This window comes from Mangrovicoccus ximenensis (assembly GCF_003056725.1).
GTDB lineage: Bacteria > Pseudomonadota > Alphaproteobacteria > Rhodobacterales > Rhodobacteraceae > Mangrovicoccus > Mangrovicoccus ximenensis.
In genome coordinates, this window is the sequence record NZ_QBKZ01000017.1 from 166,397 (window position 1) to 279,670 (window position 113,274).

The window sequence follows — 113,274 nt, forward strand, 5'->3', positions numbered from 1 at the left end:
CGGCGGAAGAGCGCAGTTTCCGGCCGTTCGCAGACAGGTGCTGCCAAGCCATGGCGCGCGCCGCCGCCCCCCCAGTCCGGTCATTCAAAATCCAGCGCCGCCGCGCTGCGGCTTCCCCTGGAGCGGTCACTCGGCCCGGCCCGCAGCATTCCCGGCGCGCTGGCCGACGGAGGTGCGCACAGAACGGCCGCTCGCGAGGGCGCCGCCAACTGGTAGGATCGGCCCTTTACTGTCATCCATGGCTACCGGCAGCGCTGCGCTGCGACTTCACTGAAGCGGTCGTTCGAGCCTCGGCGCAGCATTTCCGACGATCCGAGGCCGGCAGTGCGGGACGAGGCGGACACGCGGAACTGATCCAACTCCGATGATATGTCGCCCAGTTCTCTGGCTTGCTATTGGCGCGCATCTGCGAATGAGATGCATTATAATATATTGATATTATTTGACTTTTATGAGGAGATGCCCCATATGCGAAGGCATCGGGGAGTAGCGACCGCTTTCGCGGCGGGGGCACGTCAACATACTCGCGGGAAAGCCGCGTGGCGTGTCCGACCCAACGGGTTTTGCAAGACCGTGGCGAAGTGGCTCTGCGGGCGGAGTCCATACATCGCCCGGCACAGCCCCGAGGAAACCATCCATGTCTCCACTTTCCATTGGCGTGCTCGCCATCTCGATGTCGATTGACGCATTCGTCGCCTCCGTCGGCAAAGGCACGACGGAGGACAGTCCCGGCCTCGCGATGACCTTGCGCACTGGGGCGATCTTCGGCGTGATCGAGGCCATCACCCCTTTGCTGGGGTGGCTGGCCGGCGTCGCGGCCTCGCAGTATGTCGCCGAGGTCGATCATTGGATCGCATTTGCATTGCTGGCGGGGGTGGGTAGTCACATGACGCTTCAGGCCTGGACACGCGCCGAGGATGAACCTCGCGCCACCTCACTCTGGGCTACGGTCTTCACAGCAATCGGCACCTCGATCGATGCTATGGCGGTAGGGGTCTCTCTTGCCTTATTGCAGGTGAATATCTTGGTCATCGCCATGGCGATCGGCGCGACGACTATGCTGATGAGTTCGGTCGGCCTAATCGTCGGCCGCTACGTCGGCGGCCGCTTCGGTCGGATCGCAGAGACCCTTGGAGGGGTTGCCCTGCTCACCATTGGTACCATGATCCTCTTGGAACATCTCAGCGCAGCGGCGTAGCCATCTGTTGCAGCCTCGATTGCCCGGTGGCTTATGGCGTGAGGGTTCTGGAAGGGCTCGGTGCGGAAGTGCGGCGCTGCGGCGTCGGGCCACCAGCATACGGACGCACCAGTTTTCAACTGCGGAGGCATGAACGCCCGAAGTACAATTCGGACTCTGACTACCCTCCCCAAGAAATCAATTCATAGAAGGCGCGAGAACGCCGCATTCAGATTGGCATCGTGAGCCTTAGCGGATGCGGCACCGGGTACCATATCGAACCCATGCGGCGCACCAGCGTAGATGTGCAGTTCGCAGGGCACACGTTCACGGACCATCCGCAGGACATATTCGGTATCTTCTTCAAGAAAGAGATCCAGATCACCGACGGCCACGAAGGCTGCAGGAAGACCAGCCGTCGAAGGAACATGGGAAGGCGAGAACTGACCGATGCGACTGTCGTCCAATTTGTAGTCGCCACGCAGCGCGTCCCAGCCAAAACGGGTGTTGGCTCGGGTCCAGACAAATTCTCCAGTGGTCAGGTTGTTGACAGGCGCTGCCGTCGTTCCGGTGCGATAGTCGAGCATCGGGTAGATGAGGAACTGCGCCTTCACAGGCACTTCACCTCGGTCACGGGCGAGGATCGCCAATGCAGCAGCCAGGCCCCCGCCTGCAGACTGGCCCATCACCGAAATGTGCGCAGGGTCAATGCCGAGTACGGCAGCATTATCATGGAGGTATCTCAAGACGGCATAGCAATCCTCCACCGGGCCGGGGAATGGAGCTTCCGGGGCCAGTCGATATTCTGCATTGGCCACAAGCGCGCCGGTTCGCTGCGCGAAGTCATAGCACAACGCGTCAAAGCTTTGCGCCTGATTGAGTATCATGCCGCCGCCGTGAATGAAGAGAATGCAGGGCATCGAGCCCTCCGGGGTCAATTCGGGCCGAAGGAGTCGAAAGCTCGCGGGACTGCCGGGCACATCCACGATCTCGACCTTGTCCGGCATGGCTCTTGCGGCACCAGTGGCATTCACCACCGCGCGCACTTGCGGCAATGTTTCGGCGGTGATGTCGAACGGGCTGACATCTGCCAGCATGCGCAAATCCGGGTGAACCAGAACATAGGTGGATTGAACGACGTCCACTGCAGGGCCCGCGGGGCTGAACTCTGCATGGACGCGAGGAGGAACTGCCGTTCCGAGCGCCGCGACAGCAGAGGCTGCCAGAAAGCCGCGTCTTGTGGTCATGGCGAGCCTCCCTTCGTGGCGGTCCCTCGACAATCGAGGCCTCGCCCAGCGGCTATACGGTGAGCCCGCGTATTCACTTGGGCATTGATTCAGATCAATCCGCACGACGGCGGTAAAACGAAGGGAAATTCACGTTTGAGGGCGGCCATGCCCGGCATCGGATTGCCTTCGAGTTCCATCCGTGGCGCGCTCGGTTGGGCCTTTCTAACGACCTCTGGCATCTGCGAGCGCCGCAGCAGCTTCGCGAGCGTCCGCTTTTGCGAACCTTCCCACGGAATTTCGCAGTTACAGTGGAGTTGTCGCTGCGCATAGCACGAATGTCGTGCAAGGGGCTCTCACCGGCCGAGCCGTGGTACGGAAATCTGGCCTGGGGCCGGTAATCCATGTGCCATCACCATGGCAGGCTGTGGGGCGGGCACTTGCGGCACAGTGGCAGAGCACAGTGAATCTGGAGCGGCTGAGCCGCGCGGCCTGATCAAGCCGCGTCACCCAGATTCAGCCATAGCTCGAGCGGCAGCCGCTAACGCGCTAGAAAATTCATCAGCGCCGATCGGGCCCCGCCCCGCGGCCAAGTCTAGTCACCTTGCGCAAAGCCCAATAGGGGCGAAGCATGCAGTTCCTCGCCGGTGGCGCACAGGTTTTGCCAAGCCGGGGGTCGCGTAGTCCGTATGGACCTGTGGCCCGCCAACCTCTAGCTTCGACGCAAGGCTGGTCGGAAGATTGGAGGCGACGGTGTCAGCATCTAAGGAGACCGGGAACCGGTCGGAAGCGTTTGTGCGTGATGATCTTTTCCAACAAGGCTACACTGAGATTTTTACGATCTTCAATAACAGCGGATGGGGAACCGACATCATCGCATTCAAGGGGCGGGACGGCTGCGACGGTATTCTTGTGATCGAGGTGAAGACGGGGAGCGGACGCCTGAGCAAGGCGCAGAAGGCGGCCGGGCCCAAGAAGCACACCTTCACGCACATGAGCGGCGGCACTTCCGAGGCTAAAGTCCAAGGGCGATACCGCATTATCAGGTTCACGCCGCAAAACCGCAGCCAAGGGTCCGAGTTGCGCAATGCCGCACTTGCCCACTTTGCAAGATGCATCCAGAACGCCACTGGCGAGCTGACCCAGGAAGAGATCGACAGGCTCATCAGCATGCGTGACACCAGCGGCGCCGATGCACTTGGCCAGATACCGGGGATCGGAGGCCGAACGTGCCGGATCTCCTACAGCAAGGCCAACGTCTATGGTCCCCGAAATATCAAGTATTCGCCATGGGAGCCTTAGGGCTGCAATCAAAATTCCATGGATTTCTGCGGGTCTTCGGGCGGCTGTTTCAAGTCAATCGTCCGGTAGACGGGCAACTTGGCCTGCTTGGCGTAGCGGAAAATGTCATTGTCGTCGGAGTAGATGGCGCTGGCGCGCTCTGCCACAGCGATCGCAATAATTTGCGCTTCGAGGGCGAAGCCCCATATTTTATTGGGAAACTATCGCTAGACGGCCGATCAACGGAAATGAATACCGGTATCTTGATCGCGGCGGAGATAGCGCGCAGATTGCGCGACAGACTGAGCCCGGAGACATCCATCCCGGAATGCCTGCCTCGGTGCCCCCGAGGATGGCCCGCCAAGCCCAGCAAGCCCGAATACCGGTAATCTGGGAGCAATCAGGATAATCGCGCCGGGCTATGTCGCGACGCAGAAGGTGATCGACTGGTGGAACGCCGCGCCGGACCCGGCGGCGGCGCGGGCCGAGACCATGGCGCTGCATCCCGGCGGACGGATCGCCGATCCCGAAGAGATCGCGAATGCTGCAGTCTTCATGGTCTCGGACGAGTGCCGTTTCATGACCGCCGCCTGCCTGACGATCGACGGCGGGCTGAGCGTGCGCCAGCATGGCTAGGCGGCCCCGGCCGTCATGACGCATGAGATGACTGCCTGCGCGGCGGAAAGCGCCGGATCGCGCCGCAGGTGAAGTCAGGCAAGGTGCGTCACCTGCGCCGCCCGCTGGACGTCCCTACAACAATCGGCAAGCCAGCGGGCCGAAAGCGGGACCTGCGAAACCTGGTGCCGAGGTTCCGCTGCCCGTTTCGGTAAATTCAGCAGCCAGGTTCGGCGGCAACTCCCGAACATTGCACAGTGCTCGCGCGCTCGCGCTGCATTTTCCGGACTCGACAGTCTGTAAAATATATACCAGACCTGAGAGTACGGTAAATAATCGAGAGCGAAATGGAACAGTTACTCCTTCCCGTCCTGACCCATCCTCATGCGATCATGTTCATGAAGGCGGTCCTCACATCGTTCTTCTGGCTCGCGGGGCTCTTCGGCGTCTTCAACTTCCGGGCCGTCGTCCAGGAGATGATCGATGCCGGGCTTCCGCGACCCGCGCTCTTCGCGGCCGCGACCATCCTGTGCCAGCTCGGCGGTGCCACCCTCCTGATCACCGATATCGGCGACCTGGCCTGGCTCGGCGCGGGCGCGCTCGGCGTGTTCACCCTTCTGTGCATCCCGATTGGCCACCCGTTCTGGAAATTCGACGGCCAGAAGGCGATGCACGAGTTTCAGATTGCGTTGGAGCACGTTGCCGTGGTTGGTGGCCTGATGATCGCCGCCGCGGTCTCCATGATCTACTGAGAGCTGACCGGGGGCTCATGACAGAACCGAAACGGCCGCGCGGGCGCCCCAAGGACAGAGCCAAGCTGGCTGCCTTGCTGGATGCAGCAAGGCAGCTGCTGCTGACCAAGGGGCCCGATGTCACCATAGACGAGATCGCGGCGGCCGCGGGAGTTTCCAGGAGCACGGTCTACGCGAATTTCGCGGGGAAGGACGATCTTGTCGAGGCCGTGATCCGCAGCGAGGCGGACCGGACGATCACGGAGGACGGCTTCGCCTCCCTCGTGCGCGGAACCGTGGGCAAGGCAACCCTCGTGGAGTTCGGGCTCCGCTATGTCGGCTTCGTCAACAGCCATGACCTGATCGGCTGGGACCGGGTCATCGCCTCGCTCGAGGCCGTCCGCCCCGACCTGCCGGGCCGGTTCTTCGAACTCGGGCCCGGCCGCGGGCAGCGGCTGTTGGAACGGCTGCTGGACAAGGCGGCGGCCGACGGACTCATCGCGGCGCCATCCATCGCCGTTGCTGCGGATCAGCTCACGGGGCTCTGGCTCGGCTTCTCCAATCTCGAGGTCAAGCTCGGCGTGCGTCCGCCGCTCTCGGACGCCGAAATCGTCGAGCGGGTGACGGCCGGGGTCGAGATATTCCTGCGGTACTACGGAGAAACTGGGGTCCAACTGGCGTGAATTCGAATTTCCGGAAGAGCACCGCAAGGTTCATGATCGGGGCTTGCGGAACGTGTCGACTCTGGTGAGAGCACTTGGTGCCGGACGGCGGTCGGCTCAGTCTCCAAATAGATGCGTGTGACACCCCTCATTGGAAATCATCGAAACGGTAATTTTCCTCCATGTACGCTCCGGGTAGTGCACCTCTTTTTCAATATGGTTTAGGATGGGATCACGCATCAAACTCTGGCGCGTGATCCCGTTGGTCAGAGACGCTTGACTATTTTCCGAGGGTCACAAATCGCTTTTCATCTTGCATGAAGGTTTTGGCTTCGATTTCGCTTTCATTCGATCCAAATGGCATTTGAGCGATCAGCTTCCAGCTCGCGGGAACATTGAATGCGTCAGAAAGTGCGGCGTCGGCGATCGGGCTATAGTGCTGCAGGCTTGCGCCAATACCTTCTTCAGAAAGGACGGTCCAGACTGCGAGCTGCGCCATGCCTGCCGAATGATTCGAGAATCCAGGGAATGCATCTGCATAGAGAGGAAACTGTTCCTGCAGGGCTTTGATTGTATCCTCATCCTCGTAAAACAGGATGGTTCCCGCGCCGGCCGCAAAGCCTTTCATTTTATCGGCAGTGGGCGCGAAAATGTCCGAAGGAACAATTTTCCGGAGCTCATCACCTATCAGCTCCCAGACTTTTTTGCTTTCTGAGCCGAAGAGAATTACAGCGCGAGAGCTTTGAGAATTGAAGGACGAAGGGGATTGTCGAATCGCTTCTTTGATCAAACTTTCCACTTTGTCCTCGGAGAGAGGGAGTTGCTTTCCAAGCGCATATTGCGTTCTGCGATTAGAAAGGAGATCGAGAGTTTTGTTCGACATATTGTCTGCTTCTTTCTTATGAGGTGGAGAAAGTAAGCTGTGTTTCTCACAGATGTTATCTTGTTCCAAGGTCGCCATGATATTTTATCTGTGCAGGCGCGAACACAGTCAGTTCTTCCGTGCATAAGGAGAGGGGTTTCGGTTGAAACTGTAAGGTTTTTCCGAATGGCAAAAGCATTCCTTGGGCCGGATGTTTGCGACGATAGCATGCTTTTTCTTTGGTAGGGTTTCGAAAATCCATATGATATGGCCTTGGCCGATCAAGGACGATGGCCTCAAGTTCACCTGACACGTGATTGTCTTCGATCGCACCAAGTCAGTCGAGTCTTGAGCACTCTGGAACCGGGGTTGCTTGCACGTTCTAAGTACTTCGGAAATTGTTGTTCCTATAACTGCAGCGCGCGACGCACAGTATCACGAAAGAGGTCGGCGGCCGGGTTCATGGACGATGTGCCGCTCTGGCTGGCCCAGCACATTCCCAATCCCCAATTTGGTAGCGACATCCCACCGGGCTCCAGGTTCAGTGCCGTGATTGGCCGATCGCGGATCAGTACTTCCGGTACCATGGAAAGGCCTAACCCGCGTTCGACGAACTCCAGAAGAACGGAAAGATCTTCAACCTCGAAAGAGGTTTTGCGCCTTAGGCCGTGGCTTAGAAAAACCTGATCCACTAGTTTGCGCAATTCCCACCGAACGGAAACATCCACGAAGGGTTCCGGGGAGAGGTCGTCGGGCGAGACCGCTAATCTGCTTGCCAGTCTGTGGTCTAGTGATGCAGCAATAACCAGCTTTGCATCAAGTAGCGGCGCCACATCTAAACCTGGGTATTCCACGCCGTAATGCGGCATGAAGGCAACGTCGACGGAACCCCGCTTTAGTTCTGTAGTCAGGTCGCCGGGCCGGGTCTCGCGGACATGAATCTCGACGTCGGGGTTTGTACGACTGAAGTCTTGCAGAATCCGAGGTATGTCGAGGAGGGATGCGAGGCTCTGAACCGTCGAGATGACGATGCGTCCAGAAGCGCCTGTGCGCACTGCGGAAAGCGAATGTTTCGCAGTGCGCAACGCAGCTAGGATACGCCGAGCTTCAGGGAGGAATACCTCGCCCGCGGCGCTCAACTCAACGCGGCGCGTGTTGCGAATAAAAAGTGATGTGCCCAATTCCGTCTCGAGCGCTCTTATGGCAGCGGATAGGCCAGACTGGACGATATGGCATCTCTCAGCGGCACGCGAGAAATGCTGTTCTTCGGCAGCGGCCACGAACATCTCGATTTGACGTATCTCCATTTCCATCCTCAGCTTATCTTCCGGTGAAGTGTATTATAAGACTACTTTTCTTCATAGAGCATTCGTGCGGACGGTGGGCGCGGTGGGTTTTCGGAATGTTGAAAATGTCTGGTGGGTGGCGAGGTAGTCTCCCTCTTGTGTTTCGGTTTTCTGCACTCGTTCATCAAGAGCGCAGAGTATGAGGGCTGTCCTCTCAGCTCTGAGCGGGAGAATTTCGGTTCGGATCATTTGTCGGGAGGGGAGCCCGGTGTTTTGCAATGGCGTTGTATCCGGTATCTCATTTCCGGTTTCGCCTTCTTCCGTCCCGGATATGGGGCCGCCGCTGACTGCCATTCGGCGCCGTTCAAATCGTAACCGTAAGCTTGGGTTTGGTGCCATTGGGTCAGGCCACAGAAGTAGAGGTCACCCACTTAAGTGGCCTCCAGCGCCTGCTATCGAGGCATTACCCATTCCTCAATCTATATTTTGGAATTTATGTTATCTCCAATGGAGATAAATTGCAGTTTGGCGCGACGACGGCGACGCATCACTTAAGTCGTCGATCCTGAACAACGAGTTCAGGCGGCGGCACCGGACGGATCGCGTTCGATGCCTCACTCCCCATGCGTCGCATTCGCCATCGGGCTCGGACCGGTGGCGCCTCGATGGCTCATTCCTGTATCTTGTGGCGATCATGGAACGCGTCATTGTCCGCCATCGGTCCGAGGACGAGGGCGAATGCGACGCGCCGGGTGCTGTCCTGGCGGCTGTCGAACTCGATGGAATGAGACCTTGTTCGCCATTGGTTCAAAAACAAGGTTGAATGAGTTCTGCATCGAGGCGCTGGAAGACGCGATACGGCTGTATGGGCGGCCCGTAATATTCAACACAGACAAAGGCTCGCAATTCACCAGCCCCCGTTTCACGGACATGCTGCTGGACGCGGAGGTGAAGATCTCGATGGACGGCCGCGGGCGCTGGATGGACAATGTCATGATCGAGCGCCTATGGCGGTCCCTGAAATGCGAGTGCGTCTACCTGAACGCTTTCGAGACCGGGTCCGAGGCCCGCGCCGGGATCGGCAAATGGATCGTTCGGCATCTCTCTCGGACGGATCGCGTTCGATGCCTCGCTCTACAACACCGCGCGCCCACTCGGCGCTCGGGGGGCGGACACCGGTCGGGGCCCACGAGGGCCCCGGCCTGAAGGCAGCGGCATGATCAACAGGCAAGCTTGGCGCCGCCGCAAAACTGTCCGGGAAATGGGGACCACCTCACTATGAGCGAGCGGGCCGAGCCGCTGCGGCGGCAATGCCGTGCGGTGGCCTTGTTGCACATCTCGGTGAGAGGGATTCACCTCGGGAATTCCGATGTTTGGTTCGATGGCCTGCCACCTCCCGCTACCGCACGACGAACTGGGCTGCCTATAACGCTTCGCTGAAGCGGCGAGGATCGTTGTCCATCTGGTTCGATCCGGACATGTCCTGGCAGGCGAAGAGAAGTGGCAAGCGCTGTGACCTGCCCCCCGATAGTTCCCTCGCCGTAGCGTAGAGTCTGCCCAACCGCGAAGGAGCAGACGACATGAGGAAAAGCCGCTTCACCTAGGCGCAGATCATCGGGATGATCAAGGAACAGGAAGCAGGAATGGCGACGGCGGAAGTGTGCCGGCGACATGGCCTCAGCCCGGCGACGTTTTACAAGCTGAAGGCCAAGTATGGCGGGATGGAATTGTCGGATGCCAAGCGGCTGAAGCAGCTTGAAGACGAGAACGCAGAACTGAAGCGCCTCTTGGCGGATACGATGCTCGACAATGTCGTGTTGAAAGACCTGCTGGGATCGAAGCCATGGACCGCCACTGGTCCGAGGACCATGGCTGAGGCCTGACGACACCGAAGGAGCGGCGGGACGCGTCTCTGAGGGCGATGCGGGATCACGATCTCTCGCAACGCCGCGCCTGCGCCCTGGTCGGTGTCGATCCGAAGACGGTGCGGCGGGAACGGCCGCCCGATCGAGCCATTGCGGTGCCATCGGTCCGAGCCCAATGGCGAGGCCGGACATCCGCGAGGAAATGGGCAAGCTCGCCGCGAATCGGCGCCGGTTCGGCTATCGGCGCCTCGGCGTCCTGCTGGAACGCAAGGGCATGGTGATGAACCACATCGGAGCCCGTAAAGCAAAAGGTCCGGGGGACCTTTTGCAGGGCGGAGCGCTCTACCGCCTGTATCGTGAAGAGGGCCTGTCGGTGCGCCGCCGACGAGGCCGCAAGCGCGCTCGTGGCAGCCGGCCGCCGATGCCCGAGGCTCTACGTCCGAACCAGCGCTGGTCGCTAGATTTCGTCTCCGACACCTTCGGGGCGTCGCGCCGGTTCCGCATTCTCGCCGTCAACGGCGACTGCTGCCGCGAGAACCTCGGCCTGGTTGCCGATACCAGCATCTCCGGCGCCAGGGCCGCGCGCGAACTGGATGCGATGGTGCGTCTTCACGGCAAGCCGGTCAGCATCGTCTCGGAGTCGCCAATGGCTGCGCCACTGGTCCGAGCGCCATTGGCGACGGGACCGAGTTCACCAGCAAGGCGATCCTGAAATGGGCCAAGGACAACGACGTCGCGTGGCACTACATCGCGCGGCGCGCGGTGCCCTCGGCGCGGCTCAGGGACTGGGCCGCGGAGCGCGCCGGGCTGCCGCTTTGGCTGGTGGAGGACTCCTATCCGGTGGTGGGCGACCTGGCCGAGACCATCGCGCTGATCCTGCCGCCGCCGCTGCGCGACGAGGAGCGCACGCTGACCCGCTGGATGGACTGGCTCGACACCCTGCGCCCGCTGGAGGAAGAGGCGAAGAAGGCCGAGGTCCTGGCCGCTTGGGACGCGATGGCGGCGGAGGACCGGCTGGTCTTCAACAAGCTCCTGACCGGCGGCTTCCGCGTCGGCGTCAGCCAGAAGCTCGTCACCCGCGCGCTGTCGCAGGCCACCGGCATCGAGGAGCCGCGGCTGGCGCACCGGCTGATGGGGGACTGGACGCCCGGGACGACGAGCTATGCCAAGCTGGTGCTGTCGAACGATCCCGGCGACGACCTGAGCCGCCCCTATCCGTTCTGCCTCGCCCATCCGCTGGAGGACCCGGCCGAAACCTTGGGCGATCCCGGCGGCTGGCTGGCCGAGTGGAAATGGGACGGCATCCGCGGCCAGCTGATCCGCCGCGGCGGCGAGATCTACCTGTGGAGCCGCGGCGAGGAACTGATCACGCCGCGTTTCCCGGAATTCGCGCCGCTTCTGGATTTCCTGCCGGACGGCACGGTGATCGACGGCGAGATCCTCGCCTGGGATCACGCGGCGGACCAGCCCCTGCCCTTCGCCCAGCTGCAGAAGCGGATCGGCCGCAAGACCGTGCCGAAGAAGCTGCTCGCCGAGGCCCCCGCGCGGATGCTGGCCTATGACCTGCTGGAGCGCGGCGGCGCCGACCTGCGCGGGCAGCCGCTGGCGGAGCGGCGGACGGGGCTCGCACCAGCCGCGCCGCGCGCTCGGGCGCGGGCCAGCGGGTCAGGAAATGCAGCGCGCCGCCCAGGTGCGCATGCGCCTCCGCCAGCCCGAGCGCGCGGTCCTCGGCCTCGATATCGTCGAAATCCGGCAGCAGCTTCAGGTATTTGCGCAGGCAGCGGGCATTCAGCCCGGCGGCGAAGGCGGCCCAAAGATGGTCTTTCAGCTCCCCGGTCTTCCCCAGCGCTTCGAGACAGGCCTCGTAGACCTCGTCGAGTTCGTGGCGGAAGATCTCGAGCCCTTTGCCTTCCTCCGCCGCCCGCGCCCCCGCGACGATGGCAAGCGCCTCCTCCGCCCGCCCGGCGGCGAGCAGGCGCCCCGCCACGTCGGGGGCGATCGTGCCGTAGGTCAGCTGCTCGGGCGTGTAGCGCGCCATGTAGGCATCGACATCGCCCTGGGCAGCGGCCCGAGCGCGGCCCCGGCGGCCAGCGCGGCCGAGGAGGACAGGAAGGAACGGCGGGAGAACTTGGAAAGGGTCATGGCAGGCTCCGTCTCTGCTGCGGCTTGGGCTGCGGGAAATCTCGGGGAAACGTTAACGGTTGCAGTGCTGATGTCGTCTGCTAGTTTTGCACCTGACCGCTGCAAAAGATGCAGCACTGGGGGCGCGATGCGGCATCTGGAGCAGCTGGCCTATATCGAGGCGATCGTGAAGGCGGGTTCGATCCGCAAGGCAGCCGAGACGCTGGCGATCACCTCGACGGCGCTGAACCGCCGCGTGCTGGCGCTGGAGGAGGAGCTGGGCGTGCCGGTCTTCGAGCGGCTGGCGCGCGGCGTGCGGCTGTCCACTGCCGGCGAGCTTCTGGTCGCGCATATCCGGACGCAGATGTCGGAATTCGACAAGCTGAAGAGCCAGATCGCCGACCTTGCCGGCGAGCGGCGCGGCCATGTCCGGATTGCCTGCTCGCAGGCGCTGGTGCCCTATTTCCTGCCCGAGCAGATCGCCGAATACCGCGCCGAGCACCCGCGGGTGACCTTCGGCGTCTCGGTGCGCGACCGCGAGGTGGCCGAAGAGGCGCTGGTCGACCTCTCGGCCGATATCGCGCTGATCTTCGAGCCGGTGCGGCTGCGCGAGGTACAGGTCATCGCCGCCGTGCCGCAGCCGGTCTGCGCGGTGATGGCGCAGGCGCATCCGCTGGCCGGGCGCGAGGTGCTCAGGCTGCGCGACTGCGCGGGCTATCCGCTCGCCCTGCCCTCGCAGCGCTTCGGCGTGCGCCACCTGTGGGACAGCGCGGTGCTCAACAGCTCGCTGCCCTATCCCCGCCACGAGCCGGTGATCGGGTTCCAGATCCCGATCGGCCTGCCGCCGGACGGGCCGGGGGCGGGCATCGTGGCGCGCCCCATGGACCAGCGCGACCTGCCCGCCGGGCGGCTCTATCTCTGCCACGCTGGCAACCCGGCCGTGACCGCGGCGATCTCCTCGTCCGCCGGGACCCGGGCGAGCAGGTCCGGCAGCCTCCCTCGCCGGTCCGCCCGGACCGGTGGCGCTCACCGGCTCGGCATCGCCGACATTGCCGGAGCTGACCTCGACCGCCCGGATCTCCAACCGTCGTCGGGGAAACGGTCCACCGGACCGTTCCCCGATCCTCCTCCATCTCGTCTATGCCGAGGTGGATCTTGCGCCAGGAGCGGGCGGCGCCACCGGTCCGAGCGGCACCGCGAATGCGCCGCTTCGAGCCGCCATGCTTGCGGGTGTGCCGTGCTGCTTCCACGCCGCGATCCGCGAGGGCGCGAAAAGCCCGGTGCTGGCGGAGACGCTGGCCCGGCTCGAACTCCAGACCCTGCCCTGGCGGGCGCTCAATTTCTCCCGCGATGCCGGGCGGAGCGCGCAGTCCCGCACCGAACATGCCGCCATTGCCGCCGCCTTGCTGGCCCGCGATGCCGAAGCCGCGCGGGCGGCGATGCAGGCCCATGTCGCCGGCGCCTTCCTGGCGCTGTCCCGAACCCATTCCGCATAACGATCAACGGAGCTGTCATGCCGGATCCCTCCCTCCTCCTTCTCATGCTGGCGCTGCTGGCGGTCATCGGCGCCTTCGCGGGCGTGCTGGCCGGCCTTCTGGGCGTCGGCGGCGGCATCGTGCTGGTGCCTGCCTTCTTCTATGCCTTCTCGACGCTCGGCTATGGCGGCCCGCAGCTGATGCAGGTCTGCCTTGCCACCTCGCTGGCCACGATCGTCGTCACCTCGGTGCGCTCGGTCATGAGCCACAACAAGAAGGGCGCGGTCGACTGGGACATCCTCAAGGGCTGGGCGCCCGGCATCGTCATCGGCGCCATCATCGGCGTGCTGGTCGCCGCCGCCCTGCGCTCGATCGTGCTGCAGGCGATCTTCGGCGGGCTGGCGCTGGTCATCGGCCTCTACATGGGCCTCGGCAAAGCGCATTGGCGGCTGGCCCAGGCGATGCCCACAGGCTTCAAGCGCGCCATCTATTCGCCGGTGGTGGGCTTCCTGTCGGTGCTGATGGGGATCGGCGGCGGCAGCTTCGGCGTGCCGCTGATGAGCCTCCATGCCGTGCCGATCCACCGCGCGGTGGCGACGGCGGCGGGGTTCGGTGTGCTGATCGCGGCGCCCTCGACCATCGGCTTCCTGACCGTGGGGATCGACCCGGCGACGCGGCCGCCCTTCACGCTCGGGGCGGTCAACATCCCGGCCTTCCTGATCGTGATCGCGATGACGCTGCTGACCGCGCCGCTGGGCGTGAAGCTCGCCCATTCGCTCGACCCGAAGCCGCTGAAGCGGGTCTTCGCGGTCTTCCTGATCCTCGTGGCGCTCAACATGCTGCGCAAGGTCTTCCTCGCCTGACATGCAAAAAGGGCCGGGGTTTCCCCCGGCCCTTTTCCTTTGCCTGCCTGCGGCGCCTACCGCGAATAGAGCCGGTCGAGCCGCACGAATTTCCCCAGCACCCCGAGCGCGATGATGGTGACCCCGATGAGGAGCGCCGAGATCGCGTGGGCGGTCGGTTCCAGCGCGAAGGTCGCCTCGGAATAGATCCGCACCGGCAGGGTGGTCAGCCGCGCCGTCGTGAGGAAGGCGGTCACCGTCACCTCGCCGAAGCTCATCAGGAAGCCGACGAGGCCTGCCGCGAAGAGGCCCGGCGCAAGCGAGGGCAGGGTGACATGCAGGAAGGTGCGCACCGCATTGGCCCCGAGGCTGGCCGAGGCCTCTTCGAGCGCCGGATCGAGCGACAGCACCGAGGTGGTCAGGAGCGTGATCATGAAGGGCAGGATCACCACGACATGCACCGCCATCAGCCCGAGGAAGGGCGGCACCGCCAGATAGATCTGCAGGAGCTTCAGCATGCCGACCGCGATGGCGATGCCGGGCAGCGACAGGGGCAGCATCCAGAAGGCCAGCAGCATGCCGCGGCCGCGGAACGGATGGCGCGCCAGCGCGAAGCCCGCGGGCAGCGCCAGGATCAGCCCGGTCACCACCGAGGCGAAGGCCAGCTTCACCGAGATCAGGAAATTCGCGGTATAATCGCCCGCGATCAGAACCCGGCGGTACCATTCCAGGGTGAAGCCCTTGAACCCCGCCGCCGTTGCCAGCGGCACGTCGTTGAAGCTCTGCACAACCACCAGTCCGAGCGGCAGCAGCAAAAGCCCGATCGCGCAGTACAGCGCCAGCTTCGACAGCACGGGACCGGCCAGATCGACGCTCCGCGCCAGCGGGGCGGGGATGTCCATCGGCGCCGAGGGCGTGCCCTTGCGCCAGGCCATGAAGCGCCCGAGCGCGACGGTGACGAGCCCGATGAAGGCCAGTCCGACGACGGTCATGACCAGCGACAGCGCCGAGGCCATGGTGGCGTTGAGGTTCTGGATCGCCTCCTGCATCACCAGCATGCCGATGGTCCAGACCTTCTTGCCGCCCAGAAGCGTCGCCGAGACATAGGAGGTCACGGTCATCAGGAAGACCACGATGATCCCCGAGCGCAGCCCCGGCAGCGACAGCGGGAAATCGACGGTCAGGAAGCGGATCGCGGGCGAGGCGCCGAGGCTTTCGGCGGCTTCGTGGATGCGCGGCGAGGTGTTCTGCAGGTTGTCGTAGAGCGCCAGCACCATGAAGGGCATGAAGACCTGCGCCAGCGCCACGATCACCGCGCCATGGGTGAAGAGCATGCCGTTGAACGGCCCGAGCCCGACCAGCGCCGCCACGGAGTTCAGGAGACCCTTGGGCGACAGCAGCAGGATGATCCCGAGCGAGCGGACCACCACGTTCGTGAGCAGCGGGATCAGGATCACCGCGAAGGCCAGCGCCCGCCAGCGCGACGGCATCCGCGCCAGCCAATGCGCCAGCGGATAGCCGAGGATCGCCGAGACCACCGTGACGGCAAGCCCGAGGGCCACCGTCTCGGCGATGATCGACAGGTAGAAGCCGTCGGTCAGGATGGTGCGGAACTGCACCAGCGACGGATGCACGAGCACCGGGCCGAAGGGGCTCGGATACTCGTGCAGCGAGAGGAGAACCACGACCGCAAGCGGCGCGGCGAAGGCCAGGAGCAGCCACGCCGTCACCGGCGTGGCAAGGACCGGCCCGATCCAGCGTCTCATCCGGCCAGCACCCGGTCGAATTTGGCCTGCCACTCGGCGCGGTGGGCGTTGATGTAGTCCCAGTCGAAATCGACGAGGTCGTCGACCTGGCCGCCGGTGATCACCTTGTCCTTCACGTCATCGGGCATCTCGATGTCCTTGACGGTCGGCGAATAGTAGACCTCGCGGGCATAGGCGACCATGACCTCTTCGCTGAGATGCAGGTTGATCCATTCCTCGGCGAGCTTCTGGTTGCGGGTGCCCTCGGTGATGCAGGCGACGTTCATGGTCACGGCCATGCCTTCCTCGGGAGCGGCGATGACGCAGTCGGGATTGCGGGTCTCGGCGTATTTGCGGGTGAAGGAGGCGAATTCCACCGACAGGTCGGCCACGTCCTGGTCGATCATGTCGTAGAGCTGCGCCTGCGAGGACTGGATGCCGGCGAAGGGCTTCAGCTCCGCGACCTTCTCGAGCACCTTGTCGAATTCGGTGATGTCGTAGCTGAAGGATTTCGCGGTCATCATCAGCGCCGAGATGCCCTCCGCGCCGAGCCCGTTCGGCCAGGCGATGCGGCCCTTCCATTCCGGGTTCCACATGTCCTTCCACGAGGTCACCGGCGTCTTGGCGGCGGTGCCGTCATAGACGACGGTGCAGGGGTTGAAGGCGACGCCGTAGCCGCCCTTCTGCGCCAGCGGATAGAGCGCGTCGAAGCGTTCCACCGCCGCCGTCGGCGCCTGGGTCACGCCGTCGGCCACCGCCTGGCGGCTTTCGTAGATGTTGAGGTAGAGCACGTCGAAGCTCGGGCGGCCGCGCTCGGCATAGGCGCGCGCCCGGCGGTCGGTGGTGCCGCCCAGCACGTAACTGATCTTGCAGCCGTATTTCTCGACGAGCTTCGGCTCGATGAACTGCTTGACGATCTTTTCCTGGGCGCCGCCCCAGATGCCGACCACCAGCTCGTCGCCGGGTTTCGGTTGCGCATAGGCGGGGCGGATGATGCTTGCGGGGGCGGCAAGCGCGGCAAGGCCGAGGCCGGTGAACTGGCGGCGGGTCAGCGTCATGGGAGGTCTCCTGTCGGGGGTCGTTTCTGGGTCTGGTCTCAGATGAAGGTGACGGCGCCGGGCAGCGCCTCGACCGCGATGGTCTGGCCGGGGGCGGGGGGCGGCAGGTCGGAGGGGATCACCATCCGCACCGGTCCCGAGGCGGCCGCCAGGTCGATCTCGAAGCTTTCGCCGAGATAGCTGACCGTGCTGACCGTGCCCGAAAGCGCGAGCGGGCCGGTGGCTTCGGCGGCGGGGCGCAGCCGCGAGGCGCGCAGCACCATCTGGCTGGCGCCTTCGGGTGGCGCTCGGCTATGGCCGCGGCCTCGCGGCCGCCGAGGCTCTGGCCGCAGAGCTGGGCGACGCGATCCCGCTGCAGATGGATCTGGCCGACCGCGCCTCGGTCGCCGCCGCGGTTGCGGAGGCTGCCGGCCATTTCGGCGGGCTGCATCTGGCGGTGAACAACGCTGGCCATTCCGCGCCGGGGCATCTGCTGGATCTCTCCACCGAGGATTGGGATCGCACCTTTGCCGTGCAGGCCCGCGGCTTTTTCCATTTCGCGACCGAGGCGGCGCGGCAGATGAAGGACCGGGAAGGCGGCGCCGTCGTCGCCATCGCCGGGGCCTCGGCGCTGCGCTGCTATCCCGGCAACGGCGCCTATGGCCCGTCGAAATCCGCCGTTCTGGCGGCCTGCCGCCAGATGGCCGTCGAATGGGCGCCCTTCGGCATCCGCGTCAACGCGGTCTGCCCCGGCCCGGTGCGCGATCCGGCGAGCAACTGGCGCGAGGCGGAGCCCGCGCTCGCCGAGGAAGTCGACCGGCTTCCGCTGCCCAGGGCGGCAGCCCCCGCGGAAATCGCACAGGCCGTGCTCTATCTTGCAACGGCGGGCTATGTTACCGGACAGGACCTCGTCGTCGACGGCGGCGGAACGACGACCTGGTATATCCAGGGCTGATGGGCAGGGCAGTCCGGGGAGGCAGGGCCATGGCACGCAGGAAGGCGCTCGAGACCGAAGCGGCGCAATTCGACGACAGCTACCAGCCCGCGCCGGGCTCGCCGCCGGACATCATGTGCCGCACGGCGCTCGACCTCTTTGCCGAGCGTTCCTATTCCTCGGTCCGCATCAAGGACATCGCCGAGGCGAGCGGGTTCAACCCGTCGCATTTCTACTACTATTTCGACAACAAGGAGGATCTCTTCATGAAGACGATCGCCCGGGTTGTCGCCGAGGCGTTTTCCCATTTCGACGGGATCACCCGGGCCGGGGGCACGCCCGAGGAGGTGATCTCGGGCTGGATCGAGCTGCATGTGCGCCAGTTCGTGGCGCTGCAGAAGGTCGCGCGGATGAGCCTCGACTATGCCGCGACCGGCAAGCGCACCCCGGTCGCAGACCGCGCGATCCGCGCCTTCTACGAGCGCGAGGCGGATATCCTGAAGGCGGCGATCCAGCGCGGCATCGCCGAGGGCAGCTTTGCCGATGTCAATCCGTCGGACACGGCGGCGCTGATCTCGACCTTTCTCGACGGGGCGCTGTTCCGCAACGTGATGTTCCCCAATTTCAGCTATGCGCGGGCGATGCAGTCGATGCGCCGCGTGGTGCTGCACTGGCTGAAGACCGGGGCGGGGCCGCTGCCGAAGGCCGGGGCCGCCCCGTGAGCCACGGTCCGCGCGCCGGTCCTCGGAGGACCGTCCTGCCGGAGCCGGGGCGCGGCACGGCGGCCGCGCCCGCCGATACGGCGGCTGGCCATCGGGGCCATGCGGATCATTCGCCGGAGGGGGCGGGATGGCGGAAAGCCAGGCTCCCGGCCGGAAAGACTGCCGACGCGCAAGCCGCGGATGGGGGCCATCGCCCCGGCAAGCAGGTTCGCCCGGATCATCTGGCGATGCTGGCGCGCAATGGAGAATGCCGCGATCCGGTCGGCGCGGCCTCCTGGCAGCCGCCGCCGGATCGTCGGCCATGCGAGGCGGGCAGCGACCAGCATGGGCAAAGGATCGCCATGATCCGGGCGGGGCAAGTCAGCGCCCGGCATGGAGTCCAGAGCCCGCAGTTCCGAAATCACTGCCATCCGCGCAGCTCCATGCCGGCCAGCGGCCGGACAAGGCCGCGCATCAAGGTCCGGCAAATGGCCGCAGGCGCCAACTGCCCTGCGGGACACGGAAATCACCTGCCCGCTTCGGAGCAATGCCATGGACCCCGCCGCGCAGGCGCAGCGGGACTTCCAAGTCGAATGGATCGGAGAGGAGACATGCCATGGAAATCGTCAGGATTGGCCTCGACCTTGCCAGGAGCGCATTCCAGGGTCACTGCGTCGGCAGAGGCGGCAGGACGGCGCTCGGAAAGACGCTGCGCCGCGATGCCGTCGTGCCGTTCCTTTCCCGGCTTCCGCCTTGCCCCGCCGGCATGGAAGCCTGCAGGGGGTCCCATTGCTGGGCGCGGGTGCTCCCGGAGCTTGGCCACGAGCTCCGGCTGATTGCGCCGCAGTTCGTGGCTCCCCAGGTCAAGCCGGACAGTGAGGCGGAACGGGAAACGGCGCGGGGCGCCGTTTTCCCGCCGGACGACCGCAAGAGGCGATTTGCGGGGCGGCCGGCCGCCCGCCAATGCGGGTCGCGCCATCGGCGTGCTTTCAGCACGGCGCCGCTGAAATCGCCGGAGCAACTCGAGATACAGGCTGTCCGCCGGATCCGGCAGAGACGGATCTCCGGCCGGACGCGGCTGGCGGACCAGGTGCGGGGCCAGCCGGGCGAACATCGGGCGGTCCTCGCCCGCCCCGTCAGCCATCTGCGGAACGCGCGTGTCCGGATCGCCGGAGGACGCCGCCGCGAGGACGGGGTGCCGGACATGATCGGCGAGCTCGCGATGGAGACCCGCGACGGATTGGCAGGGCCCGGCAAGCGCATCGCCGCCTTCGGCCGCAGGATCGGGACGCTGTTCCGGAACAACGGGGCCTGCCGGCGGACCGGCTGCACCGACGGGATCGGACCCTTCTCGGCAGATTTGGCGCCACGCCGCGGGCGTGCCTCCGGAACTTGTGCCGAGACAGAGGTCGGGCGGGGGCAAGGCGCGGCTCTTCGGCAGGGTGCGGCGGCCTTCAGGACCTCAAAGCCAAATGCGATTCCCCTGGCCCCCTTGGTCAGGACGGGAGAGTGCGCAGCCTGAAAATAGACACTGGTGACAACCCTATTGAAAACCACCGTTGGGGGCGTCAAATACCTTTGACTCCTAATATGGAAAAGTTTACGTAAATTTACAGAAGATGATCGAAAGTAAAGTGTGGCTTTGGCACTCTAGCAACTGACATCTCAGATGATTTTTCCAAGCAAACCAGCGTATAGTTCGTATCATTATGAAATCAGCACAGTATCGCCCTGACATAGATGGCCTGCGTTTTTTCGCAGTGATCCCCGTGGTCCTTTTTCACGCAGGAATTTCCGGGTTCAGTGGCGGCTTCGTCGGGGTGGATGTTTTTTTTGTGATCAGCGGTTATTTGATCACGCGCATCATTCTTAGTGAACTGGATCAGAAAAAATTCAGCATTGTTCGTTTCTACGAACGGCGCATTCGACGGATCTTTCCCGCACTTTTTGCACTGATCGCTTTTGTTTGCATCGTTTCCCCCCTAGCACTTTTGCCCAGCGAATTGAAGACGCTGCCCTATGAAATACTTGGTGCACTCGCTTTCGTAGCCAATATCGTTTTCTGGCAGCAATCGGACTACTTTACGACATCCGCCGAAGAAAAGCCCCTTCTGCATACTTGGTCTCTGGGGGTGGAAGAGCAGTTCTACATTTTCGTGCCGCTGATACTATGGCTTCTTGTACGGTATGCGCGACGGGGCGTTTTGCCCATGATCTTGGCGGGCCTCGCCGTGTCCTGCGCTCTCAGCATCTGGTTGACGCCGCTCAGGAACAGCGCGGCATTTTACCTCCTGCCCCCCCGTGCCTGGGAACTTCTGATCGGGTCGGTTCTGGCGACTGGCATACCCCGGATGCGCAGTCCTGTTGTGAACGAAAGCGCGGCAGGTCTCGGCCTGCTTTGCCTTCTTGCTGCGGTCTTCACCTTCGACGAACATACCAGTTTCCCCGGCTATGCGGCGGCCCTGCCGGTGATGGGATCGGCCCTGATCATCCAGTTCGCGCAAGGTACTGCGGTCGGGCGCCTGCTTGGGAGCCGGCCCTTGGTGTTCATCGGGCTGATTTCCTACTCGCTTTACCTGTGGCACTGGCCGTTGGTCGTGTTCTTCCGGGACTGGGGCCTCTTAGAGAGCATGGCCGGTCGTGGTGCGGTCGTGGTTTTGTCGGTCATTCTGGCCTGGGCAAGCTGGAAATTCATCGAAACACCGTTCCGTCGGCCGGTGAACTGGCCCCGTCTACGATTGTTCTGGTTTGCGGGTATCGGAAGCGGGGTGCTGGCGGCGACTGCCGGAGCCTTGTATCTGACCGATGGCTGGCCCAGCCGGTTCACACCCGAGAATGTGGCCTTCGATCAGGCAAGGAACGACATCAGCCCCGAGCGGCAGCGTTGTCATATCAACTGGGGACGCCGACCATTCGAGACGCTGTGTCGTCTCGGCACCACAGGGGATCAAGAGCCCGACACGCTTCTCTGGGGAGACAGCCATGGTGTCGAAGTGGCGGCGGCTTTCGCGGAAGCTGGATTGCCGCTGATCCAGGCAACCTATTCGTCCTGCCCGCCAGCACTGAATTTCGTGCCCCGAGGCCGACCCGACTGCAAGGCACATAACGACGACATGCTGGCGAGCATCGAAAAAGAGGCGCAGATCAAGACCGTGCTGCTGTCGGCTTTCTACTATAATTATTCCGGATCCGAATTCTGGTCCGGCATGCAGCAAAGCATTGCGCGTCTGCAGGCTGCCGGGAAACGGGTTATCGTGATTGCGTCGCTTCCGAACTTCGGCATGCGCAATATTCCGTCTTATCTGGCCTCAGGCCACAGGGGGCCGCTTGAGATGAGCCCGGTCCCCCCGGAATTCGCGGAATACATCACGGACGTGCCGGTTGTCTCGCTGACGGAAAAACTGTGTTCCGGCAATGTCTGCTCCCTGACCATCGACGGCAAGCCGCTGCTCTTCGATCACAGCCATCTCAGCATGACGGCAACGCGCAGTGTCGCAGCCAGCGTCGTTCAGGACATCAGGGGCATCATACAGGGGCACTGAGCCTGCTTGCGCCCTGCACGAGGGCTGGCTCTACCTTGCAGCGGTGAAGGACATGGCTACGATGGAGATTGTCGGCTGGTCGATGTCGGACCGGCTCAAGAGCAGCCTCGCGGTCGACGCGATGCGCATGGCGTTGCAGAACCGGCGGTCGGCGCCGCCCAACTTCGACAGTTAATCCGATAAGTAATTGATATTGTTAACGCCGAAATGGCGTTTGTGTGACTACGCGAAGGCTCAGGCGGGTTTCGGAAGGTTCAATGCATCGAAAAGCTCCAGTTGCTCCGGGGTGGTCCTGCTGGTGCCCTTGAAGGTGCGCTCGCCGATATGGGCGGTGTGTTTCTGGATGCGGGCGAGCAGGTCGAGCGCGGTGCGCGGGCTCGCGGAATGGCCCTTCGCCTTCAGCCTCATGCGCATGACGCGGTAGAGGACCAGCGCCAGGAAGCAGATCAGCGCATGGGCGCGGATGCGGTCCGGCCGGCGGTGGTGGACGGGGGCGATCTCGATGTCGCTCTTGAGGACCCTGAACCCGCGCTCGATATCGGCCAAGGCCTTGTAGCGCGCGACGGCCTCCGCCGACGTGATGCCGACGACATTGGTCAGAAGCGCCAGCTTGCCGTCGAAGAGTTCGGCGCGGGCGATCGCGGCCTCATCCAGGCCCCCGCTGAACAGGTCCGCCTGCAGGTCGGGCTTGATGAAGCGGGTGAGCTCGGCTTCGGCGACGGCCCTGGCGAAGCGGCTGTACGATCCGCGGTCGGATGCGCGGCGGCCGCGGGATGTCTCGCCAGCGTCTTGCCCGTCCAGCTTTCCAGCCAGCCGTTCGCCCATCTCCTCGAGCTCGCGGATGCGGACGCGGCGGCGGTCCGACTGCTCTGCGGCGCGCAGGGGATCATGGGTGACGATCAGCCGGTGCCCGGCGAAGTCCGCCTCGGCGAGGCCGTCTGTGTCGAAGGCAAGCGACTGGAATGTTTCGGCCAACTCGGCATAGCGGCGCGCCGGGACGGCCAGGATGAACTCCAGCTTGCGGCCGTCGCGATCGGCCAGCGCGGTCAGCTCGCCGATATTGTCCATGCTCAGCAGGCCCCGGTCTGCGACCAGAACCACGCGCTGGACCGGGAACCGCTTCAGCACGGTTTCGAGCATGCCCTGCAGCGTTTTCGTCTCCGCCATGTTGCCGGGATGAACGGTGTGAAGCAGCGGCAACCCCTCGGCCGTCTGCACGATGCCGAGCACGAACTGCCGGGCAATCCCTCCGGTTTCCTTGTTCATTCCGAAGCCGCGCAGGTCGTCCTCGACGCGCCCTTCGCCGTGGATGCGAACGGTGGTCAGGTCATAGAAGACGACCGCCAGGTCACGATCTACGAGCGGCCGCATCTGTTTCGCCAGCGCCTCTTCGATGGCATCGGCATGGTCCATGAGCGCATCCATGGCGCGCAGGAGGTGCTGGTGCGTAACGGTTTCCGGCATGGACGGCATCGCCACGGTCTCGAGCCAGCGCAGGCAGCCGAGCTTTCTGTCCGGGGCGCAGAGACGGTTGAAGACCATGGCCCTGACCAGCGCTTCGGCATCGAATTCCCGCCGCGACGAGCGCAGCGCGCGATCGAGCGCCTTGCCGATCCCGAGCTCCTTCCAGATTTCATGCAGGGCAAAGACATCGCCGAAACTGCGGCCCGCCTCCTGGATCACCTCGGAGGCGGTGTTCTCCGCCCGGCCGACGGCACGGTTGAGGCCGTTGATCAGCGGGTCGAGCTTCTCGGGGCTGAGCCTGTCGAGGCGGCCGAGACTGGCCACGACGCGGACGCGGACCTGTCCGTTCTCGTTGCGGAAGGACTCGACCAGCTGCAGGTACTGGCGGTCTCCGGTCTTGGTGATGCGTGTGTACATTGTGTAGCGAAGCTATCACTGGAATCCTCAAGTCTCCAATACGATTTTCCAAATCGTGTGTGACTACAAGACATGCCGGATTCAGCGACTTCCATGCTGCTAACTCATTGAAATCCTGTCGGCGCAGGCTCTCAGGCCCGCCAAAATGGCCCCGTAGGTGTCGAACTTCTTTGGTTGCCGCCCGTGATGCAAGAAGTTTCCGTCCCTACCGGTGTGTGATCGAATGCGGTCTTCTTTCAGGCCTCGATGTGCGGCGCTTTCCGGAAGCCGCGGGCTAGCATGGTGATCAGCGGATCAGGTCCAAATCTCGGGGCCGAGCTCGCAGCTCGAAGTTCGACCATGGTTCTCCCGATCCAGATCTGTTCGATCATTCAGGTCATCGCCTTCTCACACCCCCCTTCGCACCGGTTCTGGCCGTTCACGACATGAGGGTCATGCCGTGGCCAGCGCCGGATCCCTGTAGTCTTCGCCCTTCGTCAGCATGGCCCAGATCTGCCGCGCCATCCGGTTTGCCAGCGCAATGCCGGCCAGCATCTTCGGCTTCCTGGCCAGCATCCGGCCGAGCCAGCTCTCCGCGGGCACCTTGGCCCCCGCGCGCCCCATGATCCGCGTCATCGCGCCGATGATCAGGAGCCGCCGGATGTCAGTCTGCCCGGCTTTCGACACCCGGCCGAGCCTGTCCTTGCCGCCCGAGGAATGCTGGCGCGGCACGAGACCCAGCCAGGCCGCGAAGTCCCGGCCGCACCTGAACTGGGCCATGTCCGGCGCAAAGGCCTCGACTGCCAGCGAGGTCAGCGGGCCCACTCCCGGCATCGTCTGCAGTCGCCGCGCCATCTCCGTCTGCGCGGCCAGAGTTCTCAACTTTGCGGTCCTTTCGGTAATCCGCTCTGTTCGGGGCGGCTTCGGACCGGTGGCAGCACGCCCCTCACTCTCTGCAATTTGCTCCAGCAGGTCCCGGCATTCCGAGACGATCAGCTCTGGCAGTCCATTCTCCGGCTCTTCGACCAGGGCCTCGATCCGCTTCAAGTGAACAAGGCCGAGAGGAAACACGTGGCCTTGCTCGTAGAGGACCGCCCGCAGCGCGTTCACCAGTTCGGTGCGCTGGCGGACCAGTCGCTCGCGGCTGCGGAACATCACGGCCCTGGCCTGCTGCTCCTCCGTCTTGGGGCTGACAAATCGCATCTCGGGCTGGCGTGCCGCAATCACGATTGCCTCGGCGTCGGCTGCATCGTTCTTTTGCCGCTTCACGAAAGGCCGCACGTATTGCGGCGCGATCAGCTTCGCCTCATGTCCCATCGTCTCCACCTCGCGCGCCCAGTAGCTGGCGCTGCCGCAGGCCTCGAACACGACGAGAGCCGGTGGCTGCTCCGCCATGAACTTCCGGAACTGGGGCCGCGTCAGCTTCCTGCGGAACTTCACGTGCCCGGTCATCGAAGTTCCGTGAACCTGGAAAACGCTCTTTGCCAGATCCACGCCGATCATCGTATCCTTCATTTCGCCGTCCTCTCCGCTTCCGTGGCTTACATCACCACGATCTTGGCACATCGCGATGCCGTCTGGGGAGGGCGGCAACCATCCCATCTCGGGTGCCGGGGCTGATCTGTCATTCCGATCGCGGAATCCAATATGCCAGCGGAGACTATCGGCGGCTTCTGGATGCGTGGAAGTCCAACGCTTCCATGAGCAGAAAGGGGAATTGTCTCGACAACGCCCCCATGAAGAGCTTCTTCGGTTCTTTGAAAAACGAGCTGGTCCACCGCACCAGGTTCCGGTCCCGCCGCGAGGCCAAGGCGGCCCTGTTCGAGTACATCGCCATCTTCTACAATCGGCAGCGCCGCCATTCGAGCATCGGCTACCGCACGCCCGAGCAGGCAAGGATCGACATGGCCGCCGCGATGGCCGCATCGTGAATATCGCCCCAGTCCGGGATCCGGGGGCAAGCTCACCCTTGACCTCGCCGATTGAACGGAGCCAGTCTCACATGCCCGGAGCACGCCGATCGGCATTTTCCACCACATTCGCGACACAACCCAGTCCGGGATCCGGGGGCAAGTTCATCCTTGACCTCACCTCCTGAACAGCGCCACCTTCACTTGCTCGGAGGAAGACTTTAGGGATTTCCACCAAGTTAACGACACGATCTAAAAGGACTTGATATGAATTTATCTTTCAAACACGCATGCGCATGTTGAGTCCTGAGAGGGGTAAGCCGACCGGCGCCGCCTCAGCGTGACCTACCGCACAGATATCGACGGGCTGCGGGCGATCGCGGTCTTCCTCGTGCTGCTGTTCCATTGCCAGGTCGCGGGATTCGCCGGAGGCTATGTCGGGGTCGACGTGTTCTTCGTGATCTCGGGCTACCTGATCACCGGCATCATGCTGGAGGATCTCCGGCAGGACCGGTTCAGCTTCAGGCAGTTCTACATCCGCAGGGCACGCAGGCTGCTGCCTGCCCTGGCCGCCACGATCCTGCTGACGATGGCTGGCGCGGCGCTGATCATGACGCCCGAGCATCTGGAGGAGACCGCCGCTTCGGCCGTCTATACCGCCTTCTCGCTGGCCAATCTCCATTTCGCCGTGGCCGACAGCTATTTCGGCGCCGCCTCCGAGATCAAGCCGCTGCTGCATACCTGGTCGCTGAGCGTCGAGGAGCAGTTCTACTTGGTCTGGCCCGTCGGCCCCGCGGTCTGCTACCGCCTCGGCGGCCGCCGTGCGGTGCTGACCGGCGTGGTCCTCGGCTTCGCGGCAGGGCTCGCGCTCTCGGAATACTGGATCGGCCGCAATCCCAAGCAGGCCTATTTCCTCCCGATGTTCCGCGCCTACCAGTTCCTGGCCGGCGCGGCGCTGGTCTTCATCCCGCATCTGCGCCTGCCGCGCAAATTCGAAGAGGCCGGGCTGGGGCTGGGGCTGGCATTGGTGATCGGCTCGGCCTTGGCCTATGATGACGCCACGCCGTTTCCCGGGATCGCAGGGCTCGTGCCCACGGCCGGGGCAATGCTGATGCTGCATTGCGGCCAAGCCCCGGGGCTCGGCCGCATGCTGACCCTGCGGCCGATGGTCCAGCTCGGGCACGTGTCCTATTCCGCCTATCTGGCGCATTGGCCGGTGATCGTGTTCTGGCGCTATCTCTCGGCCGATCCGTTCAGCCCGGCCGAGAAGGTCCTCCTGCTGGCGCTGAGCATCGGGTTCGGCGCGCTGCTCTACCGCTTCGTCGAGACGCCGTTCAGGCTGCATCGCGGCCAGACGCAGGCCATGTCCTGGAAGCAGATGCTTCCGCCGGTCGCCGCGCTGGCCGCGCTAGCCCTGACTGCCTTCGGCATCCGCGCCATGGACGGGCTGCCGCAGCGGATGGCGCTGGCTCCCGCCCAAGAGGAATATGCGCGGCTGAGCCGGTTCCAGTTCCTCGACGAGTACGGCGACGGCATCCTGGAACTGGGCAGCGGGCGCTCGGGCGAGCGGATCCTAATCTTCGGCGACTCGATGATGCAGAACTACATTCCCGCCCTGATGTCCCTGCCCCGCTTCGCGGCGGCGGAGGTCACGGTGATTTCGCGCGGGGGCTGCGTAATGGCCGCAGGCGCGGTGCGGGTGATCAACCACACCTCGGACCGCGACTGCAGCCGCTACCGCGATGCGGTGGCGGGACTGGCAGGACCCTTCGATCTGGCGGTCTGGTCCCAGAACTGGACCAGCTACGGCGACACGCTTGCCTGGGAGACGGCGGACCGCCCCCCCAGGCCCGCCTTCGCCGACGGCATTCCGGACTGGACCGGCTGGAGGGACGGCGTGGCGGACACGCTCGGCCATCTGCAGGCGATCTCGGCCGCGGTGGTGGTCTTCGGGCCGCAATACAATGCCGGGCAGGTACCGGAGATCCTCGAACGCATCGGCCCGCTTGCCCCGCTCGCGGCCGCAGCGGCGGAAGTGGAGCGGATCGGCCATGCGCCGGTGGCGAACAGAGACGAGATCCTCGAGGGGCTGCGCGCTCAGGCCGCCGCCCGGCCTGAACTGGAGGTCATCGACCCCCGCAATCTGGTCTGCGCTGACGAGGGCTGTCGCTTCCATGACGGCCCTGTCAGCTATTACATGGACCCCGTGCATCACACCACGGCGGCGACCACCTGGCTGGCGGGGCGGCTGGAGGGAGCTCTGCGCTGACAATGCGGCGATCTGCAGGAGGGCAGCCCGGATCCGGCACGGCTAAGCTGGACGGACCCGGGCGCCTTCCACGGAGCGCCATGCCATTGGAGAAACCTGACTTGGCCTTCGTTCCCCCGCACGCCGATCCCCGCGACAAGCTGTTCGAACTCGAACTCGAACACCGCGATCTGGGCCGCAAGGCTGGCGGCGCTTCGATCTACGTGCTGTTCATGGCCTTCCTCAAGGCTGCCCAGCAGCTGGGCAGCATCGCCATCATCGCCCGGCTGGTGCCGCCTGAGGATTTCGCCGTCTTTGCGTTGGCGATGCCCGGCGTGGTGCTGGCGACGGTGCTGTCGAATTTCGGCCTGCCCGAGGCAATCATCCAGAAGAAGGTGATCAGCCATGCCCAGGTCAGCGCACTGTTCTGGTCGAATGCGGCGGTCGGGCTGCTGGCATCGCTCGGCCTTGCCGCCTTGTCGGTGCCTGCGGCGGGCTGGTTCAACGAGCCGCGGGTGACGCCGATCTTCCAGGCGATCGCGGCCAGCGTGCTGCTCTCGGCACTGGCCGGGCAGTATGTCGCCATCATGCGCCGCACGCTGAAGATCCGCGTCACCGAACGGGCCACCTTGACGGCCGAACTGGGCGCCACGGCGGTTGCCATCGCCACGGCGCTGATGGGCTGGAGCTACTGGGCGCCGGTGCTGCAGCAGATCGCAATCCCGGTCTTCACCCTGATCCTGCTGATGATCGCCACCCGCTGGCTGCCCTCGGGGCCGCTGCGGTCCGATTTCGGCGACATCCGCTCGGCCTTGTCCTTCGGCGGCTACGTGGCGGGCAGCTCGATCCTGACGCGGATGTCGCAATATATCGGCTCCACCATCACCGGCATCCTGCTGGGGCCGACGCCGACCGCGCTCTACTACCGTGCCACCAACCTCGCCATGCTGCCGCAGCGGCGGGTGATGGTGCCGCTTTCCTCGGTCTTCGGCCCCACCCTCGCCCGGCTGCAGGACGACCCCGAGGCCCTGACCGCCATGTTCGGGCGCCTGGTCAGCCGGGCGGATCTGCTCCTCAACCCGATCGCGGTCGGCATCGCCTGCGGCGCGCCCTGGATCGTGGCGCTGATGTTGGGGCCGGACTGGACCGACGTGACGCCGCTGCTGTTCTGGTCGAGCCTCTTCACCCTGGGCGCAGGGCTGCGCAACGGGCTGCAATACCTGTTTTTCGCCTGCGGCCAGAGCCGCCCGTTCTTCTGGGTGTCGGTGCTGCGCTTCGCCGTCGTGGCACTGTCCCTGTGGCTGATGGCCCCCTACGGCATCGAGGCGATGATTGCGGCCTACATGCTGACGGAACTTTTCGTGATCCTGCCTGCGCTGGTCTTCGCCGCGGACCGGACAACCCCGGTGTCATGGCGGGCGGTGGCGGGCTTCGCCTGGTTCGACTTTGCCTTCGCCGCCGCTCTGGGCGCGCTTCTTCTGGCCGTCGTGGTGCCCCGGATCGAAGGCTGGAGCGCTGTCCCCGCGCTGGCGCTCCTGGGCGGGCTGATCGGGGCGGCCTATCTGGCCAAGGTGCTGCTGACGCCGGAGCTGCGCGGCGAAATGCTCCGCCTGGTCCGGCGGGCCGCGGCGCGCTGAGCTGCATGGCCGCCCCTCCCCTGAGGAAGGGGCGGCTGCCTCAGAGCGCGCCGAGATCCCGAATTTCGGTGCCCTCGGGCAGCGTCAGATCTCTCACCGTCGCATTCGCTGCGATGACCCGGGCATGGCCGCCCCCCTCGGCAGTGGCCTTGTCCACGAGGAGCGTTTCGATCATCGGCAGCTGGCTGTAGGCATAGCCGAGATTGGTTCCGACGAGCTTCGCCGCATCGATGGCCGGGTCGTAGATTTCCAGGTCGAACCCGGCCTGGAGCATCTTTCGGGCCAGATCGACATTGGGGCTTTCGCGCAAGTCGTCGGTATGGGCCTTGAAGGCCAGCCCCGCCAGCAGGACCTTGGCACCGGGCGCAAGCCCCTCCACGGCGTGTTCGTAGATCCGGTACTTGTGGGCTTCGTTGCTGCGGATCAGGTTCTCCACCAGCGGCATCGAGGTGCCGCTGTCATGGCCGATATACTGCAGCGCCCGCACGTCCTTGGGCAGGCAGGACCCGCCGAAGGCCCCTCCCGGACGGGTATAGTAGTCCGAAATGTTCAGCTTCGTGTCGGACTTGAAGATCTCGTGCACCTTGGAAGCCTCGATGCCGAGATTGAGGCAGACCCGGCCGATCTCGTTGGCATAGGCGACCTTCAGCGCATGCCATGAGTTGTCGACGAATTTGGTGAACTCTGCCTCGCGGTAGCCCACGTAGAAGACCGGGGCGGCAATGTTGGCGTTCAGCTCGTCCAGAACCTGGTTGGGCAAGCCGCCCTTCGTGCCGATGACGATCTTCGGAGGATCGAAATAATCCTTCACGGCCGAGGATTCCCGCAGGAATTCGGGATTGTAGACCAGATCGGCCAGCTTGTCCGTCTCTTCGCCCAAAGCGCTCCGGAAAATCGGAAGGACCAGCTCTTCGATCGATCCGGGCCGCATGGTCGAACGGTAGGCAACCACCAACGGGCGGCTGCGCCGGGTGCCCTTGAGAGCGGTTGCGATCTGCCGCGACACATCTGCGACGAAGCCCATGTTGTGCGACCCGTCCGCGGCCGAAGGCGTACCCACGCAGACGATTGCCAGATCGGCCTCGTCCAGATGACCGCAAATGGCGGTATCGGCAGAGATCAGGCCCTTTTCCAGTCCCGAGGCGAGCATCTCCTGGACGCCCGGTTCAATGATCGGCGCATGCCCCTCCAGGATGGATTTCACCTTCTTCTTGCTCACGTCGATTCCGACGACCGAATGCCCTTCGCTCGAAATGCAACAGGCCGCGGTGAAACCTACATATCCCAAGCCGACAATGACAATTTTCATAGTCCGACATTAACCTCAACTTGCTTTTCCGCGCCGTCGCGCAGCTATACCGGGGCATCCCTTAGTATTTAGTATGCCGTCATATAGCGCCCGCCTTTAACATGACCTCCGGAACAGGCAAAGCAGCTAACTGTTGCCGTATGTTAGGAGGCAACAGGGGCGCATTTGACGGCCAGCGCTTCACCGGGCGCTCGAACAAATGATAAACAGCCATGGCATATCCCAGACAGAGGGCTCCGGTTGCCAGGGCCATCGCAATGGGCGGCAAGCCCTCCAGTCCGACCGTCTGCCACCAGACCTCCACATTCGCCAGAAGCACGGTATGGATCAGGTAGATCGAGTAGGAATAGAAGCCCAGCCACCGCATCCAGCCCCAGTTGAGAGGGCGGAAAAGCGGCAGCTGCGGCTGGCTCACCGCGTAGTGGAACACCGGCATCAGCGCCAGCCCCTGCAAGCTGTAGCGGAAGGTCTCGCGGAAGAACGTCCCGCCCAGCCCGAAACATGCAAGCAGCACCGCGGCCCCGCCCAGCAGCCAGAGCAGCCGTCCCGCTCCTCCTTCGGGGAAGATCTTCCGCGAGAGGCCCCGGGCATTCATCATCGCGAGCATGGCCCCGTAGAGAATGGAATCGAAGCGCGTGTCGGTGGACATGTAGATCGTGTTTGCCTCGGTGCCGAACACCCCAATGCGCAGGATCCGCCACAGCAGCAGCCCGGCCAAGATCCCCGCCATATGACCAAGGGTCAGCCTTCTCCTGAGGAAGAGCAGGAACAGGGCCGGGAAAATCAGGTAGAAATGCTCTTCCACCGCAAGGGACCACAACACGTTGAGCCCGCGCGCGCCCTCGTTCCAGTCCGGTACCAGCACCTGGTAGTAATTGTAGAAATAGAAGAGCTGACTCGCCATCGCCCCCGGCACGAGCTCGCCGATGAAGACGCCTGCAGCGACCAGCCCGTAGGTCAGGGCCAGTGTCGCCAGAAGCGGCGGGCTCAGCCGCAGCAGGCGGCGGATGTAAAAGGCCTTGAGATCGATGCTGCCGGCCTTCTCCGCTTCGCGGAAGAACAGCGTGGTGATCAGGAAGCCCGACAGGAAGAAGAACACCGTCACGCCGAAGCCGCCGGGCAGCGGCAGGCCGATATGGGCATGGGCGAAGAACACGATGGCAATCGACACCGCACGCAGTCCGTCAAGCGACGGGATCGTGGCATGGTTGTGAAGTTTCAGGGCCATGACGGGACTCTCGGCTTGGGTTCGAGCGCGGCAATGCCGAGGGCAAGTCGCCGGAATGGCGTCGCCCGCGCGCAGGGATCGCAGATGGGACGGAATCTGCCCAACCAGGCCACAGCGGACCATGCGTCACGGCGCCCGGCCCCTCATGCAGATGCCGTAATGAGGGGCCGGGCACGAATCATTACCGTTTTTTCTTTTTTTATTAATCAGCTCTGAAAGGGGGTCTGACTTCGGCAACGGGGCCGTCTCCGTCAAGTGTTTTCGGCCAAGCGACCTGGTCCGCCAGAGCGGTGTTTCGGTAGATCAGGTTGCCATCCGTCCTTGGAGCGCGGGCCCGCTGCTGGGGTCCCCGGGGTGCATGCCTGTTCACACCTTCTGCGCTTGGCCCGGCTGCCAAGGCACGGAATGAAACCCTGCGCGCCACGCGTCACTACGGTCGAGCCTTCCGGAAGCGGTGGACCGGATACCAGGCCCGCAGCCGCGTGGAAGCCAAGATGCGATGTCTGAAGGCTTTCGGTGAGCACATCGCCGCGAGGGATCCCGACCGCCAAACCGCCGAAATCCACATCCAGGTCGCCCTTGTCAATCGCTTCAACGCGCTCGGCACTGCCGAGGTCGTACGCGTGGCTTGAGACTGAACGGGGAGGGGAACTCACACCTCAGGCTCCCCTTCTGCAACAACGCCCCACTGCGACAGCGGGCCAGCTTGGAGCCCGATCGCCTCGACGGGCCCGGTCAGGTCCCGCAGGAAGGAGATGAGCGCCTCGGGCTCGCTGTCTATCTGCTCCCGCTTCACGACCTGCCCAAGGTCGTCGAGCACGCAGACTGCGGAACTGGCGAACGAAACGTCGATGCCGATATAGGTCTTCATGCCGTCCTGCTCTGCGATGTGGACGCGCCAGCCTATTCGGTCCTGACCGCCCATGACGATATCTTGGAAAAATACCGCCCGGCATCCCGGGGTCACAAAGACCAGCCCCGGCGTGTCCGGTAGGCTGCCGCCGGCGAGGCCAGATCCGGCGTCACCTTGCGCCAGAAATCCGGCATCACCGGGCGGGTACTGAGGCACCAGCACCTCGGACACTATCGGAAAGGCGGAACGCACGCGGGTGTTTCCTGAATGAGGAGGATCAGCCGACGGTCCGGGGGAGTCCGGTCCGATCCGCGCAAGCGGCAAATCCTCCGGGGAAGATTTTAGGGCCGGAAGGGCGGAGCCTTGCCTGATGCATGGCATCCAGTTCCGCCTGATGGCGAAGGTCCTGTTCGGCCTGCCGCTCCTGAAACGACCGGAATGGTCTCCGGCACCCTCGAGATGGCAGGGCTGGACTGACCGGTCCCCGACTTTTCCACGCTAAGCCGGCGCCGAAGCGAGACGGGACCATGGCCCCAGCGGAGCCGCGAAAGCCCGATGAATGAATGGCCGACCCGGAAACTTGGTACCCGGCGCGAGCACCGCAAGCTCCATCCGGCGATTAACTCGGCGACCGGCGGCATCCGGGCGGCGGAATTCACGGGAAGCGGCGATGGCGACAGTCCTGTCATGCCCGAACTCCTCGACAGGATCCCGCATGGCGAGGAGATCGGCACCGCAACGGACGAGTTGCCAGCGGATGCGCCGTCACCCATCGGGCGCGGACCGATGGCGCAGCGATGGGCAACTCGGAACACTGCTGGCGGCGCCTCCGACACCCGCAGGTGCCACTTCGGAGTTCCTGGCGCCCGGGCCGCGTTCGCCTGATGGGGTTGATGGCTCCTGCTCCATCGGCGTCGCCATGCGCCATGGTGCAGATGTCATCGTCTGCTGCGAGAGGAGCCATCCGCATGAAGGTCACGACAGTCGGCCTGGATCTGGCCAGGAATGTCTTTCAGGTGAAGGTCCGGCTGCGGATTCCGGAGCATCCGGTCGCTCGTTCCACGGGCTGCGCGACAGGTCCCAGGGATTGCGCGCAGGCCCGTGGAAGGCGCCCTCGGCAGTGAAGCTCAGCGCCAGTTCCGGCGTGTTGGTCCGCCCCATCGGCACGAAGCCAGCCGCGCGCAGCCGCGCGCCGAGCGTGCTGTCGGCCGGGCTGACCACATCGGCATGGAGCCGCGAGCCGGAACTGACCGGGGCGTCCTTCACCGCGACGCCGATATTCTTCAGCAGCAGCGGCACCCCGGCAAAGGCGCCGTCCAGGGCCGCAGGCATTTGCGGCGGGAACGCGTGCACCACCGCGTTCAGCGACGGGTTCAGCGCGCGGATCCGCGCCTGCGCCTCCGTCACGAAATGATCGGGCTTCACCCGGCCCCTGCGCACCGCTTCCGCCATTTCCAGGGCGGTCATCGCCTCGTAATCCATGTCCGTCATCCTTGATCTGTGCTGTCTGCGGCGGCTGCGAGAAACCGCAGCGCCGCGATGTCCCGGCCTGCCGCCGCGCCTGCCAGCGCGCCGCGGCGTCCCGCCAGTGAAAGGGTCGCGCGGCCGAGCACCCGGACCGGTGGCGCGGCCCGCTCATGGCGCAAGCTCAACCTCGGCATAGACGAACAAACATTGGAAATCCGGGCCATCGAGGTCACCTCGGGCAATGTCGGCGATGTCGAGCCGGCGAGCGCCACCGGTCCAGGCGAACCGGCGAGGGATGCTGCCTGAGCTCCTGAAGCAGATCGGCCCGGATCAGGACATCGCGACGGTCACTGCCGAGTTGCCAGCGGATGCGCCGTCGCCCATCGGGCTCGAACCGGTGGCGCCACGATGGGCAACTTCGAGCACCGCTGGCGACGCCTGCGACACGCGCGCCTGCCACGACGCCGTCGCTGCCCGCGATGCCGCGGCGTTCAGCCTTCCGCCCCGAGGAGGGCGCGGCGAAGCAGTTCGGGAACGCGTCCCGCGGTCTCCGGGCCCTGATCCGATGGCTGGGCAAGGCACCGCACGCATCGCGGCAAGGGTCCGCGGCCGCCGGACGGTCTCCATATCCAAACCCGTATCCGCCGCGGCTGCGCGCGCCGCCCGGCCCCGAACCGCCGAACCGCCGAACCGCCGAACCGCCGAACCGCCGAAGCCGACACCGTCCGTTCCGGAAATGGCAAACGCGGAGTTTACCCTGACGCCGGTTTTTTCGCTGCCCGGCGGTCTGCATTGCCGGGCCGTCGCTCCAAGCCCTCGGACGGAGAGCAGGACAGCGCCTTTCCGCGCCACATTCCGTGGAAAAAAGGCAGCTCCGCGGCATTCCGGAGATGCGGGAATCGGGAAATCCGGCGGAAATGGGGCAGCATTCGGGCAGGGTAAAACCACCCCTCGCGGCCCCTTCGGCAAAACACCAGAAAGCTGTTAAACACCAGCACTTTGCAAATTGGAAACACCATCCCGTTGGTTAAGTCCGGCGGTTTTCCTAGCTTGCCGGACAGAGAGATCGGGGCCGGATTTGCGGGCCAGCCAGACAATCCGGCAAAACCGGGCCTGCAAGCGGAGTTTCCTGTCATGTGCGATATCTGCAGCTCGGTGCGCGTCGTGTCCAACGATTGCAGTTTCGAGGGAACCGTGTCCGCCGAAAGCGCCGGAACCGGCGGCAGCACCACGATTTCCGCAGCCCTGCCGGCCTATTCGCCGGAACAGGTCGCCGATTACCTCGAAAGCGGCTACTGGCAGGACAACGGCACCTCGGACCACCATTTCGACGTCTCCGCCGGCGGCACGCTGAAAGTGAAGCTCTCGGGGCTCAACACCAAGTACAAGGCCTTTGCCCGCGACGCGCTGAAGGCCTGGAGCGAAGTCTCGGGCATCACCTTCACCGAGACCACCAATAGCGGCGCGGCACAGATCATCATGGATGACTCGGTCGCGGGCAGCGCCTATGCCTCGGGCAGCTGGGATGCCAACGGCATCGTCACCCAGATGAGCATCAATATCGGTGCCGACTGGGACGACATGTGCGGCGACGCCTATACCTACCAGACCTTCCTGCACGAGATCGGCCATTCTCTGGGGCTCGGCCATGCCGGGCGCTACAACGGCTCCGCGCAGCTGTCGGACCGCGTCTTCGCCAATGACAGCTGGCAGACGACGGTCATGTCGTATTTTGACCAGACCCAGAACCCCGATGTCGATGCGGATCTGGCCTATGCCTCGACGCTGATGGCAGCCGACATCATCGCGATCCGCAACATCTACGGCGCCAATGTCACGGTGAATGTCGGCGACTCGACCTATGGCGCGAACACCAACGTGACCGGCACGCTGTCGCAGCTGTCGGCCAAGCTCGCCTCGGGCTGGGCGGCGACGATCTACGACACCGAAGGCCGCGACACGCTGGATTTCAGCGGCTTCGCCCAGGCGGCGAAGGTCATCATGCAGCGCGGCGGCGTCTCCGATATCGGCGGGGTGAAGGGCAACCTTGTCATCGACACCTTCTCGGACATCGAAAACACGGTCACCGGCGCGGGCAATGACACCGTGACCGGCAACGCGCTCGACAACATGATCAGCACCGGCGCGGGCAATGACGCGCTCTACGGCGGCGACGGCAACGACACGCTCGACGGCGGCGCGGGCGACGACACGATCGACGGCGGCGCGGGCGAGGACACCGTCTGGCTCGACCTGACCGCGGGCAGCACCGGCAATGACCGCGTGCTGAACTTTTCGCTGGGCGACCTGGTCGAGGCCTATACCGGCGGCACCGATCCGGCCGCCTGCTTCGCCGGATACCGCCAGGTCGGCGCCGACCTGTTCCTCGACTTCCTGACCACCGGCGGCCTGGCGGCCTCGGTCTGCCTGGCGGGGACCACCTGGTCGGCCGATGCGCTGAGCTTCGGCGCCGACCGCATCCTCTATGCCGGCACCGCGGCGCCCGCCGGGCCGCGATCCGCTGGGCCGCCTGTCGGGCGATGACGGCAATCCGCAGACCTCGCGCGGGCTCCTGCCCGAGGACACGCCGGCCGGGCGCGCGCGCGACCTGCAGGACGAGATCCGCCGCCGCTCCACCGAACAGGAACGCCCTGAAACCGAACGCGACTATCTCAACCGCCTGCTCGACCGGTTCTGACCGGTCCGGCGGGTGCCGCCGTGACCGTCTTTCCCGTGCCGAAGCGTGCGTCAGCGCGATCGTTTCGGCACGCGGGACCGGGAATGCGCTTGCCTTCGAGACCTGCGTGCGGCGGTCACGGGGGCGCGGCGGGATACGGGCGGCATGCCGTTGGATGATGCCCGGCCTTTTTCCCGGCCGCGGCGATCTGAATGTCGCGGAACGCTTGTGCCGAGTGGGCTGCGACAGCCGGACAGCCCTGCGGGAGGCAAGGGAAATACCGTGCTTTGGCTCTTGAGATCTTCGGTTGGTCATCCGCAATCCGCTGTGGCCGGGGCCGGTCTTCTCCCGGCCTCGGGGCGCCGCTGCCGGGCGGATTGCGGGCGGCAGGCCTGTGCGGGACGGAGGCGTGACTGGAATGCGGTGCTTTTCCCTGCGCGCCAGCCGTCCATCGTCTTTGCCTGAAACCGGGTGCTGCTTGCACGGCATCGGCATGGAAGCGCAGATCGAGGCGTGCCCGAACATCGGGGAGCCATGCGGGCGGCCGGTTCGCGACGGGACTCCGTGGGGGCGCAGCTTCGCGCCGGAGCGCCGGTTGCGGCCTCCTCCCGCCGTATGGGGCAGGGAGGTTGCCGGTGCCCGATCCTCGGGGCCGACATCCGGCCGGGCAGCGGCATGGGCTGCTGGGGGGCATGGATGAGGGCGCCGTCTGCGGGCCGCGCGGGTCGGCGTGCCCTATGACCTGCCGGGCGGCGGGCGGGTGACGCTGACGGCGGCGGGAAGCCTGAGCTTCGACACCGACGGCGATTTCGATCTGGCCGCGGGGGCCACGCAGGATGTCACCTTCAGCTATGTGCTGCGCGATGGCGGCGGCCTTGACAGCACCGCGACGGTGACCATCACCGTGACCGGAAACGGCGCGGCGCCGGCGGCCACCGACGACACGGTGGCAACGGACGAGGACACGGCGGTCCAGGCCAACCTGGTCCAGGGTCTGGGCGGCGCGGCCGCCGACAGCGATCCGGACGGCGATCCGCTGCATGTCTCGGCGGTGAACGGCGCGGCGGCGGATGTCGGCGTGCAGGTCACGCTGCCTTCGGGGGCGCTGCTGACCGTGCTGACCGGCGGGGCGATGTTCTACGATCCGAACGGCGCCTTCGAGCATCTGGGCGAGGGTGACACCGGCAGAGACAGCTTCGATTACGAGGTCTCGGACGGGGCGGGCGGCACGGACACCGCCACGGTCACGCTGGAGATCGCGGGTGCCAACGATGCGCCCGTGGCGCGGGACGACCGGGTGCAGACCGGCGAGGACACGGTCCTGGGCGGCGACGTGACGGCCGATAACGGCAACGGCGCGGACAGCGATGCGGATGGCGATGCGCTCCGGGTGATCCGGGTCAACGGCGCGGGTTTCGTGCCGGGCACGCCGCTGCTGCTGGCCTCGGGCGCGCTGCTGACGATGAACGCGGACGGCACCTTCTCCTACGATCCGAACGGCGCCTTCGAGGCGCTGAAATCGACCGAGAGCGCCTCGGACCTGTTCGGCTATACGGTCGAGGACCCGTCGGGCGCGGTGTCGACCGCGATCCTGCGGATCACCGTGCAGGGCGCGAACGATGCGCCGGATGCGGCGGACGACACCGGGGCGGCCTTCGAGAACACGCTGGCCACCGGCAATGTGCTCGGCAACGACACCGACCCGGACGGCGATCTCCTGACGGTGTCGTCGGTCGGGGGGCAGGCGGTCGGCGCGCCCGTGGCTCTGGCCTCCGGCGCGCTGGTCACGGTCAATGCCGATGGCAGCTACAGCTACGACCCGAACGGCGCCTTCGACGCGCTGGCTCCGGGGGAGGAAGCGACCGACAGCTTCGCCTACACCGCTTCCGACGGGGCGGCGGGCGACGGCGCCACGGTGGTGATCACCATCACCGGCAAGGGCGTCGACCCGGTTGCCACCGACAATGCCTATGCGACCGACGAGGAAACCGCCGTTGTCGGCAATGTTTTGGCCGACGATACCGGGGCGGGCGTCGACAGCGACGCGGATGGCGAGGCGCTGGCGGTCACCCATGTGGAGGGCAGGCCGATCGCCGACGGGCCGGTGACGCTGGTCTCGGGCGCGGTGGTGTCGATGAACCCGGACGGGACGTTCTCCTACGATCCCGCGGGCGCGCTCGACGGCATCCGCGCGGGCGGCACGCGGCTCGACACGTTCACCTATGCCGTGGCCGATCCCTTCGGCGGCACGGACACCGCGGGGGTCTTCGTCACCGTCTCGGGCGTCAACGACGATCCCGCGCCGCGCGACGACGCGTTCGAGACCTTCGAGACGGCGGTGCTGGAGGGCGGGGTGCTCGGCAACGATGCCGATATCGACGGCGACGCGCTGGAAGTCAGCGGGGTCAACGGCGCGGCCTTCACTCCGGGCGCGGCGATCGAGCTGCCCTCGGGCGCGCTGCTGGCGATGAACGCCGACGGCACGTTCTCCTACGATCCGAACGGCGCCTTCGACGCGCTGGTCTTCGGCCAGACCGCGACGGACAGCTTCGCCTACACGGTCGATGACGGCAATGGCGGCATGGCCGAGGCCACGGCCGGGATCACGGTGGAGAGCACCGACGGCGCGCCGAACCTGGTGGCGACGGCGGGCGCCTTCGCGGGCGGACGGAGCTCGCAATGGCTGTCGGTCAGCTACCGGGTCGACAACGAGGGCGGCGCCACGGCGGCCGGGAAGAACTGGGTCGACCGGCTCTACCTGTCCACCGACCAGGTGCTGGACGAGGACGACATCTTCCTGCGCGAACTGAGCTTCTCGGGCCAGCTCGACACCGGCGAATGGTACGGGAAGACCGCGACGGTGAAGATGCCGGGCGTGCCGGGAGACTATTACCTGCTGGTCGATGTGGATGCGAAGAACGCGCAGATCGAGACCGGCGAGGCCGACAATGTCGGCGCCAGCCGCGATCCGGGCACGCTGCTCGCGGCCTATACGTCGACGCTGACGGCGGTCTCGATCTCCGACCCGACGCTCGGCGTGACCGAGGCGGTGACCGGGCAGAGTTTCCTCTTGCGCGGGCAGGCGGTGGATTTCGTCACCAACGAAGGCGAGCCCTATGCGGTGGTCAAGATCGTCGCGGAAATCGGCGGCTTCGCCCGCACCGCGACGGTGCTGACCGATGTCGACGGCTACTGGTCGGCGAGCTTCTCGACCCTGCCGGGCGAGGCGGGGCTGCTGAGCCTGACCGCGCGCCATCCCGATGACCCGACCGAGGCGCCGATCCCCGACGACACGGTCATGGTCTACGGCATGGGCTTCGAGCGGGCCGACAATTTCCGCACGCTCGAGGTGATCGAGGGGACGGCCGGGACCTTCTCCTTCACGCTGGAGAATTTCGGCGAGTTCGACCTTTCGGGGCTCGAGGCCGAGCTTCTCGATCTGCCCGCCGCCTGGAGCGGCGCGGTCTCGCTCGGGACGGAGCTCGGCGGCGACGGCAGCATCGAGCTGGAGCTGACCGTCGACGTGCCCGGGGGCACGCCGCTGGCCTTCGACGACATGCAGGTGCGGGTCACCTCGGACGAGGGCGCCTCGGCGCTCCTCGATGTCCGCATCGACCCGGTGGTGTCGCTCGCCGATATCGAGATCGTCCAAGCGACGGTCCGGGCCTTCGCGATCCGCGAGGACCAGACCTTCGTCAGCTTCGACGTGGTCAATAACGGCTCGACCGTCTCGAACGCGATCAGCGTCGACATCCCGGCGCTCGACTGGATCGGCTTCGTCTCGCCCGAGATCCTCGATCCGCTGATGCCCGGCGAGAGCGCGACGGTGACGCTTGTGCTGTCGCCCGATGCCGAAGATCCGCTGGGCCGCTTCGCGGGCTCGATCGGCGTGGCCGAGGATGGCGGCGACATCGACACGGTGGGCTTCGAGTTCTTCACCGTCTCCGATGCGCTCGGCACGCTCGACATCACCCTGACCGACGAGCTCTACTATTTCGCCGAGGGCGAACCTCTGGTTCAGGACGGCAAGGTCACGGTGCGCAATGCCTCGACCGGCGAGATCGTGTTCCAGAGCGACGATGTCGATGGCAGCGTGACCATCGAGGACATCCCCGAGGGCACCTACACGGTCCGCGTGCAGGCCAAGGATCACGACCTCTTCCAGGCCAATGTCAAGGTGGAGCCGGGCCAGGCCAACGAGGTCGAGGCCTTCATGTCCCGCCAGACGGTCAAGTACTACTGGTCGGTCGAGGAGATCGAGATCGAGGACCGCTACGAGGTGACCATCGAGGCGGATTTCGAGACCGACGTGCCGGTCCCGGTGGTGGTGCTCGATCCGCCGGTGCTGGATTTCGCGCCCCTCGACGATATCGGCGACACCCAGACCTTCGAGCTGACGGTGACGAACCACGGGCTGATCGGCGTGAACGATCTGGCGCTGCAGCTCGGCAGCCATCCGTTCTTCGAGATCAGCACGCCCTTCGACAGCCTCGACTTCCTCGATGCGAAGTCCTCGGTCACCATTCCGGTGAAGGTGACGCGGATCGACGATTTCGACACGGCCACGGCGCCCTTGGGGGCCGAGGCCTTCTCGCTGGCCTCGGTGGCGGCTGCGACCGCTGAAACCATCCCCTGCTCCTGGAGCGGGACGCTGACCTATGAGTTCCCCTGCGGCGACAACGATGTCGAGAAGTCGATCTCGCTGAGCGGCTCCAACGTGCCGGGCAATTGCGGCCAGGGCGGCTCGGGCGGCTTCGGTTTCGGCGGGGGCGGCGGCGGCGGAGGAGGCGGCGGCTTCGGGGGCGGCGGCGGGGGCGGCGGCTCCAGCTATTCCTCCTCGGTGCCGATGATCTCCGAGCAGAAGCTCTGCGACTTGCTGAAGGTGATCTTCGACTGCGAGGATCTCGTTCCGCAGGGCCCGCTGATGGGCGGGATCATGGACGGGCTGGAATATCTTGCCACGGGCAATGCCGAGGGCTGGGTCGAGACCGTCCAGGATGTCTTCAACTTCTTCGACGATCCCGTCGGCACGCTCGAAGACAAGATCGCCGGCCAGAACCCGTTCTCGGGCTTCGCGGGCGCGAGCGCGATGATGCTGGTCTCGGGCACCAAGGAGACCTCGGACCCCGTGCCGCTGGCCGAGGTGTCCGGCACTCGCGAAAGCTCGGGAGATGCAGGCGAGCTCCTGCATCTGCACGGCGCGGAGGCAACGTCTCTGGCGGCGTCCACAGGCGGAAAGAAGGTCACCGCAGGCGGCATCGCCGGCGCGCTCGGCACCGCGTCGAGCGTCGGGGCCTGCGTTTCGGCGGTGGGCAACTTCATCGAGAACGAAACCGTCAAGGATGTCGGCGACACGATCAAGGACGTGGCCGACAAGTCGAAGCCGGTCTTCGATTTCCTGTCGAAATTCGAGGGCGGCGGCGACAGCCCCTCGGCCTCGGGCGCGCTCTTTGCCGGGGCGGCCGTGCAGCTCGCCGCCGATGGCGAACCTTTCGATCCGGCCACTGTGCAGCGCGTCGTCGATGCGCTTGCGGCCTTCGAGGCCGTCGCCGCCGGGGCGGAGACATCGGGCGACGTGGTGGCGCTGGAACCGGAAGTCGACGAGGTGATCGACGCGCTTCGCGACCTGAAGATCGCGCTCGAGGCCCATCCCGAGGAAGACCCGCCCGAGGCGCTGTTCGACGCGATCGACGGGCTGCGCGACAGTTTCGAGGCGCTGGAGACCCGGATCGACACGATCCAGCCCCATCTGGGCGAGCTCGGCATCGCCCGGGCGGCCATCGCCGAAATCCAGGATTTCTGGGGGGCGGTCTTCGGCGACCAGATCTGGCTCGACAATATCGACGATGTCGACACGGTGGCCTTCCTCGACGAGGTCAGCCGCCTGTCCAAGCTCAACACCGCCATCGGCGGGCGGCTGACCGCCGACAACATCGCCGCCCTCATGGCCATGCCCCTTGCCGAAGGCCTGCAGGGCGCGGCTGCGCAGGAATTCCTCGATCGCTGGAACCGCTCGCTCGACAATTACGAGGCCGGCATCTTCGGAACGGACGATCCCGGTGCCGGCAGCCTGCCCTTCATCGCCTTCGACAAGATCGACCTGGCGCGGCAGGCCCTGTCCGCACGCTGGGAAGAGGCCTGGGATGCGGGCTACGACTCGATCTCCGACTACGTCAACGCGCTGATCACCTCGGTCGAGACCGGGCTGAACCAGGAGACCGAAGGCTCGGTTTGCGCCACGGTGCGGATGCAGATCAGCCAGGAGGTCGTGCTGACGCGGCAGGCCTTCGAGGCCAAGCTGGAGATCGTCAACGAGACCGCCAACGAGCTGACCGACATCTATGTCACGGTGTTCATCCGCGACGAGACCGGCGCGCTGGTGGCGCAGAACACCTTCGGCGTGACCGATCCCGAACTCGAGGGCCTGACCGCAGTCGACGGCACCGGGGTGATCGCGGCGAATTCCTCGGGCTCCGCATCCTTCACGCTGATCCCCTCGCGGCTGGCCGCCGCCGAGGAGGAGACGACCTACTACGTCACCGGGCAGCTGTCCTATTCGGAGCAGGGCGAGACCCTGACCTTCCCGCTCCGCGAGGAGGAGATCACCGTGCGCCCGCAGGCCGAGCTCGAGCTCGACTACTACCTGCAGCGCAACGTCTACGGCGACAATCCCTTCACCGAGGAAGTCGAGCCGTCCGACCCCTTCGCGCTCGGCCTCATGGTCACCAACAACGGCGCGGGCGAGGCCAACAACCTGACCATCACCTCGGCCCAGCCCAAGATCATCGAGAACGAGAAGGGCCTGCTGATCGATTTCGAGATCATCGGATCGAGCGTCAACGGCGAGGATTTCTCGCCCAGCCTGCTCGCCGATTTCGGTGACGTGGCGGCGGGCGGCCGCGAGGTGGCGACCTGGTTCATGCAGTCCTCGCTCGAAGGCAAGTTCGTCGATTACGAGGTCAGCTTCAAACATCTGAACTCGCTCGGGATCGAGGAACTCAGCCTGATCACCGAAACCCGCATCCACGAGCTGGTGCAGGTGGTGAAATCCGACCTGACGGGCGATGACGGCCTGACCGATTTCCTGATCAACAGCGACTGGGAACAGGACCCGGCAGGCATCCCCGACCAGCTCCACACCACCGATGGCGGCATCTACGACGTCGCCCAGGCGGTGCGCGAGGAGATCTCCGGCACGGTCTCGGGCGGCAGCCTGTCGGTCATCCTCTCGGCCGACATGGATGCCGGCTGGAACTATGCGTCCGTGCTCGATCCGGGCCGCGGCAACTACCGCGTGGAGTCGATCACCCGCAACAGCGACGGCAAGGACATCCTGCTCGAAAACTTCTGGCAGACCGACCGCACCTTCCCGGCGAACGGCACGCCGATCCGCGAGGACGTGCTGCATCTCCTCGACCATGTCGCGGAGGAGGGCGTGCAGACCTACACTGTGGTCTATGCGCCGAACAACCTCCTGCCGGTCGCCGCGGCGGATTTCGCCACGACGCTGGAGGACACCTCGGTCAGGATCGCCGTGCTCGACAATGACAGCGATCCCGAAGGCCAGGCGCTGTCGGTAGCGACGATCTCGCAGCCCGTGAACGGCACGGTCACTCTGGGGACCGGCGGGGTGCTGACCTATATCCCCGACCTGAACTTCTCCGGCACCGACACGTTCAGCTATTTCGTCTCGGACGGGCAGGACACGGCCGAGGGCCGGGTCACCGTCACGGTCGAGGAGGATGAAGACCCCGACAGCTCGGTGCGCATCGACGTGACGCTGGCCGAGCCCGCGGGCGCGGCGCCGGTCTCGCCGGAGATTTCGGCCGGAGAAGGCAATTCGGGCGAGAAGGACGTCTGGTTCACCGTCAGCCGGATCGGCGACCTGACCGGGCCGGTCACGGTCGACCTGGCGGCCGGCGGCACGCTTGCGGCGGCAGATCTCACCGGCAGCATTCCCGCCTCGGTCACGCTGGCAGCGGGCCAGTCCAAGGCCTCCTTCCGCGTCAAGCTGAAGGGCGACTACGCGGTCGAGGAGGACGAGACGCTCACGGCAACGATCACAGGCACCGACCGTCCCGACGTGACGATCGAACCGGACGGCAATGCGGCCGTCTTCACGGCGCTCAACGACGATGTTGCGGGGGTGGTGAAGGTCTTCGCCTCGCTCTCGCAGCCCGCCGCGACGCCCTCGGGCGCCCCGGAGGATACCAGCGCGGCGGAAGGCGATGACGGCACGACGCCGGTCTGGTTCACGGTGCTGCGCGAAGGCAATCTGGCGGGCGCCGTCACGGTCTCGCTCGCCCGCTTCGGCAGCGCGACCAGCGCAGACGTGACGGGGACGGTCCCGGCCTCGGTGACGCTGGCGGACGGCCAGGCCTTCACCTGGTTCCGGCTCGACGTGAAGGGCGACGTGGCGGCGGAACCCGACGACACGCTGGGCGTGCGGATCACCGGCACGAACCGGGTGGATCTGGTGCCCTTCTCCGATCCCGACGTGCAGCATGTCATCCTCAATGACGAGGAAACCAACCAGCGGCCTTCCGCCGTGGACGACACGTTCAGCATGCGCCCGGGCGGGACGCTGGCGATCGCGGCGCCGGGGGTCCTGGCCAATGACAGCGATGCCGACGGCGATGCGCTGCAGGTGGTGAGCTTCGTCCAGGCCTCGAACGGGACGGTGACGATGCGCGCCGATGGCGGCTTCGACTACGAGCCGGATCCGGGCTTCGTCGGGACCGACACGTTCAGCTACACGATGACCGACGGCTTCGCCTACAGCCAGGCGACGGTGTCGGTGGCGGTGGAGAACGCGGCGCCCGAGTTCCTCTCTGCCAGCGCCTTCGCGGTCGGAGAGAACACGGTATTCGTGGGCAGGCTCGAAGCAACCGATCCGGACGATCCCGACGGCGAGATCGTCTTCGCGATTTCCGGCGGCGCGGATGCCGCGCTCTTCGCGCTCGATCCGCTGACCGACGAGCTGGTCTTCCGCGAGGCGCCCGACTGGGAGACTCCGCAGGATGCCGGCGGCGACAATGTTCATGACCTCCGGGTCTCGGCGACAAGCAACGGCGAAACCGTGTATGCCGACCTGCAGATCACCGTGGAGAACGTCTTCGAGCGGGACACCGTCCAGACCGGCGGCGGCGGCACCGATGTGCTGATCGGCGGAGAAACCGAGGACGAGATCTCCACCGGCGGCGGCTTCGGGGATGTCGCGATCGGCGGCGGCGGCATGGATGTCTTCATCTTCGAGAACGCCGCCGACGGCCGGACCCAGATGGCGACGATTTCGGATTACCAACCCGGGGTCGACGCCATCGACCTGCAGGGAACGGCGGTCGACTTCCACTTCAGCTGGAACGGCTCGACCTATCTCTACATGAACGGAAGCGATTATGACGGGCTCACGGTGAACGGAGCCCCTAGCCTCGCGGACATCACCTTCATATAATATGAGAACTTAATTCGAAGTGGAGTGAGAATTGACATGATTTCGATGAAGAAGGTTCTGGCCGCCTGCCTGATGGCTGCCATGCCGCTGTTTTCGGCGGGCAGCAGCCAGGCCGCGACGCTCAATGACGTAACGGCGGTGCCGAGCCCGTCGGGGACCTCCGCGGCCATTGGCTTCACCGTCACGGATGGTTTGCTGAACGCTTTCCTCGGGCCGACAGTTGCAGGTCCGGGCACGAATTTCGGAATTCTCCAAAGCAGCGGCGTCGGCGGAACGCCTAGCCATGCAACCGGACTGGTCTTCGGGCTGGGCGGCGGCGTGCTGTTGGCCGGGGATTACGAAGACAGTGCGGTCATCGGGCCGGGAACCATCCAGGCGCTGTTCCTGAAGACCGGGGGCAGTCTCGCCGCGGATTACGGCGGCGACTACCTGCTTCTGACGCTGACGGCGGGCGTCGGTCCGATCGCGCTGTTCGGGACCAACGTCTATGCAGGGACGGCGACCTTGACCGGCGCCGTTCTCGATGCGGCAGTGCCGCTGCCGGCGGGGGGGCTGCTGCTTGGCTCGGCTCTGGTTCTGGCCGCGCTGCGCCGCCGCCAGGCGAGCTGAGCTCCGGAAACGTTGCAAAGGCGCCGCCCTCCGCGCGGGGGCGGCCCCAGGGCATTGACCGCGCTGCAAATTCAGCCTGTATTATGGGTCTGAAACAGATTGCAGACGGAAATGCCCGTGACCGCCGAAAAGTCAGACAACCCAGCTCCCCGAGGCAAGGAAAGCCTTGTCGCACAGCTTTGCGCCAGCCTGCGTGCGCTGATCGAGAGCGGGCAGTACAAGCCCGGCGACCGCCTGCCCAGCGAAGCCCAGCTGACCCGCGATCACGGGGTCAGCCGCACGGTGGTGCGCGAGGCCGTGGCCACGCTGCGCGCCGACGGGCTGGTGCAGCCGCGCCAGGGGGCGGGCATCTTCGTGACCGAACCGGCCGAGGACCCGGCGCCGTTCTCGCCGCTGGAGCTGGACATGACGAGCCTGCCGGCGGTGATGGAACTCCTGGAGCTGCGCACCGCGATCGAGGTCGAGGCGGCGGGGCTGGCTGCGATGCGGCGCAGCCCCTCGCAGGAAGCGCAGATCCTCGACCGGCTGCGCGAGGTGAAGGCGGCGGGCGGAACGGACGGGTCGGCCGAGGCAGATCTGGCGCTCCACCGGGCGATTGCCGAAGCCACGAACAATCCGCGCTTCTGCCAGATGCTGACGCTGCTGGGCGCGGCGGCCATTCCGCGCCGGTCGCTGGGCAAGGCGGCCGAGGTGCCTGCCGATTACATCGGGAAAATCAATGCCGAGCACGAGGCGATCGTCAACGCGATCCTCGACGGCGACGAGGAGGCTGCCCGGACCGCGATGCGCAGCCATCTCAAGGGCAGCCTCCGGCGCTACCGCGCCCTGCAGAGGCAGGGCGCCTGAGCCTCAGGCCGCAGCCAGCAGCCCCTCCTGCGCGTCGATCAGCGCCTGCAGCATCGCCTCCTCCTCGGCGGTCAGGTCGTCGAGCGGCGCGCGGACCGGACCGGCCTCGAAGCCCACCAGCCGGACGCCGGCCTTGATCGCCGAGACGGCATAGCCCTTGCGGCGCGCGCGCAGCTCCATGAACGGATAGAAGAAATCCTTCAGGATGGTCTCGCAGGTGGCGCGGTCGCCGGCCCGCAGCGCCGTGTAGAACCGGTTTGCCAGCGCCGGGACGAAGTTGAACACTGCCGAGGAATAGGTGGTGAAGCCCGCGCCCAGATAGGCCTCGGCAAAGAGCTCCGCAGTCGGCATGCCGCCCAGATAGGTCAGCCGGTCGCCCATTTTCGCGGTGATCTGGCGCACCAGGCCGATATCGCCGGTGCCGTCCTTGAAGCCGATCAGGTTCGGGCAGTCGTCGCAGAGCCGCGCCAGCGTGTCGGCCTGCAGCACGGCGTTGTCGCGGTTGTAGACCATGACGCCGAACTCGACCGACTGGCAGACTGCCTTGATGTGGCGGTAGAGACCTTCCTGCGGTGCGTCGATCAGGTAATGCGGCAGCAGCAGGATGCCGTCGGCGCCGGTCTTCTCCACCGACTGGGCGATTTCGACGGCCATTTCCGTGCCGTAGCCGCAGCCCGAGACGATCGCGGTCTTGCCGGAGCTTTCCTTGGCGGCGGCGACGATCCCGGGGATTTCGCGCGGCGCGAGCGAGAAGAACTCGCCGGTGCCGCCCGCGGCGAAGAGCACGGGCGCGTCGAAGCCGGCCAGCCAGTCGACATGGCGGCGGTAGCTTTCCGCCTGGAAGCGGTTTTCCGCATCAAAATGGGTGACGGGGAAGGACAGCAGGCCGGAGCCGAGCGCTGTCTTCAGCTCTTGGGGTGAAATGGTCATGTGTGGGTCCTCCGGATCGGTTTAGGCGATGTCATCGGGCAGTATGCTGCCGGGGATGTTCTGGAAGCACCTCGTCGATGCGCGGCTTGCGCCCGAGCTTGACCACCTGCACGGCATCCGCCGCCATCCCGGAGGGGAAGCCCATCTCCAGCGCCTCGCCCATGCCGAGCGCCGCGAAGGCCGGGCTGGAGGCCGCGCGGTCGAGCGCGCCCTTGGTCAGCCTGTTGACCCGGCGCCCCAGCTGGTCCAGACGGCCATCGGCGGTCACGAAGGTCACGACCCGCCCCTCGAAAGTGGCCAGAAGTTCCAGGTCGGGCTCGCGGAAATGGATGCTTGCAGGTGTGGTCATCGAAGGTCCTCGGTCTGTCAGGCGGACCCTAGCCCGGCCCGGAAGGATTGGCCAGTTAGGAGTTTTCCCCTCCGGGGCAATCCTATAGGGTGCGGACAAAACGGAGAAACGAGGGCAGTGCATGGGAAGGTTTGACAGATACCTGCTGTCACAGCTCATGCTCGTTTTCGGCTTCTTCGCGCTCGTGCTGGTCGGCGTCTACTGGATCAACCGCGCGGTCATCCTGATCGACCAGTTCATGGGGGCGGGCAGTTCGGGCCTGCTGGTGCTGGAACTGACGCTGCTGACCCTGCCGACGCTGGTCAAGCTGGTGCTGCCGATCGCCGCCTTCCTCGCCGTGATCCAGGTCTGCAACCGGCTCTATTCGGACAGCGAGCTCGTGGTCGTGCAGGCCACCGGCTTTTCCGGCTTCCGCCTGGCGCGGCCGGTGCTGGCCTTCGGCTGCATCGCCGGGCTCCTGATCGGCATTCTCGCGCATGTGCTGGTGCCCGCCTCGATGGCGCGGCTCAACGACAAGGAGGCCGCGCTGGCCGATGCCGCCTCGTCGCGGCTGCTGGTGCCCGGCAGCTTCCAGCACCCGGTCAGCGGCGTGACGATCTACGTGCGCGAAATCGATGCCGACGGGGTGATCCGCGGCCTGATGATCTCGGACCGCCGCGAGGCCGGGCGCGCGGTCACCTATACCGCCGAGCAGGCGCTGTTCCTGCGCGACGACACCGGACCGAAGCTGGTCATGCTCGACGGCATGGCGCAGAGCCTCGATCTCGACACCGAGCGGCTGGCCATCACCCGCTTCGAGGATTTCACCTTCTCTGTCGGCAACATGGTCGGCGAGGCCTCGCAGCGCAGGCTTGATCCCCGCCAGGTCTCCACGCCGCAGCTGCTGGCCGCCTCCGAGGCGCTGCAGGAGCGCACCCGCCGCGACACGGCCTGGCTGCGCCGCGAGGCGCATCTGCGCTTCGCCGAGAGCACGCTGACCCCGGCACTCTGCGTGATGGGCTTCTCGGCGCTGCTTCTGGGCACGTTCAGCCGGTTCGGCCTGTGGCGGCAGATCGTGCTCGCCGTGCTGCTGGTCGTGGTGGTGAAGGTCTTCGACAATGCCGCCGCCGACATCGCCCGCGACAGTCCCGCCGCCTGGCCTGCGATCTATGCGCCGACCGGGCTGGCCGGAGCGATTTCGATGCTGCTGCTGTGGCTCGGCGGCGGGCGGCTGCACGCGATGCGCCTGGCGCTGAGACGGCGGAGGCACGGCGCATGATCCTGCATCTCTACTTCGCGCGGAAATACCTGACGATCTTCACGATCATCCTGTCGGGCTTCACCGTGTTCATCTGGCTCGTCGACCTCCTCGAGCATGTCCGGCGCTACGATGCGGGCGAGCTGGGCTTCCTGCATCTGAGCTATCTCGCGGCGCTGCACCTGCCCGAAGTGCTCTACCAGGTGCTGACGCTGGTGGTGCTGCTGAGCACGGTGACCATGTTCATCACGCTGGCGCGCACCTCGGAGCTGGTCGTGACCCGCGCCACCGGGCGGTCGGCGCTCAGGAGCCTGATCTCGCCCGCGGCCACCGCCTTCGTGCTGGGCTGCCTGGTGGTGGCGCTGGCCAATCCGCTGGTCGCGGTCTCCTCCAAGGCCTACGAACGCGCGATCGAGCGCCAGTCCGGCAACGAGCGGGTCCTTCAGCGACGAGCGCAGCATCTTGCGGCGCTGGTTGAAGGCCGCGGCGACGACCTTCGACAGGCCTTCGGCCGGGGCCGGATAGCGCGGCTCGGGCAGGGCGGTGACATGGACAACGGCCGAGTTCACCTTGGGCGGCGGGGTGAAGGCCCGCGCGGGCAGGTCCATCACGATCCGCGCCTCGGCGCGCCACTGCGCCAGCAGCGCGAGGCGTCCGTAGGCCTTCGACCCCGGCGCCGCGACGATGCGCTCGGCCACCTCGCGCTGGAACATCAGCGTCAGGCTCTGCCAGAGCGGCGGCCAGGTCTCGGGCGTCAGCCAGCGCACCAGAAGCTCGGTGCCGACATTGTAGGGCAGGTTGGCGCAGACCCGGATCGGACCGTTCAGATGCGCCGCCCAGTCGACCTCCAGCGCGTCGCCCGAGATGATCTCGAGCCGCCCGGGATAGGCCTCGGCGATCTGCTGCAGCGCCGGCAGGCAGCGCGTGTCCTTTTCGATCGCCACCACGCGGCGCGCGCCCATGGCCAGGAGGCCGCGGGTCAGCCCGCCCGGTCCGGGGCCGATCTCCAGCACGTCGCAGCCCGTGAGGTCGCCCGCCGAACGCGCGATCTTCGCGGTCAGGTTCAGGTCGAGGAGAAAGTTCTGCCCCAGCGATTTGCGCGCCGAAAGCCCGTGCTCGGCGATCACCTCGCGCAAGGGCGGCAGGCTGTCGATGCCGCTCACGCCGCTTCCNCTCCGCCNCGGCCATCTCCCAGGCGAGGCGCAGCGCCGCGATGGTCGAGGTCGGATCGGCGGTGCCGGTTCCGGCGATGTCGAAGGCGGTGCCGTGATCCGGCGAGGTGCGGATGAAGGGCAGGCCCAGCGTGACATTGACGCCGCCGGCGAAATCGACGGTCTTGATCGGGATGAGGGCCTGGTCGTGATACATGCAGATCGCCGCGTCATAGCGGGCGCGTGCCGCCGGGTGGAACATCGTGTCGGCCGAGGACGGCCCGGNAAAGGTCGAGCCCATCGGCGCGCAGGCGGTCGAGCACGGGCGAGATCATCTCGATCTCTTCGCGGCCCATCGCGCCGCCTTCGCCGGCATGGGGGTTCAGCCCGGCGACGGCGAGGCGCGGTGCGGCGATGCCGAAATCGCGGGCGAGCGNCGGCGGCAGTGATGCGTATGGTGTCTTCCAGCAGCTCGGCGTTCAGNCGCCTGCGGCACCTCGGCGACCGGAATGTGGATCGTCACCGGCACGACGCNGCAGCTCGGGCGCGGCCAGCATCATCACCACGCGGTCGCTGCCTGCGAGATGGGCGAGGTATTCGGTATGGCCGGGATAGGCGAAGCCAGCCCCGTCCTTCAGCGCCTTCTTGTGGATCGGCAGGGTGCAGACGCCCCCGGCCTTGCCTTCCTGCACCAGCCGGACGGCCCGCGCGATCGCCTCGATCACGCCGATCGCGTTCTTCGGATCGGGGNCGGCCGGGCACGGCGTCCCCGGCGAAATCATGGCGCAGCACGGCCAGGCTGTCGGCAGGCTNCCAGAGCTTCGGACGGGTCGGCGATCTCGTGCCAGCGCGCGCCCTCGGGCAGGTGGCGCGGATCGCCGATCCAGAAGAACGGCAGTTCCGAGGCCAGCCGGGCCTGCGCCAGCAGCGCGAGTTCCGGACCGACGCCCGCGGGCTCGCCGCAGGTCAGGGCAATCGGGGCAAGGGCCATCACATGCGCTCGATATAGGCGTTGGCGCGCAGCTCGGCGAGGTAGCCGGCGGCCAGGTCCTCGAGCTTGCGCCCGAACAGGCGGCGCTGCAGGTCGTCGCGGCTCAGATCCGCGCCTGCGATCGGCGTGCGCGCGCAGAGCATCACGATGGCGGAATTGCCGGGCAGGACCGCCAGTTCCAGCGGGTCGAGCCGGTCGACCGCGCCGCGTACGCCCGCGGCGGTCTCGGCGCGCGGCTCGGTCACGTGCTCGATCCGGGTGCGGTCGGGGTCGGACACGAAGGAGTAGAGCGAGTCGCAGGTGCTGACCTGCGGCTTCAGCCGCGCCATCTCGGCGGCGGCGGCGCCCTGCGGGGTGCGCACCAGCATGTAGTCGAGCTCGACATTCTGCATCACGCCGGGGCGCGAGTCGCGCAGCCCGCGTAGCTGGAACAGCGCGATCGCATCGACATTGGGCAGCGGCAGCGGCGGGGTGACATCGCCCGGCGCCATCGACAGGAAGACCGGCGCGATCTGCTCGGGCAGATCCGACAGCGGCATCCAGCCGAGCGATCCGCCATTGCCGGCCGAGGGCGAGGCGGACAGTTCGCGCGCGGCATCCGAGAATTCGCCGAAGGTTTCCATGCGCTGGATTGCATCGGCCTGCTCGCGGACCAGACCCGCGGTTTCCGGCATCAGCGGCAGCACGATTTCGGCAAGCTGCACCTGGACCGAGCCCTGGCCGGTGCCGAGCGCGATGGCGCGGTCGATTTCCTCGTCGGAGACCCGGGCGCGCGAGGCGAAGCGCGAGCGGACGACTTCCCGCCAGGCGGTGCCGGCACGGACGAAGTCGCGGAAGGTCTCGGGCGAGACGCCCTGCTGGCCGATCGCCGCGATNGAACTCGTCGGGGGTCAGGTTGGCGCGGGCGGCGAATTCCTCCATCGCCGCCTGCAGCTGCTCCTCGGTCATCTCGACATTGCCGCGCCGCGCGGCGGCCAGCTGCAGCCGTTCGTCGATCAGCGCCTCGGTGACGCTGTCGCGGGACACGCCGGGCTGGCGCAGCACGGTCAGGAACGCCAGCCGCTGGTCGATTTCATAGCGGGTGATGACGCTTTCGTTGACGCGCACCACCGGGTCGAAGGCGGACTGCGCCTCCGCAGCCGGGGCCAGTGCGCCAAGGCCGAGAAGCAGCGCCGCGCCGGCGCTCCGCAGGACATTTATCAGCATACGCTCTTCCTTATCATGAACACCGGCCCGTGCGCGGGCGGTTCTGCGCTCCGCCCGTGCCGAAACCGGTCAGCGACACGGTCAGGCCGTAGGAATAGGTCGGTTCTGCGCCGTCGCTGTTTCTAAACCGCCGGTCGCCGGAAAGATCAACCCTGACGCATTCGTTGCTCCAGCTCAGCCCCAGCCCCGCGCGGGTCGTGCGCGACGAGATCAGGTCGCGGCGCAGGTCCATCTCGGCGCTCCAGCTGTCGCTGATCTCGTAGCTGCCGTCGAGGGTGATCTCGCTGAGATCCTCGTCCTGGCTCAGCGCCTCGTCCTCGATCTGCCAGACATAGCCCGCCGCCAGGTCGAACTTGGCGGAAATGTAGCCCAGCCGCAGCTCGTTGAGCGTCACCGAGCCGTTATCGGCGATCAGCGCCAGGTTGCGCAGCGTCAGGCCGGCGTAATCGACCTCGATCTGGGTCAGCCAGTCGGACCGCTCGCCGCCGAGCCCGGTGCCGGGGGTGAAGCCGCTTTCGCTGTCGCGGCGCAGGATGCGCCCGCCGGTCAGTCCCAGCGTCCATCCCGACGGATCGAAGCGCTGCCAGCGCAGCGCCAGGTTGGCGCGCAGCCCGTCCTCGACCCGGTCGAGCCCCGGATAGCGCTGGTAGCCGAGCAGGTTGCCTGCATCGAAGGCGGGCTGGGTGCTGTCGTCATTGGGGCTGTCGATGTCGTAATCGCCGACCCAGACCGCCTGGGCCATCGGCTCCAGCAGGTAGGAGACGCCGTTCTGCCCGGCCTTCTTCATCGGCAGCGAGGCGGTCAGCGAGGCGCCGGGGGTCAGCGCCGACTGGTAGCTCTCGTAGCGGCTGTCCTCGACGATGTGCTTGACGTCGCCGATGGCACGGGCATCGGCCGCGATCCGGATGCCGGGGCCGGCGGTGATCTCGTTGCCCCAGCGCAGGAAGGCGCGGCCATGGGCCATGTCGCGGCCCTCGATGTCGGTGTCCGAGGTGCGTTCGTGGCCATGGCCGATCAGCGAGAAATCGACATATCCCGGCAGGCCGGANCACCTGCCAGCGCCGGTCGTAGCNGGGCATTGCCGACCAGNCGTCGGGATGGNTGTCGTTGTCCTCNGTCGTCGCGCAGCGANGTGATGCACCGTGACGCTGCCTTCGGCGCGGCTGTCGCCGACGATGCGGGTCAGCCCGATCCGGTTCTTCAGCCGGTCCGCGCCGGAATAGTCGTAGTCGTTCAGATAGGTGTCGTCGGTGACCAGCTGGATGCGGAAGCTCAGCTCGGTCTGCCAGGGCAGGGCGAACTGGCCGGTGCCGAACAGGTAGGCGCGGGTGCCGGGTTCCACCGNTGTCCTGGGTCACCGCGCCGTTGAACTCGATGTCGCCGTTGACGAAGGCCTGGCGGTAGCGGCCTTCCAGCGTCTTGGTCTCCCTGCCGGAGAAATCGGTCGCGTAGAACGGCGTGAAGGTCAGGTCGGCATGGTCGCCGAGCGGCACGAAATAGGGCAGCTTCACGCCGTTGCCGTAGAGGCTGGAGCTTTCGATCGAGGGCACCATGAAGCCGCGGGCGCGCTCGACCCCCGGCTCGGGCGTCGAGATCGCCGGCAGGTAGGCCACCGGAATGTCGAAGATGCGGAACTGGGCGTGCTGGAAATAGATCCGGCGGCGTTCCTCGTCATGGATCACCCGGCGCGCGCGGATGTGCCAGAGCGGCGTCTCGCCGGGGCTGCAGACCTCGCAGCTGGTGGCAATGCCGTCGCGCAGGTCGGTGAAGCGGCCCTGCTGGCGCTGCGCCGAGCTGGCCGCGATCTGCACCTGCTGGCCGAGAATGATCCGCACGCCCTCGACGATGCCCTCGCGCAGGTCGGCAGACAGGTCGGCNGGCATCGGCGATCACCAGCGTCTCGGGCCCGTCGGTCNAGGGTGATCGGCCCCTCGACGGCCAGCGTGTCGTTGGACTGGTCATAGGTCAGCCGCGAGGCGGTCATGCGGATGCCGTCGGCGAAGACCTCGACCGAGCCTTCGGCGGTCAGCACGCTTTCCGCCTCGACGATCACGGAATCGGCGACCAGCGTGACCGGGCCTTCCTGCGCGGCGGCCGGCTGGGCGGCGGCAAGCGCGAAGGCCGTCAGCGCAGCGGCGAGGAAGCGGCGGGACCGGACGGCAGGTCCGGCGGAAAGGGGGGCGGTGTCCAGGGTCATCCGTCCTCGAAATGCAGGAGCGCGGCAAGCGCAAGGCAGATTGCGGCGATGGAGGGGCTCCAGACGGCGAGCGCCACCGGAAGCTGGCCGCTCTGGCCCATCAGCTGGGCCAGGTTGGCGATGAAATAGACGAGGAAGCCCGANAAGGACGGCCAGCAGGACCATCAGCCCGGTGCGCCCCATCCGCGTGTGGCGCAGCGTGAACACCGCGCCGATGAAGACCATGGCGACGAAGCTCAGCGGCCGCGCCAGCTCGGCCTGCATCCAGACGATGTGGTTTCTCGCCGAGAATCCCGCCGCCTCGAGTTGGCGGATGAAGGCCGGCAGCGCCCAGATCGAGATCGAGGAGGGCGTGCCGAAGCTGTCGCGGATCTGCTCGGGCGTCAGGTCCGAGGGCAGGAGGTAGCTGTCATGCGTCTCGGCGGCGGCCTCGGGGATCTCGTCATTGGCGAGGTCCCAGACCTTCGCGTCCTTCAGCTGCCAGCCGCCCGGGGTCAGCGCGGCTTCNGGCGGCATTGATGCGGTAGACCGGCGTGCCCTCGGGGTCGAAGCCGTAGAACACCGTGTCGTAGAGCACCGTGCCGTTGAGATTGGTGCGGGTGGCACGGATCGCGGTCTGTTCGTCGTCGANTGCCCTGGCGCAGCCACAGCCCCTCGCGGCTGACCGACAGCTCTCGATCGGTCTCTGGGCGGTCGCCATCATCGGCTTCGTGCTGCCGCTGGTCATCGGCGCGCGCGTCAAGGCCAAGATGCATGCCCGCCGCGACGAGGAAGGCGCCATCTCCGACTGACCACGGCGCGGGGCACCCTCCCCCCCCCCGGCCCCGCGCGGACGCCCCCCGGAGACCAGCCCTCCGGGGGGCGCATCCGTTTTCAGAGCTGGATGCGGTAGCGGTAGAACCCGCCCTCGGCCTCGCCGACCGGCGCGATCCGCACGCCCTCGACCTTCTGCGCGAAGTCCCGCCCGGCCGGCCCGGTATCGAAGACCACGCTGGTGCCCGCCATCGGCGCGAAGGACCAGTTGCCGTCGGCTTCGGGGCTGACCGTGCCCTGATCGACGATATAGCGCACGATCACGTCGCGGTTGGTGTCGGGCGCCTCGAAAACCACGTTCTCCTGGGTCGCTCCGGGGAAGTTGCCGCCGCCGCCCGCGCGGTAGTTGTTGGTCGCAACGATGAACTCCTGCGCCGGATCGATCGGGGCGCCGTTGAATTGCAGGTCGGCGATGCGGCTGGCCTCCGGGTGCTCGAGCTCGCCCTTCGGCCCGTATTTCGAGGGCTGGCTCAGGTCGATCCGGTAGCTCACCCCATCGATCACGTCGAAATTGTAGCTGGGGAAATCCGGGTTCAAGAGCGGCGCGTCCTTGGCGCCCGGCGCCACCTGGTTGAACATGCCCGCGCTGCGCTCCAGCCATTCCCTGACCGTGGCGCCGTCGATCTTCACCGCGCGCACCGTGTTCGGATAGAGGTACAGGTCCGCCACGTCCTTGATCGCGATATCGCCCGCGGCCACGTCGGTATAGTAGTCCGGCCCGCCGCGGCCGCCCGACTTGAAGGGCGCCGCCGCCGACAGGATCGGCAGCCCCTCCCATTCGGTGCCCCGCATCATCTGGGCGATGTACCATTCCTGCGCCTGCGAGACGATCTGCACCGAAGGGTCATCGGCGACCAGCGCGAAATAGGAATAGAGCGGCGCGTCGGTCTTGCCCACCGGGCGCCGGATGTAGTCGAGCGTCGCGGCATGGGCGGTCTCGACCGCTTCCAGCACCGCAGGCACGCTTTCCACCGTCGGGGTCACCGTGCGGTCCTCGCCGCGCAGGTAGATCGGCCGCGCCTCGCAGCGCGCCTCGGCGATGGTCCAGCCGCTTTCGCCGCGCTCCAGCAGCAGGTCGACCAGCCCCATATGCGAGCCCCAGAACCCGGCCATCACCGCGGGCTTGCCGTGGATCGTGCCCGCCGCGGCATCGACCGCCTCGAAGCCCTCGAAATCGGCGCCGGGGAAAACGAGGTGGCTATGGCCGGTGAAGATCACGTCAATCCCCTCGACCGCGGCCAGCGGCACGGCGGCGTTTTCCATGCCGGGCTCGTGTACAGCAGACCCGATGCCGGAATGGCAGAGCGCCACGATGATCTCGGCGCCCTCGGCCTTCATCACCGGCACCCAGGCTTCGGCCGCCTCGACGATGTCGCGGGTCTCGACCTTGCCTTCCAGATGGCCGCGGTCCCATTGCAGGATCTGCGGCGGCACGAAGCCGATCACGCCGATCCGGATCGGCTGGCTTTCGCCCGAACCGTCGACCAGGTCGTGATCGAGGATCACATAGGGCGGCAGCAGCGTCTCGTCCTGATCCGGCGTCTCCCCTTTGGCGGTCACCACATTGGCCGAGACCACCGGGCAGGCCGCCCCCTTCAGCGCCGCGTCGAGGAAGGGCAGGCCATAGTTGAATTCATGGTTGCCGAGAGTCGCGGCATCGACGCCGAGCGCATTGAAGGCGTCGATCGCCGGATGGGTGCGCCCCTCGCCCATGCCGCGCTCATAGGCGATGTAGTCGCCCATCGGGTTGCCCTGCAGGAAGTCGCCATTGTCGAAAAGCAGCGCATTCGAGGCCTCGGCGCGGATCTCGCCGACCAGCGAGGCGGTGCGCGCCAGGCCCACCGTGTCGACCGGCTTGTCGGCATAGTAGTCGTAGGGGAAGACATGGACATGGATGTCCGTGGTCTCCATCAGCCGCAGATGCGCCTGGTTCGACTGCGCCCGCAGCGAAAAGGGATGCAGCGCGACGGCGGCACCGGTCGAGGCAAGGAAGGTTCGGCGGGTCAGGCGCATGGGGGCTCCTCAGTCGGAAATCGCGGCAGTCCCGGTGCGGCCCGGAACCTGCCGCAGACTCCCCCTTCCGGACGCGCCTGTCCAGTGACGCTGACGCCACAACCGGGTGATGCCGCGAACTGAACCGAACGGGTAAATTCAAATTTGAATAACTTGATGTGAATCATGCCCGTCCGGCGGCAGCGGGCGTTAGATTCGGCTGCGCATCAGGCCGCGGCAATATCGCTGCGGTGCGCAGAAGGGACGAGGGGGGGATAGGACAATGGCAACCTATGCATCCGCACTACATACATTTTCGGTCAATGACCTGACATCGACATTCTCGGGCGTGCAATATCCGGACGACATGTCGATGCTCGACAGCACCGGCTCGGTCGTGGTGCCCTATGTCGACCATGACGGCGACATTCTCTACGGCATCGACAGCGAATTCGGCTTCTACGTGAACGATTTCATCGGCGCCGAAGAAAAGGAACTCGACGGCGACTACGGCGAAGGGTACGCCGGCAACATCTACGACATCGACGGCAACACGGTGGGTCTGGCGGTGCATAACGCGCCGACCGACGAGTTCCTGTCCGGCGCGCCCTTCGGCACATGGTCCATGGGGCTCGGCGGGACACTGGTGAAGGCCTCCACCGAGCATTACGCGACCATGGTGTCGGTGCTGTCCGACCAGGCCTATCCCGATGACCCGAACGCGCTCGGCCCGCTCGACAACGACCTCAAGCTGCTCGACCTGAAGCCGGACGAACTGGGCGCCTTCGAGATGGGGCCACTGCACGAGCTCTATCTCAAGGAGGTCGTGACCGCGCTGCAGAGCGCGATGGACAGCACGGATCCCAGCCTGAACGCGGTGATGGCCGATCTCGACTTCGACCGCGACGGGGTGATGGACACCTACCGCATCACCAAGCAGACCGTGAAATATGACGCCGATGGCGACGGCACTGCCGAGGACATCCTCGTGGGCGCGGTCGATCTGGGCAATGACGGCACGATCGACGTGCAGGACAAGTGGCTGAACGGCTATGGCGGCGATGCCGACATCGCCGACGTGCTGGAAGCCAACGAGTCGAGCGTCACCTACAACATCGCCTACGGCCAGGACTATTCCGTCACCGTGAAGGATGACGGCAAGCTGCTCTACCGCTGGGGCGAGGCCGTGAAGCGCCCGAACGACGTCCGGATGGAGGCCAATATCGCGCTGCCCGAGGAATGGACGCGCGACGAGGACGGCAACGGCGTGGCCGACAGCCTGGAAGACGGCTCCGGCGGCTTCGTGGTCACCAAGGCCGAGCTGGTGGTGACCCACACCATCACCAACAATCCCAATGACCAGATCCGCCCGGAAGACTTCGAGAACGAGGCCGCCATCGGCCGCCTGCCCTCCTACTATGTCGTGACCGACCCGGACGACGCGTCGAACACGCTCTGGGTCTCGCCGGTCGACAGCTATGACGGCACCGGCACCGCGCTGCCGAGCTACTTCAAGCTCGACGCCGCCGGCCATATCGACATGTCCGCGGGCGGCACCGCCGTCCATGATCCCGACGGCGTGCTGGTCGGCTACCGCAACGAGGATGCCGAGGGCAACGCGGTGGGCACCGTTCTGCGCGACCTGTCCCTGGCAGCGCTTGCCGCTGCGGCGGATCTCGACTTCTCGACCGCCGACATGGAGCAGGGGCTGACCGCCGCGTGGTACACCACGATCGACCGCGAGCCGTTCGAGTGGTCCTATGACGTCTATCCGGACAATCCCTTCGCGAATGTCTACGAAAGCTTCCGGACGCCGGAGGATGCCGCTGCCGCGGGCTTCCATGGCGATGCGCTGGTCTCCGGCCCGCGCTGGCGCCTGACCCCGAACAAGTTCGGCCAGGATCTGCCGGGGCTGGAAATCCCGCTCGAGGAGAACAGCGAGCCGCCGTTCCAGTCGGACAACATCAAGTATGACACCGGCGAGCTGACCACCACGACGCTGAACCTGCTCGACTGGGCGGGCGACTCGCCGCTGGCCGCCAGCGCAGGCTGGATGACCATCGATCCGGGCACGCTCGACGTCGATGCAGACGGCATCATCGATGCCGGCTGGTCGATGGTGAACGGCACGCTCGGCGCGGGCGATGCGCTGCCCGGCGGGCTGATCCTCTCGGCGGTGACGCCGAACGGGGCGGTGCTGGAACAGAACTTCCTCGACACGGCGCTCTACGTGAAGGGCGACCAGCAGGATGCCGCCAAGCTCTACGACATGCGGCTGAACATCGAGTACCAGCCGGCCGGCACCTATGTCGACGCGGAGTCGGTGATCGGCACGGTCCAGAAGGTGACGCTGAACCACAACGAGGTCACCGTCGACTTCCAGGGCGGCGCGATGCTCGACAATGCGGTGGTCTTCGCCACCCCGGCCACGCTGAACGGCAGGGCCGCGGCAACCGTCGAGTTCACCGAGATCACGGAAACCGGCGTGTCGATGTACCTGCAGGAACCCGAAGGCTATGACGGCGTGCATGTCCTCGAGGACGTCACCCTCCTGGCGCTGGAGCAGGGCGTCTGGCAGCTCGATGACGGCAGCCTGCTGCAGGTCGGCACGACCGAGTTCGAGGGCGGCGCCACCGATGTCTTCCACCAGGTCTATTTCGACACGGCCTTCGAGGAAGCCCCGGTGCTGATGCTCCAGGTCCAGACCGACAATGGCTGGCAATGGGACATCGTCCGGGCCGCCGACATCACCGAGACCGGCTTCAGCTATGCGATGCAGGAATCGGAAGCCTCGGACAGCTGGCATGCCCGCGAGGTCATCGGCTGGGCGGCCCTCGACGCCGCTGCGGCAGACGGGCTGGTGGACTGGGGCGTGGTCGATGCGGAGGCCTTCTCGACCGGCCGCATCTTCGACAGCGAGCCCACGCCCTGGAGCTTCGCCGAAGAGGTCGGCACCGACCCGCTGGTCGCGGCCATCCTGACCAGCTTCGCCGGCCAGGACCCCGCCAACCTGCGCATGGCGCGGATGGAGGATGACGGCTCCGCCGCCACCGCCTGGTTCGTCGCCAGCGAGGAGACCACCTACGACGCCGAGACCGCGCACAATGCCGAGACGATCAACGGGCTCGCCTTCGCAAGCGAGGGCCTGCTGGCCGGCACGGCCTATGGCGTGGACGAGCTGATCTTCGCCTGACCACTGCCAGGACCGGAAACCGGGAGGGGCGGCCGCGTGCCGCCCCTTTTCCCTGCGCGGCCTACCAGGGCCGGAAGGTCACGATGGTATGGGTGCGCTCGATGCCGTCGATGCCGAGGATCTGCTCGTTGATGAACTTGCCGATATCGGCGTCTTCCGGCGGGTAGAGCTTCATCAGGAGGTCGTATTCGCCGCTGGTCGAGTAGAGCTCGGAATGCAGTTCCTTGAGCGCGATCGCATCCGCCACCTTGTAGGTGGTTCCGGGGCGGCAGCGGATCTGGATGAAGAGCGCCTGGGTCATGTGTCCTGTCCTTCCTGTATGCGGCCGGCCGCGATGCAGATGCGGCCCGGCCCCGCGCCGCGGCGGCGCCTGCCTCCCTCCCCTAGCGCAGGATCCGCCCGCCCTGCCAGCGCCTTCTCGCCCGCATTGCCCCTGCCCGCCCGGAGGCAGGTTCGGCCATCGCCCGCGCCAAGGGCATCAAGCCGGTGCTGGTGCTGGCGGGCGCGCTGCCGCATGCCGCCGAGCTGGCCTTCGGCCTGGCGCTGCGGGCCTATGCCTATGGCGACATGAAATCGAAGGCGGCCGAGCCGCAGGGGCCGGTGACGGTGATGGTCTCGAAGCCCGAGGCCGTGGCCGCAGCCGCGAAGGACCAGGCGGCGGTCTGCGAGGGCGTGTTCTTCGCGCGCGACCTGACCTCGGCTCCCGCAAACGTGCTGGGCACGCTGGACTTCGCCGCGCAGCTCGAGGCGATGGAAGAGCTCGGGCTCGAAATCGAGATCCTCGACGAGGCGGCGATGGAGAAGCTCGGCATGCGGCTGCTGCTGGCCGTCGGCCAGGGCTCGGCCAGCCCGTCGCGCGTCGTGGTGATGCGCTGGAACGGCGGCGGCGACGAGGCGCCGCTGGCGCTGGTCGGCAAGGGCGTGGTCTTCGATACCGGCGGCATCAGCCTGAAGCCNCGCCCAGGGCATGGAAGAGATGACCATGGACATGGGCGGCGCGGGCGTCGTCTCGGGGGTGATGCGGGCGCTGGCGCTGCGCAAGGCCAAGGCCAACGTGGTCGGCCTGGTCGGCCTGGTCGAGAACATGCCCTCGCACATGGCGACGCGCCCCGGCGATGTCGTGACCTCGGCCCAGGGCCTGACGGTCGAGATCAACAATACCGATGCCGAAGGCCGCCTCGTGCTCGGCGACGTGCTCTGGTACGCGCAGGAGACCTTCAAGCCGTCGGCGATCATCGATCTGGCGACGCTGACCGGCGCGGCGATCGTCGCGCTCGGCAACGAGATGGCGCCGACCTATTCCAACGATGACGNGCTTCGCCGAGAGCTTCCTCGCGGCGGCGAAGGCCGAAGGCGAGGGTGCCTGGCGGATGCCGCTGGCGCCGGGCTACGACCGGATGATCAAATCCTCGATCGCCGACATCAAGAACAGCGCCGGGCGTCCGGCGGGCTCGGTCACCGCGGCGCAGTTCCTGCAGCGCTTCGTCCGAGCGCCCCGCCAGAGCGGCCGCGCCGCTTTCCTTCGCCGTCTGCCAGGCCATCTTGGCGGCAATGCCGAAGCCGCCGAGCGCCGTGACCACCGAAAGGCCAAGTTTCGCGCCGTTCACGACGCCAGGTTCGATATGCATGTCTCTGTCCTTTCCGCACCCGCCGTGCGGCATGAGTTGGCGCCCCTCGCGGGGCCTTCCGATGGCAGGTCTCCTGACTCGCGGCCCTCGCCTTCCCCGCCTTCCCGGACCTGTCGGGGTCCAGTGGCTTCCTGGGGTCGGCCGCCGCCTACAGTTGCGGGGGCAGTCACGGATTCGGTCCCTGATGGGTACGCCTGACCGTGTTCCCTTTCTCATCCCGCTTGCCTGGGGCGCGCGGGAACCATCGGCGCGGATAATGGCGCGAAACACGCATGCAAGTAAAGCGTTCTCTGCGCCGCAGCGCGTCAGCTGCCACCAAGGTCGCGATGCCGCGGACAGCTTGCGACATGGTCGTTCACCAGCCCGCAGGCCTGCATCCAGGCATAGGTGATGGTCGGCCCGCAGAAGCGGAAGCCGCGTTTCTTCAGGTCCTTCGACAGCGCCCGCGACTCGGCCGTCTCGGCCGGAACATCCGCCATCGCGGCGCGGCCCGGCTGCAGGACATCGCCGCCGGTGAAGCTCCAGCAATGATCGGAAAACGCCTGCGGGCTGCCGAAGTCGAGATAGGCGCGGGCATTGCCGATCGTCGCCTCGATCTTGCCGCGGTGGCGCACGATCCCGGCATTGCCCAGAAGCCGCTGCACCTCGGGCTCGCCCCAGCGCGCGATCACCTCGGGCTCGAACCCCTCGAAGGCCTCGCGGAAGGCCTCGCGCTTCCTCAGGATGGTGATCCAGGCAAGCCCGGCCTGGAACCCGTCGAGGACCAGCTTTTCCCACAGCGCGCGGCCGTCGCGCTCGGGCACGCCCCATTCCGTGTCGTGATAGGCCACATAGAGCGGATCCTCGCCGCACCAGCCGCATCTGCCGTCCATGATCATCTCCCCTGCTGCGCAGGATTTAGAACATTCATGGAACTTAAGTCAAAATTAAAGCTCCGCGCGCAGGATTCCCTCCGGAAGGAGAGCGTCATGGCACAGAAGAACAGGGCGCAGGCACAGGGGCAGGACCCGCTGGACATCGCCGCGGCCGAACGCGACCGCAACACGCTGGCGATGGTCCGCCAGGCGCTGGAGCGGCGCAACGCGCTGCTCGCCTTCCAGCCGGTGGTGCAGGCGCGCCAGCCCGGCAAGCCCGCCTTCCACGAAGGGCTGATCCGCATCCTCGACGAAACCGGCCGGATCATCCCGGCGCGGGATTTCATCGACGTGGTCGAAAGCCAGGAACTCGGCCGCAAGATCGACGCGCTGGCGCTGGATCTCGGGCTGCAGGAACTGGCCAACGAACCCTCGCTCCGGCTGTCGATCAACATGTCGGCGCGCTCGATCGGCTACCGCCCCTGGACGGAAACGCTGGAACGCGGCCTGGCCGCCCATCCCAGCATCGCCGAACGGCTGATCCTGGAAATCAGCGAAAGCTCGGCCATGCTGGTGCCCGACCTCATTGCCGTCTTCATGGGCGAGATCCAGGCCAAGGGCATCGCCTTCGCGCTGGACGATTTCGGCGCGGGCTACACCAGTTTCCGCAACCTGCGCGATTTCTACTTCGACATGGCGAAGATCAGCGGCGATTTCGTCCGCGGCGTGGCGGCCAGCCCCGACAACCAGGTGGTTATCCAGGCCATGGTCTCGGTCGCGCAGCATTTCGACATGTTCACCGTCTGCGAGACCGTCGAAAGCGGCGAGGATGCCGCCTTCCTGGCCGCCGCCGGGGTCGATTGCCTGCAGGGCTACCATTTCGGCGCGCCGACCGTCCGCCCGCCCTGGCGCCCGGACATCGAGCGCGCCGCGGCCGGCTGAGCCTGCAATTCGCGCCAGATCGCGCCAAACAGCCCCCGAGGGGCGCATATCCGCCCTTCACAAGCCATCGTGAGGCGACATGAGACCATCTGTCCGTTGCCCCCGCCCTGTCTCTCTCCCTAAGCAGAATACGTCGGTCCGGGTTCGACCCGGGCTCAATCGGAGAAGGGGGAGACCTACTCATGACCGGTATCGTAATCGCATCGGCTGCCCGCACCGCCGTCGGCAGCTTCCTGGGGTCTTTCGCCAACACCCCGGCCAGTGACCTTGGGGCCGCCGTGATCGAGGCCGTCGTCGCCCGCGCCGGCATCGACAAGGCAGACGTGTCCGAAACCATCCTCGGCCAGGTGCTGACCGCGGCCCAGGGCCAGAACCCGGCCCGCCAGGCGCATATCAAGGCCGGCCTTCCGCAGGAAGCCGCCGCCTGGGGCATCAACCAGGTCTGCGGCTCGGGCCTGCGCGCCGTCGCGCTCGGCGCACAGCACATCATGCTGGGCGATACCTCGATGGTCATCGCGGGCGGCCAGGAGAACATGTCGCTGAGCCCCCATGCCGCCGCGCTGCGCCAGGGCCAGAAGATGGGCGACATGAAATACATCGACACGATGATCAATGACGGCCTGTGGGACGCGTTCAACAACTACCACATGGGCCAGACCGCCGAGAACGTCGCCGAAAAGTGGCAGATCAGCCGCGAGATGCAGGACGAGTTCGCCGTCGCGTCGCAGAACAAGGCCGAAGCCGCCCAGGCCGCAGGCAAGTTCGCCGACGAGATCGTCCCCTTCCTGATCAAGACCCGCAAGGGCGACATCACCGTCGATGCCGACGAGTACATCCGCAAGGGTGCCACCATCGAGGCGATGCAGAAGCTGCGCCCGGCCTTCGCCAAGGACGGCTCGGTCACCGCGGCCAACGCGTCGGGCATCAATGACGGCGCCGCTGCCGTTCTGCTGATGACCGCCGCCGAGGCCGAGAAGCGCGGCATCGAACCGCTCGCCCACATCAAGTCCTACGCCACCGCCGGCCTCGACCCGTCGATCATGGGCGTCGGCCCGATCTACGCGTCGCGCAAGGCGCTGGACAAGGCCGGCTGGAAGGTCGACGACCTCGACCTGATCGAAGCCAACGAAGCCTTCGCCGCCCAGGCCTGCGCGGTGAACAAGGACATGGGCTGGGATCCGGCCAAGGTGAACGTCAATGGCGGCGCGATTGCCATCGGCCACCCGATCGGCGCCTCGGGCTGCCGCGTCCTCAACACGCTGCTGTTCGAAATGAAGCGCCGCGACGCCAAGAAGGGCCTCGCCACGCTGTGCATCGGCGGCGGCATGGGCGTTGCGCTCTGCGTCGAGCGCCCCTGATCCGCGTCGGCCGGAAACATGGCGCGCCTGCTCCGGCAGGCGCGCAGCCCGGCAGCCGTCCTTCGGGATGCGGCCGGAGCGAAAAACCAGCAAACCCTAGGAGAGAGGGACGAAAATGGGACGAGTAGCACTGGTCACCGGCGGGGTGCGCGGCATCGGCGCGGCAATCTGCAAGGCACTGGCCGCCGAAGGGTACACGGTTGCCGCAACTTACGCGGGCAATGACGCCGCCGCCAAGGAATTCAAGGAAGAGACCGGAATCGCGGTCTACAAGTGGAACGTGCGCGACTACGAAGATTCCAAGGACGGGATCGAGCAGGTCGAAGCCGAGCTGGGCCCGATCGACGTCGTCGTCGCCAATGCCGGCATCACCAAGGACGCGCCGTTCCACAAGATGACCCCGGAACAGTGGAACCAGGTCGTCGACACCAACCTGACCGGCGTCTTCAACACCATCCATCCGGTCTGGCCGGGGATGCGCGAGCGCGGCTTCGGCCGGGTCATCGTGATCTCCTCGATCAACGGCCAGAAGGGCCAGTTCGGCCAGGTCAACTACGCCGCCACCAAGGCCGGCGATCTGGGCATCATCAAGTCGCTCGCCCAGGAAGGCGCCGCCAAGGGCATCACCGCCAACGCGGTCTGCCCGGGCTATATCGGCACCGACATGGTGATGGCGATCGACGAGAAGATCCGCGAGAAAATCGTCGCGGGCATCCCGGTCGGCCGCCTCGGCACGCCCGAGGAAATCGCGCGCTGCGTCTGCTTCCTCGCCTCCGACGATGCGGGCTTCATCAGCGGCTCGACGATCTCCGCCAACGGCGCGCAATTCTTCGTCTGAGCCTGCCCGCCCCGGCGGACAGCGCAGGGCCAGCCTCCGGGCTGGCCTTTTTCATGGCCGGGCAGGCTCTGCGGCCCCGCGGGGGATTTACCCCGGACGCCGCCTCGCCTAGCTCTGGGACATGATCGAGTCCCTCACCCATCACGAGCTGCGCCTCTGCCTGGAATGGCAGGTGGAACTCGGCATCGACGAGGCCATCTCGGAAACGCCGGTCAACCGCTACGAGCTGGCCGCGGCGGCGCCCCGCCCTGCCGCCCCCGCCGCTCCGGCGGACCGGGGCACCTGGCGCGGGCGGACAGCGGGCGGTGACGCGCCACCGGTCCGAGCGCACCGCGAGCGGCGCGGATCGTCCGGGCCTTGATGAAGAGCGGAGAGACCTGCCGGGCTCCGGCCATGGCGGCGCAAGGCCAGCCATCGGCCGCGAGACGTCGGAGCGGAGGGCCAAGAGCAGCTTGGCGCAACGGTCGCGAGACAGGACCGGACAACCAGGGCGCAACAGAGTGCCATCGAGCACGCGGCGCTGATTTGGACGTTCGGCATCTCTCTCGGACCGATGGCGGCCGGATCGTGTCTGCCCAGCTCGACCGGACCGCGAGTGAGCAGGAGCTGCCGCCGTCTTCACCATGGGCCTGCACTGCCGCCCTCCCGCGGCGTTGCAGGGCAACGTCGCGGGAGGGGCTGCGCGTGCTTGCGCCACGCATGGCAAGGACAGGACATGGCGAAGATGGCGGATCATGCCATCGGCATCGACATCCCAGACTCCCGTCCCGATGCCTTCCGCCTCGGGGAGGGCGGCCTCGACCCAGCGGGCGTTCTTCGGCGCGGCCGGCTGGCTCGATGCGCCGGTGATCCCGCGCACCGCGCTCAGCGAGGCGCAGGGGCCCTGCATCGTCACCGACCCGGATGCGACCACGCTGGTGCCGCCCGGCGCAGTGGCGAAGGTGACGGCAACCGGCAGCCTGGAGATCGTGCTCGCCGCGAAGACGGTCGCAGCCGCGGAAGAAAGACAGGAAGAAAATGCCTGAACCCGGCTACGACATCCCGGCGCGGATCGGCGATCCGGTCGAGGCCATAGCCACCCCGGCTCTGATCCTCGATCTCGACCAGCTGGAGGCGAATATCGACCGGATGCGCGCCGATGCGGAACGGCTTGGCGTCGATCTGCGCGCGCATGCCAAGATGCACAAATCGGCCGATATCGCGCGGCTGCAGATGACCCGCGGCGGGGCGGTGGGGGTCTGCTGCCAGAAGGTCTCGGAGGCCGAGGCGCTGATCCGGGAGGGCATCACCGACATCCTCGTGACCAACGAGGTGGTGGGCCGGGCGCGGCTCGCCCGGCTGGCCAAGCTCGCCCAGATGGCGCGGATCGCGGTCTGCGCCGATCATCCCGACGCTGTCGCAGCCCTGTCGCGGGCCGTGACGGAGGCCCGCGCGGCGGGTGCTCGACGTGACGCTGGAGGCGGTGGCGGGCCGCGTGCCGGTGATCGCGGGCATCCTGTCGCCCGGCCTCGGCGACACGCTGGAGGCGGCCCGCGCCTGCGAGGCCGCGGGGGCCGACATGCTGATGGTGGTGACGCCCTATTACGCGCGGCCCACACAGGCGGGCATTGTCGACTATTACAAGGCCGTCTCGGACGCCGTCGCGCTGCCGCTGATGCTCTACGAAATCCCCTACCGCACCGGCATCGACCTGGCGCCGGAAACGGTCGAGGCGCTCGGCAACGAGACGCGGGTGACCGCGATGAAGGCCTGCTCGCCCAGCCTGCCGCAGCAAATGAAGGTGGTGGAGCTTGCCGGCGGCAAGATCGACATCCTGACCGGCGAGGAGAACGTCTATCCGATGCATGTCGCGATGGGGGCGAAGGGCGGCGTGCTGGCGACCTCCTGCCTGTTCCCGCGGACCTGGGCGCTTTTGCACCGGCTGGCGGCGTCGGGACAGATGGCGGAGGCGACCGCGCTGCACCGGCGGCTGATGCCCGTGGTCTCGGCGCTCTATGCCGAGCACAATCCCGTGCCGCTGCGCGCCGCCCTGGAGATCCTCGGCCAGCCGCAGGGCGCGCCGCTGCCGCCCTTGCCCAATCAGGTCATCGACCGCAGTCGCGGAAATCTCTAGGATCGCCTCGCCGTTGTCCAGATCGATGATCGTCGGGATATCCAACGTGAGCAGGGTCGGCGCAGTCGTATCTGCGGTGGCTGGAGGCTCGCTCGTTTCGAGGCTTCCGATCTGTATCTCGGTATTTATGCCAAGCGCCTTGAGCTCGCTGGTTTCATAGGTTCTGCGATTCCCTACGAGATCTTCCACTGTCGCGCTCGCGACTGTCAAAATTCCTGTCTGGGAAGACAAGCTGACGCTATAGCTGGTTGCAACCTCCCCAAAACTCCAGCCTCCGCTGGACGAACTGGAGGAGCGTGAGGAGCTGGAGACTGCTCCAGATGCGAGCCCACCGAAAGCGAGACTGATCGAACGAATTCCGGAATAGTCATCCCGAGCAGTCGCGCTGATTGAGAAACTGGCATAGCCGGAAGTTGCTTCCGGAAGAACTGATGGCACGATCAGAGATTGCAGGGTTGGTGCGGTAGTATCGTTATCGAATATCATTGAACTTTTCAGCCATGGAGCACCGACATCACGACGAAAGATCAACATATCTCGTTATCGTGATGGCAAATCAAGAGAAGTGTCCATATGTAAACTAATAGTTTTGGCGTGAACAATCTGTGGGCGGCCCGCGATCTCACTCTGCGGCAATCTGTAACATTATGTGCACAGAAAATTAATGCCGACAACGTCCCGAACCTTCGTTCGCCATTTGTAGAACGTCGATGCCATTCCTTTCTCGACGGCCGCTTTGGAAAATTCGTGACGGGTGCCTCAACACTTTCAGTGAGCTCATGTGGTGCAAGATTCGTTCCGCCGTGAAACGGGAGCATGGGTTTGGCCATTTCCCAAAGCAACAGTCCGGAATGGGGCTCTCAACAGCCTTGCGGCGGCGCAGGAGCGTAGCGCTGGCGCGCGGTCGTGCGTCTGATGATACCATGTCAAGTCGAGGATTGGAACCTGCCGCTCGCCGTCGGAGCTATGGCTGAATTTAGGTGACGCGGCTTGATCGGTCGAGCATCCGCGCGGTCATGAGGTCGGGATCGGCCCGGCGGACACCGCGGGCGACGTCGATCACCACGTCCCATCCGGCATGCAGCAGCCGCCCCGCGCTCTGCTCGGCGCTCACCGCACGCACGGTGGCCATGGCGATGCCCGCGGCCGCCACGCCGATGAAGCTGGCGATGCCTGCGCCGACGAAGGGGCTGAAATTCATGTGGACCTGGTTCGAGAAGGTCATCATGTAGATGAAGTTCACGCCGATCTGGAAGCCGGTGAACCAGGTCCCCGGCGTCGACAGCAGCACGCCGCAGGGCAGCAGCAGCAGCCCCAGCGCGGCCGCCAGCGGCAAGAAGCCGTCGATCATCGGCAGGATCGCGAACTGGTAGAGCAGCGCCAGCCCGAAGGCCAAGAGCATCAGCGGGAAGATCTTCTTCAGCGCCGGGGTCGGGTTGTCCATCATCGCCAGCACGGTGCAGAGGATGCTGGAGATCTGCACGGCGCCGACGCCATAGGACCAGCCGGAATAGATCCAGAAGGTGCAGGTCAGCAGGATCACCGCGACGAGGGCAAGCGCACAGCGCAGAGCCATGCCGAAATCGGTATGGCCCGAGGGCGTGCCGCGGTAGCTGGCCGAGAGCACATGGCGCAGCTGGTGGGTCTCGCCGGTGGCGATGTCGGAGCGCAGGACCCGGCAGTCGAGCCAGACCTCGACGAGGTTGCGCAGCCGCCTTGCCAGGCGCAGCTGCAGCAGGTCGTCCCAGCCGGCAGCGCCGGTCTCGAGGCGGTCGATCTCGGCATCGAGATCGGCGAGCAGAGCATCGGCCCCGGCAAGCCCTTCCGCATCCGGCAGCTCCAGCCAAGCCCCGACCCGCCGCGCCAGCGGCGAGCGGCGCTCCGTCCCGTTCAGGCTGCGCGCCGACAGGAGGTCGTCGATCTCGGCGAGCAGCGGCAGGACCTTGACCATCCGGTGCTGCAGCGCCTGCATGCGCTCGACCCGGTCCTGGCCGCGGCGCCTGCGGGCGCCGCGCTGCGGGCGCGCGCGACATTGCGCCCGCCCGACTCACGGCTTCGTGATCGGCAGGATGGCAACGTTCCGCGCAGCGGTTCCACGGGGAACTGGCTCCGCGCGCCGGACGTAGTATGATCATGCCCATGTCGCTGCTTCGCACCGCACTGATCCATCTGCTCCTGGTCGCGCTCCTTCCCTGGGGCGCCTGGGTGCATGCTGCCCGCACCGCCGGGGAGCTGCCGCTCCGCACACATGCGGAGCGGGTGGAGACGCGCGCGCCGCTGGCCCCGAAAAGCGTCTCGACCCTGAGCCGCTGCCGGATCGCCGGCCTGCCCGGAACCGCCTGTGCCTTCGACCCCGGCACGCTGGTCGGATCTCCGGAAACCGCACGGCCCGCGGCCCAGGTGCCCCGGCCCGATCCGGATCTGAGGCTCTGGGCGAAGCACGATCCCGCCGGGCTTCTCGACCCGCCGCGGCGTGGCTGATCCGCCGCAACACGACCATCAGATCAGTTCATGAGAGATCCCCAAATGATCACCCGACGTTCCTTCCTCGCCACGGGAGCCGCCGCGAGTCTCGCCGCCTGCGCCCAGCCAAAAACCGTCCAGCCGATCGCCCAGCCCCAGGCGTTCCGCGAAGCGACCCCGAAGCTTCCGGAATTCTACGGCGCGGTGGATGACAAGTTCTTCATCCCCGCCGTGCCCGAAGGCGTGGTGCCGCAGCGCCTGTGGCGCCAGGTGGTGGCCAACCCCTTCCCGGAATACGCGGAAGGCACCATCGTCGTCGATCCGGATGCGGGCTACCTGCACCTGATCCAGGAAGAGGGCAACGCGCTGCGCTACGGCGTCGGCACCGGCGCCGCGGGCCGCGAATGGGACGGCGATGCGGTGGTCCAGTTCACCCGCTCCTGGCCGCGCTGGACGCCCCCCGACACGCTGATCGCGCGGATGCCGAAATACGAACCCTATTCGGCGGCCAATGGCGGCATGGATGGCGGCCCGGGCAACCCGCTGGGGGCGCGTGCCCTCTACCTCTTCCAGGACGGCCGGGATACGCTCTACCGCATCCATGGCGGCTGCGAGCCGCAATATCTCGGCAAGGCCGTATCCTCGGGCTGCATCCGCATGCTCGACCAGGACGCGATCGACATCCAGACCCGGGTGAAGCAGCACGCCACCGTCGTGGTGCTGCCCTCCTACAAGACCGGGATCGACGTTCCGGTCTACTGACCGGCGACTGATGCGCGCACGTCCCGGACGGGGTCCGGGGCGCCGCCCGCCGCCCCGCCGCTTGACAGGCCGGACCCGCCCGCCAAAGCTGGTCCGGCAGCAGCGGCCGGAGCGGACATGCCGAGCGACCTTCCCATTGCGGACCTCCAGGCCCCGAGAGGCCGGATCGACTCCGTGATCGACCGCCCCGGCGCGACCCAGGGCCTCTGCGCGGGCGCGTTCCTCCTGACTGACCTTGCCGATCCGGGCCGGACCCGCCCGGCCCTGTCCGCAATCTTGCCGCCCGGCATGCTGCGCCATGCGGCGCTCAGGACCCGGACTGGTCGGCAGGATGCATCCCTTGCGGGCATTGAAGCTGGGCCCGCCCCCCGAGACTGCCGGACCGCCCGTGCCGCCTTGCGCGCGCTCGGCATCCCGGAGCCCGCCGCATGGGCCAGGCAATTCGACGTCCCCGCCGGTCCGGCAGGGGCCGCCATCGCAGGAATGGGCTGACCGCATGGATCCCGCCACCTTCATCGCCGCCTTCACCACGCTCTTCGTGATGATCGACCCCGTCGGGCTGGCGCCGATCTTCATCGCGCTGACCCAGGGCATGGACAAGCGCCACCGGATGCAGATCGCCGCGCGCGCCTGTGCCATCGGCCTTGCGATCCTCGTGCTCTTCGCGCTTGTCGGCATGCCGCTCCTCGAAGCGATGGAACAGCAGCAGCCCGCCGGCGATGCGGAAGGCCGGCAGCGTGATGCCGGATGCGGATGCCGACGGGTACTATGCGCTTCTAACGACAAGGATCGGCACCCTATGACCCCCGTTCGCCTCATTCTCACCGGCGGGACCTTCGACAAGGTCCATGACACCCGCACCGAAGGGCTGGCCTTTCCCGAGGACGGCCATTCGCAGGTGCCGGATCTGCTGAAGAACGCGCGCTGCCACCATCCGGCGGTGACCGAGCTGCTGCAGATGGACAGCCTGCATTTCACCGATTTCGAGCGCGAGCTGATCCTGAATGCCTGCCGGGACGCGGAGGAGACCGCTCTGGTCGTCACCCATGGCACCGGCACGATGGGCGCGACCGCACGCCATCTCGAAGGCAAGATCCCCGGCAAGACCGTGGTGCTGACCGGCGCGATGCGGCCCTATTCGCTCGGGCGCTCGGACGCGGCCTTCAATCTCGGCGGCGCGATCGTGGCGGCGCAATGCCTGCCCGAAGGCATCTGGGGCGTCATGAACGGCCGCATCTTCCCAGCAGCGAAGCTGGAGAAGAACATCGAGACCGGGCGCTTCGACGCCTGACCCGGCCATTCCGGGGGAGCGCGGCCGCCGCTCTCCCGGACCCGCTGCCGCCGCAGGCCCCCGTCGCGCAGCCGTCAATGCTCCGGGCAGATCCGCCGCCGGGCCATCGCCTTGCCGCACCGCCGCGCCTCCCGGGCAGCCGGAGCAGCGGACGGATTTCCGCCGTCTCCGCGCCGGAACCGGCGCGCGCGGCAAGAAAATGCCGGAGCGTGCCAACGCACTGCCCCGCGAAGCACCGGGAACTGCTTCGGAGAAAAACCTTTCCTTTACCAAGCCTTAACCCCTGCTCCGGTGCCGCGCATCTGGTCGCCAGGGGCATTCACGAACGTTAACAGTGCAATCTTTGAACATATTCGAAGTTTTGATGCCGATTTTCGCGGCGCCGGAAAAAGCCGGGCGCCGCAGCCGCGGCCGGCGCTGGTGCTGCACTGCAGGAAGGCGCATATTCGGGGTGTCGGCTAAGCGGCGGCGCACCGCAACCTCCTCCCTTCACGGCACGCCGCCGCTTGACCGGCACGACATCGCGACTTGGCACATGCCGGAGTAGAAGCAGTCAGGCGCCCGCAGGGGCCGGGTCATTGCTCCGTTACGGAGACGACCGACACATGACCAGCATGCAGGAACTCGGGCGCGAGGCCCGGATCGGCGGCGAAGGCTCGGAAAAGGCGCGCGAGGTCGCGCTGATCGACCTCGGCGATTACGACAGCCGCAAGGACGAGATCGCCGAGGCGCTCTGGCAGGCCGCCACCGGGCTCGGCCTGTTCCAGATCACCGGCCACGGCATCCCGATGGCGCAGATCGAGGAGGCCTTCGCGCTCTGCGAGGCGTTCTTCGCCCTGCCCGAGGCGCAGAAGGCGGCGCTGCCGCTGCGGCCCGGCACCAATGCGGGCTGGGAATTCAAGAGCCAGGTCCGCCCCTCGACCGGCACGCCGGACCAGAAGGAAAGCTACCAGATCACCCGCCCGCGCATGGCCGGTCTCTGGCCCGCCGAAGAGGCGATCCCCGGCTTCCGCGCCAAGATGCTGGCCTTCGAGCGCGCCAACTGGGAGGTCGCGATGAAGGTGCTCGACTGTTTCGCGCCGAAGCTCGGCTTCGCGCCCGGCTTCTTCGAGGGCGCGCATGACCCCGAGAGCCCGGAATACCAGTCGACGCTCCGGCTGATCCACTACCTGCCGATGACCGAGGCGAAGCCCGAGGACTTCAAGGGCTGGCGCGCCAGTGCCCATACCGATTTCGACTGCCTGACGCTCCTGCACCAGAAGACCGGCCAGGGAGGGCTGCAGGTCGCGCCTGGATCGGAGGCCGAGACCGGCGAATGGACTTCGGTCGAGCCGGTCACCGGGGTGATCACCTGCAATATCGGCGACATGCTGATGCGCTGGTCCGACGACCTGCTGCTGTCGAATCCGCACCGGGTGCGGATGCCGCGGCCGGAGGAATATCTCGGCCCGCGCTATTCGATGCCGTTCTTCGCCCAAGCCAACCGCGATGCCGTGCTGCAGGGGCCGAAGAAGACCTATCCGGCGATCACTGCCGCCGATTACATCAATGAGCGGATCCGCGCCAACTACGAGGCGCTCCAGGCCCGGAAAGCCTGATGTGCCAAGGGGATGGCCGCGCATGCCGCGGCCGCCTCCGGCACCGGAAATGACCCATCGGTAAACGGAACCGGCACAACTCTACGGACCTGCCCCGGAACCGCCGCATTCCTGTCACGTTGCCTCCCCGAAGCAGCGCCATAACGGCCCTGCAACCCAATGGAGGAACCAGCCATGCCGACCGAGAAAAGCCAGAAGACCGTCGTCCCGGAAACCAAGCAGACCGCCGCCGATCCGCGCAAGACCGGCAGCCGCAAGCAGATTTTCTTCGACTGGGCGGCCATCTGACCCGACCCGCCCGGCCTGCACCCCGCGCCGCCTGTCCGGCGCGGGCCGGTTGCCCGAAGGGAACCAGGGCCGCCTTCCGCCGTTGACCTGCCACGCAACAGGGAGACCGCAGGAAAAATGAGTTCGTCCCTCATCGCCGACCATGTCGACCAGAATACCAGCCTGGCCGAAATTTCGTCCTTCGACGAGTTCAAGGCCTATGTCATCGCCAACCGCGCCGAGATCGAGCGCAAGCTCCTGCTGACCGTCATGAGCATCCTGATCAAGGAAGCCTGGTCGCTCTACAAGGAGAAGCGCGGCCTCTGATGCGGCTTGCCCCGCCTCCGCATTCCCGGCATTGTGCCCGCGGGAACAGACGGGGAACAGATGCCGACACCGATTTCCGAGCTGCGCAACCTTGGCCCCGCCATGGAAAGCGCCTTCGCCGCCGCAGGCATCGGCTCTGCCGAGGAGCTGCGCGAGATCGGCACCGACGCGGCCTATGCCCGTCTCCTCGCCAATGGCGCGCGGCCGCATTTCATTTCCTTCTACGTGATCGAGATGGCGCTGCAGGGCCGCCCCTGGAACGACTGCAAGGGCGCCGAGAAGGACGCCCTGCGCAAGCGCTTCGACCGGATCAAGGCGGGCACCGCCGCCAATGACCGCGGGGCGCTGCGCGCGCTCGACCGCATCCTCGACGAAATCGGCGTGATCCCGAAGCGCGGCTGAACCGCCGTCAGCTCCGGAAGAACGCCTCGGCCTCGGCAAGCGAGCCGCAGACCCGGGCCTCGACGCGGCCGCCGAATTTCGGCAGCGTGCCCGCCTCCCACCCGGCCATCCAGGCGGTGTCCTGCCCGGTCTCCGGCAAGGGCGGCAGCAGCACGAATTTCCGCAGCGGCGACGCAAGGACGGCGGCGCGGAACTCCGGGCCGCTCACCCAGGCGCAATCGGCCTCCGACAGCGCCCGCGGCGAGCCCGAAACATCGGCCAGCCAGTTGCGCACCCCATTGGGCCTGCCTCCAGCCGAGCGCCGCGGGAGCGGCAGCGCGGACCCGCGTGCCTTCGTCATATTCGCTGAACCACTGCAGGCAGACGGCCGCGAGATCGGGTCGGCAGCTGATCTCGACCAGCCCCTCGGCCGCGTGAATCACCGTCCGGTCCATGGCCGCCCCTCCTGCCGCGCCAGCCTGGCAGGAGACGCCCGCAAAAGCAAAGGCCGCGCCCGGGAAGGCGCGGCCCTGACTGTCATCCCGTCGGGATCAGGCGGCGGTTCAGCCGACCAGCTCGAGACCCGAGAAGAAGTCGCCAGCTTGTCCTGCATCTCGGTCAGCTTCTCCACCCGGGCCTCGCATTTGCGGACCTCCGAGCGCAGCGCCAGCAATTCGTCGCGCGAGGCGCGCTTGGGGGCCTTCGGCTTCTCGGCAGGCGGCTTGGCGGGCGCGTCCGCGGTNCAGCACGAAGGCGCGGTAGGCCTCGAGATCCTCTTCGTAGGGCGCGACCGCCCCGTCCTTCACCAGCCACAGCCGGTCGGCGACGAGGCTGAGCAGGTGCATGTCGTGGCTGACCAGGATCACCGCGCCCGAGAAGCCCGCCAGCGCCTCGACCAGCGCCTCGCGGCTCTCCATGTCGAGGTGGTTGGTCGGTTCGTCGAGGATCAGCATGTGCGGCGCGTCGAGCGTGGCCAGCAGCAGCGACAGGCGCGCCTTCTGCCCGCCCGAGAGGCGGCGCACCTCGGTCTCGGCCTGCTCGGCCATCAGACCGAAGCCCGCCAGCCGCGCCCTGAGCTTGCCGGGCATCTCGCCCGGACGCTCGCGCTGCAGGTGCTGCAGCGGGGTTTCCTCGGGCACCAGCTCGTCGAGCTGGTGCTGGGCGAAATAGCCGATCCTGAGCTTCGAGGACTTCGCCATCTTGCCCGCCATCGGCTCGAGCCGCCCGGCCAGCATTTTCGACAGGGTCGACTTGCCCTGGCCGTTCTTGCCGAGGAGCGCGATCCGGTCGTCCTGGTCGATCCGCAGGTTCANGCTTCGAGAGCACCGCGCGCCCGTCATAGCCGACCGCGCCGCCCTCGATATTGATGATCGGCGGGCTCAGCTCGTCGGGCTGCGGGAAGGAGAAGACGNCGCGATTTCGCCTCTTCGGGGGTAGAGATCGTCTCCATCTTCTCCAGGAGCTTCACCCGGCTCTGCGCCTGCTTGGCCTTCGAGGCCTTGGCCTTGAAGCGGTCGACAAAGGCCTGAAGATGCGCGCGGCGCGCTTCCTGCTTCTTGGCCTCTGCCGCCTGCACCGCGCGCGCGGCGGCGCGCTGGCGGGCGAAGCTGTCGTAATTGCCCTGCCAATAGGTCAGCTGGCGGTTCTCCAGATGCAGGATGCCGCCCACCGCGCGGTTCAGGAGCCCGCGGTCATGCGAAATGATGATGACGGTATGCGGGTACTTGGCCAGGTAGCTTTCCAGCCAGAGCGCGCCCTCGAGGTCGAGATAGTTGGTCGGTTCGTCGAGCAGCAGCAGGTCGGGCTGGGCAAAGAGCACCCCCGCCAGCGCCACGCGCATCCGCCAGCCGCCGGAGAAGTCCGAGCAGGGCATGCGCTGCTGTTNCGTCGTCGAAGCCGAGGCCCTTGAGGATCGAGCTGGCGCGGCCCTCGGCCGACCAGGCGTCGATATCGGCGAGCCGGGTCTGCACCTCGGCGATCCGCGCCGGATCGGTCGCGGTCTCGGCCTCGGCCATCAGCGCGGCGCGCTCGGTATCGGCGGCCAGCACGGTGTCCAGAAGCGAGGTCGCCGAGGCCGGGACCTCCTGCGCCACGCCGCCGATGCGCGAGCGCGAGGGCAGGGTGATGGCGCCGCCTTCCAGCGTCAGCTCGCCCCGGATCAGCCGGAACAGCGTGGTCTTGCCGGTGCCGTTGCGGCCGACGAGGCCGACCTTGTGGCCGGTGGGAATGGTGGCGGAGGCGTCCTCGATCAGCGGGCGGCCTTCGACGGAATAGGAGATGTGCTCGATTTTCAGCATGGCGCTCTGGTGACGCATTGCCGGGTGAACGTCAATCTGAGCTTTTCAAGCCGCAAGCAGCATGGTAGCGGCAACGCNCAGATTGGCCGGGGNCAACCTCCGGCTGACGCTGNCTCCGCCCGCTCCTCCGGGATGGTCGGAACGGCACCTACTTCATGAGGACTATGATATGGCCACCGAGCGCACCCTGTCGATCATCAAGCCCGACGCAACCCGCCGCAACCTGACCGGCAAGATCAACGCCAAGTTCGAGGAAGCAGGCCTGCGCATCGTCGCCCAGAAGCGCATCCACCTGTCCAAAGCCCAGGCCGGCGTCTTTTACGCGGTGCACAAAGAGCGTCCGTTCTACGACGAACTGTGCGAATTCATGGCGTCCGAGCCGGTGGTCGTGCAGGTGCTGGAAGGCGAAGGCGCCGTCGCGAAGAACCGCGAAGTGATGGGCGCAACCAACCCGGCAGAAGCCGAAGCCGGCACCGTGCGCGCCGAATTCGCCCTGTCGATCGGCGAAAACTCCGTCCACGGCTCCGACGCTCCGGAAACCGCGGCTGTCGAGATCGCCTCGCCGCTTTTCCTCCGCACCCGGCGCAGTGTCGCGCTCAGCCCGTTCGGCGCGGCCTGGCTGTCGACGCGCTGAGCTTCGGCGGCACCAAGAACGGGCTGATGGGCGCGGAGGCGGCGGTGTTCTTCGACCCCGCCCTCGCCCGCGATTTCGCCTTCCGCCGCAAGCGCGGCGCGCATCTCTTCTCCAAGCACCGCTACCTCGCTGCGCAGATCGCCGCCACGCTCGAGGACGGGCTGTGGCTGGAGACCGCCGCCGCTGCCAACGACGCCGCCCGGCAGCTCGAGGCCGGGCTGCTGGCCACCGGCAAGGCCGAGATCCTGTTCCCGCGCGAGGCCAACATCCTCTTCGCCCGCTGGCCGCGCAGCCTCCACCGGAGGCTGAAGGCGGCAGGCGCGCAATACTACATGGACGGCGCCCTCGACGGCGGCGGCCCCGACGACCTGCTAGCCGCCCGGCTGGTCTGCGACTGGAGCGCCGACCCCGCCGCGACGGATGGCTTCCTCGCGCTCTTCTGACGCGGTAGATCTGCGCCAAGGGGTGTTGCAATCCCGTCCGGCCGCCCCAGGGCGCTTTGCCTTTGCCGGACCGGGTGATAACTGACGCTCGAATTGCGAATCCGAACTGTCCCGACTGCCAAGGACCCTCCCATGCCGACCAGCAACGAACCGAAGATCATCGCAGGCAACGCCAACAAGCGCCTCGCCAATGCCGTCGCCCGCCGCATGTCCATGCACCGCGGCATGAATGTCGAGCTGGTGGATGCCCGCGTCGAACGCTTCAACGACGGCGAGATCTTCGTCGAGGTCTTCGAGAACGTCCGCGGCGAGGATGTCTACATCCTGCAGCCGACCTCGCGTCCGGCCAATGACAACCTGATGGAGCTCCTGATCATCGCCGATGCGCTGCGCCGCTCCTCCGCCGCGCGCATCACCGCCGTGATCCCCTATTTCGGCTATGCCCGCCAGGACCGCCGCACCAAGTCGCGGACCCCGATCTCGGCCAAGCTGGTCGCCAACATGCTGACCGAGGCCGGCGTGTCGCGGATCGTGACAATGGACCTGCATGCCGCGCAGATCCAGGGCTTCTTCGACATCCCGGTGGACAACCTCTATGCCGCGCCGCTGTTCGCGCTCGACATCATGGAGAACTTCAAGGACGACATCGACGGCATCACTGTGGTGTCGCCGGACGTGGGCGGCGTGGCCCGCGCCCGCGAATTGGCCACCCGCATCGGCGCGCCGCTGTCGATCGTCGACAAGCGCCGCGAAAAGGCCGGCGAAGTCGCCGAGATGACCGTCATCGGTGACGTGCAGGACCAGATCTGCATCATCGTGGACGACATGTGCGACACCGCCGGGACGCTCTGCAAGGCCGCAGAGGTGCTTCTGGAAGCCGGGGCGCGCGAAGTCCACGCTTACACCTCGCACGGCGTCCTCTCCGGCCCGGCAGTGGAGCGCGTGACCAATTCCAAGCTGAAGAGCCTCGTCATCACCGACTCGATCGAGCCGACCCAGGCGGTGCTCAACACGCCCAACATCCGCATCGTGCCGACCGCACCGCTCTTTGCCCAGGCAATCCTGAACACCTGGAACGGCACCTCGATTTCCTCGCTGATCGACGTCAAGACGCTGGGCCCGATCTACGAAGGCCTCTACGGCCAGCACTGAGCCGGAAAAAAGCTCCGGTCCCTCGGGGACCGGAGCTGTTCCTATCGGAAAATGCCTTGTCCGACGATTAGCCGGACTTCGTCACGATTCTGTAAAGGCAGCCGGATTACTTCGGGACATCCCGCTCCTTTCCCCTCACCGCATCGCTGCCCTGCGCCCCGGCCCGGTCTTCTCCGCGCCGGTTTTTTCATGTCCGGCCGTCCGTTCCCTGCCCTGTGCGCAAAGAAAAAGCCCCGCCGGTGGCGGGGCTTCGTGCAGCGCGGCCTCGGCGGCGCTTACTGCATGTTCTCGAGCAGGTGCACGAAATCGTAGACCAGTTCGGTCGCCGTGTCGCGCTCCGGACCCTTGGCTGCCTCTGCGGCGGCGCGGGCCTGGGCCAGCTCCGCCTCGACGGCGGCGCGGCCCTCGGGGCCTTTCTCGAAGGCCTGCTCGGCCAGAACGGTGGCGCCTTCCGCGGAGATGTCGGCGAAACCGCCGGTCACCGCGAATTCCAGCACCTCGCCGTCGGCCGTGACGGTCAGGATCCCCGGCTTCAGTGTCGTGATCATCGGCCAGTGCCCCGGCATTGCCGTGAGCTCGCCCTCAGATCCCGGCAACTGGACCGCGGTCACCTTGAGCGAAGCGAGGCTCCGCTCAGGCGAGACCAGGTCGAATTGCATGGTGTTTGCCATCTATCCGGTCCTTACGCCGCTTCCGCGGCCAGCTTCTCGGCCTTGGCGATGACCTCTTCGATGCCGCCGACCATGTAGAAGGCCGATTCCGGAAGATGGTCGTACTCGCCCGCAACCACGGCCTTGAACGACTTGATGGTGTCTTCCAGGGCAACCTGGACGCCGTCCGAACCGGTGAAGACCTTCGCAACGTCGAAGGGCTGGGAGAGGAAGCGCTGGATCTTCCGGGCGCGCGCCACGGTCAGCTTGTCCTCTTCCGACAGTTCGTCCATGCCGAGGATCGCGATGATGTCCTGCAGCGACTTGTAGCGCTGGAGGATCCCCTGCACGTCACGGGCAACCTGGTAGTGCTCTTCGCCGATCACCGCCGGGTCGAGGAGGCGCGACGAGGAGTCGAGCGGGTCCACGGCCGGGTAGATGCCGAGCTCGGAGATCGCGCGCGACAGAACGGTGGTTGCGTCGAGGTGCGCGAAGGTCGTTGCCGGTGCCGGGTCGGTAAGGTCGTCCGCCGGAACGTAGACGGCCTGGATCGAGGTGATCGAGCCGTTCTTGGTCGAGGTGATGCGTTCCTGCATCGCGCCCATGTCGGTTGCCAGCGTCGGCTGGTAGCCCACAGCGGAGGGGATGCGGCCCAGAAGCGCCGACACCTCGGAGCCCGCCTGCGTGAAGCGGAAGATGTTGTCGACGAAGAACAGGACGTCGGTGCCGGAGGCATCGCGGAACTGCTCGGCCAGGGTCAGGCCGGTCAGCGCGACGCGGGCACGGGCGCCCGGCGGTTCGTTCATCTGGCCGTAGACCAGCGCCACCTGCGAGTCGGACAGGTTGTCCGGCTTGATGACGTTGGATTCGATCATCTCGTGGTAGAGGTCGTTGCCCTCGCGGGTCCGCTCGCCCACGCCGGCGAACACCGAGTAGCCCGAGTGCACCTTCGCGATGTTGTTGATCAGTTCCATGATCAGAACGGTCTTGCCGACGCCTGCGCCGCCGAACAGGCCGATCTTGCCGCCTTTCGCGTAGGGCGCGAGCAGGTCGATCACCTTGATGCCGGTGACCAGCACCTCGGAGGTGGTGGCCTGCTGCTCGAAGGTCGGTGCGGGCTGGTGGATCGCGCGGGTCTCGGTCGCTTCGACCGGGCCCTGCTCGTCAACCGGCTCGCCGACGACGTTCAGGATGCGGCCCAGGGTGGCCGGGCCGACCGGAACCGCGATGGGCGCGCCGGTATCCTCGACCGCCTGGCCGCGGACCAGACCTTCGGTCGCGTCCATGGCGATGCAGCGCACGGTGCCTTCGCCGAGGTGCTGCGACACTTCGAGGACCAGCTTCTTGCCCTGGTTCTCGGTGGTGATCGCGTTCAGGATCGCCGGCAGGTGATCGTCGAACTGAACGTCGACCACGGCGCCGATGACCTGGGTGACTTTGCCAATTGCCATTGTTGTGTGTCTCCGGTTCGTTCGGTCAGAGCGCCTCGGCGCCCGAAATGATTTCGATCAGCTCGCTGGTGATGACGGCCTGGCGGGTGCGGTTGTACTCGATCGACAGCTTGTCGATCATGTCGCCCGCGTTCCGGGTCGCGTTGTCCATCGCGGACATCCGCGCGCCCTGTTCCGAAGCCGCGTTCTCCAGGAGAGCCGCGAAAAGCTGGGTTGCGACGCCGCGCGGCAGCAGGTCGGCCAGGATGGCCTCTTCGCTGGGCTCGTAGTCGTAGATCGTCGAGACGGCGCCCTCCTCGGGAGCGTCGTAGCTCGCGGGGATGATCTGCTGCGCGGTCGGCTTCTGGCTGATGACGCTCTTGAACTCCGAGTAGAAGATCGTCGCCACGTCGAACTCGCCCGCGTCGAAGCGGCCGAGCAGGTCCTTGGCGATGGCCGCGGCATTGCCGTAGCCCAGCTTCTTCACCTCGGACATGTCGATATGCCCGATCATCATGTCACCGTAGTCGCGGCGCAGCTGCTCGCGGCCCTTCTTGCCGACGGTGAGAATCTTCACCGTCTTGCCGGCGATCTTCAGCGCTTCGATCCGCGTCCTTGCGAGCTTGACGATCGAGGAGTTGAAGCCGCCGCAGAGGCCGCGCTCGGAGGTCATGACGACGAGCAGCTGCACGTCATCCTTGCCGGTTCCCCTGAGCAGGAGCGGCGCGTTGTCCGCGCCGCCCACCGATGCTGCCAGCTGGCCGAGCACCGCGTTGAACCGCTCCGTGTAGGGGCGGGCCGCTTCGGCACTCTCCTGGGCGCGGCGAAGCTTCGCCGCGGCCACCATCTGCATGGCCTTCGTGATCTTCCGGGTCGATTTGACCGAGGAGATCCTGTTCTTCAGATCCTTGAGGCTTGGCATAGGTCCTGTCCCATCCAGCCCTTAGGAGAAAGTCGCAGCGTATTCGTCGAGAGCCGCCTTGATCTTGTCCGCCAGCTCGTCCTTCACCTTGCGGTCGTTCTTGGTGATGTCCTCGAGCAGCTCGGATTTCTGGTTGCGCAGGAAGGCCAGCAGGCCCGCTTCGTAGCGGCCCACATCGCCGACCGGCACGCTGTCCAGGTAGCCGTTGGTGCCCGCGAAGATCACGCAGACGATTTCCGCGTTGGTCAGCGGCGCGTATTGCGGCTGCTTCATCAGCTCGGTCAGACGCGCACCGCGGTTCAGCAGGCGCTGCGTGGCGGCGTCGAGGTCGGAGCCGAACTGGGCGAAGGCGGCCATCTCGCGGTACTGGGCGAGCGACAGCTTGACCGGGCCGGCAACCGAGGACATCGCCTTGGTCTGGGCCGAGGAGCCGACGCGCGACACCGACAGGCCGGTGTTCACGGCCGGGCGGATGCCCTGGTAGAACAGTTCGGTTTCGAGGAAGATCTGGCCGTCGGTGATCGAGATCACGTTGGTCGGGATGAACGCCGAAACGTCGCCGCCCTGGGTCTCGATGATCGGCAGCGCGGTCAGCGAGCCTGCGCCGAACTCTTCGTTGAGCTTCGCGGAGCGCTCCAGCAGGCGGGAGTGCAGGTAGAAGACGTCGCCCGGATAGGCTTCGCGGCCCGGCGGACGGCGCAGCAGCAGCGACATCTGGCGGTAGGCGACGGCCTGCTTGGAGAGGTCATCGTAGATGATCAGCGCGTGGCGGCCGTTGTCGCGGAAGTACTCCGCCATCGCGGTCGCGGCGTAGGGCGCGAGGAACTGCATCGGCGCCGGGTCGGACGCGGTTGCGGCAACGACGATCGAGTATTCGATCGCGCCGGTTTCCTCGAGCTTCTTCACCAGCTGGGCAACGGTGGAGCGCTTCTGGCCCACGGCGACGTAGACGCAGTAGAGCTTCTTCGACTCGTCGTCGCCGGCCGCTTCGTTGTAGGACTTCTGGTTCAGGATCGCGTCGAGCGCCACGGCGGTCTTGCCGGTCTGGCGGTCGCCGATGATCAGCTCGCGCTGGCCGCGGCCGATCGGGATCATCGCGTCAACGGCCTTCAGGCCGGTCGCCATCGGCTCGTGCACCGATTTCCGCGGGATGATGCCCGGCGCCTTGACGTCGGCGATGCGCTTTTCGGCGGCCTCGATCGGGCCCTTGCCGTCCAGCGGGTTGCCGAGCGCGTCGACCACGCGGCCCAGCAGCGCGTCACCGGCGGGAACGTCCACGATCTCGCGGGTCCGCTTGACGGTGTCGCCTTCCTTGATGTCCTGGTCGGAGCCGAAGATCACGACGCCGACGTTGTCGGCTTCGAGGTTCAGCGCCATGCCCTTGATGCCGCCCGGGAACTCGACCATCTCGCCGGCCTGGATGTTGTCGAGGCCGTAGACGCGGGCGATGCCGTCGCCGACGGACAGCACGCGGCCGACCTCGGCAACTTGCGCTTCCTGCCCGAAGTTCTGGATCTGCTCCTTGAGGATCGCAGAAATTTCTGCCGCCTGGATTCCCATTATCCGACCTCTTTCATTGCGTTCTGGAGGTGTGCAAGCTTCGACTTGACCGACGTGTCGATCATCTTCGAGCCCACCTTGACGATGAGACCACCGATCAGGGACTGATCGACGGTCATGTTCACTTTGACGATTTTGCCGATCTTCTCGTGGATGGCGAAGGCCAGCTCATCGATCTGCTCGGCGCTGAGCTCGGTGGCGCTGACCACCTCTGCGGTGACCTCGCCCTTCTCTTCGGCGATCATCGCCTGCAGCTGCGCGATGAACTGCGGCAGCACGAACAGGCGGCGCTTGGAGGCCATCAGGCCGAGCGTGTTCACGAGCATCGGCGACAGGTCCATCTGGCGGGCGACCGCCATGATGGCATTGCCCTGCTCGGACCGGCTGTAGACGGGCGAGAACACCATCGCCGAGAGCTCGGCGCTGTCCTCCAGCGCCGCCGCGAGCGCGTCCACATCGGATTCGAGGTTCGGTATCTGGCCGGCTTCCTTGGCCAGGTCAAACACGGCCGTGGCATAGCGCTCGGCAATGCCAGAGGAGATCGCTGCTGGTTCGGACACGTCCACCCTTCCGCATGATGGCCCCGGTCCCTTTGGCAGGACATGGGGCGGTCTGAGGCCCCTCCCGCAGTCGGGGCCGCCAAAATTATGGGGGAAGTATCAAAGCCGGCGTCGCCAAGCAACCAATCAAAAATGAGACATGGATCCGCGAAATTACGCTAATTCAGAAGCTTAGCGCTGGGTGCGACCCTATGGACAGGCAAAGGAAACCAAAAGGTTAAGCTATCACGCCGCCGTGTTAGCGCTCGCCGCAGCGTCAAGCGTTCAGATATGATGCCGCGGTTGATGCGTGAAGGCCGGCGCCGCCCCCTTCCCCTGGGTCCGGGAATCACTGCGCCGGTTCGGCAGCGGACCGGCGACCGGCTTCGGCAGGGCATCGAGGATCTGCAGCGGGCGGCGCAGCTCGCCGCGCACCGGCCTGCCGCGCGGCGCGAAGACCCGCTTGGAGGCTTCGAGCATCAGCACCCCGCCGGCATAGCGGTTCGACAGGCTGCGCCCGACCTGGTTCCACATCGCCCCCGTGCGCAGCCAGAAGCGGCGGTGCGAGGGCGGCTGGAACAGGGTCACGGTATGCGCCTCAGGGACGAAGCCGAAGGGTTTCAGCTGCGCCTCGAGCTGGCCGAGGCTGTAGGGTCGCCCGAAGCCGAAGGGCGTCTGGTCCGAGCGCGCCCAGAGCCCGGCGCGGTTCGGCACGATGAAGAGCACCCTGCCCCCCGGCCCCAGCACCCGGTGGCATTCCTCGAGCAGCGCGGCCGGCGTCTCGGTGGTCTCGAGCCCGTGCATCACCACCAGCTTGTCGACCGCCCCGGTCGAGACCGGCCAGGCGGTCTCCTCGCAGAGCACCGAGACATTCGGCATCCCCGCGGGCCAGGGCATCACCCCCTGCGCCGAGGGCATCAGCCCGACCACCCGCCGCGCATCGGCAAGGTAGGGGCGCAGGAGCGGCACGGCGAAGCCGAAGCCGGCCACCGTCTGGCCCTTGGCCTCGGGCCAGAGCCGCTGCACCTGGCCGCGGATCGCCTTCTGGGCGGCGCGGCCCAGGCTCGTCCGGTAGTAGAAATTCCGCAGGTCGAGCACATCAAGGTGCATTGCGCCTAGTCCTCAGATCGGTGACCCTCGGCATACCATAGCGACATCCGTGAGCCTTTCCATGCCCCTGACCCTCGTCACCGTTCCCTGCCTCAGCGACAATTACGCCTATCTCGTCCATGACCCGGCGACCGGCGCCACCGCCGTGGTCGACGTGCCCGAGACCGGCCCGGTCGAGGCCGCCCTGGAGGAGCGCGGCTGGACGCTCAGCGACATCTGGATCACCCATCACCATCACGACCATATCGGCGGCGTCGACGCGCTGCGCAAGGCCACCGGCGCGCGGGTGACCGGAGCGCGGGCCGACGACCACCGGCTGCCGCAGCTCGACACCGCGGTCGAGCCCGGCGACAGCTTCGCCTTCGGCGGCGAGACGGTCGAGGTGATCGACGTCTCCGGCCACACGGTCGGGCACATCGCCTTCCACATTCCCGGCGCGGAGATGGCCTTCACCGGCGACAGCCTGATGGGGCTGGGCTGCGGACGGCTCTTCGAGGGCGACGCGGAGATGATGTGGAACAGCCTCTGCCGCCTGCGCAGCCTGCCAGGCGCCACGATGATCTGCTCTGGGCACGAGTACAGCCAGTCGAATGCCCGCTTCGCGCTGACCATCGACCCGGAGAACGCGGCGCTGGCCGAACGTGCGGCCGACATCGCCTCGAAACGTGAAGCAGGCACCCCCACGGTGCCCGTTGCGTTAACCTTGGAGCAAGAAACCAACCCTTTCCTGAGGGCAGACCTGCTGTCCCTGAAGGCTGCCCTGGACATGGCGGAGGCCCCCGACGCGGCGGTTTTCGGCGAAATCCGGCGGAGAAAGGACTCCTTTTGACTAGAAATGCGCCAAACGGCACTTAATTAATCAGTGATGACGTATGCGGAATGCCTCCTCCGTGCCAAGGCGGAATTAGACGAAATTGCCACTTGAAGCGGAGCGAAGAAAACCGAACTTTAAACATACGAGGTCACCGTTCGGCTGGGGCCCCCGGTCCCGTCCGACCCTTACTATAAGGAGCACGGAGCGTGCCTTCATTCTCGACTACCCTCGAACAGGCAATCCACGCGGCTCTTGCCCAGGCAAACAGCCGCCGTCATGAACTGGCCACGCTGGAGCACCTGCTCCTCGCGCTCATCGACGAACCGAACGCGGCCAAGGTCATGCAGGCCTGCGGGGTGGATCTCGAGGCACTGCGAAAGACCCTGATCGAATTCATCGACGAGGAACTCTCGACGCTGGAGACGGATGTCGAGGGCTCCGAAGCCGTGCCGACAGCGGCCTTCCAGCGCGTGATCCAGCGCGCCGCGATCCACGTGCAGTCCTCGGGCCGCACCGAAGTGACCGGCGCCAACGTCCTGGTGGCGATCTTCGCGGAGCGCGAATCCAACGCCGCCTATTTCCTGCAGGACCAGGACATGACCCGCTATGACGCGGTGAACTTCATCGCCCATGGCGTCGCCAAGGATCCGTCCTTCGGCGAATCCCGCCCGGTTTCCGGCGCGAACGACTACGAGGAAGAAGCCCAGACGACCCAGGAAACCGCCGAGAACAAGGAATCGGCCTTGGCAAAATATTGCGTCGATCTCAACGCCAAGTCGCGCAAGGGCGATGTCGATCCGCTGATCGGCCGCGATTCCGAGGTGGAGCGCTGCATCCAGGTGCTGTGCCGCCGGCGCAAGAACAACCCGCTCCTGGTGGGCGACCCCGGTGTCGGCAAGACCGCCATCGCCGAGGGCCTGGCGCGCAAGATCGTCAACGGCGAGACCCCCGAAGTCCTCGCCTCGGCGACGATCTATTCGCTCGACATGGGCGCGCTGCTGGCCGGCACCCGCTACCGCGGCGATTTCGAGGAACGCCTGAAGGCCGTCGTCACCGAGCTGGAGGCGCATCCCGACGCAATCCTCTTCATCGACGAGATCCACACGGTGATCGGCGCCGGCGCGACCTCGGGCGGGGCGATGGATGCCTCGAACCTGCTGAAGCCCGCGCTGCAGGGCGGCAAGCTGCGCTGCATGGGCTCCACCACCTACAAGGAGTTCCGCCAGCATTTCGAGAAGGACCGCGCGCTCTCCCGCCGGTTCCAGAAGATCGACGTCAACGAGCCGTCGGTGGATGACGCCGTGAAGATCCTCAAGGGCCTGAAGCCCTATTTCGAGGAGCATCACGACATCAAGTACACCGCCGACGCGATCAAGACCGCGGTCGAGCTCTCGGCGCGCTACATCAACGACCGCAAGCTGCCCGACAAGGCGATCGACGTGATCGACGAGGCCGGTGCCGCGCAGCATCTGGTCGCCGAAAGCCGCCGCCGCAAGACCATCGGCGCCAAGGAGATCGAGGCCGTCGTCGCCAAGATCGCCCGCATCCCGCCGAAGAACGTCTCCAAGGACGATGCGGAGGTGCTGAAGGATCTCGAAGGCACGCTGAAGCGCGTCGTCTTCGGCCAGGACAGCGCGATCGAGGCCCTCGCCTCGGCGATCAAGCTGGCCCGGGCCGGCCTGCGCGAGCCCGAAAAGCCGATCGGCAACTACCTCTTCGCGGGCCCGACCGGCGTCGGCAAGACCGAGGTCGCCAAGCAGCTCGCCGATACTCTGGGCGTGGAACTGCTGCGCTTCGACATGTCGGAATACATGGAGAAGCACGCGGTGTCCCGCCTGATCGGCGCGCCTCCGGGCTATGTCGGCTTCGACCAGGGCGGCATGCTGACCGACGGCGTCGACCAGCACCCGCATTGCGTGCTGCTGCTCGACGAGATCGAGAAGGCGCATCCGGATGTCTACAACATCCTGCTGCAGGTGATGGATCACGGCAAGCTGACCGACCATAACGGCCGCCAGGTGGATTTCCGCAACGTCGTGCTGATCATGACCTCGAATGCGGGCGCCGCGGAACAGGCGAAATCGGCGATCGGCTTCGGCCGCGACCGCCGCGAGGGCGAGGACACGGCCGCGATCGAGCGGACCTTCACGCCCGAATTCCGCAACCGCCTCGATGCCGTCATCAGCTTCGGCCCGCTGCCGCGCGAAGTCATCCTGCAGGTGGTGGACAAGTTCGTCCTGCAGCTGGAAGCCCAGCTGATGGACCGCGGCGTCACCATCGAGCTCACCCCCGAGGCGGCCGCATGGCTGGCCGACAAGGGCTATGACGACCGGATGGGCGCCCGCCCGCTCGGCCGCGTCATCCAGGAGCACATCAAGAAGCCGCTGGCCGAGGAGCTCCTGTTCGGCAAGCTCGCCAAGGGCGGCACGGTCCGCGTCGCCGTCAAGGACGACAAGATCGAGCTGGAAAGCATCCCGCCGCAGAACCCGCGGCTCTCGGGCAACAAGCCGCCGCTGCTCACCGCGGATTGATCCGCTGCGGGGCAGCGCAGCCCTCCTGATCCTCGCCCTCGCACCTGCCGGTGCGGGGGCGTTTCAGCTTGGATGGCCGGTGGATTGCACGCCCGGCGACAGCTGCCACATCCAGAACTACGTAGACCGCGATCCCGGTCCGGAGGCCCGCGATTTCGCCTGCGGACCGCTGAGCTATGACGGCCACAAGGGCACCGACATCCGGCTTGCCACCGAGGCCGTTCTGGACCGCGCCCCCCCTGAAATCCGCGCAGCCGCCCCCGGCACGGTCATCGCCATCCGGGACGGGATGCCCGACCAGCTCCTGAACACGCCCGGCGCGCCGCCGCTCGGGGAGATCGCCGGGCGCGAATGCGGCAACGGCGTGGTGATCCGGCACGATCGCGGCTGGCAGACCCAGTACTGCCACATGGCGCGCGGCTCCGTCGCCGTCGCGCCTGCTGGGCCTGCCGCTGGAGGCAGCCGAGACGCCCTGGTTCTGGTCCGACCTCTTCGGCGGCACGCTGCAGATCGCCGGTACTCCGGGGCCGGATCTGGCCACGGTGCACCGCGACGGCGAGGCGCCCGCCTTCTTCTGCCTCGATGCCGCCGGCCGCGTGGCTGCCGTCATCGAATTCGGCGACCCCGCGCTCCTGCGCCTCGGCCGCCGCCTGATCGCCTCCGGACAGCCGGTCGACCCGGCGCGGCTCGGCGATCCCGATATCGAGCTTTCCCTGATCGAGGACGACGACATGAAAATGCTGCCCATCGAGAAGCGGTTCACCTGGCCGGCCTCCGGTCTCGACCGCGTGCCGGACTGGGTCTACACCAGCCGGGAGATCTACGACCGGGAGATCGAGCGGATTTTCCACGGCCCGACCTGGAACTATGTGGGTCTCGCCGCCGAAGTGCCGGAAGCGGGCGACTATATCCGCACCAATGTCGGCCCGACCCCGGTGGTGATGGTGCGCGACCACGAGGGCGGCATAAATGTCTTCGAGAACCGCTGCTCGCACCGCGCCGCCGAGTTCTGCCGCGAGCTGCGCGGCAATGCCGAGGAATTCGTCTGCCCCTATCACCAGTGGAGCTATGACCTGAAAGGCAACCTCGCCGGCGTCCCGTTCCGCCGCGGCGTCAATGGCGAGGGCGGCATGGGGCCGGATTTCAACCCCGAGAACCATGGCGTGCGCAAGCTGAAGGTGACCCAGCGCAACGGCGCGGTCTTCGCTTCCTTCTCGGAAGAGGTGGAGTGCTTCGAGGACTATATGGGCGAGGAGATGCTGACCGATTTCGACACGGTCTTCTCGGGGCGCAAGCTGAAGGTGCTCGGCCATTACCGCCACACGCTGATGGGCAACTGGAAGCTCTATCCCGAGAACCTCAAGGATCCCTATCACGCGACGCTGCTGCATACCTTCCTCGTCACGTTCGGGCTGCTGGTCGCGGGCAACAAGTCGGCGATGATCGTCGACCCGAGGGGACGCCATTCGACCATGGCCTCGGCGAAAAGCGACGGCGCCACGGTGTCGGCCGAGAACAAGGCTGAGATGCGCGCATATCGCGACGGGATGGTGCTGGAAGACCCACGGCTGATGACCTTCTTCGAGGAATTCGACAGCCCCTGGTCGGTGACCATGCAGGTGGTCTGGCCCGGGCTGATCGTGCAGCGCGAGATGAACACGCTCGGCGTGCGCCAAATCGTGCCGAACGGGCCGAACGAGTTTACCATGGTCTGGACGATGTTCGGCTATGAGGACGATGACGAGGAAATGACCCGCCACCGGCTGCGCCAAGGCAACCTGATGGGGCCGGCGGGCTTCCTCGGGCTCGAGGACAACGAGGCGATCAAGTTCGTGCAGGATGGCATGCTGAACTCCACCGGGGGCGAGCATCTGGTGGCGCTTGACCCGGAAGTGCCCGCTGGGACTTCGACCACCCTGATTTCCGAGGCGGCGATCAGGGCGATGTACAGGCACTGGCGGCAGGAGATGGGACTGTGAGCAGCATGGCGGACGAAACGGTGGCCTTGGCCGAAGACAGCCGCACGGCAAGGCGCGCGGCCTGTGCCGCGGTGGAAGAGTTCAACGCGGATTACTGCGCAGTGCTCGATGACGGCGACCTGATGGACTGGCCGGACTTCTTCACCGAGGACGCGTTCTACAACATTACCAGCCGCGAGAACTTCGATCACGGCCGGCCGGTCGGGCTGGTCTATTGCGAGGGGCGCGGCATGCTGCGCGACCGGGCGCTGGCGATCGCTAGGACCTCGATGTTCGGGCCGCGCTACCTGCGCCACTACCTGTCCAATACCCGCGTGACCGGGATCGAGCCGGACGGAACGGTCTGCGCCACGGTCAACTACATGCTGATCGAGACGCTGGCCGAGCTCCCCGAGGGGCGGCTGCACCAGGCGGGACGCATGATCGACCGGTTCCGGCCGCAGCCGGATGGCGGGCTGCTGCTGAGCTCCCGCATTGCCATCTACGATACCCTGCTCGTCCCCAACGCGCTGGTGTTGCCGGTTTGATGACCAGCTGGAAGCTCCGCGCCGGAAAGGGCGTGGAGCACTTCCCCATCACCTTGAAGATATTCACGAGGTCTTTTGCCTGTCGGGCACTTGGGCTGAGATTGGGGAAGCGGAAGAAGTCCGGCGATAAGATTGTCTCCGGGGAGGAGCCTGAAGCGCGGCGGATATCCTGACGCCGCAATCGATCCGTGCCACTGGAGAGCAAGAAGAACGTTGCCGCCACGGGCTTCAATTCGAAGGGGCCGGGCCGCTGCTGCTGGGCTGGATGGCCCGCGGCGGCGCTGCTATCGTCTTGCGGCCCGCAAGGGCATGCAAGTGACGGAGGACGGCATGGCCGCGGATCAGGACGAGTTCGACCGGCGGGTCGCCGAATATGATGCAAGGCTGCACCCCGCCCAGCTGGTCCGGCGGGTCCACCAGCGCGGCGCACAGCTCTTTACCCAGAACGTGAAGGCCCCGAACCTTTCGGTCACGCAGTTCGTCGCCCTCGTCACGCTGCTGCGCGAGGGGGCCATGGCGCAAAGCCGCCTCGGCCGCATGACCAGCATGGATCCCTCCACCACCACGGTCGTCGTGCGCAAGCTGGAGAAGGACGGGCTGATCGCCAAGAGCCGGGACCCGGAGGACCAGCGCACCACGGTGCTGACGCTGACCGGGGCAGGGCGGGACTGTGCCGCGGAGCATGTGCCGATCAGCGTCCGCGCCGGAGACGAGCTGCTGGCGCCGCTGACCGAAATCGAACGCGCGCTTTTCCTGGAGCTGCTGCGGAAGCTGCTGGAAGCCGAGGGCTGAGCGCGCGGCGCCCATGCTGCGGGAACTGGTGCGACTACAAAGCAAAAATGAGCCGCATGTTTTAGCATTCAGCCGTAAACCTGCGGAATTATCGCGCAATTTTTCGCAAAAAAGTTGGTATTGATTTAAGTCAAAGCCTCTCATTGACGAATCGGAACGTCAAAAACATTTTGAGTACGTAGCAAAATACTTGAAATGCGCCGCTACGGCGGCAGGGAGATGACAATGACGACGCTGGTCCGCAACGCTTGGTATGTCGCCGCCTGGTCCTCCGAGGTGGACGGCACGCTGCGCCGCTTCACGATCCTCGGCGATCCGGTCCTGCTCTACCGCCGCAATGATGGCCATGTCGCGGCGCTGGAGGACCGCTGCCCGCACCGCCAGCTGCCGTTGTCGATGGGCAAGCGGATCGGCGATGCGGTGCAATGCGGCTATCACGGGCTGACCTTCGGCCCCGACGGCAAATGCACCCGCGTGCCCGGCCAGGACAAGATCCCGCCCTCGGCCTATGTCGATGCCTATCCGGTGGCCGAGAAGAACGACATCATCTGGATCTGGATGGGCGAGCCGCACCGCGCCGACCCCGACGACATCTTCGACCTGCCGCAATTCAGCCAGCCCGGCTGGCACGCGCATCAGGGCGACGCGCTGTTCCTGAAGTCGAACTACCTCAACGTGGCCGAGAACCTCGTCGACCCGGCCCATGTCAGCTTCGTCCACCCGACCACGCTGGGCAATTCGGCGTCGGAGAACGTGCCGGTCCATGTCTCCACCGACGGCCCGGCGATCACCGCCTGGCGCTGGATCCGCGACGCAGAGCCGATAGGCTTCTTCAAGGCGTTCGGCGGCTTCGAGGGCAATGTCGACCGCTGGCACTACTATCATCTCTATGCGCCCTCGATCGCGGTGATCGATTTCGGCTCGGCCGATGCCGCCGAGGAGATCGCCGAGGAGGACCGCGACCGCGGCAACCGCATCTTCGCGCTGCACTTCATGACCCCGGTCAGCGAGACCGAGACCATCGACCGCTGGATGCACCTGCGCAACACCGCCATCGAGACCGAGGAAGCCTCGCAGAAGATCGACGCGATGTTCCGCATCGCGTTCGGCGAGGACAAGGAGATCCTCGAGGCGGTCCATGCCGAGGAACAGCGCCCGGCGACGCGCCGCCCGATCCGGCTGGCGATCGACCGCGGCCCGATGGTCTACCGCAAGCGGATTGCCGACATGCTGGAACGCGAGCGGACGCTCGATGCCTCCGACGAGCCGAACGGGGCCTTCGTCTACCATGACTGAGCTGTCCCCGATCCGCGCGGGCGCGGCGATGCGCCCGCTTCCCGCGGCACTCCCCATCGGCTGCAACGGCCGCGGTGCGCAGGCCTCTTCGCCTGCCCGCCCGGTCTCCTTCGCCGAACAGCCGCTGGCCGAGCAGTTCGCCATGGTCGCGGAAGCCGGCGTCTTCGATTTCTTCGACCGGCTGCCGATGGAGGGCGAGGTCGAGACTTTCCGCGCGCTCTCCGCCGACAATGCTCTGCCCGCCTTCACCGCCAGCGGCGTCTATGCGCTGGGTCCGGGCTATCTGCCCGCCCTGCGCGCCAACATGGCCCGCGCGGTCGCGGCGGGCGCGAAATTCCACAACATGATGGTCTTCGCCTGGCATTCAGACGGCCGCTGGGCCTCCGATGACGAGGTGATCCGCGCCTGGGCCGAAGCCTGGGAGGCGGGCGGGGAGGCCGGGATCGAGCCCTGCTTCGAGCTGCATGTCAACATGTGGAGCGAGGATCCGCGCCGCGTCGCGCTGGTGGCACGGGCCGCGGAGCGGCTGGGCATCCCGTTCAACCTGACGCTCGACTATTCGCACATGCTCTTCAAGATGGGCGATCCGGAAGAGCTGGAGCTCTCCGGCATCCGCGGCGATGTCGAGGCCGGACGCATCGTGCTCGACCCCTATCTGCCGGGGAATCTCGTCGACGAATGGCTCGACATGGGGATCGTCCGCTGGTTCCAGCTGCGCGCCGTGACGCCTGCCGGACCGCGGAACCGCTGGTCGATGCATGACAGCGGCAACGGCGCGGCCGGCGTGCCCGACGATCCGAACCAGCGTGCCCGCGAAGGCCGTCCGGGCCGCGCGATCCTCTACCCGTTCACGCAGCCCGGCCCCGGCGAATGGCATTCGCCCTGGGAAGCCTGGCGGCTGGAGCCCTGCAAGCAGGTCGCCCGCAAGGTGCTGCGGCATCATGCGGAAACGCCGGGCAGCCGCCTGGCCGTCATCACCACCGAGATGATCAACCTCACCGATTATGCCGACGGCGCGAAATTCTCGCTGCTCGGCCAGAACGCCGCCATCGCCGCCTTCCTGCGCGCGGAGATGCGCAGCCTCGGCATTCCGGAGGGCCTGCCGTCATGACCGCCGATCCGGCCCGCGCCGCCGCCCTGACGCTGGACGTCGCGGAGATCATCCGCGAAAGCGCCTCCGTCGTCTCGCTGCGCCTGGCTTCCGCGGAGGGCGCCCTGCCGCCCTTCCAGCCCGGGCAGCACCTGCCTCTGCGCCTCGGCCTGCCGGGCCGAAGCCTTGCGACCTACACGATCTCCTCCGATCCGGGCGACCTGTCGGCCTACCGGCTGAGCGTCAAGCTGGAGCCCGGCGGCAAGGGCGGCTCGCGCCATCTGCACGGACTCCGGGCGGGCGACCAGGTGCAGGCAGAGATCCCGCGCGGACGCTTCGTGCTGCAGGACGACCATCGGCCGGTGCTCCTTGCCACCGGCGGGATCGGCATCACCCCGGCGCTGGCCATGCTGCATGCGCTGTCGCGCCAGCCGGAGCGGCCTGTCATTTTCCTCCATGCCTGCCGCTCGCGCGAGGATCTGTGCTTCGCAGAGGAACTGGCAGCGCTCGCTGCGCGGATGCCCGGGCTGACCCGGATCACCGTCTTCGCCGAGGGCGACGGGACCGACCTCCGGGACGGGCTCTGCCAGCATCTCGGCCTGATCGACCGCGCGCTGCTGCGCCGGCTGCTGCCGCTCGATGCCTGGCAGACCTATCTCTGCGGGCCGGAGGGCTTCATGGCGGCGATGCGCGCGGCGCTGGTCTCGCTCGGCCTGCCGGACAGCGACATCCGGCAGGAAAGCTTCGGCGGAGCTGCTGTGCCTGCGGCCCAGGGTCCGGCAACGGCAAAGCCGGGAGCGGCGGAAGGGCCGGTCATCCGCTTTGCCCGCTCCGGGCTGGAAGCAGTCTGGGACGGGTCGCAGCCGAGCCTGCTGGACTTCGCCGAGGCGCAGGGGCTCTCCCCCGATTTCAGCTGCCGCGCCGGGATCTGCGGAAGCTGCGCCTGCCGCAAGCTCGACGGCGACAGCGACCACACCGAGGAGCTGATCGACTCTCCGCCGGAAGGCGAAATCCTGCTCTGCTGCTCCATCCCGAAGGGAGATGTCGTGCTGGATCTCTGAGCGCGGCCTTTCTGGCGGATCGGCGGAGAGGTCCTTGAATTTTGGGCAGCTGCTCCCTTCGGCGACGCCGGAAAGATGCATCGCGGAAGTGCATTTCGGCACAAGCGAAATTTGGCGGGCTGATCTGTGTACAACCACCGGCCAGCCTTGCCGCAACCGCCCCCGCAAAGGGCGGAACCGGGGCTTTGTCCCCGGACACACGAGAAGAACAATCCTGTGGCCAAGCGGGGCAGCCAGATGCCTGCAGGTCCGCAGGCCCCGAACCACAGCCAGGCCCGCGGCGGCGCCGCCGTCTGCGGCCCGAACGACACAGGGAAACCGACGGCCGCGGCAAGCGGACTGGATCCGGCGGTCTGGCGCGGTCCCGGCAGCGACTATGCCGACGGCGCGGCAGCGGCGCGCAGCCTGCTCGCGGGGCGCAACAGGCCCGACGGGGTGTTCTGCATCACCGATCTGGTGGCCTGCGGCTTCCTCGACGCGGCGCGGCAGGAATTCGGCCTGCGCGTGCCGGAGGACCTCTGCGTTCTCGGCTTCGACGACATCCCCGAGGCCGCCTGGGGGGCCTACGGGCTGACCACCTTCGCCCAGCCCTATGCCCGCATTGCCGAGGAGGTCGAGCGCATGCTGACCGGAGAGACCGGAACGGAGGGCGTCACCCTCCTGCCCGCACCGCCGGTCTGGCGCCGCACGGTGCGTCTCGGACCCTCGCCCGGGACGGAGGACCGCCCATGTCCCGGCCTGCCCCCTGAACGGTGATCCTCGCCGAAGCAGGCGTTCGGGCCGGATCGAAGGCGGGAACATGGGTCAGACCGGAGCCGGCGGGCCTGCCCGGGGGATCGGCCGCCCGGCAGAGCGAGCTTGCCCCAAGATTCCGGATTGGGCCGATATTCCCCGTGCGGCGATCTCGGCGCGCATGTCGATCCTTGCCTGCCCGGCGTCCGGCAGCAGATGCCCGAGCGGTCGCGTCGACGGTTGCGGGTGATGCGGATGCATTCGGACAGCGCCGCCTTGGCCCTCGCGGCATGACCGGACCCTGCTGCGGCAGACCAGTTCGGATTTCCGCGGGCGGAAGAAGCGCTCCACCGGCGCATCCTGCGCTTTCCGAAGGTGTCCCGGACCATTTGATCCGTCGGCGCCGACCTGCTTGAACTCCGGCAATCTCCCCGTCCGGCTCATCGAGGCCGCCACTTGCCAGGCATCGGAACCTCGCCCGCATCCACCGGCCGCATATTGGACATTGCGGTTCGAGGGACAGGTCGGGCCCGGGGACTGCGTAGGTTGCCGGTCCTCTGCGGCATGCACGGGACACGGGATCGCGGATGAATTCCTTTTGCCAATGCCCCGGACAAACGGCGACCAGAAGGGACATCGGCCAGGAGCCTGGCGATCGCCCGCTCGGCGGCCCGGATGCCGTTCGTCCGCGGCGGCGGGTTGAAGCTCGGGCCGCTTTGCGCCGGTGGCTGGCCCCGCCCCCCTCGAGGATCATGGGCCGGAGGCGCAGGCTGACCGCCCGGCCGAGACGGCGCGGCCGAGCGCGGCGATCAGCGAGGCGCGGCCCCCGAGCCCTTCGAGCGGGTTGTCCTCGGTCACCTGGAAGCCCCTGGCCAGCGCCTCTGCCGAGAAGCGTGCCAGTGCCGCGGCATCGGTGCCCGGTCCCTTGCCGCCGCTGAAGGCGCCCGCCATGAACATGTCGAGCGAGGCCAGCGCCAGCCCCTCGGAGCGGGCGAATTCCGCGCCGCTATCCGGATCGCGATAGGTCCAGAGCGGTCCCGCCCCGGCATCGAGCAGTACCGAGACGATGGCCAGCTCGCATTCCAGCCGCGCGCGTTCCTGCGCCGGGACATCGAGCTTGGCGGCATGCTCTTCCCAGCGGTCGCGGCCGTCGAGCATGAAATGCCGCCAGCGCGAATGCGGCGGAACCTGCAGGTCGGGATAGTTCTCTCGGATCGTCGCGACCACCTCGTCTGCGGCGGCCTCCAGCAAGTCCGGGCGGAGCGTGAAATGCTTCAGCCGATCAGCCAGGGCCAGCTCGTAGAGCGCCCCGCATTGTTCGCGGATCGCCTCCGCACCCATCAGCCATTCCGCCGTCTTCGCGGCATCCGCCTCGGCAAGGTCAGTAGTCGTCAAGCCCGCGCCCCTTGGTCAATGTCAGATCCAACGGCTTCGAAACCGTCTCGTCCGTGTAGTACCCGGCGGCCTTCTTGGCGTCCATCTCGACCTGCGCGTCGCCCGGGATCAGCTCGTCGGGGATCGGAACGCGGTCGCCGACGGTGATGCCGGCCTCGGCAAGCGCGTTGTACTTCATGTCCGACATCGACACGAAGCGGTCGATATGGCTGATGCCGAGCCAGTGGAACACGTCGGGCATCAGGCTCTGGAACCGCATGTCCTGCACGCCGGCGACGCATTCGGTCTTCTCGAAATAGGCGGCGGCGGTGTCGCCGTCCGGATTGCGCTTGCGGGCGTTGTAGACGAGGAACTTGGTCACTTCGCCGAGCGCGCGGCCTTCCTTCCGGTTGTAGACGATCAGCCCGGCGCCGCCCTCCTGGGCCTCCTTCACGCATTCCTCGATGCCGTGGGTCAGGTAGGGGCGGCAGGTGCAGATGTCCGAGCCGAACACGTCCGAGCCGTTGCATTCGTCATGCACCCGGCAGGCCAGCCGCTTCTTCGGGTCCCACATCGCCGAGGGCTCGCCGAAGATGTAGAGCGTGATCGAGCCGATCGGCGGCAGGAACACCTTCAGGTCGGACCGCGTGACCAGCTCGGGGAACATGCCGCCCGTGTACTCGAACAGCGCGCGGCGCAGGCTGACCTCGGTCACCTTCAGGCGGCGGGCGAGGCCGGGCAGGTACCAGACCGGCTCGATGGCGATCTTGGTGACCGAGGCTTCGCCGGTTTCGGTCAGGATCTCGCCGTCGGGGACCAGCCGTCCGGAGGCGATCGCCTCCTTGAACTCGGGCAGCATGATCCGCGCCTTGGTGATGGCGATGGTCGGCTGGATCGGGCGGCCCGCGGCGATGTCGGCGGCGAAGACATCCGCCACGATATGGCCGTAGGGGTCCATCGACACGATCCGGTCCTCGCCCTCCCATTGCGGGAAGGGGCCGATATCGACCGAGGGGCGGGTATGGGTCAGGTCGGGGCGGTGCACCGATTTCAGCTGGCCGGTGGCGATGGCCAGCGCGCGGTAGACGCCATAGGCGCCGGAATGGGTGCCGATGACGTTGCGCTGTCCGCCGGACATGCCGCCGATCACCGGGCCGCGCGCCTGTGCGCCGGGCGCCCCCCAGTGGATTTCCGGCGGCTTGCGCGTCCCGGTCGGCGGGTGGGACGTCAGCACGATATGCCTGGGATCGGACATGTGGCACTCCAATACGGTTTGCAGATCCCGATGTAAGACCCTGCGCCGGCCACCGGTCAAGCGCGGCGCAATTTCCGACGCGGCGTCAGGTCCGGCGTTCAGCGCAGGATTGCGGGCCCTCCGGGGCCGGCATCGGCCGGATGGGCGTGGCTTTTCAGGAAGGAAATCCGAAAATAATCATGCATTTTCAGTAAAATGAAGACGCCCCGGGCCTTGCGGCGCCGGGGCGGACCAGCATCCGGACGCGCCCTTTGGGCGCCTCCGAAAAAATTTTACCATGTGGTCAAAAAATGAGCCGATCCTGTCCGGAAACGCTGGATCAGAAGATCTTTCCGGGGTTCATGATGTTCAGCGGATCGATGCCGCGCTTGACGGCGCGCATCATCTCCAGCGCGCCGGGGCCGCGTTCCTTCTCCAGGTATTTCATCTTGCCCTGGCCGATGCCGTGCTCGCCGGTGCAGGTGCCGTCATGGGCGATGGCCAGATCGTTGAGCCAGGCGACATAGCTCTCTGCGAGGCCGCGCATCTGCGGATCGGCGGGATCGACGAAAACCAGCGTATGGAAATTGCCGTCGCCGACATGGCCGATATTGGCGCCCGGCAGGCCCAGCTCGTCGAGCTTGGCGCGCGCTGCCGTCACGCAATCCGCCAGATGCGAGACCGGCACGCAGACATCGGTGGAGAAGCCGACCCGGCCCGGATGCAGCGCCAGCGCCGAGAGGTAGAAGGCATGGCGGGCGCGCCACAGGCGGCCGCGCTCGTCGGGATCGGTGCTCCAGCTGACGCCGGTGGCGCCGTTGTCGCGCGCCAGTTCGGCGAAGGCCTCGCTCTGTTCGGCGAGGCTGCCCGGCGAGCCGTGGAATTCCAGCAGCAGCAGCGGCGCCCCGGGCAGGCCCAGGTCGTGGCTGCGGTTCACGTAGCCGACCGCGGCCTCGTCGAGGAACTCCATCCGCGCCACCGGCAGGGCGAGCTGGATCACCTCCTGCGCGGTCAGGCAGGCGGCATGGATGTCGGGGAAGCTGGCCACCGCGCCCGAGATCGCCTCGGGCTGCGGCGCGAGGCGCAGCGTCAGTTCGGTGATGATGCCGAGCGTGCCTTCCGAGCCGACCATCAGCCCGGTCAGGTCGTAGCCTGCCGAGGACTTGCGCGCCCGCGTCGCGCTGCGCACCACCTCGCCCGAAGGCAGCACGGCTTCGAGCGCCAGCACCCGGTCGCGCATCGTGCCGTAGCGCACCGCCGTCGTGCCCGAGGCGCGGGTCGCGGCCATGCCGCCAAGCGAGGCATTCGCGCCGGGATCGACCGGGAAGAACAGGCCCGTCGCGCGCAGCTCGGTATTGAGCGCCTCGCGGGTGACGCCCGGCTGGACGGTGACGTCCATGTCGCCGGGGCGGATTTCCAGAACCTTGTCCATGCCCGAGACATCGACCGAGACGCCTCCCATAGGCGCGTTCACATGGCCCTCGAGCGAGGTGCCGGTGCCGAAGGGGATGACCGGCACGCGGTGCGCCGCGCAGATCCGCACGATTTCCTGGACCTCGGCGGTGCTTTGGGCGAAGGCCACCGCGTCGGGGATCTGGTTCTCCAGCCAAGTGGTGGTATGGCCGTGCTGTTCGCGCAGCGACTGGCCCGTCGCCAGCCGCGGCCCCAGCAGGTCCGCCAGCGCGGCCAGAGCCGCCGTGATTCCTTCTTCGTTGCGCAGACTCAGCATCGCGTCACCTTTCCGTCCGTATCCGCGCGGCATAAGGGAAAGCCGGACTTTCCGCCAGTGTGGCCGCCCTGCGACGGCTCCTCACCTTGCGCTGGGGGTGCCGGCGGGCCATGTGCTGCGCAACGATAAAAGGGAGAGTCCCATGACCAGTGCCGCCGTTCTGTTCGATCTCGACGGAACCCTCATCGACAGCGCGCCTGATCTCCATGCCGCTGCCAACCGGATGCTTGCCGACGAGGGACAGGAGCCGCTGCCCTTCCAGATCATCCGCAGCTTCATCGGCAACGGCGTGCCGAAACTGGTCGAGCGGATCATCGGTGCGACCGGGCTGGACATGGCCGACCATCCGCGGCTGGTCGAGGCGTTCATGGATCATTACAACGCCCATTCCACCGACCTGACCCGGCCCTATCCGGGCGTCGCCGATGCGCTGGCGCGGTTCCGGGCGATGGGCTACGGGCTGGGCGTCGTCACCAACAAGCCCGAGGTGTCCGCCCGCGAAATCCTGTTCGAGCTGGGGCTCGCGGAGTTCTTCCCGGTGGTGGTCGGCGGCGACAGCTTTCCCGAGAAGAAGCCCGACCCGACCGGCGTGCTCTCGGCGATGGACGCGCTGAAGGCCTCGGCCACGGTCTTCGTCGGCGACAGCGAGGTCGACAGCGAGACCGCCGGGCGCGCGGACCTGCCGTTCCTGCTGTTCACCGAAGGCTACCGCAAGTCGCCGGTCTTCCAGATCCCGCATCAGGTCATGTTCGACAGCTTCGACAGCCTGCCGGGGCTGGTCGAGCCGCTGGTGTCGTCCAGCCGGCTGGTCTGACGCAGGGCAGGGCGCCGGATTTTCCGTTGAGCCCTGCCTGCCGCCGCTCTAGGCTCCCTGTCGAGGGCCCCCGGGAGAGGGCCGGGACAGGGAGAACAATCCATGACGTTTCTGCGCAGCGCCGCCTTTGCGGCAGCCGCAGCCTTTGCTGCCGTTCCTGCTGCCGCCGAAGAGGCGAGCTACATCCTCGCCACGGCGTCCACCGGCGGGACCTATTACCCGGTGGGCGTGGCGCTTTCGACGCTGATCAAGGTGAAGCTGGAACCGACCGAGAAGATCGGAATGTCGGCGATCAGCTCGGCGGGCTCCGCCGAGAACGTGCGGCTCCTGCGCGAGGGCGAGGCCGAATTCGCGATTCTCCAGGGCCTCTACGGCTATTATGCGGCGACCGGCACCGGCCCGATGGCCGAGACCGGCCCGCAGGAGAACCTGCGCTCGGTCTCGATGCTGTGGCAGAATGTCGAGCAGTTCGTCATCGCCTCGGACGCGGCCAAGACCGGCACGATGGCGGATTTCGTGGCCCTCAAGGGCGAGTCGATGGCGCTCGGCGCGCAGAATTCCGGCTCGATCGGCTCGACGCGCACCCTTTTGGAAGGGCTCGGCGTCGATATCGATGCCGACTACACGCTGGTCTATGGCGGCTACGGCCCGGCGGCGGAGGCGCTGCAGAACGGCCAGGTCAAGGGCATAAGCACCCCGGCCGGCGTGCCGACCGGCGCGATCAGCCAGCTTTTCGCCTCGATGGGCGACGGGGTCACGCTGCTGGCCTATACGCCCGAGGAGCTGGCCGCGGCCGATGGCGGCAAGGAGCTGTGGACGCCCTTCACCGTCAAGGCGGGAACCTATCCCGGTCTCGACCATGACGTGACCACCATCGCCCAGCCGAACTTCCTCGCCACCACGGCCGAGCTCCCGGAAGAGAACGTCTACCTGATCACCAAGGCAATCTACGAGAACCTGCCCTTCCTGCAGGCGATCCACCCGGCGACCAAGGCGATGGCGCTGGAGCAGGCAATCGCGGGCCTGCCGCTGCCGCTGCATCCGGGCGCGGCGAAATACTACCAGGAAGTCGGCGTGACGATCCCCGACCGCCTGATCGCCAAGTGATCCCGCAGGCCCGCCGGAATGCGGCGGGCCGTCCCAAGCCCTAGCCGGAAGCCATCCCATGTCCGATCCCGAAGCGGGCGGTCCCGATCCCAGCTGGCGGCGGTTCTCCGCGCCGGTCGAGGCGGGCCTCGCCATCCTCTGCGTCCTGATCGCGCTCGGCCATGTCTATGTGGCCTTCGATCCGGTCATCTCCGAATTCGCGCGCAACGCCTATCACTTCGCGGGCTTCGCCTTCCTCGCGGCGGTGCTGAAGCCCGCCGTGGCGCCCCTGGGGCCGTCGCGCTTCTGGCGGATCGTGGATTTCCTCTTCGGCCTCGCCACGGCGGCGGCGGCGGTGCATCTGGTGCGCGCCGAGGACGCGATCTATGCCCGCGGCGTCAAGCTGGAGCTTTACGACTGGCTGGCCATCGCGATCTGCGTCTATGCCGCCATCGAGCTGACAAGGCGGCTCACCGGGGTGATCATCCCGATCCTGATCGTGCTGTCGCTGAGCTACGTGCTGGTCTGGGGCAAGTGGATCGGCGGGGTGTTCTCCTTCCCGGGGCTCAGCCTGGAAACCGTCGCCTTCCGCTCGGTCTATGGCGATGACGCGATGTTCGGCGCGATCGCGCGGATCTCCTCGACCTATGTCTTCCTCTTCATCCTGTTCGGCGCGTTCCTGATCCGCTCGGGCGCCGGCGATTTCGTCATCAACCTCGCCCGCGCCGTCGCGGGCAAGATGACGGGCGGCCCCGGCATCGTCGCGGTGATCGCCTCCGGCCTCACCGGCACGATCAGCGGGTCGGCCATCGCCAACACCGCCTCGACCGGCGTGATCACCATCCCGCTGATGAAGCGCGCGGGCTTCGCGCCGAAATTTGCCGGCGGCGTCGAGGCCGCGGCCTCGACCGGCGGGCAGCTGATGCCGCCGATCATGGGGGCGGGGGCCTTCGTGATGGCGAGCTTCACCCAGATCCCCTACGAACACATCGTGGCGGTCGCCGCCCTTCCCGCGCTGCTCTATTTCCTGTCGGTCGCGCTCTTCATCCGGGTCGAGGCGCGCAGGCTGAACCTGCCGCCGCTGCCGTCGGACGGGCAGACGCTGGGCTCGGCCTTCCGCCAGGGCGGCGCCAGCTTCGTGCTGCCGATCGGGCTGCTGATCGGCATGCTGGTGGCGGGCTTCACCCCCACCTATGCCGCCGTCTTCGGCATCGTCGCGGTGGTGGCCTCGAGCTGGCTGACCAAGTCGCCGATGGGGCCGAAGGCGGTCTGGGAGGCTCTGGTCCAGGGCACCCGCGGCATGGTGATGACCGCCGTTCTGCTCTGCTCCGTCGGGCTGGTCGTCAACGTGATCACGACCGCAGGGATCGGCAACACCTTCAGCCTGATGATCGCCGACTGGGCCGGGGGCAACATCATCGTCGCGATCATCCTGATCGGGCTCGCCAGCCTCGTGCTCGGCATGGGGCTGCCGGTGACGGCCGCCTATATCGTGCTCGCCACGCTCTCGGCGCCGGCGCTGGCCGGGATGATCTCGGACCGGTTCGTGATCGACGCCATCGCCAACGGCACGCTTTCCGAGGCCGCGAAGCCGATCCTGATGCTGGCCAATCCCGAGGCGATGATGCAGCTGGCATCCGGCATGACCCGCGCCGAGGCGGCGGAGCTCGTGCATTCGCTGCCTCTGGAGATCGCCGCGCCGCTGCGGGACATGGTCGTGCCGCCCGAGGTGGCGCTGGCCGGGCTCCTCTCGGCGCACATGATCATCTTCTGGCTCAGCCAGGACAGCAACGTGACGCCGCCGGTGGCGCTGGCGGCCTTCACCGCGGCGGCCATCGCCAAGGCGCCCGCGATGGGCACCGGTTTCGCCAGCTGGAAGCTCGCCAAGGGGCTCTACATCGTGCCGGTGCTCTTCGCCTACACGCCGCTCCTGTCGGGCAACTGGGGCGAGATGATCCAGGTCGCCGCCTTCTCGGTCTTCGGCCTCTACGGGCTGGTCGGCCTCCTGCAGGGCGGGCTGGAGCGGCCGATCGGCTGGCCGCTCCGGATCGTGGCCGGGGCGCTGGGTCTGCTCTGCCTCTGGCCGCTGCCGATCCTGTGGCATGCGGCCGGCGCGGCCGGCATCGTCGCGCTGACGGTCTGGAGCCGCCGCTTCGGCCCTAGGCCGCCTTCAGCCGCTCCCGGCCATGCGGCGACATGAGGTCGAGCTCCGGGCCGGTCGACAGGATGCGGTGCGGGTTCACCGTCTCGTGGCTGATGTAGTAGTGCCGCCGCGTGTGGTCCATGTTCACGGTTTCCGCGATGCCCGGCATCTGGAAGAGTTCGCGCGTGTAGCCCCAGAGGTTCGGATAATCGACGATCCGGCGGCGGTCGCATTTGAAATGGACGTGATAGACCGGGTCGAAGCGCAGCAGTGTGGTGAAGAGCCGCCAGTCGGCTTCGGTCAGGGTTCCGCCGGTCAGGTAGCGCCGGGTCGATAGCCGGTCCTCCAGCCAGTCGAGGCTCTCGAACAGCGGCTCGACCGCGGCGTCATAGGCCTCCTGCGTGGTGGCGAAGCCGCATTTGTAGACGCCGTTGTTGACCGTGTCGTAGACGCGCGCGTTCACCGCGTCGATCTCGTCCCTGAGCGGCGCCGGAAAGTAGTCGCCCGGTGCCGCGCCGACCCCGTCGAAGGCGGCGTTGAACATCCGGATGATCTCGGCGCTCTCGTTCGAGACGATGGTGTTCTCGCGCTTGTCCCAGAGAATCGGCACGGTCACCCGGCCGGAATACTGCGGATCGGCCTTCAGGTAGATTTCATAGGCGTAATCGGAGCCGAAGAGATGGTCATGCGGGATGCCGTCGCCCGGATCCTCGAAGGTCCAGCCATGGTCGCCCATGTACCAGTTGACGAAGGAGACCGAGATCATCTCCTCCAGCCCCTTCAGCGCGCGGAAGATCAGCGTGCGGTGCGCCCAGGGGCAGGCATAGGCGACATAGAGGTGGTAGCGGCCCGGTTCCGCCTTGAAGCCCGGCTTGCCCGAGGGGCCTGCCGAGCCGTCAGCGGTGATCCAGTTGCGGAACTGCGCCTCGGAGCGCTCGAACTTCCCGCCGGTCTTTCCGGTGTCGTACCACTGGTCCTTCCAGACCCCGTCCACGAGCAGGCCCATCGCGCATTTCCTTTTTTCATTGCTCCCTGCAAGGGAAAATGACGGATTCGCGCGATGGTTCCACCTCTGCCAGTGCACAGGGGCTGTGCGGCGGGCTCAGTCCCTGGCCAGCCGGTGGTAGAAATGCGTGAAGCTGGCCGCGCCGATGATCGGCACGATCAGGTTCAGCACCGGCACGGTCAGCGGGATCGCCATCAGCCCGCCGAGGATCCAGATCTGGCCCGCGTATTTCTTCCGCATCGCCTTGGCCCCGGCCGCGCCCAGCCGCCGCATCGCGACCAGCTGGAAATATTCCCGGCCCAGCAGGAAGCCGTTCAGCGCCCAGAAGATGAACGGCGCGAAGGGGATGAAGAACAGGTAGAGGATGAAGGCCGCGATATTCGCCAGGATCATCACCCCGAGGAAGCTGAACGTGTCGCCCAGCGTTTCGACGAAGGGCGTCGGGCGGACATCGGGCAGATGCGGATAGTGCTTCACCTCCACCGCATCGGCGACCTGGTCGAGGAACATGCCGGTGAAGGCGGAGGCGACCGGCATCATCAGGAAGCTCGACAGGAACATCGCGCCCAGCACCGAGGCGCCCGAGGCGATGTCGTTGATCCAGCCGATCTGGCCGATCCAGGGCAGGGTCACCGTGTCCGGCACCGCCCAGGCGACAATCCAGGCGGTGGCGATGTAGAACAGGAACAAGAGCCCGACGGTGATGCCGAGCCCGAGGAACAGCACCTTGCGGAACCGCGGATCGCCGATCTGGCCGAGCGCGCGGGAAATGTCGCGGATCATGCCGTCACCCAGGTGGTGATGGCGTTCACGTCGGGGCGGGGCCGGTCGGGGGGCGTGGCGCTCTCGGTGCCGATATGGACGATCCCGGCGATCAGCTCGTGCTCCCCGAGCTCGTAGGCCTCGCGGCGGAACTGCGCGTCATGGCTCGACCAGCCCGACAGCCAGTTTGCGCCCCAGCCGATCGCCAGCGCCGCGTTCAGGAGCCCGAGGCAGACCGCGCCCGCGGTGTATTGCTGTTCGGCATAGGGGATCTTCGGGCTTTCCTTCGGCGAGAAGATCACTGCGACCGCGAAATTCCCGGCATCGTAGACCAGCTTCTGCTTGGCGATCTCCTCGGGGGTCTTGCCCATGCGGGCGCCGGTCGCCTCGATCAGCCCCGAGATCCGCTCCAGCGCGGGGCGTTCGAGCACGATGAAGCGGAACGGCACCAGCGCGCCATGGTCCGGCACGCGCGAGGCTGCGGTCAGCATCGGGCCCAGCTCGTCGGGGGTCGGCACGGGGAGGGTCAGGGTCTTCGACGGCCGCGACCGCCGGGTCAGCAGGAAGTCGAGGACGTCGGGGCGTGCGGCATTCACATCGGGTCTCCTTGATCTTTGCGCACTAGGTCGGCGCTTTGGCGGCCCGGGTCAAGGGCAGGGCTTGCGCGGCCCGGTGCAGCAGGGCAGGAGAGGGCCATGCAGACAGGCGACACGATCACCGTCAAGGTCACGCCCAAGGCCTCGCGCGCCCGGATCACCGAAGGCGCGGAGGGGCTGCATGTGTATGTCACCGTGGCGCCGGAGAACGGCAAGGCGAATGCCGAGGTGCAGAAGGCGCTGGCCAAGCATCTCGGGCTGCCGAAATCCGCGCTGAAGCTCATCCGCGGCGCGAAATCGCGCGAGAAGACCTTCGAGCGGGTCTGAGAGGGGCTCCGGCCCCGTGTGCCGCGGCAGAACCAGCGCCACCTCGGTCTGCCGGAACCCGGGCTCGGGCTCCTCCGTGGCAAAATCGCTATGGAAGCCCCTCGGGCGGGGCGGCCAGGCATTCCGGGCTTCCGGTAGCCACGCTCCGGCTCATCCGCAGCACGAAATCGCGCGAAAACGCCTTTGAGCCGGTCCGGTCCGGTGCGCTCCGTCTCCGTCCCGGGGGGCCGGTCCGCGCGCCGGGGCTGCCGGACAGCGGAGGGCAATGCCTCTGCGGGCCGCCCTAGCAGGGTGCTGAAATAGTCGGACCTCGACGGGGATCGCGCCGCGCCGCCTGCGGGGGCTGCTGGAGGAGGCGGGCTTCACCCCGCGCAAGACACGCGGTCTGGCGGCGCGCGGCATTCCGGGCCTGAGCGGCCCGGGCTACTGCACGGTCAAGGGGAGCCGGCCGCTCTGGCTCGGCACCGCGCTGAAGGACTGAACCCTTCCCCTCTGCCGCGACTGGCGCTAGGGAGGGGCATGCTCCTGCAGTTAGACACCCTTTCCGGCTTCTTTGCTCACGGCTTCGATGACGTGATCGACGTCCGCAGCCCCGCCGAATTCGCCGAGGACCATGTCCCCGGCGCCATCAGCCTGCCCGTGCTCGACAACGAGGAGCGCGCCAGGGTCGGCACCATCTACAAGCAGGAGAGCCGCTTCGGCGCGCGCAAGATCGGCGCGGCGCTGGTGATCCGCAACATCGCGCGGCATCTCGAAACCGAACTGGCCGACCGGCCTGCGCGCTGGCGGCCGATGGTCTATTGCTGGCGCGGCGGCCAGCGCTCGGGCACCTTCACCTGGCTGCTGCGCGAGGTCGGCTGGCGCGCCGAGCAGGTCGATGGCGGCTACCGCACCTACCGGCGCCTGGTCGCGGCGATGCTGCACGACACGCCGCTGCCCTTCCGCTTCGTGGTGCTCGCGGGCATGACCTGCACCGCCAAGACCGCGCTGCTCGAAGAGCTCGGGCGCGAGGGCATGCAGGTGCTCGATCTCGAGGGGCTGGCGCGGCACCGCGGCTCGGTCTTCGGCGGCCATGCCGATCCGCAGCCCGCCCAGAAGATGTTCGAAAGCCGCATCGCCCGGGCGCTCTGCGCGCTCGATCCGGCACGGCCGGTGGTGGTGGAGGCCGAGAGCTCGAAGATCGGCGACTGCCTGGTGCCGCCGCGCCTCTGGGAGCGGATGTGCGAGGCGCCCCGCGTCGAGGTCACGGCCGATCTGGAGCAGCGCTCGGACTTCTTCCTGACCGCCTACGAGGATCTGGTCGCCGATCCCGACGGGTTCTGCGCGACGCTGGACAAGCTCGTCCGCCTGCAGGGGCATGAGCGGGTCGAAGCCTGGCAGGGGCTGGTGCGGCAGGGCGCCTTCCGGCAGGTCGCGGCCGAGCTGATGCGCGACCATTACGACCCGCGCTATGCCCGCTCCGAGGCGCGCCACGGAAATGTTCCTGCCGAGGCGCTGCATCTTGCCTCGCTCGCCCCGGCCGGCCTGCGCGCGGCGGCGCAGCAGCGCCTCGGCGCGCGGACGGCCCTCGGCCATCTGCGGCAGCGCCACGTTCTCGGCGGCGGTGAATTCCGGCAGCAGGTGGTGGAATTGGTAGACGAAGCCGATCTCCGAGCGGCGCGCGGCGGTGCGCTGGCGCTCGCTGCGGCCGTTCATCGACACCCAGCCCAGCCAGACCTCGCCCTCATCGGGGCGGTCGAGCAGGCCCGCGATGTGCAGCAGCGTCGATTTCCCGGCCCCCGAGGGCGCCATCAGCGCCACCATCTCGCCGGCATTCACGGTCAGCGAGGCCTCGTTCAGCACGGTGACCTCGCGGGCCGTGCCGGGGGCGTAGACGCGGGAGACGTTCTCGAGCTTCAGGACCTGGTCACTCATAGCGCAGCGCATCCACAGGGTTCATCCGCGCCGCGCGGCGGGCGGGAAAGATCGTGACGACGAAGGACATGCCCAGGGACAGCGCCACCGCGGAGAAGACGTCCCCGGCCTGCAGCTTGGCGGGCAGGTAGTAGATGCCGCGGATCGACGGGTCCCAGACGCCGCCGCCCGACAGCGCGTTCACCGCCGCGAAGATCGGATCGATATAGATCGCGAAGAGGCAGCCCAGGATCACGCCCGCCAGCGTGCCCGCGATGCCGGTGAAGGCGCCGCAGAGGAAGAAGATCCGCAGGATCGCGCCCTCGGTCAGGCCCAGCGTGCGCAGGATGCCGATGTCGCGGCCCTTGTTCTTGACCAGCATGATCAGCCCCGAGACGATGTTCATCGTGGCGATCAGCACCAGCACCGAGAGGATCACGAACATCACGTTGTCCTCGACGGTCAGCGCGCGCAGGAACGAGCCGGAGGCCTCGCGCCAGGTATAGAGCACCTCGTTGTCGCCGAGGCGGTCCCAGAGCGCGGGCAGCACCCGGTCGACATGCTCGGGGTCCTGGACCATGATCTCGATCCGGTCGGCCACGCCCTCGCGGTTGAAATAGCTCTGCGCCTCGGCGAAGGGCATGTAGACCCGCACCTGGTCGATGTCGTAGCGCCCGGCCGAGAAGATGTAGGCGACTTCGAACGTGCCGACCCGCGGCGAGGTGCCGAACGGCGTCCGGGCGCCTTCGGGCGAGATCAGCTTGACCCGGTCGCCGACAGTGGCGCCGAGGCTGCGCGCCACGCCCGAGCCGAGCGCGATGCCCTCGCCGAATTTCGCAAGGTCGCCGTATCCCGTTGCCGGATCGATGATCCGCGGCAGGCTGTCGAGATCCGCGCGGGCGATGCCGGTGACCTGGACGCCGGCATTGCGGCCCTCGAAGCTGGCGATCACCTGGCCGGTCACCACCGGCGCCGCCGAGGTGACGCCGGGCACGGCGCGCAGCTTGTCCGCGATCGCGCCGTAACCGGCCAGCGTGTCGGTGCCGTTGCCGTTCTCGTCGTATTGCGTGACGCCGTAGACCGAGACATGCGGTTGGCGCCGAGGATCGTGTCGACGAATTCGGCGCGGAATCCCGCGCGCACCGCCAGCGTGGCGATCAGCGCGAAGACGGCCAGGGTGATGCCGATCAGGCTGATCCAGGTCATCACGCTGACCCCGCCCTCGGCACGTTTGGCGCGCAGGTAGCGCCATGCGATCATCCGCTCATGGGCGGAAAACGGGACTGTCATGCTGTATCGGCGCTCCGGCGGTTCTCGGGGCGGAACCTGTGTCATGGACTGCGCGAGGTCAAGCCGCGGCCGCGCCGCGGGCGGAGGTCAGCCGGCCGGGCAGCCCATGGTTTCGGCGGCGCCGTTGCGGCCGAGCACGGTGATCCTGAGCTTCGAGCGGTCGAGCGCGAAGGGCGCGAGCCGGCGGCGGCCCCATGGCCGGGGCGGGAGAATACGCAGCCGGAAAATGGACACCGGTGACAAAAACCTTGAAAAACAACGACGGGGAATTCCGGAGATATGCCGTGTGCCATGGGGTCCCGCCAAACGCGCCCTGCGGACGGGCCGCACGGCGCGGGAGATCGGGAGCGGGAGCCAGGAAGACAGGAGAAGCGGAGGTC

General features: G+C 66.7%; 85 protein-coding genes, 24 pseudogenes and 2 riboswitches. Of the genes and pseudogenes, 64 read left to right on the plus strand and 45 right to left on the minus strand.

Going from position 1 to position 113,274, the window contains the following annotated elements; genetic code table 11:
- Positions 1-464 precede the first annotated feature (464 nt).
- Positions 465-626, plus strand: a riboswitch (yybP-ykoY riboswitch).
- 11 nt (positions 627-637) lie between these two features.
- Positions 638-1,198 (plus strand): manganese efflux pump MntP, encoded by a 561-nt coding sequence (locus C7T91_RS24540; protein ID WP_108262063.1) that lies wholly within the window; start codon positions 638-640, stop codon positions 1,196-1,198.
- A 182-nt stretch (positions 1,199-1,380) separates the two neighbouring features.
- Here the strand turns inward: C7T91_RS24540 and C7T91_RS24545 are convergent, their stop codons facing one another.
- Positions 1,381-2,424, minus strand: coding sequence for an alpha/beta hydrolase (locus C7T91_RS24545; RefSeq protein WP_201742246.1), 1,044 nt, complete (start codon positions 2,422-2,424; stop codon positions 1,381-1,383).
- Between the two features lie 774 nt (positions 2,425-3,198).
- Between C7T91_RS24545 and C7T91_RS24550 the strand changes: the two genes are divergently transcribed.
- Complete coding sequence (locus C7T91_RS24550) at positions 3,199-3,705, plus strand: hypothetical protein (RefSeq protein WP_108262065.1); 507 nt, start codon at positions 3,199-3,201, stop codon at positions 3,703-3,705.
- A gap of 8 nt (positions 3,706-3,713) precedes the next feature.
- Here C7T91_RS24550 and C7T91_RS32900 read toward each other — a convergent pair whose 3' ends face one another.
- On the minus strand, positions 3,714-3,851 hold the full coding sequence (locus C7T91_RS32900) for a hypothetical protein (protein WP_161556091.1): 138 nt from the start codon (positions 3,849-3,851) through the stop codon (positions 3,714-3,716).
- A gap of 241 nt (positions 3,852-4,092) precedes the next feature.
- On the opposite strand from C7T91_RS32900, the gene C7T91_RS24555 reads away from it, so the two are divergent.
- The 3 genes from C7T91_RS24555 to C7T91_RS24565 all read left to right on the plus strand — a co-directional run bounded on the left by C7T91_RS24555 (position 4,093) and on the right by C7T91_RS24565 (position 5,713).
- Complete coding sequence (locus C7T91_RS24555; RefSeq protein WP_269102512.1) at positions 4,093-4,320, plus strand: SDR family oxidoreductase; 228 nt, start codon at positions 4,093-4,095, stop codon at positions 4,318-4,320.
- A gap of 326 nt (positions 4,321-4,646) precedes the next feature.
- On the plus strand, positions 4,647-5,051 hold the full coding sequence (locus C7T91_RS24560; protein WP_108262067.1) for a DoxX family protein: 405 nt from the start codon (positions 4,647-4,649) through the stop codon (positions 5,049-5,051).
- 74 nt (positions 5,052-5,125) lie between these two features.
- On the plus strand, positions 5,126-5,713 hold the full coding sequence (locus tag C7T91_RS24565) for a TetR/AcrR family transcriptional regulator (protein WP_236638486.1): 588 nt from the start codon (positions 5,126-5,128) through the stop codon (positions 5,711-5,713).
- A 259-nt stretch (positions 5,714-5,972) separates the two neighbouring features.
- Here the strand turns inward: C7T91_RS24565 and C7T91_RS24570 are convergent, their stop codons facing one another.
- Both C7T91_RS24570 and C7T91_RS24575 read right to left on the minus strand, forming a co-directional pair.
- Positions 5,973-6,653, minus strand: coding sequence for a nitroreductase family protein (locus tag C7T91_RS24570; protein WP_236638487.1), 681 nt, complete (start codon positions 6,651-6,653; stop codon positions 5,973-5,975).
- 308 nt (positions 6,654-6,961) lie between these two features.
- Positions 6,962-7,867: a LysR family transcriptional regulator gene (locus C7T91_RS24575; RefSeq protein ID WP_108262073.1), complete on the minus strand. Its 906-nt coding sequence runs from the start codon at positions 7,865-7,867 to the stop codon at positions 6,962-6,964.
- Positions 7,868-8,580: 713 nt separating this feature from the next.
- Here C7T91_RS24575 and C7T91_RS24580 point away from each other — a divergent pair.
- From C7T91_RS24580 to C7T91_RS31855, 4 pseudogenes are all read left to right on the plus strand, one after another.
- Positions 8,581-9,060 (plus strand): annotated as a pseudogene (locus C7T91_RS24580) (transposase); the annotation flags it as partial.
- Between the two features lie 153 nt (positions 9,061-9,213).
- A pseudogene (locus C7T91_RS24585) lies at positions 9,214-9,351 on the plus strand (IS5/IS1182 family transposase); the annotation flags it as partial.
- A gap of 99 nt (positions 9,352-9,450) precedes the next feature.
- Positions 9,451-10,455: pseudogene (locus C7T91_RS36935) on the plus strand (transposase); the annotation flags it as partial.
- A 12-nt stretch (positions 10,456-10,467) separates the two neighbouring features.
- Positions 10,468-11,274: pseudogene (locus C7T91_RS31855) on the plus strand (ATP-dependent DNA ligase); the annotation flags it as partial.
- Positions 11,275-11,380: 106 nt separating this feature from the next.
- On the opposite strand, the pseudogene C7T91_RS38715 reads toward C7T91_RS31855, so the two are convergent.
- Together C7T91_RS38715 and C7T91_RS39985 are read right to left on the minus strand one after the other, a co-directional pair.
- Positions 11,381-11,743, minus strand: a pseudogene (locus C7T91_RS38715) (DUF6880 family protein); the annotation flags it as partial.
- Entirely contained in the window at positions 11,716-11,847 is a 132-nt protein-coding gene (locus tag C7T91_RS39985; protein ID WP_108262240.1) for a twin-arginine translocation signal domain-containing protein, read from the minus strand. The pseudogene C7T91_RS38715 and the gene C7T91_RS39985, both read right to left, overlap by 28 nt.
- A 127-nt stretch (positions 11,848-11,974) precedes the next feature.
- Here C7T91_RS39985 and C7T91_RS24600 point away from each other — a divergent pair.
- Positions 11,975-12,730: pseudogene (locus tag C7T91_RS24600) on the plus strand (LysR family transcriptional regulator); the annotation flags it as partial.
- A gap of 32 nt (positions 12,731-12,762) precedes the next feature.
- Here C7T91_RS24600 and C7T91_RS39990 read toward each other — a convergent pair.
- A pseudogene (locus C7T91_RS39990) lies at positions 12,763-13,073 on the minus strand (hypothetical protein); the annotation flags it as partial.
- Here C7T91_RS39990 and C7T91_RS39995 point away from each other — a divergent pair.
- Together C7T91_RS39995 and C7T91_RS24610 are read left to right on the plus strand one after the other, a co-directional pair.
- Positions 13,047-13,322 (plus strand): FCD domain-containing protein, encoded by a 276-nt coding sequence (locus C7T91_RS39995; RefSeq protein WP_108262242.1) that lies wholly within the window; start codon positions 13,047-13,049, stop codon positions 13,320-13,322. The pseudogene C7T91_RS39990 and the gene C7T91_RS39995 sit on opposite strands and share 27 nt — an antisense overlap.
- 17 nt (positions 13,323-13,339) lie before the next feature.
- A complete protein-coding gene (locus C7T91_RS24610) occupies positions 13,340-14,164 on the plus strand; it encodes a sulfite exporter TauE/SafE family protein (RefSeq protein ID WP_108262075.1) in 825 nt (274 codons plus the stop codon).
- Positions 14,165-14,220: 56 nt separating this feature from the next.
- Here the strand turns inward: C7T91_RS24610 and C7T91_RS24615 are convergent, their stop codons facing one another.
- Genes C7T91_RS24615 through C7T91_RS24625 form a run of 3 tightly spaced genes read right to left on the minus strand, consistent with a single transcriptional unit; the run spans position 14,221 to position 17,209 of the window.
- Positions 14,221-15,909 (minus strand): ABC transporter permease subunit, encoded by a 1,689-nt coding sequence (locus tag C7T91_RS24615; protein ID WP_108262077.1) that lies wholly within the window; start codon positions 15,907-15,909, stop codon positions 14,221-14,223.
- Complete coding sequence (locus tag C7T91_RS24620; protein WP_108262079.1) at positions 15,906-16,946, minus strand: ABC transporter substrate-binding protein; 1,041 nt, start codon at positions 16,944-16,946, stop codon at positions 15,906-15,908. Before C7T91_RS24620 ends, C7T91_RS24615 begins: the two co-directional genes overlap by 4 nt.
- A 38-nt stretch (positions 16,947-16,984) precedes the next feature.
- Complete coding sequence (locus tag C7T91_RS24625; protein WP_108262081.1) at positions 16,985-17,209, minus strand: TOBE domain-containing protein; 225 nt, start codon at positions 17,207-17,209, stop codon at positions 16,985-16,987.
- A 17-nt stretch (positions 17,210-17,226) separates the two neighbouring features.
- Here C7T91_RS24625 and C7T91_RS24630 point away from each other — a divergent pair, with 17 nt between their 5' ends.
- From C7T91_RS24630 to C7T91_RS36940, 5 genes and pseudogenes are all read left to right on the plus strand, one after another.
- Positions 17,227-17,880: an SDR family NAD(P)-dependent oxidoreductase gene (locus C7T91_RS24630; protein WP_108262083.1), complete on the plus strand. Its 654-nt coding sequence runs from the start codon at positions 17,227-17,229 to the stop codon at positions 17,878-17,880.
- A gap of 29 nt (positions 17,881-17,909) precedes the next feature.
- Positions 17,910-18,581, plus strand: coding sequence for a TetR/AcrR family transcriptional regulator (locus C7T91_RS24635; protein ID WP_161556092.1), 672 nt, complete (start codon positions 17,910-17,912; stop codon positions 18,579-18,581).
- A 595-nt stretch (positions 18,582-19,176) separates the two neighbouring features.
- Positions 19,177-20,082 carry a hypothetical protein gene (locus C7T91_RS24640; protein ID WP_108262087.1) on the plus strand — a complete coding sequence of 302 codons (906 nt, stop codon included), beginning with the start codon at positions 19,177-19,179 and terminating at the stop codon, positions 20,080-20,082.
- A 187-nt stretch (positions 20,083-20,269) separates the two neighbouring features.
- Positions 20,270-22,102, plus strand: coding sequence for an acyltransferase family protein (locus C7T91_RS24645; RefSeq protein ID WP_108262089.1), 1,833 nt, complete (start codon positions 20,270-20,272; stop codon positions 22,100-22,102).
- Positions 22,103-22,121: 19 nt separating this feature from the next.
- Positions 22,122-22,256, plus strand: a pseudogene (locus C7T91_RS36940) (IS3 family transposase); the annotation flags it as partial.
- An 80-nt stretch (positions 22,257-22,336) separates the two neighbouring features.
- Here C7T91_RS36940 and C7T91_RS24650 read toward each other — a convergent pair.
- Together C7T91_RS24650 and C7T91_RS24655 are read right to left on the minus strand one after the other, a co-directional pair.
- The gene (locus C7T91_RS24650) at positions 22,337-23,983 is read right to left on the minus strand and encodes an IS1634 family transposase (protein ID WP_108262091.1); all 1,647 of its coding nucleotides are present in this window, start codon (positions 23,981-23,983) and stop codon (positions 22,337-22,339) included.
- 432 nt (positions 23,984-24,415) lie between these two features.
- Positions 24,416-25,477, minus strand: coding sequence for an IS110 family RNA-guided transposase (locus C7T91_RS24655; protein ID WP_108262093.1), 1,062 nt, complete (start codon positions 25,475-25,477; stop codon positions 24,416-24,418).
- A 98-nt stretch (positions 25,478-25,575) separates the two neighbouring features.
- Between C7T91_RS24655 and C7T91_RS24660 the strand changes: the two are divergent.
- The 3 genes and pseudogenes from C7T91_RS24660 to C7T91_RS24670 form a co-directional block, all read left to right on the plus strand.
- Positions 25,576-25,893 (plus strand): annotated as a pseudogene (locus C7T91_RS24660) (IS3 family transposase); the annotation flags it as partial.
- 319 nt (positions 25,894-26,212) lie between these two features.
- The gene (locus C7T91_RS24665; RefSeq protein WP_108262097.1) at positions 26,213-28,141 is read left to right on the plus strand and encodes an acyltransferase family protein; all 1,929 of its coding nucleotides are present in this window, start codon (positions 26,213-26,215) and stop codon (positions 28,139-28,141) included.
- Positions 28,142-28,242: 101 nt separating this feature from the next.
- Positions 28,243-29,757, plus strand: coding sequence for an oligosaccharide flippase family protein (locus C7T91_RS24670; RefSeq protein WP_161556094.1), 1,515 nt, complete (start codon positions 28,243-28,245; stop codon positions 29,755-29,757).
- 40 nt (positions 29,758-29,797) lie between these two features.
- Here C7T91_RS24670 and C7T91_RS24675 read toward each other — a convergent pair whose 3' ends face one another.
- Both C7T91_RS24675 and C7T91_RS24680 read right to left on the minus strand, forming a co-directional pair.
- On the minus strand, positions 29,798-31,066 hold the full coding sequence (locus C7T91_RS24675; protein WP_108262101.1) for a nucleotide sugar dehydrogenase: 1,269 nt from the start codon (positions 31,064-31,066) through the stop codon (positions 29,798-29,800).
- A 79-nt stretch (positions 31,067-31,145) separates the two neighbouring features.
- Positions 31,146-32,294 (minus strand): acyltransferase family protein, encoded by a 1,149-nt coding sequence (locus C7T91_RS24680; protein WP_161556095.1) that lies wholly within the window; start codon positions 32,292-32,294, stop codon positions 31,146-31,148.
- Positions 32,295-32,680: 386 nt separating this feature from the next.
- Between C7T91_RS24680 and C7T91_RS24685 the strand changes: the two are divergent.
- Positions 32,681-32,926, plus strand: a pseudogene (locus C7T91_RS24685) (IS5/IS1182 family transposase); the annotation flags it as partial.
- A 20-nt stretch (positions 32,927-32,946) separates the two neighbouring features.
- On the opposite strand, the gene C7T91_RS33915 reads toward C7T91_RS24685, so the two are convergent.
- The gene (locus C7T91_RS33915) at positions 32,947-33,399 is read right to left on the minus strand and encodes a hypothetical protein (protein WP_201742248.1); all 453 of its coding nucleotides are present in this window, start codon (positions 33,397-33,399) and stop codon (positions 32,947-32,949) included.
- 127 nt (positions 33,400-33,526) lie between these two features.
- Between C7T91_RS33915 and C7T91_RS40000 the strand changes: the two are divergent.
- Together C7T91_RS40000 and C7T91_RS40005 are read left to right on the plus strand one after the other, a co-directional pair.
- Positions 33,527-33,621, plus strand: a pseudogene (locus C7T91_RS40000) (IS5/IS1182 family transposase); the annotation flags it as partial.
- A gap of 87 nt (positions 33,622-33,708) precedes the next feature.
- A pseudogene (locus C7T91_RS40005) lies at positions 33,709-33,894 on the plus strand (IS5/IS1182 family transposase); the annotation flags it as partial.
- Between the two features lie 228 nt (positions 33,895-34,122).
- Here the strand turns inward: C7T91_RS40005 and C7T91_RS24695 are convergent.
- Complete coding sequence (locus C7T91_RS24695; RefSeq protein WP_108262106.1) at positions 34,123-34,629, minus strand: amidase family protein; 507 nt, start codon at positions 34,627-34,629, stop codon at positions 34,123-34,125.
- Between the two features lie 138 nt (positions 34,630-34,767).
- On the opposite strand from C7T91_RS24695, the pseudogene C7T91_RS33920 reads away from it, so the two are divergent.
- The 6 genes and pseudogenes from C7T91_RS33920 to C7T91_RS24725 form a co-directional block, all read left to right on the plus strand.
- Positions 34,768-35,122 (plus strand): annotated as a pseudogene (locus tag C7T91_RS33920) (hypothetical protein); the annotation flags it as partial.
- Positions 35,123-35,748: 626 nt separating this feature from the next.
- Entirely contained in the window at positions 35,749-37,158 is a 1,410-nt protein-coding gene (locus tag C7T91_RS24705; RefSeq protein ID WP_108262108.1) for a M10 family metallopeptidase, read from the plus strand.
- Positions 37,100-37,312 carry a DUF4175 family protein gene (locus tag C7T91_RS33925; protein ID WP_201742249.1) on the plus strand — a complete coding sequence of 71 codons (213 nt, stop codon included), beginning with the start codon at positions 37,100-37,102 and terminating at the stop codon, positions 37,310-37,312. The genes C7T91_RS24705 and C7T91_RS33925 overlap by 59 nt, the downstream gene beginning before the upstream one ends.
- A gap of 709 nt (positions 37,313-38,021) precedes the next feature.
- Positions 38,022-46,745 carry an Ig-like domain-containing protein gene (locus C7T91_RS24715; protein WP_108262110.1) on the plus strand — a complete coding sequence of 2,908 codons (8,724 nt, stop codon included), beginning with the start codon at positions 38,022-38,024 and terminating at the stop codon, positions 46,743-46,745.
- Between the two features lie 36 nt (positions 46,746-46,781).
- Positions 46,782-47,354: a hypothetical protein gene (locus C7T91_RS24720; protein WP_108262112.1), complete on the plus strand. Its 573-nt coding sequence runs from the start codon at positions 46,782-46,784 to the stop codon at positions 47,352-47,354.
- Between the two features lie 117 nt (positions 47,355-47,471).
- Positions 47,472-48,200: a FadR/GntR family transcriptional regulator gene (locus C7T91_RS24725; RefSeq protein WP_236638489.1), complete on the plus strand. Its 729-nt coding sequence runs from the start codon at positions 47,472-47,474 to the stop codon at positions 48,198-48,200.
- 3 nt (positions 48,201-48,203) lie between these two features.
- Here C7T91_RS24725 and kdgD read toward each other — a convergent pair whose 3' ends face one another.
- Positions 48,204-49,124 carry a 5-dehydro-4-deoxyglucarate dehydratase gene (gene kdgD, locus C7T91_RS24730; RefSeq protein ID WP_108262244.1) on the minus strand — a complete coding sequence of 307 codons (921 nt, stop codon included), beginning with the start codon at positions 49,122-49,124 and terminating at the stop codon, positions 48,204-48,206.
- Positions 49,125-49,161: 37 nt separating this feature from the next.
- A complete protein-coding gene (locus C7T91_RS24735) occupies positions 49,162-49,479 on the minus strand; it encodes a hypothetical protein (RefSeq protein WP_108262117.1) in 318 nt (105 codons plus the stop codon).
- Between the two features lie 157 nt (positions 49,480-49,636).
- On the opposite strand from C7T91_RS24735, the gene lptF reads away from it, so the two are divergent.
- A complete protein-coding gene (gene lptF, locus C7T91_RS24740; protein ID WP_236638490.1) occupies positions 49,637-50,737 on the plus strand; it encodes an LPS export ABC transporter permease LptF in 1,101 nt (366 codons plus the stop codon).
- Positions 50,734-51,099 (plus strand): annotated as a pseudogene (locus C7T91_RS40010) (LptF/LptG family permease); the annotation flags it as partial. The gene lptF and the pseudogene C7T91_RS40010, both read left to right, overlap by 4 nt.
- A gap of 54 nt (positions 51,100-51,153) precedes the next feature.
- Here C7T91_RS40010 and rsmA read toward each other — a convergent pair.
- The 4 genes and pseudogenes from rsmA to C7T91_RS24760 all read right to left on the minus strand — a co-directional run.
- Positions 51,154-51,879: pseudogene (rsmA, locus tag C7T91_RS24750) on the minus strand (16S rRNA (adenine(1518)-N(6)/adenine(1519)-N(6))-dimethyltransferase RsmA); the annotation flags it as partial.
- A gap of 91 nt (positions 51,880-51,970) precedes the next feature.
- Positions 51,971-52,168: pseudogene (locus C7T91_RS40015) on the minus strand (4-hydroxythreonine-4-phosphate dehydrogenase PdxA); the annotation flags it as partial.
- Positions 52,098-52,649: pseudogene (locus C7T91_RS40020) on the minus strand (4-hydroxythreonine-4-phosphate dehydrogenase PdxA). The pseudogenes C7T91_RS40020 and C7T91_RS40015, both read right to left, overlap by 71 nt.
- Before the next feature lie 208 nt (positions 52,650-52,857).
- Entirely contained in the window at positions 52,858-53,562 is a 705-nt protein-coding gene (locus tag C7T91_RS24760; protein ID WP_108262121.1) for a peptidylprolyl isomerase, read from the minus strand.
- A gap of 191 nt (positions 53,563-53,753) precedes the next feature.
- Here C7T91_RS24760 and C7T91_RS31860 point away from each other — a divergent pair, with 191 nt between their 5' ends.
- Complete coding sequence (locus C7T91_RS31860) at positions 53,754-53,936, plus strand: hypothetical protein (RefSeq protein ID WP_145963011.1); 183 nt, start codon at positions 53,754-53,756, stop codon at positions 53,934-53,936.
- A gap of 141 nt (positions 53,937-54,077) precedes the next feature.
- Here the strand turns inward: C7T91_RS31860 and C7T91_RS24765 are convergent, their stop codons facing one another.
- The 3 genes from C7T91_RS24765 to C7T91_RS24780 all read right to left on the minus strand — a co-directional run bounded on the left by C7T91_RS24765 (position 54,078) and on the right by C7T91_RS24780 (position 59,087).
- Positions 54,078-55,406 (minus strand): LPS-assembly protein LptD, encoded by a 1,329-nt coding sequence (locus tag C7T91_RS24765; RefSeq protein ID WP_108262123.1) that lies wholly within the window; start codon positions 55,404-55,406, stop codon positions 54,078-54,080.
- Between the two features lie 336 nt (positions 55,407-55,742).
- The gene (locus C7T91_RS24770; protein WP_108262125.1) at positions 55,743-56,777 is read right to left on the minus strand and encodes an LptF/LptG family permease; all 1,035 of its coding nucleotides are present in this window, start codon (positions 56,775-56,777) and stop codon (positions 55,743-55,745) included.
- Positions 56,778-57,134: 357 nt separating this feature from the next.
- Positions 57,135-59,087, minus strand: coding sequence for a bifunctional 2',3'-cyclic-nucleotide 2'-phosphodiesterase/3'-nucleotidase (locus C7T91_RS24780; RefSeq protein ID WP_108262129.1), 1,953 nt, complete (start codon positions 59,085-59,087; stop codon positions 57,135-57,137).
- A gap of 262 nt (positions 59,088-59,349) precedes the next feature.
- Between C7T91_RS24780 and C7T91_RS24785 the strand changes: the two genes are divergently transcribed.
- Positions 59,350-62,259, plus strand: coding sequence for a hypothetical protein (locus tag C7T91_RS24785; RefSeq protein ID WP_145963012.1), 2,910 nt, complete (start codon positions 59,350-59,352; stop codon positions 62,257-62,259).
- A gap of 61 nt (positions 62,260-62,320) precedes the next feature.
- Here C7T91_RS24785 and C7T91_RS24790 read toward each other — a convergent pair whose 3' ends face one another.
- On the minus strand, positions 62,321-62,560 hold the full coding sequence (locus C7T91_RS24790) for an Lrp/AsnC ligand binding domain-containing protein (protein WP_108262133.1): 240 nt from the start codon (positions 62,558-62,560) through the stop codon (positions 62,321-62,323).
- A gap of 134 nt (positions 62,561-62,694) precedes the next feature.
- Between C7T91_RS24790 and C7T91_RS24795 the strand changes: the two are divergent.
- Positions 62,695-63,749, plus strand: a pseudogene (locus tag C7T91_RS24795) (leucyl aminopeptidase); the annotation flags it as partial.
- Between the two features lie 184 nt (positions 63,750-63,933).
- Positions 63,934-64,148: riboswitch (cobalamin riboswitch) on the minus strand.
- 44 nt (positions 64,149-64,192) lie between these two features.
- Here C7T91_RS24795 and C7T91_RS24800 read toward each other — a convergent pair.
- Positions 64,193-64,759 (minus strand): DNA-3-methyladenine glycosylase I, encoded by a 567-nt coding sequence (locus C7T91_RS24800; RefSeq protein WP_108262246.1) that lies wholly within the window; start codon positions 64,757-64,759, stop codon positions 64,193-64,195.
- Positions 64,760-64,855: 96 nt separating this feature from the next.
- Here C7T91_RS24800 and C7T91_RS24805 point away from each other — a divergent pair, with 96 nt between their 5' ends.
- The 7 genes and pseudogenes from C7T91_RS24805 (at position 64,856) to C7T91_RS24835 (ending at position 69,992) form a co-directional block, all read left to right on the plus strand.
- Entirely contained in the window at positions 64,856-65,683 is an 828-nt protein-coding gene (locus tag C7T91_RS24805) for an EAL domain-containing protein (protein ID WP_108262135.1), read from the plus strand.
- Positions 65,684-65,865: 182 nt separating this feature from the next.
- Positions 65,866-67,041: an acetyl-CoA C-acetyltransferase gene (locus tag C7T91_RS24810; RefSeq protein WP_108262137.1), complete on the plus strand. Its 1,176-nt coding sequence runs from the start codon at positions 65,866-65,868 to the stop codon at positions 67,039-67,041.
- Positions 67,042-67,156: 115 nt separating this feature from the next.
- Positions 67,157-67,879, plus strand: coding sequence for an acetoacetyl-CoA reductase (gene phbB, locus C7T91_RS24815; RefSeq protein ID WP_108262139.1), 723 nt, complete (start codon positions 67,157-67,159; stop codon positions 67,877-67,879).
- Between the two features lie 121 nt (positions 67,880-68,000).
- Entirely contained in the window at positions 68,001-68,240 is a 240-nt protein-coding gene (locus C7T91_RS38720) for a hypothetical protein (protein ID WP_201742250.1), read from the plus strand.
- Between the two features lie 409 nt (positions 68,241-68,649).
- Complete coding sequence (locus C7T91_RS24825; RefSeq protein ID WP_108262141.1) at positions 68,650-68,904, plus strand: hypothetical protein; 255 nt, start codon at positions 68,650-68,652, stop codon at positions 68,902-68,904.
- A pseudogene (locus tag C7T91_RS38110) lies at positions 68,897-69,292 on the plus strand (alanine racemase); the annotation flags it as partial. The gene C7T91_RS24825 and the pseudogene C7T91_RS38110, both read left to right, overlap by 8 nt.
- Positions 69,293-69,317: 25 nt before the next feature.
- Positions 69,318-69,992: a dihydrodipicolinate synthase family protein gene (locus C7T91_RS24835; RefSeq protein WP_108262143.1), complete on the plus strand. Its 675-nt coding sequence runs from the start codon at positions 69,318-69,320 to the stop codon at positions 69,990-69,992.
- Positions 69,993-70,968: 976 nt separating this feature from the next.
- Here the strand turns inward: C7T91_RS24835 and C7T91_RS24840 are convergent.
- A pseudogene (locus C7T91_RS24840) lies at positions 70,969-71,979 on the minus strand (FUSC family protein); the annotation flags it as partial.
- 152 nt (positions 71,980-72,131) lie between these two features.
- Here C7T91_RS24840 and C7T91_RS24845 point away from each other — a divergent pair.
- The 6 genes from C7T91_RS24845 to C7T91_RS24870 all read left to right on the plus strand — a co-directional run bounded on the left by C7T91_RS24845 (position 72,132) and on the right by C7T91_RS24870 (position 77,102).
- A complete protein-coding gene (locus tag C7T91_RS24845; RefSeq protein WP_145963013.1) occupies positions 72,132-72,473 on the plus strand; it encodes a hypothetical protein in 342 nt (113 codons plus the stop codon).
- A 45-nt stretch (positions 72,474-72,518) separates the two neighbouring features.
- Positions 72,519-73,217, plus strand: coding sequence for a L,D-transpeptidase (locus tag C7T91_RS24850; protein WP_108262149.1), 699 nt, complete (start codon positions 72,519-72,521; stop codon positions 73,215-73,217).
- A 496-nt stretch (positions 73,218-73,713) separates the two neighbouring features.
- A complete protein-coding gene (locus C7T91_RS36960; RefSeq protein ID WP_161556096.1) occupies positions 73,714-74,508 on the plus strand; it encodes a MarC family protein in 795 nt (264 codons plus the stop codon).
- 605 nt (positions 74,509-75,113) lie between these two features.
- Positions 75,114-76,106: an isopenicillin N synthase family dioxygenase gene (locus C7T91_RS24860; RefSeq protein WP_108262153.1), complete on the plus strand. Its 993-nt coding sequence runs from the start codon at positions 75,114-75,116 to the stop codon at positions 76,104-76,106.
- 405 nt (positions 76,107-76,511) lie between these two features.
- On the plus strand, positions 76,512-76,700 hold the full coding sequence (locus C7T91_RS24865) for a hypothetical protein (protein WP_108262155.1): 189 nt from the start codon (positions 76,512-76,514) through the stop codon (positions 76,698-76,700).
- A gap of 60 nt (positions 76,701-76,760) precedes the next feature.
- The gene (locus C7T91_RS24870; RefSeq protein WP_108262157.1) at positions 76,761-77,102 is read left to right on the plus strand and encodes a TfoX/Sxy family protein; all 342 of its coding nucleotides are present in this window, start codon (positions 76,761-76,763) and stop codon (positions 77,100-77,102) included.
- Between the two features lie 7 nt (positions 77,103-77,109).
- Here C7T91_RS24870 and C7T91_RS24875 read toward each other — a convergent pair whose 3' ends face one another.
- Positions 77,110-77,376, minus strand: coding sequence for a hypothetical protein (locus C7T91_RS24875; protein WP_108262159.1), 267 nt, complete (start codon positions 77,374-77,376; stop codon positions 77,110-77,112).
- A 300-nt stretch (positions 77,377-77,676) separates the two neighbouring features.
- Positions 77,677-79,378: pseudogene (locus C7T91_RS24880) on the minus strand (ABC-F family ATP-binding cassette domain-containing protein); the annotation flags it as partial.
- A gap of 169 nt (positions 79,379-79,547) precedes the next feature.
- On the opposite strand from C7T91_RS24880, the gene ndk reads away from it, so the two are divergent.
- The 3 genes from ndk (at position 79,548) to C7T91_RS24895 (ending at position 81,607) form a co-directional block, all read left to right on the plus strand.
- On the plus strand, positions 79,548-80,012 hold the full coding sequence (gene ndk / locus C7T91_RS24885; protein WP_108262161.1) for a nucleoside-diphosphate kinase: 465 nt from the start codon (positions 79,548-79,550) through the stop codon (positions 80,010-80,012).
- A gap of 26 nt (positions 80,013-80,038) precedes the next feature.
- On the plus strand, positions 80,039-80,455 hold the full coding sequence (locus C7T91_RS24890) for a hypothetical protein (protein ID WP_108262163.1): 417 nt from the start codon (positions 80,039-80,041) through the stop codon (positions 80,453-80,455).
- A 132-nt stretch (positions 80,456-80,587) separates the two neighbouring features.
- The gene (locus tag C7T91_RS24895) at positions 80,588-81,607 is read left to right on the plus strand and encodes a ribose-phosphate pyrophosphokinase (protein WP_108262165.1); all 1,020 of its coding nucleotides are present in this window, start codon (positions 80,588-80,590) and stop codon (positions 81,605-81,607) included.
- 275 nt (positions 81,608-81,882) lie between these two features.
- Here C7T91_RS24895 and atpC read toward each other — a convergent pair whose 3' ends face one another.
- The 6 genes from atpC to C7T91_RS24925 form a co-directional block, all read right to left on the minus strand.
- A complete protein-coding gene (atpC, locus tag C7T91_RS24900; RefSeq protein WP_108262167.1) occupies positions 81,883-82,278 on the minus strand; it encodes an ATP synthase F1 subunit epsilon in 396 nt (131 codons plus the stop codon).
- A gap of 11 nt (positions 82,279-82,289) precedes the next feature.
- A complete protein-coding gene (gene atpD / locus C7T91_RS24905; protein WP_108262169.1) occupies positions 82,290-83,708 on the minus strand; it encodes a F0F1 ATP synthase subunit beta in 1,419 nt (472 codons plus the stop codon).
- A 25-nt stretch (positions 83,709-83,733) separates the two neighbouring features.
- On the minus strand, positions 83,734-84,609 hold the full coding sequence (locus C7T91_RS24910) for a F0F1 ATP synthase subunit gamma (RefSeq protein ID WP_108262171.1): 876 nt from the start codon (positions 84,607-84,609) through the stop codon (positions 83,734-83,736).
- 21 nt (positions 84,610-84,630) lie between these two features.
- Positions 84,631-86,169: a F0F1 ATP synthase subunit alpha gene (gene atpA / locus C7T91_RS24915; RefSeq protein WP_108262173.1), complete on the minus strand. Its 1,539-nt coding sequence runs from the start codon at positions 86,167-86,169 to the stop codon at positions 84,631-84,633.
- Positions 86,169-86,735, minus strand: coding sequence for a F0F1 ATP synthase subunit delta (locus tag C7T91_RS24920; RefSeq protein ID WP_108262175.1), 567 nt, complete (start codon positions 86,733-86,735; stop codon positions 86,169-86,171). The genes atpA and C7T91_RS24920 overlap by 1 nt, the downstream gene beginning before the upstream one ends.
- Positions 86,736-86,993: 258 nt before the next feature.
- On the minus strand, positions 86,994-87,818 hold the full coding sequence (locus tag C7T91_RS24925; protein ID WP_108262177.1) for a class I SAM-dependent methyltransferase: 825 nt from the start codon (positions 87,816-87,818) through the stop codon (positions 86,994-86,996).
- 61 nt (positions 87,819-87,879) lie between these two features.
- On the opposite strand from C7T91_RS24925, the gene gloB reads away from it, so the two are divergent.
- From gloB to C7T91_RS24975, 9 genes are all read left to right on the plus strand, one after another.
- Positions 87,880-88,647, plus strand: coding sequence for a hydroxyacylglutathione hydrolase (gene gloB, locus C7T91_RS24930; RefSeq protein WP_108262179.1), 768 nt, complete (start codon positions 87,880-87,882; stop codon positions 88,645-88,647).
- A 191-nt stretch (positions 88,648-88,838) separates the two neighbouring features.
- On the plus strand, positions 88,839-91,163 hold the full coding sequence (gene clpA, locus C7T91_RS24935; protein ID WP_108262181.1) for an ATP-dependent Clp protease ATP-binding subunit ClpA: 2,325 nt from the start codon (positions 88,839-88,841) through the stop codon (positions 91,161-91,163).
- A 533-nt stretch (positions 91,164-91,696) separates the two neighbouring features.
- Positions 91,697-93,142, plus strand: a complete 1,446-nt coding sequence (locus tag C7T91_RS24945) for a Rieske 2Fe-2S domain-containing protein (RefSeq protein ID WP_236638504.1) — start codon at positions 91,697-91,699, stop codon at positions 93,140-93,142.
- Between the two features lie 5 nt (positions 93,143-93,147).
- On the plus strand, positions 93,148-93,669 hold the full coding sequence (locus C7T91_RS24950; RefSeq protein ID WP_108262248.1) for an aromatic-ring-hydroxylating dioxygenase subunit beta: 522 nt from the start codon (positions 93,148-93,150) through the stop codon (positions 93,667-93,669).
- 330 nt (positions 93,670-93,999) lie between these two features.
- Complete coding sequence (locus tag C7T91_RS24955; RefSeq protein WP_161556097.1) at positions 94,000-94,461, plus strand: MarR family winged helix-turn-helix transcriptional regulator; 462 nt, start codon at positions 94,000-94,002, stop codon at positions 94,459-94,461.
- Between the two features lie 225 nt (positions 94,462-94,686).
- Positions 94,687-95,757, plus strand: a complete 1,071-nt coding sequence (locus C7T91_RS24960) for an aromatic ring-hydroxylating dioxygenase subunit alpha (RefSeq protein ID WP_108262187.1) — start codon at positions 94,687-94,689, stop codon at positions 95,755-95,757.
- Positions 95,750-96,868, plus strand: a complete 1,119-nt coding sequence (locus C7T91_RS31865; protein WP_161556098.1) for a sugar phosphate isomerase/epimerase family protein — start codon at positions 95,750-95,752, stop codon at positions 96,866-96,868. The genes C7T91_RS24960 and C7T91_RS31865 overlap by 8 nt, the downstream gene beginning before the upstream one ends.
- Complete coding sequence (locus tag C7T91_RS24970; RefSeq protein ID WP_161556099.1) at positions 96,865-97,908, plus strand: flavin reductase family protein; 1,044 nt, start codon at positions 96,865-96,867, stop codon at positions 97,906-97,908. Before C7T91_RS31865 ends, C7T91_RS24970 begins: the two co-directional genes overlap by 4 nt.
- A 216-nt stretch (positions 97,909-98,124) precedes the next feature.
- Positions 98,125-98,664: a substrate-binding domain-containing protein gene (locus tag C7T91_RS24975; RefSeq protein ID WP_236638491.1), complete on the plus strand. Its 540-nt coding sequence runs from the start codon at positions 98,125-98,127 to the stop codon at positions 98,662-98,664.
- 726 nt (positions 98,665-99,390) lie between these two features.
- Here the strand turns inward: C7T91_RS24975 and C7T91_RS24980 are convergent.
- From C7T91_RS24980 to C7T91_RS24990, 3 genes are all read right to left on the minus strand, one after another.
- The gene (locus tag C7T91_RS24980; protein ID WP_145963015.1) at positions 99,391-100,035 is read right to left on the minus strand and encodes a DUF1688 family protein; all 645 of its coding nucleotides are present in this window, start codon (positions 100,033-100,035) and stop codon (positions 99,391-99,393) included.
- Entirely contained in the window at positions 100,022-101,269 is a 1,248-nt protein-coding gene (locus tag C7T91_RS24985) for a GTP cyclohydrolase II (RefSeq protein ID WP_108262193.1), read from the minus strand. Before C7T91_RS24985 ends, C7T91_RS24980 begins: the two co-directional genes overlap by 14 nt.
- Positions 101,270-101,588: 319 nt before the next feature.
- Entirely contained in the window at positions 101,589-102,977 is a 1,389-nt protein-coding gene (locus tag C7T91_RS24990; RefSeq protein WP_108262195.1) for an FAD-binding oxidoreductase, read from the minus strand.
- Positions 102,978-103,119: 142 nt separating this feature from the next.
- On the opposite strand from C7T91_RS24990, the gene gph reads away from it, so the two are divergent.
- The 3 genes from gph to C7T91_RS25005 all read left to right on the plus strand — a co-directional run bounded on the left by gph (position 103,120) and on the right by C7T91_RS25005 (position 107,077).
- Entirely contained in the window at positions 103,120-103,791 is a 672-nt protein-coding gene (gph, locus tag C7T91_RS24995; protein WP_108262197.1) for a phosphoglycolate phosphatase, read from the plus strand.
- Between the two features lie 102 nt (positions 103,792-103,893).
- Positions 103,894-104,898, plus strand: coding sequence for a TAXI family TRAP transporter solute-binding subunit (locus C7T91_RS25000; RefSeq protein ID WP_108262199.1), 1,005 nt, complete (start codon positions 103,894-103,896; stop codon positions 104,896-104,898).
- Positions 104,899-104,956: 58 nt separating this feature from the next.
- Positions 104,957-107,077, plus strand: a complete 2,121-nt coding sequence (locus tag C7T91_RS25005; protein WP_108262201.1) for a TRAP transporter permease — start codon at positions 104,957-104,959, stop codon at positions 107,075-107,077.
- On the opposite strand, the gene C7T91_RS25010 is transcribed toward C7T91_RS25005, so the two are convergent.
- The 3 genes from C7T91_RS25010 to C7T91_RS25020 all read right to left on the minus strand — a co-directional run bounded on the left by C7T91_RS25010 (position 107,037) and on the right by C7T91_RS25020 (position 109,384).
- The gene (locus C7T91_RS25010; RefSeq protein ID WP_108262203.1) at positions 107,037-108,026 is read right to left on the minus strand and encodes a glutathione S-transferase family protein; all 990 of its coding nucleotides are present in this window, start codon (positions 108,024-108,026) and stop codon (positions 107,037-107,039) included. The genes C7T91_RS25005 and C7T91_RS25010 overlap by 41 nt on opposite strands.
- Positions 108,027-108,122: 96 nt before the next feature.
- Positions 108,123-108,809 (minus strand): EI24 domain-containing protein, encoded by a 687-nt coding sequence (locus tag C7T91_RS25015; RefSeq protein WP_108262206.1) that lies wholly within the window; start codon positions 108,807-108,809, stop codon positions 108,123-108,125.
- On the minus strand, positions 108,806-109,384 hold the full coding sequence (locus tag C7T91_RS25020; RefSeq protein WP_236638492.1) for a nitroreductase family protein: 579 nt from the start codon (positions 109,382-109,384) through the stop codon (positions 108,806-108,808). Before C7T91_RS25020 ends, C7T91_RS25015 begins: the two co-directional genes overlap by 4 nt.
- Before the next feature lie 99 nt (positions 109,385-109,483).
- On the opposite strand from C7T91_RS25020, the gene C7T91_RS25025 reads away from it, so the two are divergent.
- On the plus strand, positions 109,484-109,711 hold the full coding sequence (locus C7T91_RS25025; protein WP_108262208.1) for a DUF167 domain-containing protein: 228 nt from the start codon (positions 109,484-109,486) through the stop codon (positions 109,709-109,711).
- Positions 109,712-110,230: 519 nt separating this feature from the next.
- A pseudogene (mnmH, locus tag C7T91_RS25030) lies at positions 110,231-111,193 on the plus strand (tRNA 2-selenouridine(34) synthase MnmH); the annotation flags it as partial.
- A 99-nt stretch (positions 111,194-111,292) separates the two neighbouring features.
- On the opposite strand, the pseudogene C7T91_RS36965 reads toward mnmH, so the two are convergent.
- The 3 genes and pseudogenes from C7T91_RS36965 to C7T91_RS32905 all read right to left on the minus strand — a co-directional run.
- Positions 111,293-111,637 (minus strand): annotated as a pseudogene (locus C7T91_RS36965) (ATP-binding cassette domain-containing protein); the annotation flags it as partial.
- A pseudogene (locus C7T91_RS25035) lies at positions 111,618-112,894 on the minus strand (lipoprotein-releasing ABC transporter permease subunit). The pseudogenes C7T91_RS36965 and C7T91_RS25035, both read right to left, overlap by 20 nt.
- An 87-nt stretch (positions 112,895-112,981) precedes the next feature.
- Positions 112,982-113,128, minus strand: coding sequence for a hypothetical protein (locus C7T91_RS32905; RefSeq protein ID WP_161556100.1), 147 nt, complete (start codon positions 113,126-113,128; stop codon positions 112,982-112,984).
- Between the last annotated feature and the right edge of the window lie 146 nt (positions 113,129-113,274).

Excerpts from the sequence above, each read along its gene's own strand:
- C7T91_RS24540 (WP_108262063.1), top strand. The coding sequence starts at position 638 with ATGTCTCCACTTTCCATTGGCGTGCTCGCCATCTCGATGTCGATTGAC.
- C7T91_RS24545 (WP_201742246.1), bottom strand. The coding sequence starts at position 2,424 with ATGACCACAAGACGCGGCTTTCTGGCAGCCTCTGCTGTCGCGGCGCTC.
- C7T91_RS24560 (WP_108262067.1), top strand. The coding sequence starts at position 4,647 with ATGGAACAGTTACTCCTTCCCGTCCTGACCCATCCTCATGCGATCATG.
- C7T91_RS24570 (WP_236638487.1), bottom strand. The coding sequence starts at position 6,653 with ATGGCGACCTTGGAACAAGATAACATCTGTGAGAAACACAGCTTACTT.
- C7T91_RS24575 (WP_108262073.1), bottom strand. The coding sequence starts at position 7,867 with ATGGAAATGGAGATACGTCAAATCGAGATGTTCGTGGCCGCTGCCGAA.
- C7T91_RS39985 (WP_108262240.1), bottom strand. The coding sequence starts at position 11,847 with ATGACCCTTTCCAAGTTCTCCCGCCGTTCCTTCCTGTCCTCCTCGGCC.
- C7T91_RS39995 (WP_108262242.1), top strand. The coding sequence starts at position 13,047 with ATGCTTGCGGGTGTGCCGTGCTGCTTCCACGCCGCGATCCGCGAGGGC.
- C7T91_RS24610 (WP_108262075.1), top strand. The coding sequence starts at position 13,340 with ATGCCGGATCCCTCCCTCCTCCTTCTCATGCTGGCGCTGCTGGCGGTC.
- C7T91_RS24615 (WP_108262077.1), bottom strand. The coding sequence starts at position 15,909 with ATGAGACGCTGGATCGGGCCGGTCCTTGCCACGCCGGTGACGGCGTGG.
- C7T91_RS24620 (WP_108262079.1), bottom strand. The coding sequence starts at position 16,946 with ATGACGCTGACCCGCCGCCAGTTCACCGGCCTCGGCCTTGCCGCGCTT.
- C7T91_RS24625 (WP_108262081.1), bottom strand. The coding sequence starts at position 17,209 with ATGGTGCTGCGCGCCTCGCGGCTGCGCCCCGCCGCCGAAGCCACCGGC.
- C7T91_RS24635 (WP_161556092.1), top strand. The coding sequence starts at position 17,910 with ATGGCACGCAGGAAGGCGCTCGAGACCGAAGCGGCGCAATTCGACGAC.
- C7T91_RS24640 (WP_108262087.1), top strand. The coding sequence starts at position 19,177 with ATGGAAATCGTCAGGATTGGCCTCGACCTTGCCAGGAGCGCATTCCAG.
- C7T91_RS24645 (WP_108262089.1), top strand. The coding sequence starts at position 20,270 with ATGAAATCAGCACAGTATCGCCCTGACATAGATGGCCTGCGTTTTTTC.
- C7T91_RS24650 (WP_108262091.1), bottom strand. The coding sequence starts at position 23,983 with ATGTACACACGCATCACCAAGACCGGAGACCGCCAGTACCTGCAGCTG.
- C7T91_RS24655 (WP_108262093.1), bottom strand. The coding sequence starts at position 25,477 with ATGAAGGATACGATGATCGGCGTGGATCTGGCAAAGAGCGTTTTCCAG.
- C7T91_RS24675 (WP_108262101.1), bottom strand. The coding sequence starts at position 31,066 with ATGAAAATTGTCATTGTCGGCTTGGGATATGTAGGTTTCACCGCGGCC.
- C7T91_RS24680 (WP_161556095.1), bottom strand. The coding sequence starts at position 32,294 with ATGGCCCTGAAACTTCACAACCATGCCACGATCCCGTCGCTTGACGGA.
- C7T91_RS24695 (WP_108262106.1), bottom strand. The coding sequence starts at position 34,629 with ATGGATTACGAGGCGATGACCGCCCTGGAAATGGCGGAAGCGGTGCGC.
- C7T91_RS24705 (WP_108262108.1), top strand. The coding sequence starts at position 35,749 with ATGTGCGATATCTGCAGCTCGGTGCGCGTCGTGTCCAACGATTGCAGT.
- C7T91_RS33925 (WP_201742249.1), top strand. The coding sequence starts at position 37,100 with ATGCCGGCACCGCGGCGCCCGCCGGGCCGCGATCCGCTGGGCCGCCTG.
- C7T91_RS24720 (WP_108262112.1), top strand. The coding sequence starts at position 46,782 with ATGATTTCGATGAAGAAGGTTCTGGCCGCCTGCCTGATGGCTGCCATG.
- C7T91_RS24735 (WP_108262117.1), bottom strand. The coding sequence starts at position 49,479 with ATGACCACACCTGCAAGCATCCATTTCCGCGAGCCCGACCTGGAACTT.
- lptF (WP_236638490.1), top strand. The coding sequence starts at position 49,637 with ATGCTCGTTTTCGGCTTCTTCGCGCTCGTGCTGGTCGGCGTCTACTGG.
- C7T91_RS24780 (WP_108262129.1), bottom strand. The coding sequence starts at position 59,087 with ATGCGCCTGACCCGCCGAACCTTCCTTGCCTCGACCGGTGCCGCCGTC.
- C7T91_RS24785 (WP_145963012.1), top strand. The coding sequence starts at position 59,350 with ATGGCAACCTATGCATCCGCACTACATACATTTTCGGTCAATGACCTG.
- C7T91_RS24790 (WP_108262133.1), bottom strand. The coding sequence starts at position 62,560 with ATGACCCAGGCGCTCTTCATCCAGATCCGCTGCCGCCCCGGAACCACC.
- C7T91_RS24800 (WP_108262246.1), bottom strand. The coding sequence starts at position 64,759 with ATGGACGGCAGATGCGGCTGGTGCGGCGAGGATCCGCTCTATGTGGCC.
- C7T91_RS24805 (WP_108262135.1), top strand. The coding sequence starts at position 64,856 with ATGGCACAGAAGAACAGGGCGCAGGCACAGGGGCAGGACCCGCTGGAC.
- C7T91_RS24810 (WP_108262137.1), top strand. The coding sequence starts at position 65,866 with ATGACCGGTATCGTAATCGCATCGGCTGCCCGCACCGCCGTCGGCAGC.
- phbB (WP_108262139.1), top strand. The coding sequence starts at position 67,157 with ATGGGACGAGTAGCACTGGTCACCGGCGGGGTGCGCGGCATCGGCGCG.
- C7T91_RS38720 (WP_201742250.1), top strand. The coding sequence starts at position 68,001 with ATGATCGAGTCCCTCACCCATCACGAGCTGCGCCTCTGCCTGGAATGG.
- C7T91_RS24825 (WP_108262141.1), top strand. The coding sequence starts at position 68,650 with ATGCCTTCCGCCTCGGGGAGGGCGGCCTCGACCCAGCGGGCGTTCTTC.
- C7T91_RS24845 (WP_145963013.1), top strand. The coding sequence starts at position 72,132 with ATGTCGCTGCTTCGCACCGCACTGATCCATCTGCTCCTGGTCGCGCTC.
- C7T91_RS24850 (WP_108262149.1), top strand. The coding sequence starts at position 72,519 with ATGATCACCCGACGTTCCTTCCTCGCCACGGGAGCCGCCGCGAGTCTC.
- C7T91_RS36960 (WP_161556096.1), top strand. The coding sequence starts at position 73,714 with ATGGATCCCGCCACCTTCATCGCCGCCTTCACCACGCTCTTCGTGATG.
- C7T91_RS24860 (WP_108262153.1), top strand. The coding sequence starts at position 75,114 with ATGACCAGCATGCAGGAACTCGGGCGCGAGGCCCGGATCGGCGGCGAA.
- C7T91_RS24865 (WP_108262155.1), top strand. The coding sequence starts at position 76,512 with ATGAGTTCGTCCCTCATCGCCGACCATGTCGACCAGAATACCAGCCTG.
- C7T91_RS24870 (WP_108262157.1), top strand. The coding sequence starts at position 76,761 with ATGCCGACACCGATTTCCGAGCTGCGCAACCTTGGCCCCGCCATGGAA.
- ndk (WP_108262161.1), top strand. The coding sequence starts at position 79,548 with ATGGCCACCGAGCGCACCCTGTCGATCATCAAGCCCGACGCAACCCGC.
- C7T91_RS24890 (WP_108262163.1), top strand. The coding sequence starts at position 80,039 with ATGGGCGCGGAGGCGGCGGTGTTCTTCGACCCCGCCCTCGCCCGCGAT.
- C7T91_RS24895 (WP_108262165.1), top strand. The coding sequence starts at position 80,588 with ATGCCGACCAGCAACGAACCGAAGATCATCGCAGGCAACGCCAACAAG.
- atpC (WP_108262167.1), bottom strand. The coding sequence starts at position 82,278 with ATGGCAAACACCATGCAATTCGACCTGGTCTCGCCTGAGCGGAGCCTC.
- atpD (WP_108262169.1), bottom strand. The coding sequence starts at position 83,708 with ATGGCAATTGGCAAAGTCACCCAGGTCATCGGCGCCGTGGTCGACGTT.
- C7T91_RS24910 (WP_108262171.1), bottom strand. The coding sequence starts at position 84,609 with ATGCCAAGCCTCAAGGATCTGAAGAACAGGATCTCCTCGGTCAAATCG.
- atpA (WP_108262173.1), bottom strand. The coding sequence starts at position 86,169 with ATGGGAATCCAGGCGGCAGAAATTTCTGCGATCCTCAAGGAGCAGATC.
- C7T91_RS24925 (WP_108262177.1), bottom strand. The coding sequence starts at position 87,818 with ATGCACCTTGATGTGCTCGACCTGCGGAATTTCTACTACCGGACGAGC.
- gloB (WP_108262179.1), top strand. The coding sequence starts at position 87,880 with ATGCCCCTGACCCTCGTCACCGTTCCCTGCCTCAGCGACAATTACGCC.
- C7T91_RS24950 (WP_108262248.1), top strand. The coding sequence starts at position 93,148 with ATGGCGGACGAAACGGTGGCCTTGGCCGAAGACAGCCGCACGGCAAGG.
- C7T91_RS24955 (WP_161556097.1), top strand. The coding sequence starts at position 94,000 with ATGGCCGCGGATCAGGACGAGTTCGACCGGCGGGTCGCCGAATATGAT.
- C7T91_RS24960 (WP_108262187.1), top strand. The coding sequence starts at position 94,687 with ATGACGACGCTGGTCCGCAACGCTTGGTATGTCGCCGCCTGGTCCTCC.
- C7T91_RS31865 (WP_161556098.1), top strand. The coding sequence starts at position 95,750 with ATGACTGAGCTGTCCCCGATCCGCGCGGGCGCGGCGATGCGCCCGCTT.
- C7T91_RS24970 (WP_161556099.1), top strand. The coding sequence starts at position 96,865 with ATGACCGCCGATCCGGCCCGCGCCGCCGCCCTGACGCTGGACGTCGCG.
- C7T91_RS24985 (WP_108262193.1), bottom strand. The coding sequence starts at position 101,269 with ATGTCCGATCCCAGGCATATCGTGCTGACGTCCCACCCGCCGACCGGG.
- C7T91_RS24990 (WP_108262195.1), bottom strand. The coding sequence starts at position 102,977 with ATGCTGAGTCTGCGCAACGAAGAAGGAATCACGGCGGCTCTGGCCGCG.
- gph (WP_108262197.1), top strand. The coding sequence starts at position 103,120 with ATGACCAGTGCCGCCGTTCTGTTCGATCTCGACGGAACCCTCATCGAC.
- C7T91_RS25000 (WP_108262199.1), top strand. The coding sequence starts at position 103,894 with ATGACGTTTCTGCGCAGCGCCGCCTTTGCGGCAGCCGCAGCCTTTGCT.
- C7T91_RS25005 (WP_108262201.1), top strand. The coding sequence starts at position 104,957 with ATGTCCGATCCCGAAGCGGGCGGTCCCGATCCCAGCTGGCGGCGGTTC.
- C7T91_RS25010 (WP_108262203.1), bottom strand. The coding sequence starts at position 108,026 with ATGGGCCTGCTCGTGGACGGGGTCTGGAAGGACCAGTGGTACGACACC.
- C7T91_RS25015 (WP_108262206.1), bottom strand. The coding sequence starts at position 108,809 with ATGATCCGCGACATTTCCCGCGCGCTCGGCCAGATCGGCGATCCGCGG.
- C7T91_RS25025 (WP_108262208.1), top strand. The coding sequence starts at position 109,484 with ATGCAGACAGGCGACACGATCACCGTCAAGGTCACGCCCAAGGCCTCG.